The 110,311-nt window shown below is 65.7% G+C and carries 109 protein-coding genes, 2 tRNA genes, 2 pseudogenes and 1 riboswitch (2 of these 114 running past the window's edge); of the genes and pseudogenes, 58 read left to right on the top strand and 55 right to left on the bottom strand.

Features of this window, described 5'->3' with window-relative positions; translation table 11 throughout:
• The 5 genes in view from CCA01S_RS04190 to CCA01S_RS04170 are tightly spaced (at most 40 nt apart) and all read left to right on the top strand, a layout consistent with a single transcriptional unit that may run on beyond the window.
• Window positions 1–286 carry the end of a hypothetical protein gene (locus CCA01S_RS04190; RefSeq protein ID WP_066454494.1) on the top strand. The gene continues 323 nt to the left of window position 1, outside the view, so the window shows 286 of its 609 coding nt (coding positions 324–609); the start codon falls outside the window, past its left edge; its stop codon occupies window positions 284–286.
• On the top strand, window positions 283–1,992 hold the full coding sequence (locus CCA01S_RS04185; protein WP_066454493.1) for an ATPase, T2SS/T4P/T4SS family: 1,710 nt from the start codon (window positions 283–285) through the stop codon (window positions 1,990–1,992). Before CCA01S_RS04190 ends, CCA01S_RS04185 begins: the two co-directional genes overlap by 4 nt.
• Window positions 1,989–3,104, top strand: a complete 1,116-nt coding sequence (locus CCA01S_RS04180; RefSeq protein WP_066454492.1) for a hypothetical protein — start codon at window positions 1,989–1,991, stop codon at window positions 3,102–3,104. The genes CCA01S_RS04185 and CCA01S_RS04180 overlap by 4 nt, the downstream gene beginning before the upstream one ends.
• A gap of 40 nt (window positions 3,105–3,144) precedes the next feature.
• Window positions 3,145–3,762, top strand: coding sequence for a pilin (locus tag CCA01S_RS04175; protein WP_084386461.1), 618 nt, complete (start codon window positions 3,145–3,147; stop codon window positions 3,760–3,762).
• A complete protein-coding gene (locus CCA01S_RS04170; RefSeq protein WP_066454491.1) occupies window positions 3,752–4,867 on the top strand; it encodes a hypothetical protein in 1,116 nt (371 codons plus the stop codon). Before CCA01S_RS04175 ends, CCA01S_RS04170 begins: the two co-directional genes overlap by 11 nt.
• A gap of 99 nt (window positions 4,868–4,966) precedes the next feature.
• On the opposite strand, the gene CCA01S_RS04165 is transcribed toward CCA01S_RS04170, so the two are convergent.
• Together CCA01S_RS04165 and uraH are read right to left on the bottom strand one after the other, a co-directional pair.
• Complete coding sequence (locus CCA01S_RS04165; RefSeq protein WP_066454488.1) at window positions 4,967–6,187, bottom strand: urate hydroxylase PuuD; 1,221 nt, start codon at window positions 6,185–6,187, stop codon at window positions 4,967–4,969.
• A 53-nt stretch (window positions 6,188–6,240) separates the two neighbouring features.
• A complete protein-coding gene (gene uraH, locus CCA01S_RS04160; protein ID WP_066454485.1) occupies window positions 6,241–6,594 on the bottom strand; it encodes a hydroxyisourate hydrolase in 354 nt (117 codons plus the stop codon).
• A 262-nt stretch (window positions 6,595–6,856) separates the two neighbouring features.
• On the opposite strand from uraH, the gene CCA01S_RS04155 reads away from it, so the two are divergent.
• From CCA01S_RS04155 to yghU, 7 genes are all read left to right on the top strand, one after another.
• Window positions 6,857–7,615 (top strand): GntR family transcriptional regulator, encoded by a 759-nt coding sequence (locus CCA01S_RS04155; RefSeq protein WP_066454483.1) that lies wholly within the window; start codon window positions 6,857–6,859, stop codon window positions 7,613–7,615.
• Window positions 7,616–7,665: 50 nt separating this feature from the next.
• On the top strand, window positions 7,666–8,595 hold the full coding sequence (gene puuE / locus CCA01S_RS04150) for an allantoinase PuuE (protein WP_066454481.1): 930 nt from the start codon (window positions 7,666–7,668) through the stop codon (window positions 8,593–8,595).
• A gap of 171 nt (window positions 8,596–8,766) precedes the next feature.
• Window positions 8,767–9,807 carry an allantoicase gene (gene alc / locus CCA01S_RS04145; RefSeq protein ID WP_066454480.1) on the top strand — a complete coding sequence of 347 codons (1,041 nt, stop codon included), beginning with the start codon at window positions 8,767–8,769 and terminating at the stop codon, window positions 9,805–9,807.
• A 141-nt stretch (window positions 9,808–9,948) separates the two neighbouring features.
• Window positions 9,949–11,196, top strand: a complete 1,248-nt coding sequence (locus CCA01S_RS04140; RefSeq protein WP_066454609.1) for a M20/M25/M40 family metallo-hydrolase — start codon at window positions 9,949–9,951, stop codon at window positions 11,194–11,196.
• Between the two features lie 77 nt (window positions 11,197–11,273).
• Complete coding sequence (locus CCA01S_RS04135) at window positions 11,274–11,495, top strand: SlyX family protein (protein ID WP_373278649.1); 222 nt, start codon at window positions 11,274–11,276, stop codon at window positions 11,493–11,495.
• Between the two features lie 92 nt (window positions 11,496–11,587).
• On the top strand, window positions 11,588–11,785 hold the full coding sequence (locus tag CCA01S_RS04130) for a YgaP family membrane protein (protein ID WP_066454477.1): 198 nt from the start codon (window positions 11,588–11,590) through the stop codon (window positions 11,783–11,785).
• A gap of 39 nt (window positions 11,786–11,824) precedes the next feature.
• A complete protein-coding gene (yghU, locus tag CCA01S_RS04125; RefSeq protein WP_066454474.1) occupies window positions 11,825–12,676 on the top strand; it encodes a glutathione-dependent disulfide-bond oxidoreductase in 852 nt (283 codons plus the stop codon).
• 17 nt (window positions 12,677–12,693) lie between these two features.
• On the opposite strand, the gene CCA01S_RS04120 is transcribed toward yghU, so the two are convergent.
• Window positions 12,694–13,908 (bottom strand): MFS transporter, encoded by a 1,215-nt coding sequence (locus CCA01S_RS04120; protein ID WP_066454472.1) that lies wholly within the window; start codon window positions 13,906–13,908, stop codon window positions 12,694–12,696.
• Between the two features lie 177 nt (window positions 13,909–14,085).
• Here CCA01S_RS04120 and CCA01S_RS04115 point away from each other — a divergent pair, with 177 nt between their 5' ends.
• Entirely contained in the window at window positions 14,086–14,985 is a 900-nt protein-coding gene (locus tag CCA01S_RS04115; RefSeq protein WP_066454470.1) for a carbohydrate kinase family protein, read from the top strand.
• Here CCA01S_RS04115 and CCA01S_RS04110 read toward each other — a convergent pair.
• Window positions 14,939–15,541 (bottom strand): cytochrome b, encoded by a 603-nt coding sequence (locus CCA01S_RS04110; RefSeq protein ID WP_066454468.1) that lies wholly within the window; start codon window positions 15,539–15,541, stop codon window positions 14,939–14,941. The genes CCA01S_RS04115 and CCA01S_RS04110 overlap by 47 nt on opposite strands.
• 64 nt (window positions 15,542–15,605) lie before the next feature.
• Between CCA01S_RS04110 and CCA01S_RS04105 the strand changes: the two genes are divergently transcribed.
• The 3 genes from CCA01S_RS04105 to CCA01S_RS04095 are packed head-to-tail and all read left to right on the top strand — an operon-like array spanning window position 15,606 to window position 16,453.
• Complete coding sequence (locus CCA01S_RS04105; RefSeq protein WP_146030622.1) at window positions 15,606–15,812, top strand: hypothetical protein; 207 nt, start codon at window positions 15,606–15,608, stop codon at window positions 15,810–15,812.
• Window positions 15,813–15,846: 34 nt separating this feature from the next.
• The gene (locus CCA01S_RS04100) at window positions 15,847–16,176 is read left to right on the top strand and encodes a type II toxin-antitoxin system RelE/ParE family toxin (RefSeq protein WP_198149900.1); all 330 of its coding nucleotides are present in this window, start codon (window positions 15,847–15,849) and stop codon (window positions 16,174–16,176) included.
• Window positions 16,166–16,453, top strand: coding sequence for a helix-turn-helix domain-containing protein (locus CCA01S_RS04095; RefSeq protein WP_232304966.1), 288 nt, complete (start codon window positions 16,166–16,168; stop codon window positions 16,451–16,453). The genes CCA01S_RS04100 and CCA01S_RS04095 overlap by 11 nt, the downstream gene beginning before the upstream one ends.
• A gap of 208 nt (window positions 16,454–16,661) precedes the next feature.
• Here the strand turns inward: CCA01S_RS04095 and CCA01S_RS04090 are convergent.
• Window positions 16,662–16,737, bottom strand: a tRNA-Thr gene (locus CCA01S_RS04090).
• A 99-nt stretch (window positions 16,738–16,836) separates the two neighbouring features.
• On the opposite strand from CCA01S_RS04090, the gene CCA01S_RS04085 reads away from it, so the two are divergent.
• Window positions 16,837–17,205 carry an MAPEG family protein gene (locus CCA01S_RS04085; protein WP_066454457.1) on the top strand — a complete coding sequence of 123 codons (369 nt, stop codon included), beginning with the start codon at window positions 16,837–16,839 and terminating at the stop codon, window positions 17,203–17,205.
• A 52-nt stretch (window positions 17,206–17,257) separates the two neighbouring features.
• Here the strand turns inward: CCA01S_RS04085 and CCA01S_RS04080 are convergent, their stop codons facing one another.
• The 4 genes from CCA01S_RS04080 to CCA01S_RS04065 all read right to left on the bottom strand — a co-directional run bounded on the left by CCA01S_RS04080 (window position 17,258) and on the right by CCA01S_RS04065 (window position 20,796).
• Window positions 17,258–18,370, bottom strand: coding sequence for an AI-2E family transporter (locus CCA01S_RS04080; protein ID WP_066454456.1), 1,113 nt, complete (start codon window positions 18,368–18,370; stop codon window positions 17,258–17,260).
• Between the two features lie 18 nt (window positions 18,371–18,388).
• The gene (locus tag CCA01S_RS04075; protein ID WP_066454603.1) at window positions 18,389–19,618 is read right to left on the bottom strand and encodes a DUF3422 domain-containing protein; all 1,230 of its coding nucleotides are present in this window, start codon (window positions 19,616–19,618) and stop codon (window positions 18,389–18,391) included.
• 157 nt (window positions 19,619–19,775) lie between these two features.
• The gene (locus CCA01S_RS04070) at window positions 19,776–20,000 is read right to left on the bottom strand and encodes a hypothetical protein (RefSeq protein WP_066454454.1); all 225 of its coding nucleotides are present in this window, start codon (window positions 19,998–20,000) and stop codon (window positions 19,776–19,778) included.
• Window positions 20,001–20,223: 223 nt separating this feature from the next.
• Complete coding sequence (locus CCA01S_RS04065; RefSeq protein ID WP_066454451.1) at window positions 20,224–20,796, bottom strand: DUF488 domain-containing protein; 573 nt, start codon at window positions 20,794–20,796, stop codon at window positions 20,224–20,226.
• Between the two features lie 104 nt (window positions 20,797–20,900).
• Here CCA01S_RS04065 and CCA01S_RS04060 point away from each other — a divergent pair, with 104 nt between their 5' ends.
• Window positions 20,901–21,284: an RNA-binding S4 domain-containing protein gene (locus CCA01S_RS04060; RefSeq protein WP_066454448.1), complete on the top strand. Its 384-nt coding sequence runs from the start codon at window positions 20,901–20,903 to the stop codon at window positions 21,282–21,284.
• A 40-nt stretch (window positions 21,285–21,324) separates the two neighbouring features.
• Here the strand turns inward: CCA01S_RS04060 and CCA01S_RS04055 are convergent, their stop codons facing one another.
• Together CCA01S_RS04055 and CCA01S_RS04050 are read right to left on the bottom strand one after the other, a co-directional pair.
• Window positions 21,325–22,527, bottom strand: a complete 1,203-nt coding sequence (locus tag CCA01S_RS04055) for a M20 aminoacylase family protein (RefSeq protein ID WP_066454601.1) — start codon at window positions 22,525–22,527, stop codon at window positions 21,325–21,327.
• A gap of 47 nt (window positions 22,528–22,574) precedes the next feature.
• Entirely contained in the window at window positions 22,575–23,912 is a 1,338-nt protein-coding gene (locus CCA01S_RS04050; protein WP_084386459.1) for an MFS transporter, read from the bottom strand.
• A gap of 179 nt (window positions 23,913–24,091) precedes the next feature.
• On the opposite strand from CCA01S_RS04050, the gene CCA01S_RS04045 reads away from it, so the two are divergent.
• The gene (locus CCA01S_RS04045) at window positions 24,092–24,994 is read left to right on the top strand and encodes a LysR family transcriptional regulator (RefSeq protein WP_066454445.1); all 903 of its coding nucleotides are present in this window, start codon (window positions 24,092–24,094) and stop codon (window positions 24,992–24,994) included.
• An 88-nt stretch (window positions 24,995–25,082) separates the two neighbouring features.
• Here the strand turns inward: CCA01S_RS04045 and CCA01S_RS04040 are convergent, their stop codons facing one another.
• The 13 genes from CCA01S_RS04040 to CCA01S_RS03980 form a co-directional block, all read right to left on the bottom strand.
• Complete coding sequence (locus CCA01S_RS04040) at window positions 25,083–26,171, bottom strand: NAD-dependent epimerase/dehydratase family protein (RefSeq protein WP_066454440.1); 1,089 nt, start codon at window positions 26,169–26,171, stop codon at window positions 25,083–25,085.
• 50 nt (window positions 26,172–26,221) lie between these two features.
• Window positions 26,222–26,860 (bottom strand): 3-oxoacid CoA-transferase subunit B, encoded by a 639-nt coding sequence (locus tag CCA01S_RS04035; RefSeq protein WP_066454437.1) that lies wholly within the window; start codon window positions 26,858–26,860, stop codon window positions 26,222–26,224.
• Window positions 26,857–27,531, bottom strand: coding sequence for a 3-oxoacid CoA-transferase subunit A (locus CCA01S_RS04030; protein ID WP_066454434.1), 675 nt, complete (start codon window positions 27,529–27,531; stop codon window positions 26,857–26,859). The genes CCA01S_RS04035 and CCA01S_RS04030 overlap by 4 nt, the downstream gene beginning before the upstream one ends.
• Window positions 27,521–28,477, bottom strand: coding sequence for a hydroxymethylglutaryl-CoA lyase (locus CCA01S_RS04025; protein WP_066454431.1), 957 nt, complete (start codon window positions 28,475–28,477; stop codon window positions 27,521–27,523). Before CCA01S_RS04025 ends, CCA01S_RS04030 begins: the two co-directional genes overlap by 11 nt.
• Window positions 28,478–28,502: 25 nt before the next feature.
• Window positions 28,503–29,231, bottom strand: coding sequence for an enoyl-CoA hydratase/isomerase family protein (locus tag CCA01S_RS04020; RefSeq protein ID WP_066454429.1), 729 nt, complete (start codon window positions 29,229–29,231; stop codon window positions 28,503–28,505).
• Between the two features lie 45 nt (window positions 29,232–29,276).
• On the bottom strand, window positions 29,277–31,226 hold the full coding sequence (locus CCA01S_RS04015) for an acetyl-CoA carboxylase biotin carboxylase subunit (protein WP_066454426.1): 1,950 nt from the start codon (window positions 31,224–31,226) through the stop codon (window positions 29,277–29,279).
• A 35-nt stretch (window positions 31,227–31,261) separates the two neighbouring features.
• Window positions 31,262–32,884, bottom strand: coding sequence for an acyl-CoA carboxylase subunit beta (locus tag CCA01S_RS04010; RefSeq protein ID WP_066454424.1), 1,623 nt, complete (start codon window positions 32,882–32,884; stop codon window positions 31,262–31,264).
• Window positions 32,885–32,971: 87 nt separating this feature from the next.
• A complete protein-coding gene (locus tag CCA01S_RS04005; protein WP_066454422.1) occupies window positions 32,972–33,838 on the bottom strand; it encodes a branched-chain amino acid ABC transporter permease in 867 nt (288 codons plus the stop codon).
• A 57-nt stretch (window positions 33,839–33,895) separates the two neighbouring features.
• Complete coding sequence (locus tag CCA01S_RS04000; protein WP_180984186.1) at window positions 33,896–35,095, bottom strand: ABC transporter substrate-binding protein; 1,200 nt, start codon at window positions 35,093–35,095, stop codon at window positions 33,896–33,898.
• An 86-nt stretch (window positions 35,096–35,181) separates the two neighbouring features.
• Window positions 35,182–36,744 (bottom strand): class I adenylate-forming enzyme family protein, encoded by a 1,563-nt coding sequence (locus tag CCA01S_RS03995; RefSeq protein WP_066454416.1) that lies wholly within the window; start codon window positions 36,742–36,744, stop codon window positions 35,182–35,184.
• 58 nt (window positions 36,745–36,802) lie between these two features.
• A complete protein-coding gene (locus CCA01S_RS03990; protein WP_066454413.1) occupies window positions 36,803–37,513 on the bottom strand; it encodes an ABC transporter ATP-binding protein in 711 nt (236 codons plus the stop codon).
• A gap of 9 nt (window positions 37,514–37,522) precedes the next feature.
• Complete coding sequence (locus CCA01S_RS03985; RefSeq protein ID WP_066454410.1) at window positions 37,523–39,265, bottom strand: branched-chain amino acid ABC transporter ATP-binding protein/permease; 1,743 nt, start codon at window positions 39,263–39,265, stop codon at window positions 37,523–37,525.
• A 50-nt stretch (window positions 39,266–39,315) separates the two neighbouring features.
• Entirely contained in the window at window positions 39,316–39,771 is a 456-nt protein-coding gene (locus CCA01S_RS03980) for a MaoC/PaaZ C-terminal domain-containing protein (protein ID WP_066454407.1), read from the bottom strand.
• Window positions 39,772–39,916: 145 nt separating this feature from the next.
• On the opposite strand from CCA01S_RS03980, the gene CCA01S_RS03975 reads away from it, so the two are divergent.
• Window positions 39,917–40,531: a TetR/AcrR family transcriptional regulator gene (locus tag CCA01S_RS03975; protein ID WP_084386456.1), complete on the top strand. Its 615-nt coding sequence runs from the start codon at window positions 39,917–39,919 to the stop codon at window positions 40,529–40,531.
• A 90-nt stretch (window positions 40,532–40,621) separates the two neighbouring features.
• Here the strand turns inward: CCA01S_RS03975 and CCA01S_RS03970 are convergent, their stop codons facing one another.
• From CCA01S_RS03970 to CCA01S_RS03940, 7 genes are all read right to left on the bottom strand, one after another.
• Window positions 40,622–40,960: a nucleotidyltransferase family protein gene (locus tag CCA01S_RS03970; RefSeq protein WP_066454402.1), complete on the bottom strand. Its 339-nt coding sequence runs from the start codon at window positions 40,958–40,960 to the stop codon at window positions 40,622–40,624.
• A complete protein-coding gene (locus CCA01S_RS03965; RefSeq protein WP_066454400.1) occupies window positions 40,957–41,370 on the bottom strand; it encodes a nucleotidyltransferase substrate binding protein in 414 nt (137 codons plus the stop codon). Before CCA01S_RS03965 ends, CCA01S_RS03970 begins: the two co-directional genes overlap by 4 nt.
• Window positions 41,371–41,451: 81 nt before the next feature.
• Window positions 41,452–41,527 (bottom strand) — tRNA-Asn (locus CCA01S_RS03960).
• A gap of 155 nt (window positions 41,528–41,682) precedes the next feature.
• Entirely contained in the window at window positions 41,683–43,290 is a 1,608-nt protein-coding gene (locus CCA01S_RS03955) for a DHA2 family efflux MFS transporter permease subunit (RefSeq protein WP_084386454.1), read from the bottom strand.
• The gene (locus tag CCA01S_RS03950; RefSeq protein ID WP_066454398.1) at window positions 43,287–44,489 is read right to left on the bottom strand and encodes an HlyD family secretion protein; all 1,203 of its coding nucleotides are present in this window, start codon (window positions 44,487–44,489) and stop codon (window positions 43,287–43,289) included. The genes CCA01S_RS03955 and CCA01S_RS03950 overlap by 4 nt, the downstream gene beginning before the upstream one ends.
• 16 nt (window positions 44,490–44,505) lie before the next feature.
• A complete protein-coding gene (locus CCA01S_RS03945; protein ID WP_066454392.1) occupies window positions 44,506–45,948 on the bottom strand; it encodes an efflux transporter outer membrane subunit in 1,443 nt (480 codons plus the stop codon).
• Window positions 45,949–46,068: 120 nt separating this feature from the next.
• The gene (locus tag CCA01S_RS03940) at window positions 46,069–46,611 is read right to left on the bottom strand and encodes a MarR family winged helix-turn-helix transcriptional regulator (protein ID WP_066454390.1); all 543 of its coding nucleotides are present in this window, start codon (window positions 46,609–46,611) and stop codon (window positions 46,069–46,071) included.
• A 40-nt stretch (window positions 46,612–46,651) separates the two neighbouring features.
• Here CCA01S_RS03940 and CCA01S_RS03935 point away from each other — a divergent pair, with 40 nt between their 5' ends.
• Window positions 46,652–47,599: a DMT family transporter gene (locus tag CCA01S_RS03935; RefSeq protein WP_066454388.1), complete on the top strand. Its 948-nt coding sequence runs from the start codon at window positions 46,652–46,654 to the stop codon at window positions 47,597–47,599.
• A 94-nt stretch (window positions 47,600–47,693) separates the two neighbouring features.
• Here CCA01S_RS03935 and CCA01S_RS15600 read toward each other — a convergent pair whose 3' ends face one another.
• Both CCA01S_RS15600 and CCA01S_RS15595 read right to left on the bottom strand, forming a co-directional pair.
• A complete protein-coding gene (locus CCA01S_RS15600) occupies window positions 47,694–48,878 on the bottom strand; it encodes a DUF3734 domain-containing protein (RefSeq protein ID WP_066454385.1) in 1,185 nt (394 codons plus the stop codon).
• Entirely contained in the window at window positions 48,865–49,764 is a 900-nt protein-coding gene (locus CCA01S_RS15595) for a LysR substrate-binding domain-containing protein (RefSeq protein ID WP_066454378.1), read from the bottom strand. The genes CCA01S_RS15600 and CCA01S_RS15595 overlap by 14 nt, the downstream gene beginning before the upstream one ends.
• Window positions 49,765–50,083: 319 nt before the next feature.
• Here CCA01S_RS15595 and CCA01S_RS03920 point away from each other — a divergent pair, with 319 nt between their 5' ends.
• On the top strand, window positions 50,084–51,151 hold the full coding sequence (locus tag CCA01S_RS03920; protein ID WP_084386452.1) for a YeiH family protein: 1,068 nt from the start codon (window positions 50,084–50,086) through the stop codon (window positions 51,149–51,151).
• 96 nt (window positions 51,152–51,247) lie between these two features.
• Here CCA01S_RS03920 and CCA01S_RS03915 read toward each other — a convergent pair whose 3' ends face one another.
• The 3 genes from CCA01S_RS03915 to norR form a co-directional block, all read right to left on the bottom strand.
• The gene (locus CCA01S_RS03915; protein WP_066454377.1) at window positions 51,248–51,634 is read right to left on the bottom strand and encodes a SirB2 family protein; all 387 of its coding nucleotides are present in this window, start codon (window positions 51,632–51,634) and stop codon (window positions 51,248–51,250) included.
• Window positions 51,635–51,837: 203 nt separating this feature from the next.
• Window positions 51,838–53,625 (bottom strand): ABC transporter ATP-binding protein/permease, encoded by a 1,788-nt coding sequence (locus tag CCA01S_RS03910; protein WP_066454375.1) that lies wholly within the window; start codon window positions 53,623–53,625, stop codon window positions 51,838–51,840.
• A gap of 244 nt (window positions 53,626–53,869) precedes the next feature.
• Window positions 53,870–55,453 carry a nitric oxide reductase transcriptional regulator NorR gene (norR, locus tag CCA01S_RS03905; RefSeq protein WP_066454373.1) on the bottom strand — a complete coding sequence of 528 codons (1,584 nt, stop codon included), beginning with the start codon at window positions 55,451–55,453 and terminating at the stop codon, window positions 53,870–53,872.
• 195 nt (window positions 55,454–55,648) lie between these two features.
• On the opposite strand from norR, the gene CCA01S_RS03900 reads away from it, so the two are divergent.
• Window positions 55,649–57,925 carry a nitric-oxide reductase large subunit gene (locus CCA01S_RS03900; RefSeq protein ID WP_066454372.1) on the top strand — a complete coding sequence of 759 codons (2,277 nt, stop codon included), beginning with the start codon at window positions 55,649–55,651 and terminating at the stop codon, window positions 57,923–57,925.
• Between the two features lie 175 nt (window positions 57,926–58,100).
• On the opposite strand, the gene CCA01S_RS03895 is transcribed toward CCA01S_RS03900, so the two are convergent.
• The 6 genes from CCA01S_RS03895 to CCA01S_RS03870 all read right to left on the bottom strand — a co-directional run bounded on the left by CCA01S_RS03895 (window position 58,101) and on the right by CCA01S_RS03870 (window position 64,079).
• The gene (locus CCA01S_RS03895) at window positions 58,101–59,417 is read right to left on the bottom strand and encodes a purine-cytosine permease family protein (RefSeq protein WP_084386450.1); all 1,317 of its coding nucleotides are present in this window, start codon (window positions 59,415–59,417) and stop codon (window positions 58,101–58,103) included.
• A 56-nt stretch (window positions 59,418–59,473) separates the two neighbouring features.
• Window positions 59,474–59,566: riboswitch (TPP riboswitch) on the bottom strand.
• Window positions 59,567–59,660: 94 nt separating this feature from the next.
• On the bottom strand, window positions 59,661–60,074 hold the full coding sequence (gene panD / locus CCA01S_RS03890) for an aspartate 1-decarboxylase (protein WP_066454369.1): 414 nt from the start codon (window positions 60,072–60,074) through the stop codon (window positions 59,661–59,663).
• A 223-nt stretch (window positions 60,075–60,297) separates the two neighbouring features.
• Window positions 60,298–61,005 carry a lipoyl protein ligase domain-containing protein gene (locus tag CCA01S_RS03885; RefSeq protein WP_066454367.1) on the bottom strand — a complete coding sequence of 236 codons (708 nt, stop codon included), beginning with the start codon at window positions 61,003–61,005 and terminating at the stop codon, window positions 60,298–60,300.
• Window positions 61,006–61,127: 122 nt separating this feature from the next.
• Window positions 61,128–61,643 carry a TM2 domain-containing protein gene (locus CCA01S_RS03880; protein WP_232304965.1) on the bottom strand — a complete coding sequence of 172 codons (516 nt, stop codon included), beginning with the start codon at window positions 61,641–61,643 and terminating at the stop codon, window positions 61,128–61,130.
• Between the two features lie 169 nt (window positions 61,644–61,812).
• Window positions 61,813–63,306, bottom strand: coding sequence for a glycerol kinase GlpK (glpK, locus tag CCA01S_RS03875; protein ID WP_066454364.1), 1,494 nt, complete (start codon window positions 63,304–63,306; stop codon window positions 61,813–61,815).
• 8 nt (window positions 63,307–63,314) lie between these two features.
• Window positions 63,315–64,079, bottom strand: coding sequence for a DeoR/GlpR family DNA-binding transcription regulator (locus CCA01S_RS03870; RefSeq protein ID WP_066454361.1), 765 nt, complete (start codon window positions 64,077–64,079; stop codon window positions 63,315–63,317).
• 136 nt (window positions 64,080–64,215) lie between these two features.
• On the opposite strand from CCA01S_RS03870, the gene CCA01S_RS03865 reads away from it, so the two are divergent.
• The 21 genes and pseudogenes from CCA01S_RS03865 (at window position 64,216) to flhF (ending at window position 88,534) form a co-directional block, all read left to right on the top strand.
• Window positions 64,216–65,295, top strand: coding sequence for an ABC transporter ATP-binding protein (locus CCA01S_RS03865; protein ID WP_066454359.1), 1,080 nt, complete (start codon window positions 64,216–64,218; stop codon window positions 65,293–65,295).
• Window positions 65,282–66,361, top strand: a complete 1,080-nt coding sequence (locus CCA01S_RS03860) for an ABC transporter ATP-binding protein (protein WP_066454356.1) — start codon at window positions 65,282–65,284, stop codon at window positions 66,359–66,361. The genes CCA01S_RS03865 and CCA01S_RS03860 overlap by 14 nt, the downstream gene beginning before the upstream one ends.
• A complete protein-coding gene (locus tag CCA01S_RS03855; RefSeq protein WP_066454355.1) occupies window positions 66,358–67,251 on the top strand; it encodes a carbohydrate ABC transporter permease in 894 nt (297 codons plus the stop codon). Before CCA01S_RS03860 ends, CCA01S_RS03855 begins: the two co-directional genes overlap by 4 nt.
• Entirely contained in the window at window positions 67,244–68,062 is an 819-nt protein-coding gene (locus CCA01S_RS03850) for a carbohydrate ABC transporter permease (protein ID WP_066454351.1), read from the top strand. Before CCA01S_RS03855 ends, CCA01S_RS03850 begins: the two co-directional genes overlap by 8 nt.
• A 10-nt stretch (window positions 68,063–68,072) precedes the next feature.
• Entirely contained in the window at window positions 68,073–68,381 is a 309-nt protein-coding gene (locus CCA01S_RS03845) for a DUF2160 domain-containing protein (RefSeq protein WP_066454343.1), read from the top strand.
• 129 nt (window positions 68,382–68,510) lie between these two features.
• Entirely contained in the window at window positions 68,511–70,244 is a 1,734-nt protein-coding gene (locus CCA01S_RS03840; protein ID WP_066454342.1) for an ABC transporter substrate-binding protein, read from the top strand.
• Window positions 70,245–70,256: 12 nt separating this feature from the next.
• Window positions 70,257–71,876: a glycerol-3-phosphate dehydrogenase/oxidase gene (locus CCA01S_RS03835; protein WP_066454340.1), complete on the top strand. Its 1,620-nt coding sequence runs from the start codon at window positions 70,257–70,259 to the stop codon at window positions 71,874–71,876.
• Window positions 71,877–72,160: 284 nt separating this feature from the next.
• On the top strand, window positions 72,161–72,481 hold the full coding sequence (gene flhD / locus CCA01S_RS03830) for a flagellar transcriptional regulator FlhD (protein WP_066454338.1): 321 nt from the start codon (window positions 72,161–72,163) through the stop codon (window positions 72,479–72,481).
• Window positions 72,482–72,485: 4 nt separating this feature from the next.
• Window positions 72,486–73,049: a flagellar transcriptional regulator FlhC gene (flhC, locus tag CCA01S_RS03825; protein ID WP_066454335.1), complete on the top strand. Its 564-nt coding sequence runs from the start codon at window positions 72,486–72,488 to the stop codon at window positions 73,047–73,049.
• Between the two features lie 109 nt (window positions 73,050–73,158).
• On the top strand, window positions 73,159–74,028 hold the full coding sequence (gene motA / locus CCA01S_RS03820) for a flagellar motor stator protein MotA (protein ID WP_066454333.1): 870 nt from the start codon (window positions 73,159–73,161) through the stop codon (window positions 74,026–74,028).
• Window positions 74,029–74,040: 12 nt separating this feature from the next.
• Window positions 74,041–74,889: pseudogene (gene motB, locus CCA01S_RS03815) on the top strand (flagellar motor protein MotB); the annotation flags it as partial.
• Window positions 74,890–75,308: 419 nt separating this feature from the next.
• Complete coding sequence (cheA, locus tag CCA01S_RS03810; protein ID WP_066454331.1) at window positions 75,309–77,387, top strand: chemotaxis protein CheA; 2,079 nt, start codon at window positions 75,309–75,311, stop codon at window positions 77,385–77,387.
• A 42-nt stretch (window positions 77,388–77,429) separates the two neighbouring features.
• Window positions 77,430–77,927: a chemotaxis protein CheW gene (locus CCA01S_RS03805; RefSeq protein ID WP_066454329.1), complete on the top strand. Its 498-nt coding sequence runs from the start codon at window positions 77,430–77,432 to the stop codon at window positions 77,925–77,927.
• A gap of 90 nt (window positions 77,928–78,017) precedes the next feature.
• Entirely contained in the window at window positions 78,018–79,748 is a 1,731-nt protein-coding gene (locus CCA01S_RS16190) for a methyl-accepting chemotaxis protein (protein WP_084386446.1), read from the top strand.
• 15 nt (window positions 79,749–79,763) lie between these two features.
• Complete coding sequence (locus CCA01S_RS03795; protein WP_066454327.1) at window positions 79,764–80,609, top strand: CheR family methyltransferase; 846 nt, start codon at window positions 79,764–79,766, stop codon at window positions 80,607–80,609.
• A gap of 21 nt (window positions 80,610–80,630) precedes the next feature.
• Window positions 80,631–81,698 carry a protein-glutamate methylesterase/protein-glutamine glutaminase gene (locus tag CCA01S_RS03790; protein WP_066454325.1) on the top strand — a complete coding sequence of 356 codons (1,068 nt, stop codon included), beginning with the start codon at window positions 80,631–80,633 and terminating at the stop codon, window positions 81,696–81,698.
• Between the two features lie 59 nt (window positions 81,699–81,757).
• Window positions 81,758–82,141: a chemotaxis response regulator CheY gene (gene cheY / locus CCA01S_RS03785; RefSeq protein WP_066454320.1), complete on the top strand. Its 384-nt coding sequence runs from the start codon at window positions 81,758–81,760 to the stop codon at window positions 82,139–82,141.
• Between the two features lie 10 nt (window positions 82,142–82,151).
• Entirely contained in the window at window positions 82,152–82,799 is a 648-nt protein-coding gene (gene cheZ, locus CCA01S_RS03780) for a protein phosphatase CheZ (RefSeq protein WP_066454319.1), read from the top strand.
• A gap of 22 nt (window positions 82,800–82,821) precedes the next feature.
• The gene (flhB, locus tag CCA01S_RS03775; protein ID WP_066454318.1) at window positions 82,822–83,985 is read left to right on the top strand and encodes a flagellar biosynthesis protein FlhB; all 1,164 of its coding nucleotides are present in this window, start codon (window positions 82,822–82,824) and stop codon (window positions 83,983–83,985) included.
• Entirely contained in the window at window positions 83,982–86,096 is a 2,115-nt protein-coding gene (gene flhA, locus CCA01S_RS03770; RefSeq protein ID WP_066454315.1) for a flagellar biosynthesis protein FlhA, read from the top strand. The genes flhB and flhA overlap by 4 nt, the downstream gene beginning before the upstream one ends.
• Window positions 86,093–88,534, top strand: a complete 2,442-nt coding sequence (flhF, locus tag CCA01S_RS03765; protein WP_066454312.1) for a flagellar biosynthesis GTPase FlhF — start codon at window positions 86,093–86,095, stop codon at window positions 88,532–88,534. The genes flhA and flhF overlap by 4 nt, the downstream gene beginning before the upstream one ends.
• An 88-nt stretch (window positions 88,535–88,622) precedes the next feature.
• On the opposite strand, the gene CCA01S_RS03760 is transcribed toward flhF, so the two are convergent.
• From CCA01S_RS03760 to flgA, 3 genes are all read right to left on the bottom strand, one after another.
• Complete coding sequence (locus CCA01S_RS03760) at window positions 88,623–89,057, bottom strand: flagella synthesis protein FlgN (RefSeq protein WP_066454309.1); 435 nt, start codon at window positions 89,055–89,057, stop codon at window positions 88,623–88,625.
• Window positions 89,058–89,122: 65 nt separating this feature from the next.
• Complete coding sequence (gene flgM / locus CCA01S_RS03755; RefSeq protein ID WP_066454306.1) at window positions 89,123–89,410, bottom strand: flagellar biosynthesis anti-sigma factor FlgM; 288 nt, start codon at window positions 89,408–89,410, stop codon at window positions 89,123–89,125.
• A gap of 79 nt (window positions 89,411–89,489) precedes the next feature.
• On the bottom strand, window positions 89,490–90,305 hold the full coding sequence (flgA, locus tag CCA01S_RS03750) for a flagellar basal body P-ring formation chaperone FlgA (protein WP_103035926.1): 816 nt from the start codon (window positions 90,303–90,305) through the stop codon (window positions 89,490–89,492).
• A 269-nt stretch (window positions 90,306–90,574) separates the two neighbouring features.
• Between flgA and flgB the strand changes: the two genes are divergently transcribed.
• The 14 genes and pseudogenes from flgB to CCA01S_RS03685 all read left to right on the top strand — a co-directional run bounded on the left by flgB (window position 90,575) and on the right by CCA01S_RS03685 (window position 103,966).
• A complete protein-coding gene (gene flgB / locus CCA01S_RS03745) occupies window positions 90,575–90,988 on the top strand; it encodes a flagellar basal body rod protein FlgB (RefSeq protein ID WP_066454304.1) in 414 nt (137 codons plus the stop codon).
• Between the two features lie 26 nt (window positions 90,989–91,014).
• A complete protein-coding gene (gene flgC, locus CCA01S_RS03740) occupies window positions 91,015–91,422 on the top strand; it encodes a flagellar basal body rod protein FlgC (protein ID WP_066454302.1) in 408 nt (135 codons plus the stop codon).
• Window positions 91,423–91,431: 9 nt separating this feature from the next.
• A complete protein-coding gene (locus CCA01S_RS03735) occupies window positions 91,432–92,118 on the top strand; it encodes a flagellar hook capping FlgD N-terminal domain-containing protein (protein WP_066454299.1) in 687 nt (228 codons plus the stop codon).
• Between the two features lie 84 nt (window positions 92,119–92,202).
• Window positions 92,203–93,420: a flagellar hook protein FlgE gene (flgE, locus tag CCA01S_RS03730; RefSeq protein ID WP_066454295.1), complete on the top strand. Its 1,218-nt coding sequence runs from the start codon at window positions 92,203–92,205 to the stop codon at window positions 93,418–93,420.
• A 15-nt stretch (window positions 93,421–93,435) separates the two neighbouring features.
• Complete coding sequence (flgF, locus tag CCA01S_RS03725; RefSeq protein ID WP_066454293.1) at window positions 93,436–94,188, top strand: flagellar basal-body rod protein FlgF; 753 nt, start codon at window positions 93,436–93,438, stop codon at window positions 94,186–94,188.
• A 30-nt stretch (window positions 94,189–94,218) separates the two neighbouring features.
• Complete coding sequence (flgG, locus tag CCA01S_RS03720) at window positions 94,219–95,004, top strand: flagellar basal-body rod protein FlgG (protein WP_066454292.1); 786 nt, start codon at window positions 94,219–94,221, stop codon at window positions 95,002–95,004.
• A gap of 89 nt (window positions 95,005–95,093) precedes the next feature.
• Window positions 95,094–95,741: a flagellar basal body L-ring protein FlgH gene (locus CCA01S_RS03715; protein WP_066454576.1), complete on the top strand. Its 648-nt coding sequence runs from the start codon at window positions 95,094–95,096 to the stop codon at window positions 95,739–95,741.
• Between the two features lie 25 nt (window positions 95,742–95,766).
• Window positions 95,767–96,966 (top strand): flagellar basal body P-ring protein FlgI, encoded by a 1,200-nt coding sequence (locus CCA01S_RS03710; protein ID WP_084386471.1) that lies wholly within the window; start codon window positions 95,767–95,769, stop codon window positions 96,964–96,966.
• A gap of 8 nt (window positions 96,967–96,974) precedes the next feature.
• Entirely contained in the window at window positions 96,975–97,949 is a 975-nt protein-coding gene (gene flgJ, locus CCA01S_RS03705; protein ID WP_066454290.1) for a flagellar assembly peptidoglycan hydrolase FlgJ, read from the top strand.
• A gap of 121 nt (window positions 97,950–98,070) precedes the next feature.
• Window positions 98,071–99,048: pseudogene (flgK, locus tag CCA01S_RS16365) on the top strand (flagellar hook-associated protein FlgK); the annotation flags it as partial.
• Between the two features lie 162 nt (window positions 99,049–99,210).
• Entirely contained in the window at window positions 99,211–100,053 is an 843-nt protein-coding gene (locus CCA01S_RS16360; RefSeq protein WP_373278687.1) for a flagellar basal body rod C-terminal domain-containing protein, read from the top strand.
• A 27-nt stretch (window positions 100,054–100,080) separates the two neighbouring features.
• Window positions 100,081–101,334 (top strand): flagellar hook-associated protein FlgL, encoded by a 1,254-nt coding sequence (flgL, locus tag CCA01S_RS03695; RefSeq protein WP_066454280.1) that lies wholly within the window; start codon window positions 100,081–100,083, stop codon window positions 101,332–101,334.
• Between the two features lie 167 nt (window positions 101,335–101,501).
• Entirely contained in the window at window positions 101,502–103,277 is a 1,776-nt protein-coding gene (locus tag CCA01S_RS03690; protein WP_084386441.1) for a methyl-accepting chemotaxis protein, read from the top strand.
• A gap of 2 nt (window positions 103,278–103,279) precedes the next feature.
• Window positions 103,280–103,966: a hypothetical protein gene (locus tag CCA01S_RS03685; RefSeq protein WP_066454276.1), complete on the top strand. Its 687-nt coding sequence runs from the start codon at window positions 103,280–103,282 to the stop codon at window positions 103,964–103,966.
• Window positions 103,967–103,980: 14 nt separating this feature from the next.
• On the opposite strand, the gene fliR is transcribed toward CCA01S_RS03685, so the two are convergent.
• The 10 genes from fliR to fliI form a co-directional block, all read right to left on the bottom strand.
• On the bottom strand, window positions 103,981–104,766 hold the full coding sequence (gene fliR, locus CCA01S_RS03680; protein ID WP_066454274.1) for a flagellar biosynthetic protein FliR: 786 nt from the start codon (window positions 104,764–104,766) through the stop codon (window positions 103,981–103,983).
• Window positions 104,767–104,815: 49 nt separating this feature from the next.
• A complete protein-coding gene (fliQ, locus tag CCA01S_RS03675; RefSeq protein ID WP_066454272.1) occupies window positions 104,816–105,085 on the bottom strand; it encodes a flagellar biosynthesis protein FliQ in 270 nt (89 codons plus the stop codon).
• A 10-nt stretch (window positions 105,086–105,095) separates the two neighbouring features.
• Complete coding sequence (fliP, locus tag CCA01S_RS03670; RefSeq protein WP_103035876.1) at window positions 105,096–105,881, bottom strand: flagellar type III secretion system pore protein FliP; 786 nt, start codon at window positions 105,879–105,881, stop codon at window positions 105,096–105,098.
• The gene (gene fliO / locus CCA01S_RS03665) at window positions 105,881–106,189 is read right to left on the bottom strand and encodes a flagellar biosynthetic protein FliO (RefSeq protein WP_066454268.1); all 309 of its coding nucleotides are present in this window, start codon (window positions 106,187–106,189) and stop codon (window positions 105,881–105,883) included. The genes fliP and fliO overlap by 1 nt, the downstream gene beginning before the upstream one ends.
• Before the next feature lie 13 nt (window positions 106,190–106,202).
• Entirely contained in the window at window positions 106,203–106,736 is a 534-nt protein-coding gene (gene fliN, locus CCA01S_RS03660; RefSeq protein WP_066454266.1) for a flagellar motor switch protein FliN, read from the bottom strand.
• Window positions 106,733–107,749 carry a flagellar motor switch protein FliM gene (gene fliM / locus CCA01S_RS03655; protein ID WP_066454264.1) on the bottom strand — a complete coding sequence of 339 codons (1,017 nt, stop codon included), beginning with the start codon at window positions 107,747–107,749 and terminating at the stop codon, window positions 106,733–106,735. Before fliM ends, fliN begins: the two co-directional genes overlap by 4 nt.
• On the bottom strand, window positions 107,749–108,234 hold the full coding sequence (locus tag CCA01S_RS03650; protein WP_066454262.1) for a flagellar basal body-associated FliL family protein: 486 nt from the start codon (window positions 108,232–108,234) through the stop codon (window positions 107,749–107,751). Before CCA01S_RS03650 ends, fliM begins: the two co-directional genes overlap by 1 nt.
• 78 nt (window positions 108,235–108,312) lie before the next feature.
• Window positions 108,313–109,566 carry a flagellar hook-length control protein FliK gene (locus tag CCA01S_RS03645; RefSeq protein WP_157076512.1) on the bottom strand — a complete coding sequence of 418 codons (1,254 nt, stop codon included), beginning with the start codon at window positions 109,564–109,566 and terminating at the stop codon, window positions 108,313–108,315.
• Between the two features lie 13 nt (window positions 109,567–109,579).
• Window positions 109,580–110,029 carry a flagellar export protein FliJ gene (gene fliJ / locus CCA01S_RS03640; RefSeq protein WP_066454256.1) on the bottom strand — a complete coding sequence of 150 codons (450 nt, stop codon included), beginning with the start codon at window positions 110,027–110,029 and terminating at the stop codon, window positions 109,580–109,582.
• A protein-coding gene (gene fliI / locus CCA01S_RS03635; RefSeq protein ID WP_066454253.1) for a flagellar protein export ATPase FliI crosses the window boundary here: on the bottom strand, window positions 110,022–110,311 show its final stretch. 1,174 nt of this gene lie beyond the right edge of the window; only the last 290 of its 1,464 coding nucleotides appear in the window; its start codon lies off the right edge, out of view — the gene reads right to left on this strand; the stop codon is at window positions 110,022–110,024. The genes fliJ and fliI overlap by 8 nt, the downstream gene beginning before the upstream one ends.

The raw sequence follows: 110,311 nt of genomic DNA, 5'->3' as shown, positions 1-110,311 counted from the left end.
CGCGCCCGAGCGCGCCGCTGGTTCGGCGGTGGGGCTTGCCGCCCAGGGGCTGCTGGCCCCCCGGCTGGTGGCGCTCTACGGCGTGGGGCAGGCGCTCATGGCGGAAGTGCAGGTGGGCCAGCGGGCCTATCTCTACGTGCGCGGCCAGGCCTACCCCGCCGGACATGCCGGGGATCGCGGCGTCTATCAGTTGCGCGGCATGAACGGGGCCTGCGTCCAGCTCGAACGCGGGGACGACCGGCATTCCCTGTGCCTGCGGATGCTGCTGGGCGAGGTGCGGCCATGAAACCGTGGTCGTCCGTCCCGCAGCTGGCCGAGCCCAGCATGCCCTTCGATCTGGCCCAGGCCGCCACCATCGAGCGTCCCGAACAGCTCGCGGCGCTCGAACCACCCTTGCAGCGCCTCTTGGCGCGCGAACTGGGCGTGCTGCCCCTGGCCGACCGCATCTGTCCGGTCGAGCGGGCCAATGGGCAGGTGACGCTGCTGGCGCGTGCCGAGTACGTGGGCAGCGATCAGGCCGATGCCCTGATCCGGCGCATCCAGGCCGCGGGCTACGCCTTGTCCGAGCCTGTGCGCTACGTCGTGCCCGCGCCCCTGTTGCTGGCCCTGTCGCGCAGCCCGGGCGGCGCGCTGCCTGCGCGCCACGGCTCGGGGCGCACGCCCACCGCGCTTGCCGGGGTGTTCCAGGATCTCGTCGAATGGGGCGTGCGCCAGGGGGCCACCGACCTGCACCTCAACGTCTACCGGGACGCGCCGGAATCCGAGGTGCGCTACACCGTGGCCGGGCGCTATGTCGCGCCCGACCGCTTCCGGCCCATGCCCACCGACTTGCTGATGGACGTGCTGTCGGTGGCCTGGATGGACATCCAGGGCGGCAATGGCGCCGTCTTCGACCCTTTGTGCGAACAGCAGGGCAGTCTCCTGCGTCAGGTGGATGGCCGCGCCTACACTCTGCGCTGGGCGTCGCTGGCGGCTGATCGCGGGCCCAGCGTGTGCCTGCGCTTCCTGGCGCGCGACGCGGACGCGCAGTTTGCCACGCTCGAAGGGCTGGGATACCAGCCCGGACAGGTAGCGTGCTTCGAGCGCGTCCTGTGCTCCGAAGGGGGGGCTGTCGTGCTCGCGGGCACGGTGGGCTCGGGCAAATCCACGACCCTGGCCACGCTGATCCGGTGCCTGCCGGGACACCGCAAGGTCATCACGCTGGAAGAGCCGGTCGAATACCGCATCGAGGGCGCCATCCAGAACACGATCGCGCGCGATCCAGGCGCGGCGGCACAGGGCCCGTACGCCGCCAAGCTGCGCACCCTGAAGCGGTCGGCCATGAGCGATGTGCTGCTGGGCGAAATCCGTGATGCCGACAGTGGCGTGGCGTTCATGGATCTGGCGGGCTCGGGGGTCAACGTCTACACCACGGTTCACGCCCCCGGCGCGCACGCCATCGTCGATCGCCTGGCGTCCCGCTTCATCGGCATGCCGCGCGACTTCCTGCTGACGCCCGGCGTGCTCAAGTTGCTGGTCTTTCAAGTGCTGCTGCCAGTGCTGTGTCCGCGGTGCGCCGCGCCCGCCCGCGAGGCCGAACTGTGCCGTGGCGATGCCACGGGCCGCAGTGTGGCGGACTGGACGCGCTGGCTGGGCTGGATCGAACAGCTCTGGGGCATCGACCGGGCCGCCTTGCGTCTGCGCAACCGCGCGGGCTGCGCCCACTGCCGCGCCGAGCAACTGCCGACGCTGGCCGGGTACTGGGGGCGCACCGTGGCGGCCGAACTGCTCGAGCCGGGTCTCGCGGCGCTGGCGTCCGAGGCAGGGCACGCCTATCTTCCCGATCCACGGCACAGCGCCATGGCGCACGCCATGGAGAAGGTCGGGCGCGGCCTGGTCGATCCGCGCGACGTCGAGGCGCGCTTCATGGCGTTTGAAACCCTGCTGCTGCGCCGCCAGCGCCTGGCCGCCGCCGACGGGACGGTGCGAACCAGCGCCGGAGGTGCGTCATGAAAGCGGGCCTGCCCTGGGTGCGGCGGCTGCGGCAGCGCCTGGACGTCTGGCGCTTCGCCGCGCGGCGGGCCGATTATTTCGATTACCTGCACGCGGTGCTGGCGGCCAGCCAGGGGCGGCTTACGCTGCGCGAGCTGTTCGACCGGGATGCGCTGCGTCACGGCCCCGCATCCGTGCGCGGGCGCCTGTCGCGCGGCTGGTCGGCTCGCTGCGAGGCGGGCGGCGGCGATCTGCACACCACCTGGCGCGGATGTTTTCCGGGCGACGAACTGGCCCTGGTGCGCTCCGCCCAGGCGCTGGGCAATGCGCGGCTGCTGGCCTGCTTTCAGGCGCTGGCGCGGCACCTGGGCCTGCTGATCCAGGCCCGGCAGCTGGTTTGGGCCACCCTGGCGGTCGCAGGCGTGGCGCTGCTGGTGCTGGCCGGGCTCATGCTGGCCATTCCCCTGTGGACTGCGCCGGCCTTGCAGCAGGCGTTCCAGGGCTTGCCTCCCGTGTACTACGGTGGCCGGGCGCAGGCCCTGTTTGCCGCCGCCCAGGCGCTGCGGCTGTGGGGCTTCGCGCTGCCGCTCGGGGTGCTGCTGGGCCTGGCCGCGCTGCTGAGCACCTTGCCCCACGCCAGCGGGCGCTGGCGTCGTCGGCTCGACCGGCTGGGGCCCTGGCGCCTGTATCGCCAGGTGCAGGCGCTGCGCTTCGTGGCGCTCATGGCCATGCTGCTGCAAGAGGGCGGCGGGCATTCCACGCAGGTGCGTCCCGTGCTGGTCTTGCTGCATGAAGACGCCCGGCCCTGGCTGGCCGCCCACCTGCGCGGGATGATCGCCCGCGTCGATCAGGGCTGCGTCGGCGCGCGGGCCTTCGATACGGGGCTGCTCGACCGCGAGCTGATCTGGTTTCTCGACGACATGGTGGCGGCGCGTGGCCTGCAGGCGGGCTTGCAGGCCACGCACGCGCGCATGCGGCAGGTGTGGATGCGGCGCGTCCGGCGCGAGGCCCAGGCCATGCGCTGGCTGGTGCTGCTTGCCTGCGTCGGCTGCGCCGTGGGCCTGGCGCTGTGGCACTACGCCGTCATCGACGACCTGCGGCGTGGCTGGATGATGTTTCAAGCCAGCCAATAGTGGCTGGCTCAAGGGCCGGAAGACCGGCAAAGGAGGCGTGATGCAAGAACAGGATCATGAGCGGGATCGTCGGCAGGATCGGGGGCGGGCGCGTACCCGCGGGCGCCGCGGGCTGGCCTGGCGCCGACAGCGGGGGTTCTCCCTCATCGAGGTGTCCATTGTGACAGCCATCGTGCTGCTCATCGCCGTCATCGGCATCCCGGCCATCGGCGGCTACGTGATGGAGAACAAAGTGCCCCAGGTGGGCCAGGAGCTGGTGCGCTTCATCACGCACACGCGGGTCAACGCCGGCACGTCCGGCGACCCGCCTTACGAGTCGCTGGGCACCGCCAATCTGGCGGCCCTGGTGGCCGATTCCAGCGTGCTCACCCTGGCGTCGGACGGTTCGGTGCTGCACGGCCTGGGGGGCGACGGCACGGTCGAGGTGGAGGCAACCGACGGCGGCACCGGCTTCTTGCTGCGGCTGCTGCGGGTGAACCACGTGGCCTGCCCGTCGATTGCCTCGATCTTGCAGCGGGTGGCCGAGCGCATCACGGTCGCTTCCGCCAGCGGGGCCACCCGGACGGTGAAGGACGAAACCACGCCGTACAGCGCCCTCACCACCGAGGGGGCTTGTGCCAAGGGCAACACCAACCAGTTCGTTTTCCATGTGCGCTGAACCGCGTGCCCGGGGCGCCGCGCAGCGCGGCTTTCTGCTCATGGAACTCATGCTGGTGGCCGCCCTGGCCTTGATGCTGGCCATCTGGGCGGGGCAGGAGTGGATGCGGCGCGCGCGGCTTGCCCAGGTTCAGGCGCTGGCGGTGTGGATGGGCACCGCCCATCAGGCGCTCGAAGCGTTCGTGCGCGAGCATGGTGGCGCGCTGGCCCGCGCACCCGCCGATGGGGCCAATGCCGCCGTGCCGGGCGTGGCCGACTGGACGGCGCCGCAGGCAGGCGAGTTGCGCGCCCTGGGGTTTCTGCCGCCCGGCTGGCAGGCTCGTGGCCCCTTGGCCCAGGCGCTGGAGTTTCGTCTGCGGCGGGATGCCACCTGTCCCCAGGCGCCTTGCCGTTTGCAGGCGCTGGTGGCCGCGCGTCCCGGGCTGCTGCGCCCGACGGGGACGGCGGACGAGGCCTTGGTGGCCGAGTGGTTGCTAGCCGCCCAGGGCCAGGGCCTGGCTGTGCGAGACGCTCGCCCTCAGTGGTTGCTGGGCGCCGGGCAGCAGATCGGCCTGTCCGCCGACTGGCGCTGGCAGCCTGGCACCGTGGCGCTGGGCGTCTTCCGGGTGCCGGGCGCGGATGGCACGCAGGGCACGGGCGATGGGACGGGCGGCGGGGCCCGGGACGATGAGACGGACGGCACGGATCATGCCGATTACCTGCGGGTGCGCGATTCCCGCGATGCCGACTTCCAGTCCACGCTGACCGTGCAGGGGCAGATCCGCAGCGGCACCTGGTTGCAGGCCCGGGATGGCCTGTTGCTGGAAGAGGGGCAGCGAGACGGCACCGCCTGCGCGCTCGAAGGCGGCGTGGGGCGCGATGACCGCTACGCCGGGTTGCTGGTGTGCCGCCAAGGGTTCTGGCGGCAGCTGGCCCGTCCACAGGGGGGCGGCTATCTGTCCAATAGCCGCCGGGGCTGCGCCAGCGCCAGCGGTCAGGCGACGCTCAACCCGGTCACCGGCAGCTGCAGTTGCGGGCCGGGTTACAGCGAGGTACAGGTTGCCGAAAGCGGGGCGCTGACGGCCCCCGAGGGCCTGAGCCGTGGCTACGTCTGCCAGCCCAATTGAAAAAGGCCGCAGGCCCTGCGTCCCGTGGTGGGGCGCAGGGCCTGCGGTGACGACGGCCCGGGCCCCGATCCGCTGGATGGGCCCCTGTGCCGTTACTGCTTACTTGCCGTTCCAGGCGGCGATGACGGCGCGCTCGTCGTCGGTCATCTGCGTCAAGTTGCCCAGCGGCATGTACTTGTTGCCCACCACTTCCTTGATCTTGGCAGCGTGCTGGATGATCTCGTCGTTGGTGTCCAGCATGATGCCCGCCGGAGCCGCCGCAAAGCCGGCCTGCGTGGGCTTGGCCGAGTGGCATTCCACACAGCGCGAGGCGACGATGCCGTGCACTTGCGCCACCGTCACGGTGCTGGCGGCGCCCGCCGACGCCTGGCTGGGCGCGGTGGCCGCCACGGGGGCGGGCGCGGCGATCCAGCCGATCAGCGCCAGGGCGATGATGCCGGCGGCCGGGTAGCGCAGGTCGTTCTTGCCCGTATGACGCAGCACGAAGTACTGGCGGATCACGCCGCCGGCGAAGATGAACAGCACCATGATCACCCAGGCGTACGCGTTCGAGTAGGTGAACGAGTAGTGGTTGCTCAGCATCAGGAAGATGACGGGCAGGGTGAAGTACGTGTTGTGCACCGAGCGCTGCTTGCCCCAGGCGCCGTCCAGCGGGTTGGGCTTCTGGCCGGCCTTCAGGGCCTTGACCATGCGTCGCTGGCCGGGAATGATCCAGAAGAACACGTTGGCCGACATGCAGGTGGCCATGAGCGCGCCGGTGATGAGAAAGGCGGCGCGGCCCGGGAAGATCTGCGTCGTGAGCCACGACACCAGAATCATCATGACGCCCACGCCCACGCTCAACCAGCCGTCGTGGTTGACGGTGGGGCTGATGATGCGGCACATGCGCGAGTACACGTTGTAGCCCACCACCAGGAACAGCACGGCCAGGATGCCGGCCTCAACGCCGCTCATGGCGCGCGCCCAGGCCCAGGGGCTGGCCGGGTTCACCAGGTAGATGTCGGCTTTCAGCAGATACAGCAGCATGAACAGGCCAAAGCCCGACAGCCAGGTGGTGTAGGCCTTCCAGAACGACCAGTGCAGGTCGTCGGGCAGCTCGGCCGGGTTGGTGAGATATTTTTGGTTGTGGTAGAAGCCGCCGCCGTGCACGGCCCACAGCTCACCATAGACGCCCAGCTTCTTGGCCTGTTCGCCCTTGGGCGCGTGCAGGCTGAGGTCGAGCATCACGAAGTAGATTGATTCGCCGATCCAGGCGATGGCGGCGATGACGTGCAGCCAGCGCAGCAGCAGGTTGCCGTATTCCAGAAAAAAGCCTTCCATGACAAGGTCTCCTCTTCTTGTAATTGGGTAGGGGGTGGGGGACGGTGCGCGGTCTAGCTGCCGCGGTACGTGGACCAGGTCCACGGCGTCACCACCAGGGGGACGTGATAGTTCTGTTCTGGATTGGCCACGCCAAAGCGCAGGACGACGACGTCCACGAAGCGCGGTTCGGGCAGCGAGATGCCCTTGCCGGCAAAGTAGTCGCCCGCATGAAACACCAGCTCGTAGGTGCCCTTGGTCAGGGCGTCGCCGCTGAGCAGGGGGGCATCGCAACGGCCATCGTGGTTGGTGGCTGTCTGGGTGAGCAAGGTGCGGTGTTCGCCTTCAAGGCGGTAGAGTTCCAGGGCGACGCCCTGAGCCGGCACACCGTGAACGGTGTCCAGGACATGGGTGGAAAGTTTTCCCATGAGATTGATCCCCGGTCAATATCCTGCCAGTGCGGCCCCCGGTCTGGCCATCCCGGTGTGAGGCACCGGGGCGCGAAGCGAATACGTGGAAGAAATGCTTCGGGGCAGGATGGTTTACGTCGGCTTCAAGCTGGGTTCTGCGACCCCGGGATCGAGCGGCCGACACATTGTCAACAATTTGTGTTGACGATTTTCGTTTGATCCACAATAATTGTCAACAATTTTTGTTGATCATGCAATCGACCTTCGATCGCTCGTGCCGATGCTTCAGTTGAAACCCCCGCGTGGCGCCTCGCCCGATCTGCGCGCTCCCAGGGCCTCGTCCCTGCGCAATCCCAAGGCGGCCAGCAATCCGTCCGAAGTCGAGCGCGTCTATGGCGAAATCTTCGACGCCGCCATGGATCGCCGCCTGCTGCCCGGTGCCAAGCTCACCGAGGCCACCCTGTGCTCGATTTTCGACTGCTCGCGCAGCACGGTGCGCGCCGCCCTGGCGCAGCTGGCCTACGACAAGATCGTGCTCATCGAGCCCAACCGCGGCGCGCGCGTCTGGCAGGCCACGCCCAAGGAAGTGCGCGACGTCTTTGCCATGCGCCGGGCGCTGGAAAGCTTCACCATCGACCAGCTGGTGGCGCTCGACGACGTCGAGCAGCGCCTGACGGCCCTGGACGACATGGTCAGCCGCGAGCATCGGGCCTACGAGCAGGGCGACCGCATCAGCTGGCTGCGCCTGTCCAACGCCTTTCACGTCGAGCTGGCCCGCCTGCTCGACAACCAGGTGCTCACCGACATGCTCTCGGGCCTGTGCGCGCGCACCACGCTCATCATTGCCCTGGGGGGCAGCCCCGAAAGCAGCACTTGCTCGTACGTCGAGCACCAGGACATCCTGAACCGCATCCGCCAGCGCGACGCGCAGGGCGCCAAGGCGGCCATGAACCATCATTTGCAGGATTGCGAGCAGCGGGTCGGAAGCCCGTCGGACGACGCTTCCAACCCCTGGTCGGCCTTTAGCGTGCGGCGCTGATGCCCGGCAGCGGGCATCCACCAGCGCTTTCATTCACCAGGAGACTTTTCATGACTGATCCCAATTACCCGCGTGACCTCATCGGCTATGGCCGCACGCCCCCGCAGGCCAACTGGCCGGGCAAGGCACGCGTGGCCGTGCAGTTCGTCATGAATTACGAAGAGGGCGGCGAGAACTGCGTGCTCAATGGCGATGCCGGTTCCGAGCAGTTTCTGTCCGAGATCATCGGCGCGGCCTCGTATCCCGACCGCCACCTGTCGATGGAATCCATCTACGAATACGGCTCGCGTGCCGGGGTGTGGCGCATTCTGCGCGAGTTCGAGCGCCGCGGCCTGCCGCTGACGGTGTTTGGCGTGGGCATGGCGCTCGAGCGCAACCCCGAAGTGGCGCGCGCCTTCGTCGAGCTGGGCCACGAAGTGGCCTGCCACGGCTATCGCTGGATTCACTACCAGAACGTGCCCGAATCGGTCGAGCGCGAGCACTTCCAGCGCTGCGTCGAAATCGTCACCCAGTTGCTGGGCCGCCACCCCGAGGGCTGGTATACCGGGCGTGACAGCCCCAATACCCTGAAGATCGTCGCGGAAGAAGGCAAATTCCTGTACGACGCCGACTACTACGGCGATGATCTGCCGTTCTGGACGGAGGTAGACCTGGGCCACGGCAAAAAGCACCCGCAGCTCATCGTCCCCTACACCCTCGACACCAACGACATGCGCTTTGCCTCGCCGCAGGGCTTCAACACGGGCGACCACTTCTTCCACTACCTGCGCGATGCCTTCGACGTGCTGTACGCCGAGGGCGAAACCGCGCCCAAGATGATGTCGGTGGGCCTGCACTGCCGCTTGACGGGCCGTCCCGCCCGCTTCGCCGGCCTGCAGCGCTTCCTCGACCACATCCAGAAGCACGACCGCGTCTGGATTGCCACGCGTGCCGACATTGCCCGCCACTGGGCCAAAGAGCACCCCTTCCAGGCGGCCTGATTCGCCTGTCACCCGGAAAGAGGCCCGCGGTTTCTTTCCGCCCCCCCCTGTGGGAGGGCGATCATGCCCGCCCCCCGCTCACGCAGTTTTCTCCGCCGGGTGCGCCCGGCGCCTCATCGTCCGGGCCGCATCGTCCGGACGGGTTTTTCTGAATCTCTGGAGCGTATTTCCATGGCCTCACCCAATCTGCCCGTCGGCACCGTGATCGACGCCCCGGCTGTCGATCTTCCAGCCTTTGCCACCCGTCACCCCAATCTGGCCAGCGAAAAGCTGGGTGCCAAGATCGTGTCGTGCACGGACGAGTTCTTTGCCAGCGCCTCGCGCATGTTGCAAGACTCCGAGCCCGTCTTCATCGTGGGCAAGTTCGATGACCATGGCAAGTGGATGGACGGCTGGGAAACCCAGCGCCGCCGCAATGGCGGCAACGATACCGCCATCATCAAGCTGGGCCTGCCCGGCAGCATCCGGGGGCTGGACATCAACACCAGCCACTTCACCGGCAACTTCCCGCCCGCGGCCTCGGTGCAGGTGGCCAATTGCGCAGGCGAACCCGATGCCCAGACCGAGTGGGTCGAACTGGTGCCCGCCAAGTCGCTGCAAGGCAATTCGCACCACTTCGTCGAATTCGACGACGAGCGCGTGTGGTCGCACGTGCGCCTGAACATCTTCCCGGACGGCGGCGTGGCCCGCCTGCGTGTCTACGGCCAGCCGGCCTGCAACTGGGACAAGCAAGATCCCAGCGCGCTGTACGAAGTCTCGGCGCTGGCCAGCGGCGGGCGCATCGTCGCCTATAACGACTCGCACTTCGGTTCGCCCATGCCTCTGCTCACGCCGGGCCGTGGCGTCAACATGGGCGACGGCTGGGAAACCCGTCGCCGCCGCGAACCGGGCAACGACTGGGTCATCATCGAGCTGGGCCACCCGGTCACGGTCGAGAAGATCGAAATCGACACCGCCCACTTCAAGGGCAACTACCCCGACCGCGTGTCGGTGCAAGGCGCCCTGGTGAAAGAGTCCACCGATCAGTCCCTGGTCACGCAAGCCATGTTCTGGCCCGAAGTGCTGGGCGAACAGAAGACCGAGATGGACAAGCAGCACTTCTACGAAGGCGCTACCCTCAAGGCCGTGGGCCCGGTCTCGCACGTGCGGGTGAACATGTTCCCCGACGGCGGCATCAGCCGCGTGCGCATCTGGGGCCGTCTGGCCCGCTGACGCGCGCCGTCCCGGCCAGTGTCCCCGGCGCGATGCCGGGGTATCGATCGCACAGGCGCCTGCGGGCGCCTGTTTTTTCAAATGCCTTCATTGAAAATCCGGCGCGGCTGGCCGCCCGCCAGAATCCAGGAGCAGATGGACATGACGACGAACAACGCGGATACCCTGCGCCCCCGGCTCGACGCCTGGGTGGACGCGCATTTTGATGAGCAGGTGGCGTTCTTGCAGCGCCTGGTGGGGATTCCCACCGACACGCCGCCGGGCGACACGGCGCCGCACGCCGAGGCCGTGGCCCGCGAACTGGAAGGCTGGGGCTGGACGGTCGAGCGCCATGCCGTGCCGGACGACGAAATGAAGGCCTATGGCATGCAAAGCATCACCAACCTCATCGTGCGCCGTGCCTACGCGCCGGGCGGCCCGGTGATCGCCCTGAACGCCCACGGCGACGTGGTGCCGCCGGGCGAGGGCTGGACGCACGACCCCTACGGTGGCGAGGTGGTCGATGGCCGCCTGTATGGGCGCGCCTCGGCGGTCTCCAAGAGCGACTTCACCACCTATCTGCACGCCGTGCGCGCCCTGGAAGCCAGCGGCGCGCCGCTGAAAGGCGGCGTCGAGCTGCACTTTACCTACGATGAAGAATTCGGCGGTCTGAAGGGCCCGGGCTGGCTGCTCGAACATGGCCTGAGCAAGCCGGATTACGTGGTGTGCGCAAGCTTCAGCCACGCCGTGGTGACGGCGCACAACGGCTGCCTGCAGTTCGAGGTGACCGTCCATGGCAAGGCCACGCACGGCTCGGCGCCCAAGACGGGGCACGACGCGCTGCAGGCGGCCAGCCGCATCCTGGCCGAAATCTACCGCCAGGCGGCCGCCCTGGACGAGGTGCATTCGGCGATTGACGGCATCACCAATCCCACCATGATCGTGGGCCGCATCGATGGTGGCACCAACACCAACGTCGTGCCGGGCAAGGTGGTCTTGAAGATGGATCGACGCCTCATTCCCGAAGAAGACCCGGTGCAGGTCGAGGCCCAGGTGCGCGCCTTCATCGCCGCGGCGGTCGAGGGCCTGCCCGGCATCACGGTGGACGTCCGCCGCCTGCTGCTGGCGCGTCCCCTGCGCCCGCTGCCCGGGCACGAAAAGCTCGTAGCCAGCCTGCAGCGCCAGGCGCAGGCCGTGTTCGGCGAGGCGATCCCGGCGCTGGGCACGCCGCTGTACGCCGATGCGCGCCTCTACGCCGAGCACGGCATCCCCACTGTGATGTACGGTGCGGGCCCGCGCACGGTGCTCGAATCGCGCGCCAAGCAGGCTGACGAACACGTGCTGCTCAGCGACCTGAAGGGCGCCACGCGGGTGATGGCGGGCCTGCTGGCCGACTTTCTCGCCGCCTGAGCGGTTTGCCCCGCGCGGGCCGACACGCCTGCGATGTGCTGTAATGCAGGCTTGTCCGCAGCATGAAGGTGAGTGAAGTGGCAGATGATGCAGGCGCGCTTGAAAAGCGCATCATCGAGCTGGAATTGAAGACAGCCTATGCAGACGATCTGCTCGACCGCCTGAATCAGACGGTCTTTCGCCAGCAACAGCAGATCGAGGGGCTGGCGCGTGCGCTGGCCGGGCTGCGCCAGCAGCAGGCGCCCGAAGGCCCGGCGGGCGCGCGCAACCCCGCCGACGAGCGCCCGCCGCACTATTGATCGTGGTCCCGGGTTGATGCGGGGCAAGGCATCGGCGCGGCCTGTGTGCTGCAATGAGGCCTGTCCTTCACGACCACCAAGAGGCTTGCACCATGAAACTCAATGTCGGCACCATCGACCGCGTCCTGCGGCTCATCCTGGGCCTCGTCCTGATCGTCCTCGCCGCCAACGGCACCGTCGGCTGGTGGGGCTGGCTGGGCCTGGTGGCCATCGCCACGGCGCTCTTTCGCTTCTGCCCGCTCTATGCGCTGCTGGGCATCAATACCTGCCCCGTACACCCGCGCGAATAGGCGCGAACGGGTGAACAGCCATCCACAAGGAGTCATGTCATGAGTCAGTCGTCCGAATACGTTCCGCCCAAGGTTTGGGTCTGGGAAAAACCCAGCGGCGGGCGTTTCGCCAGTATCAACCGCCCGGTTTCGGGCCCGACGCACGACCAGGAACTGCCGGTGGGCAAGCATCCCCTGCAGTTGTATTCGCAGGGTACGCCCAACGGTATCAAGGTCACCATCCTGCTCGAAGAGCTGTTGGCGGCGGGGCACGGCGGGGCCGAGTACGATGCCTGGCTCATCCGCATCGGCGAGGGCGATCAGTTCGGCAGCGGCTTCGTGGGCATCAACCCCAATTCCAAGATTCCGGCGCTGGTCGATCGCAGCGTACAGGCGCCTGTTGCCATCTTTGAATCGGGCGCCATCTTGCAGTACCTGGCCGAGAAATTCGGCGCGTTCTTGCCCACCGAGGCAGCGGCGCGCGCGCAGTGCCTGTCGTGGCTGTTCTGGCAGGTGGGCAGCGCCCCGTACGTGGGCGGCGGCTTCGGGCATTTCTACAACTACGCCCCGTTCAAGATCGAATACGCCATCGACCGCTTTGCCATGGAAACCAAGCGCCAGCTCGACGTGCTCGACCAGCGTCTGGCGCAGCACGAGTTCGTCGCGGGTGATGCCTACACCATCGCCGACATGGCCATCTGGCCCTGGTACGGCGGGCTGGTGCTGGGGCAGCTGTACAACGCCGCCGAGTTCCTCTCGGTGCACGAATATTCGCACGTGCAGCGCTGGGCCCGGCAGCTGGCCGAGCGCCCCGCCGTGCGGCGCGGGCAGGCGGTCAACCGTACTTCGGGCGAGGCCGTGCTGCGCGAGCGTCACGCCGCCGCCGATTTCGCCGCCATCGGCCTGGTCTGATACCGTCCCGGCCTGCCTTAAACGTGGCTGGCTGACAGGGGCTGGGGGCCGCGCCAGCGGTCTACGGCAATCGACACCATCAAAATCACAAAGCCGCCCAGCGCCAGGCCGGTGCCCACCCAGCCGGGCGACGTCCAGCCGTAGCCGCCCGCGATCGCCATGCCGCCCAGCAAAGGGCCCAGGGCGTTGGCGAAATTGAACGCCGAGTGATTGAGCGCCGCGGCCAGCCCTTGCGCGTGTTGTGCCACGTCCATCAGGCGGGTTTGCAAGATGGTGCCCAGGGCGCCGCCGAAGCCGATGAAAAAGACGCTCAGCGAGATCGTCCAGGCATTGCCCGCGGCCAGCGGAAACAGTGCCCCCATGGCGGCGCTCCAGAGCAGCAGCCCGGCTGCCGTGGGCATGAGCGCCTTGTCGGCCAGCCAGGGCATGATGATGTTGCCCACCGTCAGCCCGATGCCAAAGACGGCCAGCACCAGCGGCACGCCGTCGGGCGACACGTGCGTCACTTGCAGCAGGATGTCGGCCAGATAGGTGTAGACGGCAAAAAGGCCGCCAAAGCCGATGGCGCCCACCGCCAGCGTGAGCCACACCTGCAGGTGCTTCAGGGCGCCCAGCTCGCGCAGCGGGCTGGCGCCGACGGCGGGCGGGCTGTAGGGTGCCAGACGGGCGATCAGAGCCATGGTGAGCAGGCCCGAGGCGGCCACGAGCGCAAAACCCCAGCGCCAGGTGAGCGCGTGGCCCAGCCAGTTGGCAAAGGGCACGCCGACGATGGTGGCCACCGTCAGGCCCAGAAACATGCGGCCCACGGCCTGGTTGCGCTGCCGGTAGTCCACCATCGAGACGGCCACCAGTGAACCGATGCCGAAGTAGGCGCCGTGGGGCAGGCCGCTGAGAAAACGCAGCACCAGCAGCGACTCATAATTAGGCGCAAAGGCGCACAGGGCGTTGAAGACGGCGAACATGCCCATCAGCGCGATCAGCAGGGTGCGCCGGGCGATGCGCGCCGCCAGCACGGTCAGCAGGGGCGCGCCCACGACCACGCCCAGCGCGTAGGCGCTGATCACGTGCCCGGCAGTGGGGGCGTCGATGCCCAGATCCTGTGCGAAATAGGGCAGCAGGCTCATGGTGGCGAATTCGGTGGTGCCGATGGCAAAAGCGCCGATCGCCAGAGCAAAGATCACCAGGCGGGCGGAAGCCGTCGATGAGGCGGCGGAAGTGGATGTCTGGGGCATGGACGAAAAAAGGGCTGGGGAACCGTGTGACGATGTGGTGTGGAGGTGCCGTGCGGCAATGCAGTGTACTGCATAAGGGTAAACCCTAGGTGGCCATGGATTGGCTGCCGACCATTGCCAGGAAGGCGTGCCGTGCAGTAGCCTGATCGCTTTTGCCCGCCTGAGGAGGCTTCCGTCATGCAGTTTACGACCATCGGTGCCGCCATCGTGGATATCGTCGTGTCCCGGGTGCGGCCGATGCGGGGCGCCAAGCAGGATGTCGAGCACATCGGCCTGTACGCCGGGGGCGGCGCCGTCAACGCAGCCCTCAACGTTGCCGCGCACGGCGCCCGGGTGGCGGTGCATGCCTGCGTCGGGCGCGACCTCGAAGGCGGGCTCATCCGCGATTTGCTGCAGCGTCACGGCATCCAGGCGCAAATCCCCGATCACCGCCTGCCCACCGGCAAGGCCGTGGTGATGGTGGATGATTCCGGCGCGGCGCGCGCCTATGCGCAGCGCGGCGCCAGCGCCTGGGTGGGCGAATCGGGGTTTCCGGGCCTGGCGCACGCCGACGTCGTATACGTCACCGGCCTGTCGCTCGAATCGCAGGCCTGGCTACAGCGCTCGCTTGCGCCGCGCACCGCGCGCCCCTTCAAGCTGGTGGTCACGCCGGGCGCGCGTCAGCTGTCCGACCCGGCAGCTTTACACGGCCTGTGGGATGAGGCCGACCTGCTGTGCGTCAACGCGCGCGAGGCTGCCCGGTTGTGCGGCGACAATGGCCCGCAAACGGACGAGCCGTCCGCCGACGTGGCCGAGCGGCTGGCGCGCCACCTGGTGCGTCGCCCCGGCCAGGCTATTTTGGTGACGCTGGGGGCGGCAGGCGCGTTGTTTTTCGACGGCGCGCAAGGCCATCACCATCCGGCCTTGCGTGTCGAAGCCTTGTCCACCATTGGCGCAGGCGATGCCTTCGCCTCGGCCTTCGTGCACGCCTGGGCTGGCGGCGCCGACCCTCAGTCCGCCCTGGCGGCGGCTACCGAAAGCGCGGCGCGCGTCATTCAGGTGATCCCGGCAAACCTGGCCGGCCCGCTGCGCGCCTGAGCTGACGCGGTCGGCTCAGGCACCTGGGCAACATGCGTCGCACAGTGTCGTCGCGCAGGAAATAATGGTGATACAGCGCCGCCGCGGCGTGCAGGCCGATCAGGTAATAGCCCAGCGTGCCGATGGTCTCGTGAACATCTTGCAATGTACGCGCCAGGGGCTTGTCGGGGGACAGCAACGCGGGCCAGTCCAGGCCCCAGAACGGCACCGGCTTGCCTTTGGCACTGAGCGTCAGCCATCCTAGAAGGGGGACGATGATCAAAAAGGTGTAGAGCATCCAGTGCATGGCGTGGGCGGCTTTGTCCTGCCATGGCGGTGGGGCGGGCGTGATGGGGGGCGCGTCAAACAGGCGGCGCAGCACCAGGCGCGCAAACACCAGGCAGAAGACGGTCAAACCCAAGGTCTCATGCCAGGTTTTCATGCCTTCGCGCAAAACGCTGCCCTTGGGTGCCAGGCCCCGCAGCTCAATGAGCGCGTAGAGCATCACAAGAAGGACGAGCGTCAGCCAATGCAGACCGATCGACAGGCCGTGATAGCGATTACCGGGGGATTTCATGATGTCCGGGCTCCGGATGAGGCGTCAGAATCATGGTAGATCGCCACGGATGAACGGCAAATGAATGAAAAACTTACGAAAGGGGTACATGAGTCTATATGGCGGCTACGTGGAACCACACAGGGACGGCGATGGCGACACGAATCAAGCTCACACAATCGATTTGTTGCAGATGTGGCATGCCAAGTATGAGCATTGGATACTGGAACAGGCCGGCATCGAGCAGCCCCAGGCCGAAGCCGCAAAACCGAAGGCAGTTACCGTCGCCTGACAACAACTACCATTTATAGCAAAAAAGAGATAAAATGATGATGTGGCGTGTAAAGCTGTTGCCCGTGGCAGAAGACGAACTGATGACCATCCCCGCCGATATGCGAGCGTGGTTCTTGCATATATCCGAGTTGCTGGAAGAGCTGGGGCCGCAGAACGTCGGAATGCCCCATGTCCGGCATCTGGAAGGCAAGCTGTGGGAAATGCGCATGACCGGGCGCGATGGCATTGGCCGTGCGGTGTATGTGGCGCGTACCGGCAGGGTGCTGAGGATGCTGCATGTGTTTGTCAAGAAAACACAGAAGGCGCCGCGCAAGAATATTGAAATCGCCTACGAGCGATTACGGAGCCTTGATGATGACTGATCTATCCAAACTGAAAGCCCGCTTGTTGGCTGACCCCGAGACGCGGGCCGAATATGAGGCGCAGGCCCCGGAGTTTGCCATTGCTCGCGAATTGATCGCCGCCCGTGTGCGTGCCGGCCTGACTCAAGACGAAATAGCCAGGCGCATGCACACCACGCAATCCACTATTGCCAGGCTGGAAAGCGGTCGCACCATGCCATCCATGCGCACGCTCACGCGCTATGCCGAGGCGACGGGCAGCCGCACCGTTATCAGGCTGGAAGCGGAAATGGCCTGACTGAACTATGACCTACGCGCAACCCTTTACCGGCTCAAGGCACGGGTACTGACCAGTTGAAAAGAAGAAAGGCATCCGGTGGTGCAGGGTACGAGCCCGCGTCGGATGCCTGGACGCTGATTGCCTGTTGGTGCTGTCCATGGCGGCTACATGGAGTCAGAAAGCAAAAACGCCACCCGGTAAAGGTGGCGTAAATGCTTGATTTTGTTGGTGCCGGCTAGAGGAGTCGAACCCCCGACCTTCTCATTACGAATGAGCTGCTCTACCAACTGAGCTAAGCCGGCCATGATTGTTGTAGTTAACAATCACTTCATCGGCAGAAAGTGACTTCCACCAAAGCCAGCTATTATACATGGATTTTCATAAATACAAAGGGGCACTCGATGCACGCGATTCCTGTACTGATGCTGGTGGCCGCCGTGCTGCCGTATGGCGCCGCCATCGCGGCCAAGGCGGGCGGCAAGCATTTCGACAACGACGACCCCCGGCCCTGGCTGCAGGCCCAGCAGGGCTGGCGGGCGCGGGCCAATGCCGCGCAGGCCAATCTCTTCGAGGGCCTGCCGCTGTTTTATGCCGCGGTGCTGTATGCCTTGTACGCCGGTGTCGAGCCTGGGCGGCTGGTGGGCCTCATGGGGGCCTGGATCGGGCTGCGCGTGCTCTTCATTCTGGCCTACATCCTGGGACGTGGCACCGTGCGCTCGATCATCTGGGCCGCCGCCCTGGTGGTGAACCTGATGATTCTTTTCGCCTGATCGGCCACCTGCCTCTGTGGCGCAACGGCCTGGCGGGCTGCGGCTTCTTGGATCAGCCCTGGTCTTCGCCGGTGCTGGATGCGTCCGCTTGCGCGGGCGGCTCCCGGTTCTGGATCATTGCCATGGCGTCGGGAAACAAATCCCAGCAGGACATGAACAGCGCCGCGAACAGCGGGCCGATCACGAATCCGTTGAGGCCGAACACCGACAGCCCGCCCAGCGTGGAGATCAGCACCACGTAATCGGGCAGCTTGGTGTCCTTGCCCACCAGGATGGGGCGCAGCAGATTGTCGATGAGGCCAATCACCAGCACACCGAAAGCCGTGAGCGTGATGCCCTGCCAGTAGGCCCCGGTGACCAGAAAATAAATGGCCACCGGCACCCAGATGAGCGAGGCGCCTACCGCAGGCAAGAGCGACAGGAACGCCATCACCACGCCCCAGAACAAGGCGCCCTGGATGCCCAGGAAGGCGAACATCAGCCCGCCCAGCAGGCCTTGTGTGGCGGCGATGGCGATATTGCCCTTGACCGTGGCGCGCACCACGGTGGCGAATTTTTCAAAGAGCTTGCGCCGGTGGCTGTCTTCGAGCGGAATCAGGCGCTTGAGCGTGGGCACCATGGCCGTGCTGTCGCGCAGCAGAAAAAACAGCAGGTACAGCATCACCCCCAGGCCGACCACGAACTGCAGTGTGTTTTGGCCGATGCTCACGGCCTGCTTGGCGAGCAGCTGGCTGACTTGCAGTGCGCCGGCCGAGAGTTTTTCACGGATGCTGAGCAGATCGCCCCAGCCGTAGGATTCGAGCCAACCGTGCACGGAGGGCGGCAGCGCCGTGACCACCTGCTCGTAGTAGCGCCCCAGGTTGAACTGCCCCGAGTTGATGCGGGAATAGATGCCCGCGACTTCCGTGGTGAGCGCCCCGGCGATGAAAATCAGCGGCAGGATGACGATCAAGGTGATGCACGCCACAGTCAGGAAAGCGGCCAGCCCGGGCCGCGCCCCGCCCAGCGCATGCAGCAGATGTCGGTGCAGGGGGCTGAAGATGACAGCCAGCACGCCGGCCCAGAAAATGGCGGCATAGAACGGCATCAGGATGCTGAGAAAAGCAATCGAGACGGCGGTCAGCAGCAGAAGAAAGCTGCGAAAGTGTAGGGTGGTCGTGTGCATGCCGGTCTGGGTGGTGCCTTAGTGCCGTCGGGCGTTGTGGATGCGGTAGGCGATGGCGCCGATGATGATGGCGGCCAACGGCATGCTGCCCAGCAGGGCGGTGCGCGCGGAAAGCTCGAAGCCCATGGTGAGGATGCCCTGATACAGCAGTTTGAACAGGCTGAACAGATAGTAGCTGATGGCGATGATCGACAGGCCTTCCACCGCCTTTTGAATCTTGATCTGCGTGTCGGCGCGCGTGCTGAGGCTTTGCAGGATCTGGCTGTTTTGCTCTTCCATTTCGACTTGCACCCGCGCCTGCAGCAGATTGCCCAGGTGCGCCACGGCTTCGCCGATGCGGGTGAGGCGCTGATCGGTCGAGTCGCAGTAGCGCACGGTGGGCCGAAACCGCTGCTCGATGAAGGTGCCCAGCATCTGGCAGTCGCCCGTGCGGCTTTCGTGCAGCTCGACGATGCGCTCGAACACCAGCTGCGCATACGCCTGGGTGGCGCTGAAGCGCAGGCGCGTGCGGGCGCGGGTTTGCGTCACCCGGGCCGACAGCCGGGTGATGCGCTTGAGCAAGGCGCGGATTTCCCCGGCCTCGGCCTGGGCGTTGTCGTCCGACAGCGCCACCAGCTCGGTCTCGTAGTGGCGCAGCTCGGCACTCAGCGAGCGGGCCACGGGCAGCGTGAGCGAGGCCATGAGCCGATAGGTTTCGACCTCCAGCACGCGGCGCACCATGCGCCCCAGGCGGCGCCCGTCGAGCTGGCGGTTGAGCACGAGGATGCGGTTCAGGCCGTTGCCGTTCAGGCGCAGGTCGCTCCAGACCGTGGCCTTGCCGTCGTCCAGGGTCGAGCCCACCGGATCGTGAAAGCCGTAGGCATCGAGCGTGCCTCGCCAGGATGCCTCGGATTCGACGCAGATCTGGTCGGCGTTGATGAGCAGGCGGCTGTGGGCCTCGGCGACCTCGGCCAGTACGCCCGGCAGGGCGGGCCAGGGCGTGCCCGGTGTGCCGGGGCTGACCAGCGTGAGCGTCAGGAATTCGGTGTGGCGCTCCCATTTGAGATGCGCGTCGCCCACGGGAAATTCGCCCTGCGGCAGGGCTGGGTCGGCCAGCGCCACGTGGCGGTCGCACAGCGTGCGCACGATGGTCTGTGCTGCGTCGCCCTCGTCGAGAAACGCCAGGTGAAAGACCTGGGCCGGCGCGTCGAAGTACATCGACGGGCGGGCGTGCAGTTCATTGTGCAGTTCGTTGCGTTGCAGATGCATGCGGTCTCGACGGCGGATGGCAAGAGGGCGGGGGAGACCCAGTGTATCGAAAATCCGGATAAAAAAACGCCGCAGCGTGAGGCTGCGGCGCAAGTGATCGTGTGAACGCTATCTATCCAGGACGCGCCGCGCGGTGCGCAACCACGCGGCGTCGGGCTTATTTCTGCGTCGGTTCCTGCTTCTTTGTGTTCATGTGATGGGTCTTCTTGGCCTTGTGCTGCGCCTTGGCGTGATGCGCCGTGGCATGTTTCGCAGTCGCCTGGGCCGTGGGCTGGGCGGGGGTGCCTGCGGTACTGGCCGCAAAAGCAGGCGAGGCCATTGCGAGGCCAAGGGCAGCCGTCGAGCAGGCCGCCAGATAGGCAATGCGGGAACGTGTCGTCATGACATGAACTCCAGAGAGTGCCCGGCTACACCTTGTAAGCCGGTGGTGAATTGATGAATTGATCCACCTGCATGCTCAGAGCGCCGCGCTGGCAAAAGGTTCTGGCCGGACATCAAGATTTACGATCTTGACGGCTGGCTGAAAAGATCGTCGATGGCCGCACTCGCTGTCCTGGGGGGCGGAGACCGGGATGCCTGGTGCGGACAGGCTCGCAGCGCTGGCACTATGCGTGTGGCTCCTGGAACAGCGGCGCCTGCGCGGGCGGGTACAGCACCGTGGCGTCGTCCTGGACGACGGCCCCGCGGGTGAGGCTGGCGGCATCGACGTGGCCCGGCCCCATGATGTGGAACACCGGCACGCCCCGGGCGATGAGGTAATCGGCGACGATGCGCCGGTGGCAGCGCCACCAGACGGCTTCCGAACACATGATGGCGCAGCGCTGCGCCTGCGCGCGCGTCAGCAGTGTTTCCAGCCCCTGGCGAAAGCCGTCCGTGAGGGCGTAGTCGGCGTAGTGGTGGAAGCTGTCGTTTTCCCAGAAACCGTTGACCTCGGGGGCAACGGTCTTCGATTTGCCTCGCAGGCCGCCCAGCGCTTCGATGTGTTCGTAGTCGATGTGATAGGCCGCCAGCGATTGCGGCAGCGCATCGCGGTTGAATTGCGGGTTCTTGCGCGAGCGCGGCACCGTGCGGATGTCGATCAGCCGCTGGATGCCCGCCTGCGCCAGCAGCTGGGCGAAAGCGGGGATATCGTGCGTGGAATGCCCGATGGTATAGATGGCTGGCAAGGTGGATGGCATGGCTGGGCGGCTTCGTGCGCCGCGCGGATTTAAAGTTTCGGCACTTCAAGAGTACGCTGCTCGTGTATAAGACTTCAAGGCTTCAAGACTTCAGGGATCACCGCATGGACAAGCTTCGACTCGACAAATGGCTGTGGGCCGCCCGCTTCTACAAGACCCGCAGCCTGGCTGCGCACGAGATTCAGGCAGGCCGGGTGCAGGTCAACGGCCAGGTGATCGCCAAGCCCGCGCGCGAGGTGGCGGTCGGCGACCGCATTCGCGTGCGCAAGACCGGGCTGGACATCGAAGTCGGTGTGCAAGCCCTGAGCGGAGCGCGCGGCCCGGCCTCGCAGGCCGCCTTGCTGTACCAGGAAACCCCCGAGAGCGTCAGCGCGCGCGAACGCGCCGCCGAACAGCGCCGCCTGGCGCCGGAACCGGCACAAGACCTGGCTGCGGGCCGCCCCACCAAGCGCGACCGGCGGCTGATCGATCAGATGCGTGGGCGGTAAGGTGCGCGGGCGGCCATGATTTCATGGTGCCCGGAACACCTCATTTGGGCAGGAATCGCCGTGTCAGATGCACCCAGTAGGCAGCGCCGGGGGCGATGTTGCGGTCGTTGAAATCGTAGCCCGGGTTGTGCACCATGCAGGCACCCAGCTGCTCGCCTTCGCCGTTGCCGATCAGCAGGTAGCTGCCCGGGCAGCGCTCCAGCATGTAGGCGAAGTCTTCGCTGCCGGTCAGCGCGGGCCCTTGCGCGGTCATGTCGTTCGCGCCCACAAGCTCGAGCGCCACCTGGCGCGCCAGCGTCGTTTCGGCCTGGCTGTTGATCAGTACGGCGTAGCCGCGCCGGTAATCCACCTGGGCACGCACACCGAAGCTTGCGGCCTGCGCGTGCGCCAGGGCCGTGATGCGTTGCTCGACCTCCTGGCGGATATCCGGGTCGAGCGTGCGCACGCTGAGTTCGAGCCGCGCGCTTTGCGGGATGACGTTGTTTGCCTGGCCCGCCTGCAGCACGCCTACCGTCACCACGGCGGTGGCCAGCGGATCGACGTTGCGTGAGACGACGGTCTGCAGCGCCATCACCAGACTGGCGGCGGCCACCACGGGGTCGGCCGCCTTGTGGGGCAGGGCGCCGTGCCCGCCCCGGCCCTCCAGCGTGATGTAGACCTTGTCCGATGAGGCCATCATCGGCCCGTTGCGGAACACCAGATGGCCCTGCGGCCAGCCGGGCATGTTGTGCATGGCGAAGATGGCGTCGCACGGGTATTTGTCGAACAGGCCGTCCCGGATCATGCGCATGGCGCCGCTGTCGTCCGTTCCGTATTCTTCGGCGGGCTGAAAAATCAGGTTGAGTGTGCCCGAGAACTCGTCTGACTGCGCCAGTGCCTGCGCCGCGCACAGCAGCATGGCCGTGTGCCCGTCGTGCCCGCAGGCGTGCATGACGCCAGGTGTGCGGCTGGCATACGCCAGGCCGGTGGCCTCTTCGATGGGCAGGGCGTCCATGTCGGCGCGCAGGCCCAGGCGGCGAGGGCTGTCGCCGCGGCGCAACTGGCCCACCACGCCCGTGCCGCCCAGGCCGCGCTCGACGGCATATCCCCAGCTTTCCAGGCGGTCCGCCACCAGCTGGCTGGTGCGCTGCTCCTGGAAAGCGAGTTCGGGTTGCCGGTGAATGTCCTGCCGCAGCTTCACGAAGGTGTCGGCGTATTGTTCCACCAGGGCCAGGGTGCCGGTGGGGGTGTCGATTGGATGCATGATGGGTTCCATGAACGGTCGGGCACGTGGCCCGGGGGCGGGAAAAATCAGTCGGCCAGCGCCTTGTCCTGCCCCGTCTCGGGCATGAGCAGCACGCCGACGATGGTGGCCAGGCTGGTGACGATCACGTACAGCGCCGGGGCCGCCGGGTTGCCGGTGACTTCAATGAACCAGGTCACCGCGAACTGCGCCGAGCCGCCGAAGATCGCCACCCCCACCGCATAGACGACAGACAGGCCCAGGGCGCGCACATGGCTGGGAAACAGCTCCGGGATTGCGACGATCGACGGCGCACCGCTCATGGCCGTCAAGCTGGCCAGCACCAGCGTGGTCAGCGCCAGGGTGCCCAGATTGGTGTGCTCGATCAGCAGCATGAAAGCCGGGTACGTCAGCACCAGCAACGCCACCCGGGGCCAGAGAATCAGCGGCTTGCGCCCATAGCGGTCGGACAGCCAGCCGCCCAGCAAGGCACCCAGCAGGGTCAGCAGGCCGTACGTGATGGTGGCCATCATGCCGAGCGTGGGCGAGAGCTTCAGGGTGGTGATGGCGTAGCTCGTCATGTACATCGCGACGTAGGTCGAGACGGTGCCGCCGATGACGATCAGGATGCCCAGGATGACGGCGCGTGCGTGGTCGCGCAGCCTGGGGGCCGCCACCGGTTGCGCGGCTGCGGCGCGGGTCGTGTCCAGTGATTCGGGCATGTGTCGGCGCATGTAGATGGCGACGAAAATCAGGACGGAACCCAGCAGAAAGGGCACGCGCCACCCCCAGACCAGCATCTGCTCGGCGGACAAGACCAGCGTCAGCGATACGCCGATCAGGCCGGCCGTCAGGGCGGCCAGCCCCTGGCTGGCCAGTTGCCAGCTGCCGTACAGGCCTCTTTTTCCGGGCGGGGCCACTTCGATCAGGTAAGACGTCGAAGGGCCGACCTCGCCGCCCAGGGCGAGGCCTTGAACAAGGCGGCACAGTACGACGATAACCGGGGCGGCCACCCCGATGCTGGCGTACGAGGGCGTCAGCGCCAGGCCCAGTGTGCCCACCACGATGAGGGCGATGGTCAGCAGCATGGCCGGCTTGCGCCCAGCGCGGTCGGCAAAGGCGCCGATCAGCACGCCGCCCAACGGGCGGGTGACGAAGCCCACACCAAAGACCGCCACGGACATGAGCAGACTCATGAAGGGAGAGGACGAGGGAAAGAACGTCTTCCCGATCAGCACGGCGAAAAACGCGTAGGTGGTGAAGTCGTAGAACTCGATGGCATTGCCCGCCACCGTGGCCGCGACGATGCGGCGCGTCGTCGTGTGTGGGCGGGCGGCATCCGTTACCAACGGGTTTCTGGGCAGGGTAGGGGCGGCGGCGATGGCGCCGCTGGCATGAGGGCTCATGGGTTTGTCTCCGGGCATGTTGTCGGCTGGGTGCTTGCGTTGTCGTTATTGGTTTCGATCTTAGGGATGACTGAGTAATTCGTCCAATGCATAATTATTGTTAATATGATGCAAATTACTCATCTAATAGTCCGATCGATGTGGCCGCTGCCGCATCGTCACGGGCACCCGACGCAATCATGAACCTGAGACAGCTGCAGCACTTGTTGGCGGTCGCCGATACCGGCTCTTTCAGCCAGGCGGCAGAGCGGCACTACATCAGCCAATCGGCACTGAGCCGCAGCATCCAGGCATTGGAAGAAGAACTGGGCGTGCGCCTGATCGATCGGGTGGGCAAGCGCAACGAACTCACGCCCTTTGGGCGTGCCGTGGCCGTGCGTGCGCAGCGCATGGTGCATGACGCGACCGAATTGCGCCGCAGCGCGCAGCTGCTGCGCGAGGGTCGGATGGGAGCCCTGCGGGTCGGCCTGGGTTCGGGCCCGAGCGCGATTTTGCTCCGCCCCTTTTTGCTTCACATGGCGCGTCATTATCCAGACGTCGAGGTCAGCCTCTCGCCCGGTTCGACCGAACTGCAAGTACCGCAATTGCGGCAAAGGGCCTTTGATGCTTTGGTGGTCGACATGCGTCGGGTGTCACCCAGCCCCGATCTGGTCATTGAAGACCTGGGTGGCATGCGGGCGGGATTCGCGTGCCGGGCGGGTCATCCCTTGCTGGCGCTGGGGCGGCCTGTGTCGTTTGTCGAGTTGCGGCGCTACCCTTTGGCCTCCACGCCGCTGAGCGACGAGGTGGCGCGCCACCTCATTGCCCGCTATGGGGCGGGCGCCGACCCCCAGAGCGCCGTCACGCTGCGCTGCGACGACATCGACGCCTTGCTGGACGTCGTGCAAAACAGCGACGCCGTGTTTCTCGGTATCCTGGCCGCCGTGGCGCCGCAGCAGCAGGCGGGCCGCCTGACCGAACTGCTTCTGTCCCCGGCCCTCGATTCCGTGGCGCGGTTTGCCTTCGTTACCCTGGCGGATCGAACCGAGGCCCCCGCTGTTGCCATCCTGCGCACATTCGTGACAGACGTGTTGCACGACTGAGGGCTGTACCCTGGCCGCCGCGCGCTTGAGGACGGATGCCTGGTGACTGTTTTCAAGGTCAGGTCAGGTGCGTTCAATAGGCTCAAGCTTAAGGCAAATACCCCAGACGACGCATGGACGCGAAGGCATCGCGGAACATGGCCCGTGTGTCGATGCACCCCTGAAAGCCGGCTTGCCGCAGCTTGATGGTGCTGACCAGGGCGGGCGGTATGGCGTGCTCGATTCCGTGGCCGAAGCAAAAGTCGGCGTAGTGGTGGGAATGGCCGACCAGTTGTCCGAGATCCGTGCATCGAAGCTGCCTGTGGTGCGCCAGCGTTTTCCAGGCACTGGCTTTTTCGGGAAACCAGCGCGCCAGGGCCTGCGGTTCTGGCGTGCCCGCGTCCACGCCGAGGCAATCGGCCAGCACGGGCCATATGCCGCGCCAGGTGAACAGGTCGCCATTGGTGATGTTGAAGATTTCATGTGCCGCCGTGGGCGCGTTGCTTGCCCACAGCAGCGCGTCGGCAATCAGCCGGGCGTCCACCGCTTCCAGCGGATAGTCGGGCCCGCCGGGGAAGGAAAATGGCAGGCCTTCCTGTTGCCGCAGCGCGGCGTAGGCCCCGATCACGGGGATCAGGTTCATGGCCGCGCCGATGACGTCGCCAAACACCACCTGCGGGCGAAAGATCGTGAATGCGGTGCCTTGCTTGGCGCAGGCGTCGCGGATGTAGTCTTCCTGCAGCCAATAGAAATTTGGATGTGGGTCTCGAGGCTGGTCTTCACGCGCCGGAACCGGGATGGGGTGGAGGTGCGCGCCGTACGCCTTGGTGCCCTGAAACAGCGAGATATGGGCCAGGCTGCCTGCCCGCAGCAGCGGGGCGACCAGGTTGCGCAGCATCTGCGCGTTGCTCTGCATCTGCTTCGGGTCGCGCCAACCGCGCTTCAGGTCGCTGCTTTCCTGCACGGCGCAGTACACCACGTGGGTGATGGCGGGAAGTGATTCGACGGCGGTGGCGCAGGCGCGCGGGTCGGTCAGATCCAGCGGCAAAAGCGTCACCTTTTCGGGACGGGACACGCGCGGAGCCCGCCTGGACAGCGCAATGATGTTCCAGTCGTCGCGCTCGAACCGGCTCAGGGCGGCCTGTCCGATGACGCCCGAGGCGCCCGCGATGAGGACGCGTTTGTCGTGCTGATGCATGCTGGCTCCGTGTGAGGGGCCGTCCTTGCGGCGGCGGTTTTCTGTGGTGTTTACGGCCTGACGAGCGTGACGCCCGTGACCTTCTGCAGGTCCGCGAAACTCATGTCCACCAGGATTTCCCTGACGACGACGCCCTGGGCGCAGATGTCCATGACGGCCAGGTCGGTGTAGATGCGGTTGACGCAGGCCATGCCGGTGATGGGATACGAGCATTCGGGAACGATCTTGCTGGCGCCTTTTTTGCTCAGGTGTTCCATCATGACGAAGACCTGTTTGGCGCCCAGGGCCAGATCCATGGCGCCGCCCACGGCGGGAATCGCATCGGGGGCGCCCGTGCTCCAGTTGGCCAGGTCGCCGCGCTGGGACACCTGGTAGGCGCCCAGCACGCAGATGTCCAGATGCCCGCCGCGGATCATCGCAAACGAATCGGCGTGGTGAAAGAACGCGCCGCCGGGCAGCAGCGTCACCGGCTGTTTGCCGGCGTTGATCAGGTCGGGGTCTTCTGCGCCGGGGTCGGGGGTGGGGCCCATGCCCAGGATGCCGTTCTCGCTGTGCAGGATGACCTCGCGGTCCGGAGGCAGGTAGTTGGCGACCCGGGTTGGCAGACCGATACCGAGGTTCACGAATGCGCCATCGGGGATGTCCTGCGCCACCCGTTGCGCCATTTGTTCACGCGTCAAGCCTTTCATGACTGTGTCTCCTCGCAAACCACCAGGCGCTGGACGAAGATGCTTGGGGTCACGATCTGTTCGGGGTCGAGAGAACCCAGTTCCGCCACCGCCCCGATCTGCGCGATGGTGCATGTCGCGGCCATGGCCATGATCGGCGCGAAGTTGCGCGCCGCTTTCCGGTAGACCAGGTTGCCCCAGCGATCGCCGCTGCGCGCCTTGATCAGCGCGTAGTCCGCGTGCAGCGCTCCTTCGAAGATATGGTGCTTGCCGTCGATCAGGCGTGTCTCCTTGCCTTGCGCAAGCGCTGTGCCGTAAGCGGTGGGGGTGAAGAAGCCGCCGATGCCGGCCCCGGCGGCGCGAATGCGTTCGGCCAGGGTGCCCTGCGGGGTCAGTTCGAGTTCGATCCGGCCGCTTCTGTAGAGTTCGTCGAACACGTAGGAATCGGCCTGCCGGGGGAACGAACAGATCATCTTGCGTACCCGGCCCGCCTTGAGCAGGGCGGCGAGCCCCGTTTCGCCGTTCCCGGCATTGTTGTTGACGACGGTCAGCTCGCGGGCGCCCTGATCCAGGAGGGCGTCGATCAGCTGCGACGGCATGCCCGCGTTGCCGAAGCCGCCGATCATGATGGTGGCGCCGTCGGCAATGCCCGAGACGGCTGCTTCGAGGGAAGTGCAGATTTTATCGATCATGAGTATTGACCAGTGGATTCCAGCCAGTGCGGGCGATGTGGCTGTTCAGTGGGCGGCCCAGCACCTGTTCGCACAGCGCGGAGGCTTCCAGCAGGCCGTCTTTGTCGATGCCGGTGGCGATGCCCATGCTCTCGAAGAGGCCCACCAGATCTTCGGTGCAGGCGTTGCCGGTGTAGCCGCCGCCGTATTTGACCTGGTGTGGGTGGCCGCCGACTCCCCCCAGGGCGCTGTCGAAGTAGCGCACGCCGGCTTCGTACGCCGCGACGTAGTTGAGCAGGGCCGTGCCGCGCGAGTCGTGGAAGTGGGCAATCGGGGTGGCGTCCGGCGCGACGCGCATCATGTCTCCGAACAGGTGCTTCGTCGTTTCGGGTGTCGCCATGCCGGTGGTATCGCCCAGGGTGATGTGGCGCACGCCCAGTGCCCGGAATCTGCGCACGTCGTCCAGCACCTGTTCGACGGCAACCCGCCCTTCGAACGGGCAGCCGAACGCCACGGAAATGGTGCCAATGATACGAAACCGGTCGGCGGCCAGTGCGACCATGGCTCGGATGTTGTCCCACTGCTGCGCGCGTGAGCGCTTGAGGTTCTTTTGCGAGTGCGATTCGCTGGCGGACACCAGCACGCTGATTTCGTTGGCGCCATAGCCCTTGTCCAGATCCGCCACCGCGCGCTGGACGGCCCGCAGGTTGGCGCAGGTAGCCTTGTAATACACCCCGCTTTTGCGTTGGATGCCGCGCAGCACGTCGCTCGCGTCCGCGAATTGCGCAATCACGGCGGGGTTGGAATAAGAGGTGGCCTCGATCCGGCCGAAACCAAGGGCCGACAGACGATCCACGAGCCGCACCTTGGTGGCGGTGTCCAGGATCGTCGGCTCGTGCTGCAGGCCGTCGCGGCAAAAACATTCACAAATGACGACCGGAGAACCGGTGGCTGACTGTCGTTCCATTCGAGTTCCTTTGCGTCCCGGCGCGTTATTGGTCGCGGGGAAATGTGCGCATCATCACGTTGGTGTCGCGGCCACATTCGAGCCCTTCCATCAGGTCGAGATCCATACAGCGGTAGAAAAGGCGCTTCGTGGCGGCGACGGCCTGTCTGGAATAGGCAGCCCATGTCCGGGCGACGTCCAGGGCGGCCCGCAGCACGCGTTCGTTGCCGTCGTGGCAGCTGTTCGCCAGCCCCCAGGCCGTCATTTCCCCGCCATCGAGCAGCCGACCCGTGGAGACGAGTTCGAATGCGCGCTTGGGGCCCAGCTGCCGTGTCAGGTTTGCCATGACGATGGCCGGGCAGATGCCGTGTTTCAGCTCCGGATAGCCGAATTTCGTGCCGGACTCGGCGATGACCGCGTCGCAGGCGATCGCCAGGCCGGCGCCGCCGCCCAAGGCGTTGCCGTGCACGGCGGCGACCACGGGCTTGCTCAGCGTGCTGAATATCCGGTGCACCTTCATGGTGAGATCCGCGCGGGCCAGGGCGCCCTCCTGATGTTCACCGAAGCCCCGGAATTCGGTGGTGTCGGCGCCTGCGCAAAACGAAGGCCCCGCGCCCGCCAGCACCACCGCGCGGCAGTCCGTGGCCTGGTTCGCCTCTTCCAAGGCCTGCAGCAGGGCCTGCGTCAGCGCCGTATTCAGCGCGTTGTGCTTGGTCGGCCGGTTCATCGTCAGAATCCAGACGGCGTCTTGCTGTTCGATCTTGAGTTCATCCATGTGCGTACCCCTTCGTGCGTGACGGGTTGAATGACCGGCGCGGACTCATGCTGGATCCAGAATGGCGAGTACATCGCCTTCGGAGACCTGGTCGCCCGCCTGCACGCAGACGTCGCGGACGTTTCCGTCAAACGGCGCCGTGTGCTGGTATTCGGTTTTCATGGCCTCTGTCGTCAGGATGAGGTCGCCGCTTTTGACCGCCGCCCCGCTTGCGACGGAGACGGACGCGACCTTGCAGCTGGAGGCGGCGCGTATCTGTCCGTCCGCCGCGGTGCCGTGGCCGCCCAGATAGGCTTCCAGCGTTTTGTCCGTGAATGCGTGGTTCTGGCCGTTCCAGCGGATGTGGATGTGGCTGTCCTCCAGCCAGAACCAGACCTTGAATTCGCCGTCGTTGACCGTGAGGCGGGCGCGGCAGTCGTCTTTGGCAAGAATGCCGATGCGGTATGCGCGGCCGTCCAGCACCACGTCGTAGCGCCCCGCGCTCGTCCACGTCACCTGGGCTTCGGTCGTGATGTCGCGCGCCTTGTCGAACAGTTTGAGCGGCACTGGCAGGGTGCGTGGCACCCTTGCCTGGCCCGGCTGATGGCAGCGCAGGGCGGCCGCGATGGCCAGCGGCTCGTGCGCGGCCATCAGGGGCTGGAGCAAGGCGTCGGCGTGTTCGGCAATGAAGCCGGTGCTGACTCCGCCGTTCAACCAGGCCGGGTGGCTCAGGCAGCTTGCAAGCAAGGGCAGATTGGTTTTCAGGCCAAAGATGACCGTCTCGCCAAGCGCATGCAGCATGCGCATTTGCGCCGCGTGGCGGTCGGGGCCGTGCGTGACGATCTTGGCGAACATCGAATCGTAGTAGGGCGAGATGGTGTCGCCCGACCGAATGGCGCTTTCGACCCTGGCCTGGCGCGGCGCATGCCAGAACGCGGCCCGGCCGCTTTGGGGCATGAAATCGTGATCGCAGTCTTCCGCGCACAGCCGCACTTCGATGGCGTGGCCCGTGAGCCGGACGTCGTCCTGGCGCAGGGCCAGTTCGTGCCCCTGGGCCACCAGGATCTGCTGTTCCACCAGGTCGAGGCCGGTGATTTCCTCCGTGATGCAGTGTTCCACCTGCAGCCGGGTGTTCATTTCCATGAAATAGAACGAACCATCCGTATCCAGCAGGAATTCCAGGGTGCCCACCCCTTCGTATCCGATGGCGCGCACGGCGTCCACCGCGGCCTGGCCCATGGCTTGGCGTGTCGCGGGATTCAGCCCGGGCGCTGGCGCTTCTTCGATGATCTTCTGGTGCCGACGTTGCACCGAGCAGTCGCGCTCGCCCAGGTGGATGGCGTTGCCGTGGCGGTCGGCCAGTATCTGTATTTCGATGTGGCGCGGGTGCCGCAGGGCACGCTCCAGCAGGACATGGCTGCTGCCAAACGATGCGAGGGCCTCCGACTGGGCGGACGACAGGGCGTTGCGAAATTGCTCGCTCGATTCGACCAGGCGCATGCCGCGCCCGCCGCCGCCCGCCGTGGCCTTGATCATGACGGGATAGCCGATGCGGTCGGCCTCGGCCTGCAGGTCATCGGCCTTCTGGCTTTTGCCGTCGTATCCCGGAATGCAGGGGACGCCGGCGTCGCGCATCAACTGCTTGGCGCGGGCTTTGTCGCCCATCGATCCGATCACCTCGGGCGAGGGGCCGATGAAGACGAGGCCGTGTTCGACGCACGCCGCGGCGAACGCCTCGTTTTCGGCCAGGAACCCGTAACCGGGGTGGACGGCGTCGGTGCCGCTGTGCTGTGCCGCCTCGATGATCTTCTGGATGTTCAAGTACGAGGCCGAGGGTTCGGGCGCGCCGATGCAGATGGCCTCGTCGGCTTGCTCGACGTGGCTGGCGCCGTTGTCGATGGAGGAATAGACCGCCACGGTCGTCAGGCCCATGCGGCGTGCCGTCCGGATGACGCGCAGGGCGATCTCCGAACGATTGGCGATCAGGATTTTTCTGAATGGTGTGGGTGTAGGCATAAGGCGGGACGCGGAATGTGGGGGACGATGAACCATCAGGGATGAGGCACTGCAAATGAAAGCGGGTGCGTGACGCGCGCTTGCGCGGCACGGCACATGTGCAGCGCCTGCGCCAGGATGGCCCGCGTGTCGCGGGGGTCGATCACGCCGTCGTCGAGCAAGCGGGCGCTGGTGGCGAAGACGTCGGCCTGCCTTTCAAAATTGCCGACGATCTTGTCGCGCTGTGCGCCGAGCTGCGCTTCGTCCACAGGTTTTTTTCGGCGTGCGGACTTGGCGCGCGTGACGGTCTCCATGGTGTTGGCCGCCTGTTCCGAGCCCATGACCGCGCACCGTGCGTTGGGCCAGGAAAAGCAGAATCTGGGCGAGAACGCCCGGCCGCACATCGCGTAGTGGCCGGCTCCAAACGAGGCACCGCAAAACAGCGTGATCTGCGGCACACTGGCGCTGGCCACCGCCTGGATCATCATCGAGCCGTGCGTGATGCTGCCCGATTGCTCATAGCTGCGGCCCACCATGAATCCAGTCGTGTTGTTCAGGTAGATCAGGGGGGTGCCGGATTGGCAGCAGGCCTGGATGAAGTGGGCCGCTTTCGCGGCGCCCGCGGGGTCGATGGGGCCGTTGTTGGTGATGATGCCCACGGCGATGCCATCGATGCGGGCCTTGCCGCACAGCGTCTCGCGCCCGTATTGGGGGGAAAAATCCTGGAAGTCCGAATCATCGACGATGCGGGCAATCACCTCGCGCATGTCCACGGCGCGGTTGCTGTCTATGGGCATGATGCCCATGAGGTCTTCGGCGTCGTAGCGCGGTGGGCGACGCGGGCCGGATGGGGGGGGCGTCTGTTGATCCCAGTCCAGCAGCGCGACCACCTCGCGCGCAATGCGGATGGCATCGCGGTCGTCGTGGGCCAGGTAGTCTCCAAGCCCCGACACCGAACAGTGCATCCTGGCGCCGCCCAGCTCTTCTTCGGTGGCGTCTTCCCCGGTGGCCGCCTTGAGCAGGGCGGGGCCCGCCAGGAAGGCCTTGGCGTGGCCATCGACCATGATGACGTAGTCGGACAGGCCGATCTGGTAGGCGCCGCCGGCGGTTGCCGAGCCGTGCGCCACGGTGATGACAGGAATACCGGCGGCGGACAGCCGGGCCAGGTTGCGGTATTTCTGCCCGCCGAGCACGAAGTTTTCCACCTTGTAGTTCATCAGGTTGCCGCCGCCGCTTTCGATCAGCTGCACGAAGGGCAGTTTGTTTTCCAGGGCGATTTCCTGCACGCGCAGCAGCTTTTCCAGGCCCATGGGCTGAAAGGCGCCCGCCTCGATGCCGGCGTCGGACGCGCAAATCATGCAGCGGGTGCCCGCGACGCTACCGATGCCCGCGATCAGCCCACCGCCCGCTATTTCCCGTCCCTGCCGGTCGGGCGCCTTGAACCCATAGCCTGCCAGCGAGGCCAGTTCCAGAAAGTCGCTGTCCTGATCCAGCAGCAGCCCGACGCGCTCCACCGGCAGCAGTTGCCCGCGAGACTCGAAGCGCGGGCGCGAGCTTTCGGATGCCTGCCGGGTGTTGGTTTCGATGTGGCGTACGCGATCCAGCAGGGCCTGCATGGCCTGCCGGTTGTTCTGAAACGCTTCGGACGTACGGCGCAAACGGGATTCAATGACAGCCATGGATGTTCTCTTACTTGGATACGGGAAATGGGGCGGAGTGGTCGTTTTCATGGAGGCCACCGGCACTGTTGCCGGATAGGGCCGGGGTCACCGGCGCAATCGGAACAGGCCGTGCGGGCGCAGCATCAGGACGAGCACCAGCACCGAGAAGGCGGTGACCGTCTGCCATTCACCCGACAGGAACAGGCCGCTGAGCTGTTCGGCCAGCCCCAGCAGCAGGCCTCCCAGCACCGTGCCGCGCAGACTGCCCACGCCGCCGAGAAACGTCGCGGTAAAGCCCGCCAGAACGGGGATCAGCCCCATCTCCAGCGATGCGGTGTGGCTCAGGGCCAGCAGATAGCCAGCCACGCCGACCATGGCTGAACCGATGACGAAGACCTTCACGTAGACGGCTTCAGCCGACACCCCCACCGATGCGGATAGGTATGGATTGGTCGCCACGGCGCGGATGGCATGGCCCGTGCGCGAGCGGTTCAGCCAGACGAACAAGGCGCCAATCAGGGCCACGCTGGCGGCCAGCCAGAGAAGCTCGTTCAACGTGACGCTGATGGGGCCAAACTGGAAAGCCTGCGCGGATGAACCGTTCACGGGAATCTGGTTTGCGCCCCAAATGAGCTGCATAGTGTATTTGCCCGCTTCGAGCAGGCCCAGGCTGGCCAGAAAGATGTTCAGCTGCGTGGCGTGGAACCGCCTGAGCGGGCGATACACCGTCACTTCGCTGAATGCCCCGAACGCGCCCCCGACCGCTGCGGCGACGATGAACCCGGTCCAGAGCGGCGCCCCGAAGTCGTTGACGACCGTGATGGCCAGGTAGGCGGCCAGGATGAGCGTCAGCACGTGGGCGAAGTGGAACACTTTTGATGTTGCGTAGATCAGCCCCCAGCTGACGCCCACCAGCGCATACAGGCAGCCGGTCAGCAGGCCGTGAACGAACAATTGCCAGAAAAGGTCCATGGGTTCCTCGGGGTGTTACAAAGGCTCAGCAAGCCGGTTGAACGCGTGAAAGGGAGATCACGGCTTGACCATGACGAACTTGCCGTCGTCGATGTGCGCGATCGGCACCGCCTGGCCGTTGCGCACCTGGAAGACCCCCACGGGCTTGGTCACCGAGCCATCCTTGTGCAGCTGCAGCTTGCCGCCGTATACGCTGTCGAACTGGTAGTTCTGCGCGATCAGCTTTTCCATCTGACTGTTGAGCGCGCCGATTTTGGTCGGGTCTTCACCGGCGGCGATGGTTTTTTGAATCAGGGGGGCGAGCACGTCCTTGACGATCTCGTAGTAGTTCGCGTCGTAGTAGTCCGGCACCTCGCCATAGGCTGTCTTGAATGCCTTCACGAACGATTGGGTGGACGGATTGTCGGCATCGGCGTCGAAGCTGTCGAAGACGGCGGTGTAGCCATCCATCGTGTTCCCGGCAATCTTCAATTCATTGCTCAGGAGCTCCAGCCCCACGATCTTTGCGGAGATGTCGCGTTCTTTGGCCTGCTTGACGATGTGCCCGACGTCCGCGCCCCAGGAACCCAGGATGATGGCATCGGGGGCCGCCGCCTTCACACGGGAAAGCGGCACGCTGAAGTCGGTCGAGCCCAGCTTGTAGGGTTCTTCATCGATGATCTCGCAGCCCAGCGCCTGGCAGGCCTTCTTGACCGCTTCGTTGGTTTCGACACCCGACGAATCGGTGTAATAGACCGTGGCGATTTTCTTGGCCCCCAGCTTTTCCACCGCCCACTGGACGGCCAGGGGGGCTAATTGGCTGGCAACCATGCGCGTGTTGTACAGGTTTTTCTTGTTGATCAGGTTGGATGCCGTGCCACCCCCGTTGAACAGCAGGACGTCTTGTTGCGCCGCCAGCGGTTGTATGGCCAGGGTGATGCCGCCATAAGAACTGAGGACGACCGGTGTCTTGTCGATGCTGACCAGCTTGCGCATGGCGCTGTTGGCCGCGCGCGCGTCGCCGCTTTTATGGTCTTCGATGTGCAGCGCCAGCTTGTAGCCCTTGAGTTCGCCGCTGTCGTTGATCTGGTCGATCGCCAGTTTTTCGCTGCGGCTCATCACCTTGCCGTAGTAGGCGCCAGAGCCGGTCATGGCCAGCACGGTGCCGATGGGGATGGTCTTGTCGCCCTGCGCGGACGCCGTCGGCGCGCTCAGGATGATCGACGCGCCCATCAGTGTGCTTACAGATGCCGAGAGTAGAGTTCGACGGAATGTCATGTTTGTCTCCTTGGTGGTTGTCATCAGCGGCATGGCTCATGCCGTATTCACGAAAATGAGGTATCGGGTGAGACCCCGTCCGTGCTTCACGAGCTTTCTGCGCCGCCGTCGGCTGGCTTGCCGGCCACCAGCGCGCGCAGTTGCTTCTTTTGAACCTTGCCGCTGTCGGTCAGTGGCATGTCTTCGCGGAAAACGATGCGCCTGGGCAGCTTGTACGAAGCCAGGCGGCCGCTTAGCGAGCGCAGGATGTCGTCGGCCTTGAGCTCGACGCCGTTCACGGGTTTGATGACAGCAAGCGGCACTTCGCCGTACACGTCGTCCTCGACGGGGATGACCGCGGCGATGGCCACGCCGCGCACTTGGTGCAGCAGGTCTTCCACTTCCAGGGCCGACACGTTTTCACCGCCAACGCGGATGATGTCTTTGGATCGGCCCGCGAACTCGAAGTAGCCGTCCGGCCTTCTGCGCACCAGGTCGCCCGTGTACAGCCAGCCGTCGCGCAAGGCCTTGGCGGTTTCTTCGGCGTTTTTGTAGTAGCCCAGCATGAGGCTGTAGCCGCACAGCACCAGTTCGCCGATGTCGCCGTCCTTGACCGGCTTGCCGGTTTCGGGGTCGCATACCCGGGCCCTCATCCAGGGGTGCGGCGTGCCCGCCGTATCGAGGCGGTGCTCGGGGGTTTCCAGGTGGTGCGAAATCAGCACGTTGGGGGCTGCTTCGGAAATGCCGTAGACGCCGATGATGCCGGGCATGCCGACTTCATCCGCAATGCGGTGCAGCACGGAGCGGGACCCCGTGGCCCAGCCGGTGCGCACCGAGCGCACCCGCTTGCGGTCGAAGTCTGGCGCGTCGAGCAGCCGCAGAAACAGGGTTTCAATGCCGTTGTAGATCGTGCACTGGTTGGACTCGATGGTATCGAGCACCTCGGCGGGGTTGAAATACGATACGGAATAGGCCGTGGCGCCGTAGAGCACGGAAAGCACCACGTGCATCGTCAGGCCGCCCGAATGAGCGAACGGGCCGGCGCTGAATACCCTGTCGTCTTCCGTGGCGCCAAACGCCTGGCCGACCAGCAGCGCGTTGGTGGTGATCGCGGCGTGGCTGAGCATCACGCCTTTGGGCAATGACGTGGTGCCGGACGTATAGATGAGGACGGCCAGCGAAGATTCGTCAATCGGCCCGAGGCGGGTTGCGTCCGCCTGGGTCGCCGACAGCCAGGCGTGCGCCGCCACGCTGCCGTCTGGCCGCTCGCGCCCCCACCAGACGATGGCATCGCACTTCGGGCATCCGTCCCGCAGCGCTGCCGTCAGGACGGCGGAGTCGCGCTGGTAGAGCGGGCCCGTCATCAGCACGCTGGTGTCGGATTGGTCGATCTGGTAGACCAGCTCGGGCGTCGTGAGCCTGGTATTGAGCAGGACGGCGGCCTTGCCCGCCAGCGCCGCCCCGAACAGGCAGACGACCCAGTCGATCGAGTTCGGCAGCAGGATGCCGACGTGCTTGCCGGGATGCCCAGCCAGGCGCAGGGCGACGCGCGTTGCCCTGTCGAACAGTTCCTGGTAGGTGATGGCACCCTCGCCGTGGATCGAAAAGGCGGTCTTGTCTGGTGACCAGCGCGCGGCCCGAGCGAGGATGTCTGCGAGCGTGAGTTTCATAGCGGGTGCTCCGAATCTGCGGTGTGCATGGATGTCTCGTGCGTGGTTTCGGCGTGACTTAGAAAAGGTTCCAAAGCTCGTCGTGTGACGACAGCTGTCCGCCCGGGCGTTCGGCGATCAGGCGGCCCGCCCGCAGCACGTGGACGCGGTTGGCGACGGAAAACGCCTTTTTGACGTTCTGCTCGACCAGCAGCACGGTCATGCCGAAGCGTTGTGCCATGTCCTGCAGCAGTTCCATCGCCTGATCGACCAGGCTTGGGGCCAGTCCGAGAGAGGGCTCGTCGAGCAGCAGCATCTTTGGCCTGGCGATCATCACCATGCCAAGGCTCAAGATGCGCTGCTGCCCGCCGCTGAGCGTGCCAGCCCTTTGCTTGCCGCGCTCTTTCAAGATGGGCAGGAAGTCGAAGCATTCCGACAGGCGCTCGTCGAAGTCGTCCTGGCCGCGCAACGTGTATCCCGACAGTGCCAGGTTTTCCTGGACGGACAGGTCGCCAAAGACGAACTGCTCTTGCGGGATATAGGTCAGGTGATGCTGCACGCGTTCGGGCATGGACCAGCGCTCGATGGTGGCGCCGCCCATGGAAATGCTGCCGCGTACCGGACTCAGGTGGCCGAACACGGTGCGCAGCAGGGTCGTTTTGCCCGCGCCGTTGTGCCCGATCAGCGAGGTGATTTCCCCTTTGTTGATGGTCAGGGACACGTCGAACAAGACCTGCTTCTTGCCGTATCCGGCATCGACGTTCGACAGAACTAAAAATGGCTCGCTCATGGTGGCGCCTCAGTCCGTGATGGCTTCCTGGCCGAAGTAGATGTCGGCCAGCTCGGTGTTGCGCATGATTTCGTCGGGCGTGCCTTGCGTGACGATGTTGCCTACGTTCATGAAATAGACGACGTCGGCCAGTTCGCGCACCACGTTCAGGTTGTGTTCGACCAGGCAGACCGCCTTGCCCGATTGCGCCAGCGCGCGGATGATCTCGATCATTTTTGCGGCCCAGACCGCATCCACCCCGGCGGCGGGTTCGTCGAACAGCAGAATGTCGGCACCCGTGGCCACCAGGCGGGCAATGGCCAGCAGCTTTTGCTCGCCGTAGCTGAGGTCGCCCGCCGATTCGCGCGCCTTGTCGCTCAGCCCCACCTGTTCCAGCAGCGCCATGGCCTGGTTGCGGTTGTGCTGTTCGTGCCGACGCACGCGGGAGGGCTGGAAGAAGAGCCTGAACAGGCTTTCGCTGTATGGGTCGGGCAGAGCGACCAGCACGTTGTCGATGACCGATATGTTTTCGAAGATCCTGACGTCCTGGAAAGAACGGCCGATGCCCTCGGATACCCGCTGCCAGGCCGGCATGGCCGTGATGTCGTGGCCGCGCACGGCAATGCAGCCGCTGTCTGGACGCAGCACGCCGGCAAGCAGGTTGAAGATCGTGGTTTTTCCGGCGCCGTTTGGCCCGATCAGTGCCGTGACCATGCCGGGTTTCAACACCAGGTTGACGTCCTTGGCCGTCACGACCCCGCCAAACCGTTTGTTCAGGTCGCTGGCTTCGAGGGTGGCCGGTGCCCGGGCCGTCACCGACTGGCTGGCGGCCGTGGCGTCAGTGCCGCTATTGACATTGACCCGGTTTGCGCGCTGCAAGGCGTGTGGCGCGCGATATTTTTGGGTGAAGGCCTTTTCCGGGATGATCCCCTGGGGCCGGAAGCGTGTGAACAGGATCAGCAACAACCCGAAGATGATGCCGCGCGAGGCGCTGACGGTATCGGCGCTGCCTACGTTGAAAAAGGTCAGCAGCTCTGGCAGCCCCAGGATGAGCACGGCGCCGGCGAGGGTGCCGTACAGGTTGGCCGCGCCGCCCAATGCCACCAGCGCGATCACCATGATGGATGTGTCGAGGTTGAAGCTGAGCGGATCGATGAACCCTTGGGCCCCGGCGAACAGCGCGCCGGCCACGCCAGCGATGATGCCCGATACTCCGAAGATGATGACCTTCAGCATGACAATGTTCTTGCCCGCCGCGATGGCCGCGGATTCGTTTTCCCGCATGGCCTTGAGCGCTCGCCCGAAGGATGAGCTGGTGATTTTGTGGGCGGCAAAGAACACCGCCGCGGTCATGACCAACAGCAAGGGCAGCAGCTGCATCGGGTTGAACAGGGTGAGGCTGCCAATGCCGATGGGGGGAATGCCCGGTATGCCCGATGGCCCGCCCGTGACCGAAAGCCATGCGTTCATGATGCCCGAGACGATCATCTGCAAGGCCAGGGTCAGCAAGATCAGGTATTCATCGCGCACGCGCAGCGCGGGGAATGCGGTGATCGCCGCAAAAAGCCCCGCCAGGACGATGGCGATGAGCGCCGCGGGCACGAAGCCCACGCCCAGGCTGGCCGAGAGCAGCGCCACGGCGTAGGCGGCGATGCCGAAGTAGACGGCATGCGCCATGGAAACCATCCCGGCAAAGCCGAGCACCAGGTTCAGGCTTATTCCCAATATGGAATAAATCAGAATGATGTTGATGACGTTGGCCCAGTAGTTCATGTCGCGGATCCATTCTTTTGAACAAGCCTTGGCGCAGGCGGGGAGGCGATCTAGCGCGCGGGTTCGGGGGCGAGGGCCACCATGACCGCTGATTCGCCTGACTGGACGATTTCTTCTTTTTGATTGATCAGGTCGAAGTGGCGGCCGATGATGCCGTGGCGGCCGTTGGATGCCAGGCGTTTTTCAGTAATCCGGATGCGTACGTGGATGGTGTCGTCGATGAAAATCGGCTTGAGGAAGCGCCAGCCGTCGAGGCTGAGCATGGCCACTGCGCTGCCCTCGAAGATGTTGATGCGGGACATGAGCCCCATGCAGTGGGATACGCCCAGAAGCCCGTGCGCCAGGCGCTGGCCGAAACGCGATTTGGCCGCAAATACGGCATCTGTGTGAATGGGGTTGACGTCGCCCGTCCAGGCCGAAAATGTGGCGACGTCGGCTTCCGTGATGGTGCGCGCGGGTGTCGTGAATTCTTGACCGACGTCGAACTCGTCGAAATACATGACCATGGTTTTGTCTCCTGGGTGCGGCAGTTGGGCTTGATAGCCGTTTATCTCTTGTGATTTTTTTCAGTCTAGCATAATACTGACGGTAATCGTCAAAAAATATTTTCAAGCCAGGGTTAAACTTGCGCAGAGATTATGGAGATGGTGTATGACAAGAAGCGTCGGCCGCCCGCGGGACGAGACCCTGGAGCAAAGGGTGTTCGATGCGGCCTGCTCCCTGTATGCGAAGCGCGGCTGGTCGGGCTTCAATTTCGACGAAGTGGCACGGCGTTCGCGGGTTGGCAAGGGGTCGCTTTACCTGCGCTGGCACGACAAGGCCCACATGCTCATCGAACTCGTGCGGTCGCGGGCGTGTTTCATCTCCGGCATCGATACGGGCAATGTGCGTTCCGACCTCATCGAATTCGCCCATCGCTGGCACGCGCACATGGAAACCGATGACGGCGTGCTCATCTACCGGCTGATGGTGGACGCCCGCTTTTATCCCGACCTGCGCAACGCGCTGTATCAAGAGCCTTACCCCGAATACGTCAGAAGCACGCGCCTGATCATCCGCCGCGGCATCGAGCGGGGCGAACTGCCGCAAGGCACGTCGGTGGCGCTGGTGGCTGACCTTGTCGCCGGCGCCGTTTCAAATCATGTGCGCAATACGCCCGAGCACCTGCGCGAACAATTCGCCAGCAAGCTCGATGGATACATTGAAAGCATCGTCGATACCGTCTTGCGAGGGGTGCAGGCCACGACGCCCAGCTGCAACGCCTGATCCCGCCAATAGTCAGAGTGGGGCGTGGCGGCTGCGGTCTCTATGTGTTTGTGATGCGTATTGACATCTTTGGGCTGCCAAATGGCGTGGTCATCGGCTTGGTGAAGTAGCACCTGGAGCCCAGATCAGCACCTTATCCGGCGCGACCGCCTGTTTGAACGGTTCACTGGCAGCGGCCCAGTCTACGATGTCCACCTTCCAGGGAAGATCCGACGTACTGAACTCGTCTGCGAGCGCGGCTCGTGTATCGAGCGTCAGCGCCTGTGGGCTGATGATGGCGAGGTCGAGGTCGGAATAGGGCTTGGCCGTGTGCCTGGCCCGAGAGCCGAAGGCCCAGACTTCACCTGTCGGCACGTGTCTGGCCAGAATGTCCCGGATGATCGCCCACTGACTGGGCGTGACGTCGATATTGGGGATGGGGCCGGTCATGCCTGCCTGGCTTTGAGCTGGTCTCGCAGGTAGCGTGCTTCCCGCAGGAACGCGGGGATATGTTGCACGACTTCGAGCGCGATTTTTTCGTCGTAGGTATGACTGGTTTTTCCGCGCATCTCGCGGTAAGTGCGCCAGCGGGGCCAGTCACCCAGCAGCAGCCCCTGTTCGTTGCCGGTGCGAATCAGGTCCTGGAATGCCATGCCGTCAAACACGGAGGGGCTTGCCGAGCTCATTTCCAGGTAGCGCTTGAGCATCTTGTGGCTGATTTCGTAGCTGAATTCAAAGCGCTGAATCAGGCCATCGCGGATTTGGCCGTCGCTGGTGTCTTGTTCGTAGCGGGCAATGCCTTCCGCCAGCCTTTGCAGCGCCTTATCGAGCGAAGTCAGGTCTAGTGATAGTGCTGCCATGTGCTTCTACCCTGTAGCTGAAGAAACAAAAAACGCTACCGGTAAGGGTAGCGTCAATTGCTTGGTGCTGCTGAAGTTTCTTGGCTCCCCGACCAGGGCTCGAACCTGGGACCTGCGGATTAACAGTCCGTCGCTCTACCGACTGAGCTATCGGGGAATTGCGAAGAAGCAGAACTATAGCACGATTTTTTTACCGTGTGCAAGTGGCCAGCAAAACTTTTGGCAGCGGGCCAAATTTTCTCGCCTGCTGTGGCCTCTGGTGCGCTGGCGGCGCCGCTCCGGTTGGTTCAGATGCCGCCAGCAGGGTGCTGCTTAGTGCGCTGCCGCCGCCGCGGCGCCGCCACCGTGGTTGGCCGTTTTCGGGCGGGCCAGCCAGATGAAGCCGATCAGCGCCAGGAAGATGATCGCCGAGGCCCAGAAGAAGTCTGTGGCGGACATCGTGTAGGCCTGCTGGTTGATGACCCGATCCAGCATGGCGGCGCCATGCAGCGGGTCGATCCCCAGGTTCTGCAGGCCGCTCATGACGTGGTCGAACGCCGGCTCGCCGGGGCGGGCCACTTCGGTCAGGCGCGCGTGGTGCAGGATGGCCCGGTCGTCCCAGACCGTGGTGGTGATCGAGGTGCCGAAGGCCCCGCACACCAGGCGCACGAAGTTGGTCAGCCCGGCGGCGGCCGGGATGCGGTCGGGCCGCAGGCCAGCCAGCGAGATCATCGTCAGCGGGATGAAGAACGTCGCCATGGCCGCCCCCTGGATGAAGGTGGGCAGCATCACGCCGAACAGATCGACGTCGGTGTTGTACTGCGCCCGCATCCAGCTGATGAGCGAGAACACTAGAAAGGCAAACGTGGCGATGATGCGCGGGTCGTGGCGCGCCAGCAGCTTGCCAGCGATGGGCGACATGATGATGGCCAGGATGCCCACCGGCGCCGCCGCCACGCCGGCCCAGGTGGCCGTGTAGCCCATGGTGTTCTGCAGCCACAGGGGCAACAGCACCACGGTGCCGAAGAACAGGCCATAGGCGATCGACAGCGCCACCGTGCCCGAGGTGAAATTGCGCTCTTTGAAGAGCGACAGATCGACGACGGGGTGCGCGGCGGTCAGTTCCCAGATAATGAAATACACCAGCGTGATCACCGACACCACGGCCAGGATGCAGATGAGGGGGCTGGCGAACCAGTCGAGATCCTTGCCCTTGTCGAGCATGACCTGCAGGGCGCCTACCCAGACGACCAGCAGGAACAGCCCCATGCGGTCGATGGGCAGGTGGATGCGCTTGGATTCGCGCGCCCTGTACACCTGCCACGAGCCCCAGGCCGCCAGCAGCCCGATGGGCACGTTGATGTAGAAAATCCACGACCAGGCGTAGTTGTCGGATATCCAGCCGCCCAGCAGCGGCCCGGCGATGGGGCCGACGAGAATGGTCATCGACCACAGGGCCAGTGCCATGCCGGCCTTGGCCCTGGGGTAGCTCGCCAGCATCAGCGACTGCGACAGGGGGATCATCGGCCCGGCGACGGCCCCTTGCAGCACGCGGAAAAACACCAGCGATTCGAACGACCAGGCAAAGCCGCACAGCCAGGACGTCAGCACGAACAGCAACGTCGCCAGCACGAACAGGCGCACCTGGCCGAAACGCTGGGTCAGCCACCCCGTAAGCGGCACGGTGATGGCGTTGGCCACGGCAAATGAGGTGATCACCCAGGTGCCCTGGGTGGTGCTCACGCCCAGGTCGCCGGCGATCGTCGGAATGGAGACGTTGGCGATCGAGGAGTCCAGCACGTTCATGAAGACGGCGGCGGACAGCGCGATCGTGCCGAAGGCGCGCGCCGCGCCTTCGAGCGGCGGGTGGCCCGCTTCTGGCGGCGCCGGGGGCGGAGCTGCGGGGCGCGCGGCTTCGTCCGTCAGGGTGGCGGTGCTCATGAGGCCAGGTTTTCCTGAATGATGCGGTTGATGAGCTGATCGACTTCAGCCGGATTGTGGTCGTACACCGGCGTGCTGAGCACGGGCTCGGCGGCCTGGACGGCGCTGGCGGTCGGGGCGCCTTGCGCGGGCGTGGTGGACAGATCGACGTCCACCGTCATCGAAAGCCCGACGCGCAAGGGGTGCGCCTGCAGTTCTTTGGCATCGAGCGCGATGCGCACCGGCACGCGTTGGATCACCTTGATCCAGTTGCCGCTGGCGTTTTGCGCGGGCAGCAGGGCAAAGGCGCTGCCGCTGCCGGCCGACACGCCGATCACGGTGCCGTGGTAGATGACGCTGCTGCCGTAGAGGTCGGACACCAGGGTGACTTTCTGTCCCGGTTTCATGTCATGCAGCTGGTTTTCCTTGAAGTTGGCTTCCACCCACAGCGAATTGAGCGGCACGATGGTCATGAGCGGGGTGCCCGGCTGGATGCGCTGGCCCAGTTGCACGGAGCGCTGGGCGACCATGCCGGCCACGGGCGCGAGCACCTGGGTGCGTTCCTGGGCCAGCCAGGCCTGGCGCACATGGTCGGCGGCCTGCAGCACGTCGGGGTGGCTCGCCACGGTACTGCCCTGGGTCAGGGCCTGGTTGGTTTCCAGCTTGGCCTTGGCGGCTGCCAGGCCCGCGCGTGCCTGGGCCAGGCTGGCCTGGGCGGATTTCACGGCCACCTGGGCATGCAGCAGTTCTTCGCCGCTCACGCCGCCCGAGCCGCGCAGGGCGTTGCGCCGCTGCAGGTCGTTTTGCGCCTTGTGCAGCTGGGTGTCGGCCTGTTCGACATTGGCCTGGCCCACGGCCACGTCGGCGGCCAGGGCGTCGTTTTGCACGAACAGGGTTTGCGTGTGGCGCACCGTTTGCGCCAGCGCGGCCTGTGCCTGCGCCAGCGCGATGCGCGTGTCGCTGCCGTCCAGGGTGACCAGGTGGCTGCCTTGCTGGATGGTCTGCGTGTCGTCCGCCCCGATGGTGACGACCGTGCCGGGGATCTGCGCGCTGACGGAGACCAGGTTGCCGTGTACGTAGGCGTCGTCGGTGGACTCGTAGTGTGAGGCGAAGATGAGCCACCAGGCGCCGTAGGCCAGGGCGATCAGAATGAAGATGCCGGTCGCAATCAAGAGCAGGCGTTTGCGAGCGGGCTTGGAAGAAGAACTGGTTGCGGTCATGATGCGGTGGGCTTATTTATTTGTTGGAAGTTGAAGTGGATTGGCTTGCCGAGGCGTCCTGGACGGCATCCGGCTCGGCGTAGCCGCCGCCCAGGGCGGTGGCCAGCTGCACGTCCAGGATGTAGGCGCGTGCGTGCAGGTCGGTGGTTTGTACGGTCTGTTTGAGGGCTTCGCTTTGCGCCAGCAGCACCTGCACGAAGTTGCCCAGGCCCGCCTTGTAGCGGTCGAGGGCCACGTCGTAGGCCGAGGTGATGGCCTTGAGGCTGGCTTCCTGGTGGCGGATCTGTTCGTGCAGCGAGCGGATCGAAGCGCTCGCATCGGCCACCTCGCGAATCGCCCCGAGCACGGTCTGGTTGTACTGCGCGATGGCTTCGTCGCGTGCCGCGCGGCGGCCCTCGAGCTGGGCGTTCAGCGCCCCGGCGTGGAAGATGGGCAGCGTGATGACGGGGCCCGCACCGTAGTTTTCGCTGCTGCCGCGCACCAGCTGATCCATGCCCAGCGAGAGATAGCCGAAGGTGGCCGAGAGGTCGATGTTGGGCAGGAAATCAGCCTTGGCGGCCGAGACTTCGGCCCCGGCGGCCTGGGCCTGCAGGCGGGCCGCCGTGATGTCGGCGCGGCGCCCCAGCAAGGCCATGGGCATGTGCTCGGGCACGCCGACCGGCAGCGCCTGTCCGGCGCGCGGCTGCGGCGCGGGCAGTTGCTCGGGGGCCTTGCCCAGCAGGGCGGCCAGCTGGTGCTGCAGCAGTTGGACGTTGTTGTGCGCCTGGCTCAGCTGCACCTGGGCGGAAGAGACGGCCGAGTCGGCCTGATCGACGTCCACCTGGATGCCCAGGCCGTTCTTGTAGCGGTCGCGGGTGATGTTCAGCGCTTCTTGCAGCTTGCCGACGATGGCGCCGATGGCCGAGACCTGCGCCTGTGCGTCCTGCAGCTGGAAGTAGGCCTGCGCCACGGCGGAGACCAGCAAGGTGCGGGCCTGCTGTTGCGCCGCGTCGGCCGCAGCGGCGCGCTGTCGGGCGGCCTGCGCCAGGGCGCGGTTCTTGCCCCAGAGATCGAGGTTGAAGTCCAGCTGCACGCCCAGCCCGGTGTCGGTCTGGTACGAGCCGCCCAGGGGGGGCGGGTAGATGTAGGTTTCGGTGAGGCGTTCGCGGGTCAGATGGTAGTTGGCGTTCACCTGTGGCCATTGCACGGCGCGCGCGCCCTGCAGGGCCGCGCGGGCCATGCGCACGCGCGCGGCGGCGGCGTCCAGCGAGGGGTTGGCCCGCAGCGCCTGTTCGATGAGGCTGTCCAGCTGCGGGTCTTGATAGCGCGCCCACCAGTTCGCCTGGGGCCAGCGGATGGCCTGGTGGGTGTCCAGGTTCAGCTGCGCGCCGGTGAGGGGCTGAGTGGCGGGGGCGCCTGGCCGGATGGGGGCGCAGGCCGACAGGGAAAGAACCAATGCCAGAGGGATGAGTGGTTTCATGCTGACAGGAAGCTGAAAATAGTTGATTGAGTCTGTATCTGACTAGGCAATTATAAAACGATCGTTAGAGATCAAGCGATGTGCGTGGATCGCGTCCGGATGCCCGCGGTGCGTGTCGCCTCAGTCATGGGGCACCGCCTGGCAGCTCTGCCGCAGGTAGTGTTCGCCGTTGCCGATCATGCGCTTGAGCAGGGCCAGCAGCATGCGGATTTCGTCTTCGGAGAAGCCGTCCAGGTGCAGATTGAGAACGTTGGCGATGATGGGCAGAATCTGCTGGGTGGTGGCGAGCCCGGCGTCTGTGAGCACCACTTTGACCACGCGCCGGTCTTCGGGGATGCGCGCCCGGCGCAGAAAGCCCTTGGCCTCCAGGCGGTCGAGCATGCGCGTGATGGCGCCGGTATCGACGGCCATGGCGCGCGCCAGTTCGGCGGGGGTGTCGATGCCCTTGTACTGGATGAACAGCAGGGGGCGCCACTGATTGGCCGTGAGCCCCAGCGGGATGGTGTGCAGGTCGATCACCCGGTGCAGCAGGGTGTGCAGATGCCTGACGAGCTGGCCGACGTTGCGGTCTGCGTTGAGACAGCTGCTCAGGTCGCTGTAGAAGCAGCAGGACGAGGGGGTGTCGGGACGGGGTGGAACGGATGAGGTGGCTGGGGCTTGCATGATAAAATTTTACGCCATCGGTATCTGACTAGGCAAATACATGGCGGAAATTTCTCGTCGGCTGTTCTGGACGGGCTTTGTGCTGGCCGGGCTGGGGGCCGTGCTGTTCTCGGCCAAGGCCATCGTCGCCAAGTTGCTGTATCTGCACGGGGTCGATGCGCTGGACGTGATCGGCTTTCGCATGTTGCTGGCGTTTCCCTTTTTTGCCGTCATCGCCTGGTTTCAGGCTCGCCGCGCGCGCCAGGGCCTGATCGCGCGCCTGGGCTGGCGCGACAGTCTGCGCATCTGCCTGCTGGGCTTCATTGGTTATTACCTGTCCAGTTTTCTCGACTTTCTCGGCCTGCAATACATCTCGGCGGGGCTCGAACGTCTGATCCTGTTCCTGGCGCCCACCTTCGTGCTGCTGATATCGGCCTGGTTTCTCAAAAAGCCCATTTCCTCGCGCCAGTGGCTGGCCATGGCGCTCGCCTATGGCGGGGTGGCGCTGGTGTTCTGGGATGACCTTTCCGTGGCGGGTGAACACGTCATCCTCGGTTCGGCCTGTGTGCTGGGGGCGGCGTTTTCGTATGCCATGTACCTGATCGGCTCGGGCGAGCTGATCGAACGGGTCACGGCCACCCGCTTGACGGCCTACGCCATGACCGTGTCCACCGTGGTGACCATGGCGCACTTTTTCACCGTCAAGGGCTGGGCGGGCCTGGATCAGGCCTTTCCGGTGTATTGGTTGTCATTCATTCACGCCACACTCAATACCGTGCTGCCCACGTTCATGATCATGTGGTCGGTTGCACGCATTGGCGCGCCGCTCACGGCGCAGCTGGGCCTGCTGGGGCCGGTGTCCATCCTGTTCCTGGCCTGGGCTTTCCTGGGCGAGCCCATCACCACCTTGCAGGTGCTGGGCACGGTTCTGGTCGCCGCCGCCGCGCTGGTGCTGGGACGCCGCTCGGGCGCTGCCAAGAAAGGCCCCGCCGCTCAGGCTTCGGCGTAGAGCCCCGCTGCCTGGGTCTGGGCATAGGGCTCTGTCCGGTCGGACTGGATTTCTGTCCGGACGTCCGTATTCACCGGGCGGGGCGGCGGATCGTTCAGCCCATGCTGCTCTCGATCTCGTCGCGGTGCACGTCGTGCGTGATGAAGCCGGCGCTGTTGTCGGGCACGGCCAGGTAGTGCGGGTGCGCCAGGGTGTTGCGGATGTCCTGCAGGCCGGTGGCCCAGTGTTCACGCATGGTGGCCGGGCCAAACTGGAAGTCGCGGAAATGTTGTTCGTAGGGCTTGTCGCGGTAGATCAGGTGGATGACGTTGCTGCGGGCGCTGCAGGCGATCTCCTCGGCCTGGCGGCAGGCGGCATTGGCCTGTCGGGCCTCGGGGGGCACCTGATTCAGCACTTCGCGCAGCAGGCGCTGCATCTTGCGGTGCGCCCGCATTTCTTCGGTGACGAAGCGGGTGCGGCTGGAATAGCGGATGTCCTGCACGCGGTCGCCGATTTCGCTCATGTTGCGCGGGGCCGGGCCACGGGCTGACCAGAGATCCACCTGAAACACCAGCGTGTCGCGCTCGGGGCGCTGCTGCAGCACCTTGGCCAGCGGCGTGTTCGAGACCAGGCCGCCGTCCCAGTAGTATTCGCCGTCGATTTCGATGGCTGGAAAGGCGGGGGGCAGTGCCCCCGATGCCATGAAGTGTTCGGGCGCGAGGCGGATCTTGCGGTTGTCGAAATACGTGAAGTTGCCCGTGCGCACGTTGACCGCGCCCACGGACACGTGCACCCCGCCGTCGTTGATGCGGTCGAAGTCGCACAGGGCTTCGAGGGTTTCTTTCAATGGACGGGTGTCATAGTGGCCCACGCAGGTGGGGTCGAGCGTGGCTGACAATGTGGCGGGCGGGAAGCGCGGATGGAAGAAGCCTTTCTGACCCAGGAAGAGGGCGCTGCCGGCGTGCATGGCACCGAGAAACTGGCGCGCCATGTCGTTGACCTGAAACAGGCTTTGTTCCAGCAAGGCGTTGGTGCCCGGCCCCACGTAGGGCTGGCAGATCAGATCCCAGAACTGGTGCAGGCGCTCGACGCCCTTGTCGATGGGGTTGCCCGCGATGATGGCGACGTTGAGCGCGCCGATCGAGATGCCGGCCAGCTCGGTGAGGAGGATGCCGGCCTCGTTCAAGCCTTCGTAGACGCCCGCCTGATAGGCGCCCAGGGCGCCGCCGCCTTGCAGCACCAGGGCGCGTACGTCGTAGGCTTCGTGGGCGGCGGGTGCGCGGGGTTCAGTCTTGGGCATGAGAATCGACCTCCAGTGAGTGTAGAAACGCTTCGATCAGCGTACCGCGATAGCGGCTGCGGTGCAGCACCAGGGACAGGCGCCGATCCAGCTTGAGAAAAGGGGTGCGCAGCACGCGCAGGCGGCCGGTGGCGACCGCGTCCAGGGTGGCCGCATAGGGCAGGCAGGCGATGCCCAGGCCGGCGATCACGGCCTGCTTGATTGCTTCGATCTGGCCCAGTTCCAGCAGGATGTGGCCGGGTGGCAGGGCGGTCAGGGCCTGCTCGGTCTGGCTGCGGGTGGCCGAGCCGCGTTCGCGCAAAATCCAGTGTGCGTTGGCGAAGTCGTCGGGCGCCAGGCGCAGGCGCTGCGCCAGCGGGTGCGAGGGGGCGGCGCAGACCACCAGCGCATCGCTGCGCCAGCCGATGGTGTCGAGCTGCGTGTGATGCACCGGGCCCTCGACGCAGGCGATGTCGATGCTGTGATCCAGCAGCCGTTCGGTGATGCTGCGGGTGTTGTCCACCGTGAGATGCAAGGCAACCATGGGGTGTTGGGCCACGATGGGCCCCAACAGTTCCCCGACCAGGTAATTGCCGACGGTATTGCTGGCGCCCACGCGCAGCTCACCGCTCAGGGACTCCGGTGTGCCGCTGTGCGGCTGCTGCATGTCGTGCAGGCGTTCGAGGATTTCGCGGGTGCGGGGCAGCTGCTCGGCCCCGCGCGCGTTCAGGCGCAGGCGGCCTCGTTCGCGGTCGAACAGGGGGCTGCCCAGCTGACGCTCGAGTTCGCTCAGCGCCATGCTGATGGCGGGCTGGCTCAGGTGCAGCTGTTCGGCCGCCTTGCGGGCGCTGCCCGTGGTGGCGATGGCGTGAAAGACTTCCAGTTGGCGGATGCTGAGACCGATCATGGTCGTTTGGTCGTGACGGTAGTGGCTGTGGCTGTGCGGGCTGGCGCGGCGCGTGTGGCATGTGTGGCATGTGTAGCGGCGGGTACGCCGCGCCGATATATCAATTTAATTGATGCATTGTCTCATTATTACTGAATTTATTGATCGGTGGCGACTGCTTAGAATGCGCACAGTGCTGGGGCCTTCTGATATCTGTACGTGCCTCGGCCCTGGTTCTCAGTACGTGCCTCGGCCCTGGTTCTCATTGTCTTGCTGCCCTCGGTCGAATTCACACTAGTCCACGCCCGTCCACGTTCGTTTACTGTTGTCCTGATCCGTCATGCTGCCCATTTCCGCTGTGCCATCACCCTTGCCCGCCACGGGCGCCCTGTCCGCGCAAGACCAGGCGGGCGACCCGCCGCGCATGCCCTCGCGCTGGCAGGGGCTGCTGCTGGCCGCGGGCCTGGGGGTCGTGGCCTGGCAGCTGGGCCGCTGGCTGCCGCTCATCGGCGGCCCGGTGATGGGCATCGTGCTGGGCATGCTCTGGCGCAACGTGCTGGGGGTGTCGCCCGTGTTCGTGCCCGGCATCACGTACAGCAGCCGACAGGTGCTCAAGTGGTCGATCATCGGCCTGGGTTTTGGCCTGAGCCTGGGGCAGGTGCTGCACACCGGGGCCTCGTCCCTGGCGGTCACGCTGGTCACGCTCAGCACGGCCTTTCTCGCCGCCTGGCTGCTGGGGCGCTGGCTGAAGCTGGGCAGCCACCTGCAGACGCTGATCGGGGTGGGCACGGCCATCTGCGGCGGCTCGGCCATTGCGGCGGCGGCCCCCATCATCAAGCCCGACGATCACGACACGGCGCTGGCCATCTCCACCATCTTCCTGTTCAACGTGATTGCCGTGCTGGTGTTTCCGCCCCTGGGCCACTGGCTGGGCCTGAGCGACCACGGTTTCGGCCTGTGGGCCGGCACGGCCATCAATGACACCTCGTCGGTGGTGGCGGCGGGCTACAGCTACAGCACGGCGGCGGGCGACATCGCCACCATCGTCAAGCTCACCCGTGCGACGCTCATCATCCCGGTGTGCATCGGGCTGGCCTTGTGGACGGCCTGGCGCGCGCGCAACGCCGAGACGCGCGTCTCGCTGGCGCAGATTTTCCCGTGGTTCATCCTGTGGTTTCTGCTGGCCTCGGGCGCGCGCTCGCTGGGCCTGATCCCCGCAGCGCTGCTCGAACCCCTGCACCGGGTGTCGCAATTCCTCATCATCATGGCGCTCACCGCCATCGGCCTGTCGTCTAACTTGCGCCACATGGTGCTGGCCGGCGTCCGCCCGCTGCTGCTGGGCCTGGGCGTCTGGGTGGCCGTGGCCGCCAGCAGCCTGCTGGTGCAATCCGTGATGGGGTCGTGGTAAGGCGTCAGGCCCGCGCCGATCGCCTGACGCACTGGGTTGCCCGCACTGGCTGTCGCGAGCCGGTGCGGCCCCGGGGCTGCCGGTGGCTCGCCGCGTTTACAGCATCGAAAACCACGAACCCGAGTTCTTGGTGATCGCCACGCCCACGATGTAGGCGAAGATCAGCACCGCGATGAGGGCCGCCGTCAGGCGCCCGCGCGTGGTGTGGCCGCGCTTGATGGCGATGGTGCCCACGCCGATGTAGGCCACCAGCAAGACGATCTTGGTGAGTATCCAGGGCTGGTTGGGGCCGATCATGGCGGCCAGGATCACCCCGCAGGTGAGCAGCACGGTGTCCACCACGTGCGGCAGGATGCGCACCAGCTTGTGCTGCAGCAGGGCCGAGCCCGTGACCGACCAGTACGCGCGCACCACGAACAGCGTGATGCTCAGGACGACGGCGGTGATGTGCAGGTGCTTGATGGGAAAGTAATAGGCGTACATGGTTGTGCTTCACAGGGCGTGGATGAAGGGCTGCGGGCCGCGCGGGCGCCGGTGGCCGCGGGTTCCCGAGGTTTGGTTCGGGGCTTGCGTTGCGGATCGGGCCAGGCCCGCGGGGGACGGGCCATAGTGTAGACGAGCCGATCCGGCGCGCCCGGCCATTTGCCTGGATTTCTTGATGTCTCGCATGGACGGATGGCCCGGGTTCAAATAGGTTTCAACTGCCAGCCGCCGCCTTCGCCTTGCAGGATCAGTTCGGCGCCGTGGTGGCGGCGCAGGGTGCTGCGGTGCCCCACGCTCACCAGGCGGGTGCCGGGCAGCTGCTCGCGCAGCAGGCGGTACATGGCATCTTCCAGGCCCTCGTCCATGGCCGAGGTGGCTTCGTCGAGAAACGCCGCGTCGGGCCGGGCGATCAGCAGGCGGCCAAAGGCCAGGCGCTGCTGCTCGCCCAGCGACAGGATGCGGCTCCAGTCGTCTTGCGTGTCCAGCTTGTCGTGCAGGTGCCCCAGCTGCACCAGCGTGAGGATGGCCTCGTCCTGCCCGGCGGCCACCTGCTCGACGGGCTGCGGGTAGTGCAGGGCTTCGCGCAGGGTGCCCAGAGGCAGATACGGCTTTTGCGCGAGAAACAGCGAAGACGCCCCGGGGCGGATGATTTCGCCCGAGCCATACGGCCAGATGCCCGCGATCATGCGCAGCAGCGTGGTCTTGCCCGCGCCCGAGGGGCCGCGCACCAGCACGGGCTGCTCGGGGGCTACTTCCAGGGTCAGGTCTTTCAGCAGCGCGTGGCCGTCGGGGCGGCAGACGGTGACGTCGTTGAGCGCCAGCCGGCTGCCTTCCTGGCGCGTGTGTGGCAGCTTCATGGCGCGCGCCTGCGCGACGGTTTCGTCAAAGCCGGTCAGACGGTCGAGCGTGGCGCGGTAGCTGGCGAAGCTGTCATACACATTGCGGAAGAACGACAGATTGGTCTGCAGCTGGCCAAAGGCCTGGGCCGTCTGGATCAGGTCGCCCAGGCTGATCTGCTTGGAAAAAAAACGCGCCGCCTGGATGATGAAGGGGAACACCACCGCCGTCTGGGTGACCACGAAGTTGAAGCCCAGGAATTTCAGCGACCGGTAGATGATGTCCCAGGCGTTGCCGATGACCTCGGCAAACCAGTAGCGCAGCGTGCGTCCCTCGACGCGCTCGCCGCGATAGAAGGCGATGCTCTCGGCGTATTCGCGCACGCGCACCAGGGCGTAACGGTAGTCGGCGTTGAGTTTTTCGTTGAGGAAGTTCAGGCGGATGAGGGGCTTGCCGATCCAGATGGCCAGCAGCGTGGCGAGAAACACGTAGATGAAGACCAGAAACACCATGGCGCGCGGGATTTCATGGCCCAGCACGGTCATGGGGCCCGACAGGTTCCAGAGGATCACGGTAAAGGCGATGGTGGACACCAGCGCATTGATGAGCCCCACGGCGAGCGTCATGGAGTTGTTGGCGAAACTGGTGATGTCCTGCTGGATTCGCTGGTCGGGGTTGTCGGCCAGGTGGCTGAGCGATTGCGAGCGGTAGTACGCCTGCTGATCCATCCAGTTTTGCAGCAGGCGTTCGTTGAGCCATTCGCGCCAGTGCACCACGAAGGCCTGCTGGACGTAGAAGTCGATCAGCGAGCGCACCACGTGCACGGCGGCCAGCAGCGCAAAGAGCAGCATGGCGGCCCAGAAGCCGGGCTCGTTGAGCGCCTGCAGCGCGCTGTACATGGTGTTGTACCAATTGGAGAACAGCACGTCCACGCGCACGGCGGCCAGCGTCAGCAGCAGAATCAGGGCCACGCCCGCGAGCGGCCGCCAGTTGCGCCGGGGCGCAAAGAACGCCGCGCTCAGGCGCCAGAACTGATGGCCCCAGCGCGTGTACTTCTGCAAGGCCCAGATGGCGAAGGCCCCCGCCAGCACCGTCAGCACGTAGGCCTTGGCGATCCATACACCGCTTTCAATCAGGGTTTTCTGCCATTCCATGAGCGTTCGATGTCCTTGTAGAAGGTGATGCGGCCCCCGGGCGGGCGCGTGCGACAGCGGGCCCGCGGCTCGACCACGCGGGCGGACGCGCCGCGCGTGGGGAGTGAAGGATTGTAGGTTGGATGGGCCCGACTGGAAAAGGTTTCGTCCCGCGCCGGGTTTGTCGGCCGTGCCAGGCGTGATCCCGCTTCAGGCCCGGGGGGGCGGGCGTACGCGCCTCCGGCGCGCGGATGGGGCTGCGCCGTCAGTCGTCCAGGTGCTTTTTCAGGCCCAGCCGCTTGGCCAGCTTGTGCAGGTTGCTGGCGTCCAGTCCCAGCGCCTTGGCCGCCTGCGCCCAGTTGTCCTGGGCCGCGGCCAGGGCCTGGCGCACGGCCTGGCGCTGGCAGTCGTCCACGCTCTGGCGCAGCGGGGGAATGTCCTGCAGCGCGGGCGTGGCCGATGCGGCTCCGCCCGCTTCGGTGTCCGTGGCGGCCCCCGAGCTTGCGGTCTCGTCCGCCGGGGCCGCGGGCGGCTGGATGTCGAGGTCGAGCAGGTCGGCTTCGATGGTGAGCACCTGGTCGCGCGAGGCGCCGCGGCTGAGCATCTTCAGCGCGGCGCGGCTGATCACGTGCTCGAGCTCGCGCACGTTGCCGGGCCAGGGATAGCGCTGCAGGGCGCGCTCGGCGCCGTACGACAGCCGCACCCCGCGCAGACCCAGGCGCGCGCGGTTGAATTCGAGAAAGTGCCCCGCCAGGATGAGGATGTCGCGGTCGCGCTCGCGCAAGGGCGGGATGGGGATCGGATACACCGACAGGCGGTGGTACAGGTCGGCGCGAAACAGCCCGGCCTGCGTGTTGGCCTTCAGGTCGCGGTTGGTGGCGGCGATGATGCGCACGTCGGTCTTGATCGTCTGGTCGGTGCCCAGACGCTGGATTTCGCCGTTTTGCAGCACGCGCAGCAGCTTGGCCTGCAGGCTGAGCGGCAGCTCGCCCACTTCGTCGAGAAACAGCGTGCCGCCCTGGGCCGCTTCAAAACGCCCGGGCCGGTCGCTGGTGGCCCCTGAAAACGCGCCTTTCACGTGGCCGAACAGCTCGCTTTCCGCCAGCGATTCGGGCAGGGCGGCGCAGTTGACCTGGATCATGGGCTGCTGGCTGCGCCGCGAGTGACGGTGCAGTCGCCGGGCAAAGAGTTCTTTGCCCACCCCCGTTTCGCCCAGCAGCAGGATGGGCAGGTCGGAATCGGCCACCAGGTCGAGCTCGTGCAGCAGCGACTGGATGGCCTCGCTGTGCCCCAGGATTTCGCTCGCCTCGCCGATGCGCTCGATGCCTTGCTGCGAGCTGCCCAGCTGGCGCAGCTGGCGATTTTCGCGCTCCAGGTCGGTCATGCGCACGGCGGCCTGCAGGATGAGCCCCAGCTGCTGCAGGCGCGCCCGGGCGGCTTCGTCGAAGGTGCCGGTGGTGAGCGCGTCGAGCGTCATGATGCCCCAGGGGCGATCCTGGCGGAACAGGGGCAGGCCCAGGCAGTCGTGCACCGGCAGGGGCGAGCCCTTGCGGTCGTCGAGCAGGCCGTCGTAGGGGTCGGGCAGCATGCTGCCCGGGTCGAACCAGGTCGGCTCGCGCCGCGAGAGGATGGCGGCAAAGCGCGGGTGCTGGCCCACGACGAAGCGCCGTCCCAGTGCCTCGTGCGCCAGGCCGCTGGCCGCCACCAGGTGTAGCGTGTCGTGGCCGTCGAGCATCAGCAGGCCGACGGCATCGCAGGCGAAGGCCTGACGGACGGCCACGGCGGCCCGCTGCAGGCGCACGCCGTCGGGCATGTCGGTGTTCAAGTCGGAGAGCAGTTGCGTTTCCATGCGGGTAATTTATACCTTTACACGGTTTTTTTTACCCTTTTTTCAAAGGTAAAAATCACCCTGTTTGATCTATATCAGTAGTTTCCCTAGTCTGGTCAGTTGGCACGCTTATTGCTTGAGGGACAATGAAGTGAAAACGGGGGCGCCAGTCGGCGCTTGTTCTGAAACGTCGCACAGCTGCAGAAGGAGCGCAGGATGCGTGAGTACAAGAAGTTATGGTGGGCGCTGATCGGCGTCTTAGTGGTGTCATTTGGCATCTTGGGGTGGATGGGCAAAGAGGTCTATCACCAGGCACCCCCGATCCCGAATCAGGTGATCACTGCCAATGGCCAAGTCATCATGACCGGCGAGCAGATTCTGGATGGACAGGTGGCCTGGCAGACGGCTGGCGGCATGACGGTGGGCTCGATTCTGGGCCACGGCGCCTATCAGGCCCCCGACTGGACAGCCGACTGGCTGCACCGCGAACTGACGGCCTGGCTCGATCTGGCCGCGCAAGCGAAGGCGGGCGTCAATTTCAGCCAGCTTGACGAAGACAGCCAGGTCGCGCTCGAGCGCCAGCTGAAAAAAGAGTACCGCAAGAACACCTACGACGCCGCCAGCGGCGTGGTCACGGTGTCCGAGCGCCGCGCCCAGGCGATCGCCCAGACGGCGTCGTACTACGACAAGCTGTTCGGCACCGATGCCTCGGCTCATGAAAGCCGGGTTCATTTCGCCATGAAAGAAGACACCCTGCCCACGTCCGAAGCACGCGCGCGGCTGGCCAACTTCTTCTTTTGGACGGCCTGGGCGGCTGGCACCCAGCGCCCCGACAGCGTCGCCACCTACACCAACAACTGGCCCCACGAGCCGCTCATCGACAACGTGCCGACGCCTGAAAACGTCATCTGGTCGATCATGAGCGTCATCATCCTGATCGCGGGCGTGGGCCTGCTGGTGTGGGCCTGGGCCTTCATGCGCAAGGAAGAAGAAGAACCCGCCGCCCCGGCGCGCGACCCCATCTCGCTGCTGGCGCTCACGCCCTCGCAGCGCGCGCTGGGCAAGTACCTGTTCCTGGTGGTGGCGCTGTTCTGCGCGCAGATCTTCATCGGCGGCTTCACAGCCCACTACACGGTCGAAGGGCAGACCTTCTACGGCATCAACGTCTCCAAGTGGCTGCCGTATTCGCTGGTGCGCACCTGGCACATCCAGGCCGCGCTGTTCTGGATCGCCACGGGCTTCCTGGCCGCGGGCCTGTTCCTCGCGCCGATCCTCAACGGCGGCAAAGACCCCAAGGGCCAGAAGCTGGGCGTGGACGTCCTGTTCTGGGCGCTCATCCTGGTCGTCGTGGGCTCTTTTACCGGCAACTTCGCCGCGCTGGCCCACCTGATGCCCGAAAGCTGGAACTTCTGGCTCGGCCACCAGGGCTATGAATACGTCGAACTGGGCCGTGTGTGGCAGATCGGCAAGTTCCTGGGCATCGTCTTCTGGCTCTTCCTGATGCTGCGCGGTATCGTGCCGGCGCTCAAGCAAAAGGGCGACAAGAACCTGCTGGCCCTGTTCAGCGCCTCGGTCATCTGCATCGGCCTGTTCTACGGCGCCGGCCTGGCCTATGGCGAGCGCACCAACATCACCATCATGGAATACTGGCGCTGGTGGGTGGTGCACCTGTGGGTCGAAGGCTTCTTCGAAGTGTTCGCCACGGCGGCCCTGGCCTTCATCTTCTCCACCATGGGCCTGGTGTCCAAGCGCGGCGCCACCACGGCCAGCCTGGCTTCGGCCATCCTGTTCATGCTGGGCGGCACGCCGGGCACCATGCACCACCTGTACTTCTCGGGTACGACCACCCCCATCATGGCCATCGGCGCCTCGTTCAGCGCGCTCGAAGTGGTGCCGCTGGTGGTGCTGGGCTACGAAGCCTGGGAAAACTGGCGCCTGAAAGCCCGTGCCCCGTGGATGGAAAACCTGCGCTGGCCGCTGAAATTCTTCGTGGCCGTGGCCTTCTGGAACATGTTCGGCGCCGGGGTGTTCGGCTTCATGGTCAACCCGCCGATCTCGCTCTACTACATCCAGGGTCTGAACACCACGGCGGTGCACGCGCACGCCGCGCTCTTCGGGGTCTATGGCTTCCTCGCGCTGGGCTTCTCGCTCTTCGTGCTGCGCTACGTCCGCCCCAACATGCAGTTCAACGACGGCCTGATGAACACCGCCTTCTGGTGCATGAACATCGGCCTGGTGATGATGATTTCGCTCAGCCTGCTGCCCATCGGCCTGATGCAGTTCTACGCCAGCGTCAGCCAGGGCACGTGGTGGGCACGCAGCGAAGCCTTCACGGGTCAGGACATCATCCACACCCTGCGCTGGATGCGCACTTTCGGCGACGTGGTCTTCATCGTCGGCGGCCTGGGCGTCATGTGGCAAGTGGTCACCGCACTGCTCGACCGCAAGGCCGCACCGGTGCTCGACGGCCAGCTGGCCGCACAACGCGGCTAAGCCGCTGCGCAGTACAGCCGGGTCTTCCTGGAAGCCCCGGCCGGCGGGGCCCGAAACGGGCCTCGCAAAAGAAAGCCCGCCTTGACATGAGGCGGGCTTTCTTGCGTTTGAGCCAAAGAGATGGCAGTCGTTGCGTTTCTTGGCTCGCGTTGCACGCGGCGGGGCTGTCAGGCCCTCAAGCTGCCGACGCGCTGGTGCGCGCTGCAACCTGCGTGCTCAAGGCGCCCAGCAGGAAAGTGAGCGCCAGAGTCGGCAGCGCGCTGCCGAATTGCGGCGCCCACTGCGCCAGGGCGTGGTAAAAGGCGATGCCCAGCACCCAGATCAGGGCCGGCGCCGCGTGGATGCCGCGCGCGGCGGCGTCCGGGTGCGCGGCCTGCAGGCCCAGGCGCCCCAGAATCGTGCCGAAGAGCGGCACGAACACCGAACTGAGCGTGAGCAGGAAGGGTTCCAGCGAGTGCATGGGCAGCACCATGGCCAGCGCGATCGACAGCACGGCCAGCACCGTGCCCCAGGCCTTCAGGCCGAGGCGGGGCAACAGGCTGTTGCTGTTGACCGAGCCCGAATACAGGTCGCCGTAGGTGTTGTCCAGCTCGTCGATCAGGATCAGGCCCAGCGCGAGCAGGCCGCCTTGTGCCAGCAGCAGGGCGCTGACCATGTCGGTATCAGGCCCGGTGACGGTGATGACCAGCACGCCCAGGGCGTAGCACCAGATGTTGGCCACGGTGAAACCCACCCAGGTGCCCCAGAAAGCGCCTTGGCGGCTGCGGCCATGGCGCGCGTAGTCGGCCACCAGCGGCAGCCACGACACCGGCATGGCGATAACCAGATCCAGCGCCTGGAAAGTGTTCATGCTGCCGTCGCCCCGGCGCAGCCACCAGTCGTGCAGCGTCTGTGCGTCCAGCCGCAGGCCGAACTGCACGGTGAGCCAGATGAGCGACAGCACCACCAGCGGCAAGCCCACGCGGCTGACGATGCGGCGCACCAGGGTCACCATCGAGCCGCGCAGCAGCAGCAGGACGACGACGCCCCAGAAGAGGGTGGGCAGGATGAGCCCGCTGTCGATGCCGAAGGCCTGGCGCCCGATGGCGCGGGTGCCGTCGCGCATGATGACCAGCTCGAAGGTGGCCCAGCCCACCAGCTGGATGACGTTGAGCAGCACGGGCAGGCGGGCGAAGCGCAGGCCGTAGACCGCGTGGATGAGCCCGGCGCTGGAGGCGCCGCTGGCGCAGCCGATGCGCGCCACCCAGGCGAGCAGGCCCGCACCCAGCACCGAGCCGAAGGTGACGGCCAGCAAGGCGGCCTGCGTGCCCAGCGCGGGCACCAGGTAGGCCCCCACCTGGATGACCAGAAGCCCCACGCCCAGGCTGAACCAGAGCGAGAGGTGGTCGTGCCAGCCGAAGACGCGTTCGGCGTCGGGCAGGAGGGTGTCGGAGGGCAGGGAAGCGTCGGCGGGCGTGGCTGCCCGGACGGTTGAAGAGGACTGTGCTTGCATGGTGCGCCTGTCTGTGTACATGTTGCAGGTGACAGACGCAGACGACGGCCAGCCGCCGCCACGGCGAGCTGCTTTCCTGCGCGAGGATGATCTCAATCAGGTTCGAAGGGACTATCTCAGCCGCGGTTGCGGCACCCCTAGCGAGGCTCAAAAATGGGCGAAAACGGATTGATTGTAGGGGGTCGGCCTGTCGGGGGCAAGCATGTCCCTGTCGCGGTATCCGTTTTGCCGGGCCGATCCGGCTCAGTCGTAATGCACGATCTCGAAGGTGAGCCGGTTCTGCTCGTCGCGGCCCACCGAGTAGCCCAGGCGTTCGCGCACGCTGTTGTCCGGGTGGAAGGTGAGCACGGCGGGCTCGATGTGTTCCAGCTCGGATTCCTGGATGTATTCCGAGGTGGCGATGATGACTTCGTCGCCGCGCTGGCAGGTGCGCGCGGCGGCGCCGTTGAGGATGCAGCAGCGCGAGCCGCGTTCGCCGTAGATGACGTAGGTGCTGATGCGCGCGCCCGAGTTCTTGTTCCAGATGTCCACGAATTCCAGCGGCAGGATGCCGGCGGCTTCGCAGTGATCCGGGTCGAGCGTGATCGAGCCGTGGTAATCCAGATCGGCCCCGGTGACGCGAATGCCATGCAGTTTGGCGCGAACGATTTTTCTCACGTGATGTCCAGTGGTGACGATGAAAATGGCCGCATTTTAGCGCGTTGCGCCGCAGCAATCGGGCTGTGCCCCGGCGCGCGGGGCGGATTCCGTCCGCGGCATATGGGCTGTTTGATTTCCGCGCGTGACAGTTCGGGCATCCGCCTGGCGCCTGCGTGTGCATGCGCCGTGGGGGGCGTGGCGCCCCTGGGCGGGCCACCCGGATCGCGCCCAGCTTGTCGCATCAGGCGGCGATGGCGCGGCTGTGTGCGATGGTGTCCTTGAGCGTTTGCGCAAAGCCGCGTTCGAAATCGGCCCGGCGCGTGGCCGCGATCAACTGATCCAGCGAGGCGATCTTCCCGGCGTCGTAGCGCCGCGGAGAACCCAGGGCGGCTTCCAGGGCGTTGGCCTGGGCCGTCGTTTCTTGTGGGCTGCAGCGCACGAGAATCAGCGCGTGTACCAGGCCGATCTGCTGGTCGGGAGGCTGGCCCGGGATGTGACGCCAGACCTGGGCCGTGCCCACCACCTTGCGCGCGGGCTGCCCCGACGCCAGGTTGTAGCGCCCGTCGCAGAAAGAGCCCTCGACGGCCTGGGCGCGCGTGTCGATGCCCCAGTGCAGCAAGGCGGCGGCGATCAGGCCGCACAGCTGCCGATAGCAGGTTTCGGAATGATCCAGCGGACGCCCCGCGAAGCGCTGCGCCAGGCTGAGGTTGAGGATGCCCGGGCCCTGCGGCACCACGCCCCCGCCCGATTGGCGCACGTGGATGGGCCAGCCCCGCCGGGCGAAATCGGCCTGGGCCTGCGCGAAACCGGAGCGCGCGGCGTAGGTGCGTGGCACGACCAGGCCTTGCGCGGCGTGCCACAGGCAGGCCACGGGCCCGTCGATGGCGTGGCGCAGCAGCGCTTCGTCGGCCAGTGGGCCGGGCGCCTGCCCGGCACCGGGCCCAAGCATATCGGGGCCAAGCGTACCGGATCCAAGCGCGTCAAGTTCGAGCAAGCGATAAGGAGGGGTGGACGAAAGGGATGCGGGCGAAGGGGGGACGAGCGGGCTCATGGTGCGTGCGGTGCCCTGGCTTACGACAGCTGCGTGCGGGCGAAGGTTTCGTCGTCCATGAACAGGTAGCGGATGGCGTCGATCCAGCCGATGACCACCGCCAGCGGCACGAAAATCCAGCTCATGAGCAAAAAGCCCAGCCCCCAGCCGATCTGCCCCAGAAAGAAGCGGTGCGCGCCCAGCCAGCCCAGGAAAATGGCCAGCACGATGGCAATGCGCCGCTGCGACGTGGGCCGCCCGAGCGATTCGCGCTGCGAGCGCAGAATCCACAGGCTGATGGGCACGGTGAGCAGGGCGGCCAGCAGCACCTTGCCCGTGTGGACGTGCAGATAGCGGGCGGCGGCGGCAAAAAGGTCGCTGAAATTTTGGATGAGTACCCCGGTGATGCCGGATATCCAGTGAAACACCTGTCCGAAGGCGACTTCACCCACGCTGAGCGCCAGCAGCAAGATGGCGAAGATGGCAATGATGAGAATCAGTTTTTTGAGCATGGGCGCTTGGGTGGTGTCGGCGGGGCGGGCAGGGCAGGGCGTCATGGGCATGCCGCAGGCAGGCGCCCATGCGCCATTCTATAAGGAATGTGGAACAGCGACTGCAGGACGGCGAACACACGGCGGATGGCCCGGCCAGCTTGCCTGTCCCTCAGTTGATGGCCGTATGTGGCCGGCAGCGGGGGGGCGTGGGCTCTCGGTGGCGGGCCTGGTTTCAGCGCGTGCACGCCTGGCGCACGGCCTGATCCCAGCGCGCCAGGGCTTCGGCGGCCTGGTCGCGTGGCATGGCCGGGTCGAACTGGCGCTCGATGCGCCAGAGCGATTCCAGCTCTTGCAGGTCGGCGTATACCCCCGCCTGCAGGCCGGCCAGAAAGGCCGCGCCCAGCGCCGTCGTTTCGACCATGGTGGGGCGCTGCACCGGAATGCCCAGCAGGTCGGCCTGAAATTGCATCAGCAAATCGTTGACGCAGGCCCCGCCGTCCACGCGCAGCGTGCGCAGCTCGTGCGCCCCGGCGGCCTGAGCGTCGCGGCTCATGGCCTGCAGCAGGGCCGCGCTTTGGTAGGCGATGCTCTCCAGCGCGGCGCGGGCGATGTGCGCCATGGTGCTGCCGCGGGTCAGCCCCGTGATGGTGCCTCGTGCGTCCGGATCCCACCAGGGCGCGCCCAGGCCCGTGAAGGCGGGCACGAACATGACGCCGCCCGAGTCGGGCACGCTGCCCGCCAGTGCCTCGATGTCGCTGCTGCGCACGAAGGCGCGCAGCCCGTCGCGCAGCCACTGGACGACGGCGCCACCCACGAAGACGCTGCCTTCCAGCGCATAGGCGGGCTGCTGGTCGGTCTGCGCGGCGCTGGTGGTGACCAGGCCGTTGGTGGACGTCTGGAACTGATTGCCCGTGTGCATCAGCATGAAGCAGCCCGTGCCGTAGGTGTTTTTCACCATGCCGGGCCGAAAGCATGCCTGGCCGAACAAGGCGCTTTGCTGGTCGCCCGCCACCCCGCAGATCGGCACGGCGCGGCCCAGCAGTTCGGGGCTGGTGGCGCCGAAGTCGGCCGACGAGGGCAGGATGGTAGGCATCATCCGCGCCGGGATGTCCAGCTGGTCAAGCAGTTCGGCGTCCCAGGCGTTGCGGTGTACGTCCATGAGCATGGTGCGCGCCGCGTTGCTGACGTCGGTGAGGTGCCGCTGCCCGCCCGTCAGCTGCCAGATGAGCCAGCTGTCGATGGTGCCGAAAAGCAGTTCGCCCGCCTGCGCGCGGGCACGTGCGCCGGGCACGTGATCCAGTATCCATTGCAGCTTGGTGGCCGAGAAATACGCGTCGATGCGCAGGCCCGTGCGCTGCAGGATGGTGGCCTCCAGGCCGCGCTCGCGCAGCTGTGCGCAGCTGGGCTCGGCCCGGCGATCCTGCCACACGATGGCCGGGTAGATGGGCTCGCCGCTGCGTCGATCCCAGACCACCGTGGTCTCGCGCTGGTTGGTGATGCCGATGGCGCTGATGTCTTGCGCGCCGATGCCCGCGCGGTTCAAGGCCTCGTGCAGGGTGTCGCGCTGCGTGTGCCAGATTTCCATCGGGTCGTGCTCGACCCAGCCGGGCTGCGGATAGTGCTGCGTGAATTCGCGCTGGGCGAGCCCGACGATGCGGCCAAAGCGGTCGAACACGATGCTGCGGGTGCTGGAAGTGCCCTGGTCGAGGGCCAGAAGATACGTCATGGGAGACCTCAGGAAACGACGACACAATCGACGTCGGCCGCCTGCAGCAGGCCGGGGTAGGGCTCGGGCGGCGGCGCGTCGGTGAACAGGCGGTGAATTTGGCCAAGCTCGCCCACGCGCACCATGGCGGGACGCCCGAACTTGCTCGTGTCGGCGGCCATCCAGATTTCGCGGGCCGACTGCATGATGGCCTGCGACACCTTCACCTCACGGTAATCGTAATCGCGCAGCGTGCCGTCTTCCTCGATGCCCGAGATGCCCATGAGCGCGATGTCCACGCGAAACTGGCGGATGAGCTCGACCGTGGCTTCGCCGACGATGGCGAGGTCGCGCGGGCGCACGTTGCCCCCGGCGAGAATGACCTCGCAGCCCGGCTGGCGCCCCAGCATGCAGGCCACGTTGATGTTGTTGGTGATGATGCGCAGGCCCGTGTGCCCGCCAAGCGCGCGCGCGATGGCTTCGGTGGTCGTGCCGATGTTGATCATCAGCGAACAGTCGTTGGGTATCTGGCGGGCGATGGCCTGGGCGATGCGCTGCTTGGCCTGCGCGTGCAGCTGCGCCCGCTGCCGGTAGGCGATGTTCTCGATGGTGGAAGCAGGCAGGCGCGCCCCGCCATGAAAGCGCACGAGCAGGTTGGCCTCGGCCAGGCGCTGCACGTCGCGGCGCACGGTCTGCACGGTCACTTGCAGGTGCTCGGCCAGCTCATCCAGGCTGCAGGAACCCTGGGTCTGGATGAGCGTCAGCAGGCGGATCTGGCGGGGATTCGGGCTCATGGATACGAGACGTGTGAGTAATAGGAGAACTGTACAACGAAAGAAAAGGAACCAATCTTAGGGTTTTCATGGAAAGCAAACGAGCTTAAAACGAACAATAATATTCAAAAATGATCAGCTTTCGGAGAAGCATACGATGCGGCTTGAGCTGCTTGGGGTTCAACAGAAGGTGGGGGCGGAAACCTGGCTCTACCCGCTCGACCTGGCCTTGCACGAATCCACCGTCACTGTCCTGCTGGGCGCCACCCGGGCGGGCAAGACCAGCCTGATGCGCGTCATGGCCGGGCTGGACGCGCCCTGCGCGGGCCGCGTGCTGGTCGATGGGCAAGACGTCACCGGCGTGCCAGTGCGCCAGCGCAACATCGCCATGGTGTACCAGCAGTTCATCAACTATCCGTCCATGACCGTGGCGCAAAATATCGCCTCGCCGCTCAAGCTGCGCGGCCAGCGCGACACCAAAGACAGGGTGCTGGCCATTGCCCGCACCCTGCACATCGAAGAATTTCTCGACCGCCTGCCCGCCGAGCTTTCCGGCGGGCAGCAGCAGCGTGTGGCACTGGCCCGCGCGCTGGCCAAGGATGCGCCGCTGATGCTGCTGGACGAACCCCTGGTCAACCTCGATTACAAGCTGCGTGAAGAACTGCGCGAAGAACTGGGGCTGATGTTCGCCGCGGGGCGCTCCACCGTGGTGTATGCCACCACCGAACCCAGCGAGGCCCTGCTGCTGGGGGGCTACACCGCCGTTCTCGATGCCGGCGAACTGCTGCAGTATGGCCCCACCATCGAAGTTTTCCAGCGCCCGAAATCGGTGCGGGTGGCGCGCGCTTTCAGCGATCCCCCCATGAACTTCCTGGCCGGGCAGGCGCAGGGCGGCACGCTGCGGGTGCGTCAGGCCGAAGGCCTGTCCCTGGCGCTGGCAGCCCCCTTGCCCGCGGGCGAGGCCACCATCGGGCTGCGCGCGACCGATCTTTCCCTGCACGATCGCGGGGGCGATTGCCAGCTGGCGGGGCGCGTGCAGCTGGCCGAAATTTCCGGCTCGTTCACCTACGTGCACGTGCAGACCTCGGTGGGCAACCTGGTGGCCCAGGTGCCCGGCGTCAGCCACCATCGCCTGCAAGACCCCGTCACCCTGCATTTTTCCAGTCGGCAGGCGTTTGTTTTCGGCGCCGACGAGGCCCTGCTGCATGCCCCGGAGGCCCGCCATGGCGCGCATTGATCTTGATCTCGCCCACAGCTACCGCAAGACTGCGCGTTCGGATGCCGACTACGCCTTGCTGCCCCTGAAGATCACCTTTGAAGACGGCGGGGCCTACGCCTTGCTGGGGCCCTCGGGCTGCGGCAAGACCACCATGCTCAACATCATCTCCGGCTTGGTCACCGCCTCGCAGGGCACGGTGTGCTTCGATGGCGTCGATCGCACGCAAGCCAGCCCGCAGCAACGCAACATCGCCCAGGTGTTCCAGTTTCCGGTCATCTACGACACCATGACCGTGGGCGAGAACCTGGCCTTTCCCCTGCGCAACCGCAAGGTGCCCGCCGCGCAGATTCGCGAGCGGGTGGGGCGCATTGCCGAAATGCTCGAACTGTCCGCCGTGCTCGACCAGCGGGCGGCCAACCTGGCGGCGGATGCCAAGCAGAAAATCTCGTTGGGGCGCGGGCTGGTGCGCCCGGACGTGTCCGCCGTGCTGTTCGACGAACCGCTCACCGTTATCGACCCGCACCTCAAGTGGGAACTGCGCCGCAAGCTCAAGCAGATTCACCACGAACTCGGGCTCACCCTCATCTACGTCACGCACGACCAGGTCGAGGCCATGACCTTTGCCGACCAGGTGCTGGTCATGTCGCGCGGGCGGGTGGTGCAGCAGGGCACGCCGGCCCAGTTGTTCGAGCGCCCGCAGCATACGTTCGTCGCTCATTTCATCGGCTCGCCGGGCATGAACCTGCTGCCCGTCGAATGCCGCGCGGATCAATCCCTGTGGCTGGGCGCCACGCAACTGGCCGCGCAAGCCGCCGCGTCTTTGCCCGTGGGGCCGCTGACGCTGGGCATCCGCCCCGAATACCTGCGCCTGCTGGCGCAGCCCCAGGCGGGCAGCGTGCCCGCCACGATCGTGCGCGTGCAGCCGCTGGGCACCACGCAGCTGGTCAGCCTGCAGGCGGCGGGCCACGAAATCAAGGCGCACGTGGCTTCCGATCAGGTGCTGCCCGCGCCGGGCAGCGAGGTGCACGCCGCCGTGTTCGAGACGCATACCTGCCTGTACCACAACGAGGAGCTTCTGGCATGAGCGCACCTGTCAAACCCGTCAACCAGAAGGCCTGGTGGCTGATCCTGCCGGTCATCCTCTGTGTGTCGTTCTCGGCCATCATCCCGCTCATGACGGTGGTCAATTATTCGGTGCAAGACATTCTCGGCCCCAATCAGGCGGTCTTCGTCGGCACCGAATGGTTTGCCAGCACCATGCGCGATCAAGACTTGCACGACGCCCTGTGGCGCCAGCTGTTGTTTTCGGGCGCGGTGCTGGCCATTGAAATCCCCCTGGGGGTGGCCCTGGCGCTGTCCATGCCGGCCAAGGGCTGGCGCGCGTCGGCGGTGCTCGTCATCGTCTCGCTGTCGCTGCTCATTCCCTGGAACGTGGTGGGCACCATCTGGCAGATTTTCGGGCGCACCGACATCGGCCTGCTGGGCTGGACGCTCACCCAGCTGGGCATCGACTACAGCTATGTGGGCAACCCGGTGCAGGCCTGGCTCACGGTGCTGCTCATGGACGTCTGGCACTGGACGCCGCTGGTGGCCCTGCTGGCCTATGCCGGCTTGCAGGCCATCCCCGAAGCCTATTACCAGGCGGCCAGCATCGACGGGGCCAGCAAGTGGGCGGTCTTTCGCTACATCCAGCTGCCCAAGCTGCGCGGCGTGCTGATGATCGCCGTGCTGCTGCGCTTCATGGACAGTTTCATGATCTACACCGAGCCCTTCGTCCTGACGGGTGGCGGGCCGGGCAGTTCCACCACCTTTCTCAGCCAGTACCTCACGCAAAAGGCCGTGGGCCAGTTCGACATGGGGCCGGCGGCAGCGTTCTCGCTCATCTATTTCCTCATCATCCTCATGTTCTGCTTCATTCTCTATAACTGGATGCTGCGGGTCGGCACCAGCGATACCGAGGTGCCCCATGACTAAGTCCACCTGGTTGCCGCGCAAGCGCACGGTGTTTCTGTGGCTGTATCTGTTTTTTGCGCTCGTGCCCATCTACTGGATGGTGGTGATGAGCTTCAAGACCAACCAGGGGATTCTGTCCGAGTTTTCCATCTTTCCGCGCGAGTTCACGCTCAACAACTACCGCCTCATCCTCACTGATCCGTCCTGGTACATGGGCTACGTCAACAGCCTCATCTACGTGTGCCTCAATATGGTGATGGCCATCGGCGTGGCCCTGCCCGCGGCCTACGCCTTCTCGCGCTATTCGTTTCTGGGTGACAAGCACGTCTTTTTCTGGCTGCTCACCAACCGCATGACGCCGCCCGCCGTGTTTCTGCTGCCGTTCTTTCAGCTGTATTCCACCCTGGGCCTGATGGACACGCACTGGGCCGTGGCGCTGGCGCACCTGCTGTTCAACGTGCCGCTGGCGGTGTGGATTCTCGAAGGCTTCATGAGCGGCATTCCGCGCGAGATCGACGAAACCGCCTACATCGACGGCTACAGCTTTCCGCGCTTCTTTCTCACGATCTTCCTGCCGCTCATCAAGTCCGGCGTGGGGGTGGCGGCGTTCTTCTGCTTCATGTTCAGCTGGGTCGAGCTGCTGCTCGCGCGCACGCTCACCAGCGTCAATGCCAAGCCCATCGTGGCCATCATGACGCGCACGGTCTCGGCCTCGGGCATGGACTGGGCCACGCTGGCCGCTGCGGGCACGCTTACGATCGTGCCGGGGGCCATCGTCATCTGGTTTGTGCGCCACTACATCGCGAAGGGCTTCGCGATGGGCCGGGTCTAAGGAGAACAGCATGCTCGATTGGATGGTCTGGACGCTGCCGACCGCGGTGTTCTTCATTTGTGTGGCGCTGCTGCTGGCCGGCATGACCGTGTGGCAGCTGAAGTCGCCCACGGTGCCGCGCAAGGGTTTTTTGCCGATGGCGACCACCCGCGGAGACCGGCTGTTCATCGGCCTGCTGGTGGCGGCCTACATCAATCTGGGGTTTCTTGGCCTGGGTGAACAGTTCGTCGACTGGTTCGGCCTGCAGGACGAGCCCTCGGTCTGGATCAGTTTCGTCCTGTCGATGGGGGTGCTGGTCTTCATCATGCGCAAGGGCTGAAGGTATCCGTCTCACATCGGGACGGCGCCGCAGGGTGCCGTGTCCGCGACACGAATCAGGTGTCTTGCCATTCCCCAGGGCAGCACCCGACAGAAGCAACGGGGATTTCCAAACCACGAGGAGAGCATCATGAGATTTCGCCATACCACGGTTGCGCTGGCCATCGCCTGCGCCCTGGGCAGCCAGGCCGCCTGGGCCGGCATGGCCGAGGCACAGAAATGGATTGACACCGAGTTCCAGCCATCCACCCTGAACAAAGACCAGCAAAAAGCCGAGATGCAGTGGTTCGTCGATGCCGCCGCCAAGCTCAAGGCCAAGGGCGTGAACCAGATTTCCGTGGTGTCCGAGACCCTGACGACGCACGAGTACGAATCCAAGGTACTGGCCAAGGCCTTTGAAGAGATCACCGGCATCAAGGTGAACCACGACATCATCCAGGAAGGCGATGTCGTCGAAAAATTGCAGACCTCCATGTTGTCGGGCAAATCGATCTACGACGGCTGGGTTTCCGATTCCGACCTCATCGGCATGCATTACCGCTACGGCGAGGTGCTGTCACTCACCGACTACATGAAGGGCGCGGGCAAGGAATACACCAACCCGGGGCTCGACCTCAAAGATTTCATCGGCACCTCGTTCACCACGGCGCCCGACGGGCAGATGTATCAGCTGCCCGACCAGCAGTTCGCCAACCTGTACTGGTTCCGTCAAGATCTGTTCAACCGCCCCGACCTGAAAGAAAAATTCAAGGCCAAGTACGGCTACGAACTGGGCGTGCCCGTCACCTGGACGGCCTATGAAGACATTGCCAAGTTCTTCAGCGAAGACGTGAAGACCATCGATGGCAAGCCCATCTACGGCCACATGGATTACGGCAAGAAAGACCCCTCGCTGGGCTGGCGCTTCACCGACGCCTGGCTGTCGATGGCGGGCGAGGCCGACAAGGGCACGCCCAACGGCATGCCGGTGGATGAATGGGGCATCCGGGTGGCCGACGACAAATGCACGCCGGTGGGCGCCTCGGTGGCGCGCGGCGGGGCCACCAACTCGCCCGCCGCCGTCTATGCGCTGACCAAGTACATCGACTGGCTGAAGAAGTACGCGCCGCCCGTGGCGCAGGGCATGACCTTCACCGAAGCTGGCCCGGTGCCCGCCCAGGGGGAAATCGCCCAGCAGATCTTCTGGTACACCGCTTTTACCGCCGACATGATCAAGAAGGGCCTGCCGGTGGTCAACGAGGACGGCACGCCCAAGTGGCGCATGGCGCCCGCGCCGCACGGCCCGTACTGGAAGGACGGCATGCAAAATGGCTACCAGGACGTGGGCTCGTGGACGTTCTTCAAGAACCACGATCCCAACAAGGTGGCGGCGGCCTGGCTCTACGCCCAGTTCGTCACGGCCAAGACCACCTCGCTCAAGAAGTCGATCGTGGGGCTTACTTTCATCCGCGACAGCGACATCCACAGCGATTATTTCACCCAGAACGCCAGCAAGTACGGTGGCCTGATCGAGTTCTACCGCAGCCCGGCGCGCGTGGCCTGGACGCCCACCGGTACCAACGTGCCCGACTACCCCAAGCTGGCCCAGCTGTGGTGGCGCAACATCTCGCAGGCCATTGCCGGCGAGAAAACCCCGCAGCAGGCGATGGACAACCTGGCCACCGACATGGACAAGGTCATGGCCCGCCTCGAACGCGCGGGCATGAAACGCTGCGCGCCCAAGCTCAACCCCAAGAGCGACCCCGCCAAGTGGCTGAGCAGCGAGCATGCGCCCTGGAAAAAGCTGGCCAATGAAAATCCCAAGCCGGAAACGGTGTCCTACGACTCTCTCTTGCAGGCCTGGAAGGAAGGCCGCGTCCGTTGATCTGTTGATGGTATGAATACGATGTCCCAAACCGCCGCTGCCTCTCCCGCTCGCACCGATCGGGCTCAATTGCTGCACGCCCTCGAGGCTTTGCCCGAGCTTGACCTGATCGTGATCGGTGGGGGGGCCAGCGGCCTGGGCGTCGCCCTGGATGCCCGGCTGCGGGGCCTGTCGGTTCTGCTGCTGGAATCCCACGATTTCGCCGGCGGCACCTCGTCGCGCGCCACCAAGCTGGTGCACGGCGGCGTGCGCTATCTCGCGCAGGGCAACATCGGCCTGGTGCGCGAGGCGCTGCACGAGCGCCGCGCCTTGCTGGGCAATGCGCCGCACCTGGCCCAGCCGCTGGCCTTCATCATGCCGGCCTACCGGCCCTGGGAACTCCCCTTCTACGGCATGGGGCTCAAGATGTACGACGCCCTGGCCGGTTCGGCCAGCCTGGGGCGCACCGAATGGCTGGGACGCGCGGCCACGGCCCGCCAGCTGCCTGGCGTCAACCCCGGCCACCTCTATGGGGGCGTGAAATACTGGGACGGCCAGTTCGACGATGCGCGCCTCGCCCTGGCGCTGGCGCGCACCGCCGCGGCGCAAGGGGCGTTGGTGCTCAACTACTGCCCCGTGATCGACATCCTGCACGAGGGCGGGCGGGTCTGCGGCGTGCGCTGGGAAGACGCGCTGGCGCCGGACGGCGCGCCGCGCCAGGGCACGGTGCGCGCGCGCTGTGTCGTCAACGCCACGGGGGTCTGGGTCGATCGGGTGCGCCAGATGGACGACGCGGCGCGCGGGCAGGGCAGCTCGGCCATGGTGGCCCCCAGCCAGGGGGTGCACCTGGTGGTCGAGCGCGCTTTTCTGCCGTCGCAAAACGCCTTGCTGGTGCCCCATACGCGGGACGGCCGAGTGCTCTTTGCCGTGCCCTGGCTGGGGCACGTCATCCTCGGAACCACCGATACGCCGCGCCCGGATGCCGTGCGCGAGCCGCGGGCGCTGCCCGAAGAGGCGGCCTTCATCCTCAACGAGTCGGCCCGTGTCCTGTCCCGGGCACCGAAGGCCAGCGACGTACGCAGCGTCTGGGTGGGCCTGCGGCCCCTGGTACGGCCCGACGACAGCGCGGGCGGCAATACCAAGGCCATCAGCCGCGAGCACACCGTGCGCATCAGCCCCTCGGGTCTGGTGACCGTCACGGGTGGCAAATGGACAACCTACCGGGCGATGGCGGAAGACGTCCTGCAGCACTGCGTGCGGGCAGGGCAGCTGGGCCCCTTGCCAAGCTGCCGCACGGCCCGCTTTCCGCTGGTGGGCGCGGCGCCCGGGGCGGCGCCCGTCAGCCTGGCCGCCTTGCCCGGCCCGCATACCTATGGCAGCGAGGCGGGCCTGCTGCAGGCGCTGCCGGGGGCCGATGTCGAGCTCGGGCTGGGGCTGACCGAAGCGATGGTGCGCTTCGCCGCCCGTCACGAGTATGCCCGCTGCGTCGAGGATGTGTTGGCCCGGCGCCACAGGATGCTGTTTCTCGACGCGGGCCTGGCCGCTACAATCGCGCCCCGGGTAGCTCGCATCCTGTTCGAGGAATTGGGGGTCGATGGTCAGTTGGATGCCTTTTTGAGCCTGGCCGCGCAATATGGTCGCGTTCCAGCCTGAAAGCCATCGTCTCGATGTCAGGTTTTATTCACCATTGTTAATATTTGAAATAAACATATTTTCGCTAAACCGCTAAGTAGCTAGGATGACGTGCCTAATTCAGGCTATACTCTGCCCTGTTCATGTCAAATGTGCATGGAAATGTATATTTGATGTCCGAATCTGATCATTCGAACAAACAGAATCGTAACAACACGTCTACCTTGTTGTGTGTCGGCTGGCCTGCTTGTCACCCGATTCCGTTCCTGAGCCCCCAGAACCGTCACCGTGAGCGAAGAGATATCATGTCCAGTCTTGATTCTGCGTTGTTGAATGACATCCGCGAAGTCAATTTGTCTTACCTGATGTTGGCGCAGCGCCTGCTGCGCGAGAATCTGGCCGCCGGCATGTTCCGGCTGGGCTTCAGCGCCGATGTCGCCGAAATCATCCTCAACCTGTCGCCTGCCCAGATCGTCAAGCTCGCCAGCTCCAATTCGGTGCTGTGCGCCTTCAGGCTCAACGACGCACAGCTGCTCAACGCCCTCACGCACGAAGTGCTGGGCGGGGTGCTGCAGCAGGCCCATTCCACCATCCTGATGGCGCGCCAAGAAACGGTCACGGCCTAGGGCAATGAGCAGTAAAAGCGTCTCGCGCGAGGCCGACGACATCCTTCTGGCCACCGACATGGTGCGCCTCGGGGCCCGTCTCCAGGTGCTGCAGGCCGAAACCTCGCTCAGCTACGATCGGCTGGCCCGCCTGTACCGGGAAGTCAAGGGCGCCTCGCCCCCCAAGGGCATGCTGCCGTTCTCGGTCGATTGGTTCATGACCTGGCTGCCCAACATCCACTCCAGCCTGTTCTACAACATCTACCGCTACCTCGATGCCTTCACGCCGGCCAAGAAGTCGCATGCACTGGTCGAGGCCTACCGCCTGTATCTGGAACAGTCCGCCGCCGGTCTGCAGCCTGGCGAACCCGCCGGCGAGCCGGTGCTCAGCTTCACGCAGGCCTGGATGCTGGTGCGCTTCTTTGAAAGCGGCCTGGTACAGCTGTCGTGCTGTCAGCAGTGCCACGGGCAGTTCGTCGCGCATGCGCACGATCCCGAAACCGGCTTCGTCTGCGCCATCTGCAAGCCTCCGCCCCGGGCCGGCAAGACGCGCTCACGGCGCAAGACCAGCGCTCGCGCAAGTGTTTGATTACAGTCAGATACGGGATTTACGTACAAAAAGTCCTGTTGAACCATGCTTTTGAAAGCCTGAAAACGGGCGAACATTGACATCATTCTGACTATCGAGGCGTGCGCACGTGTTTATCATTCTGGGATACCTCATCGTCGCGGTGGCGGTGGCCGTCAGCTTTCTGGCTGGCGGCGGGCACATGGGGGCGTTGTACCAGCCGTTCGAATTCCTGCTCATCGGCGGGTGCGCGATCGGCGCCTATGTCGGCGGCAGCAATGGCGCGTCCATCAAGCTGCTGATCGAAGCCTTTCCCAAGGCGATCAAGCGCAATCCCTATGGCAAGTCTTTGTACATGGACTTGCTCGCCCTGCTCTACACCTTGCTCAACAAGGCGCGCCGCGACGGCCTGATGTCGGTCGAGGGCGATATCGAAGAACCCCAGTCCAGCGCCATTTTTGCGCAGTATCCGCAGATCCTCAAAGATGCCAAGCTCATGGAATTCCTCACGGACTACCTGCGCATCATGATCAGCGGCAACATGAACCCGTTTGAAATCGAAACCCTGATGGATCAGGAAATCGAAGCCCTGCACAGCGAACACAACACGCCCATCAATGCGGTGCGGGCGGTGGCCGACGGCCTGCCGGCCTTCGGTATCGTGGCCGCCGTGCTGGGGGTGGTGCACGCGCTGTCGGCCGTCGATCAGCCGCCCGCCGTGCTGGCCGACCTCATCGCCAAGGCCATGGTCGGCACCTTCCTGGGTATTTTGCTGTCCTACGGCTTTGCCGCGCCGTTTGCCGCCGCCGTCGAACGCCAGTCGGTGGCCGCCGTCAAGGTGCTTGAATGCATCAAGGTCACGCTGCTGGCCAGCATGAACGGCTACCCGCCGCCGTTGGCCGTCGAATTTGGCCGCAAGATTCTGTTCTCCGCCTCGCGCCCCTCGTTCTCCGAGCTGGATGCGCACGTGCGGCAGAGCAAGAGCCAGGCGGCCAAATAAGGAGGGGCAGCCATGGCCAACCAGGAACACGGTCGAGTCGTCGTCCGCCGCAAGCGTGCCTACGGCGAAGGCCACCATGGCGGCAGCTGGAAGATCGCTTACGCCGACTTCATGACGGCCATGATGTCGTTTTTTCTGGTGATGTGGCTGTTGCTGCTGGTGCCCAAGAACGAACTCCAGGGCATCGCCGACTACTTTCGCATGCCGCTCATCACGGCCATCACGGGTGGCCAGAGCCCGGGCACCAGCACCTCGGTCATCCCCGGCGGCCAGCCCAGCCCCATCCCCAACAAGAATCCGCCGCCCGCGAACACGTCGGCGGATTCCGACCAGCTGGACATGCAAGACCTGGAAAGCCTGGAAAACCTCAAGAGCCAGCTGGAAAACCTCATCGAGCACAACCCGGTGCTCAAGCAGTTTCGGCCGCAGCTGTTGCTCGACATGACGCCCGACGGCCTGCGCATCCAGATTCTCGACCAGCAGAACCGGCCCATGTTCGCCACCGGCAGTGCCCGGGTACAGCCCTACATGCGCGACATCCTGCGCGAGCTGGCGCGGCCCATCAGCCAGCTGCCCAACGCCATCACGATTTCCGGCCACACCGACGCCATGCAGTACGCTTCGGGCGACCGCAGCTACAGCAACTGGGAACTCTCCGCCGATCGGGCCAATTCGGCGCGTCGCGAGCTGGTGGCGGGCGGGCTGGTCGAAAACAAGATCAAGCGCATCCTGGGGCTGGGCGATACGGTCAACCTCATCAAGGATGACCCCAAGGCCGCGGTAAATCGCCGCATCAGCATCCTGGTGCTCAACCGCCGCGCCGAGCAGCGCATCGATGCCCAAAACGAGGCGGGCACCGAGGGCGTGCAGATCCAGCGGCGGCTCGAAGAACTGAGCCATCCCACGCCGCCGTCCCCGAACGGGGCGGTCACGCCGCCGACGGATGGGGCGCCCGACGACGGGGCGGCAGCGCCCGCCGCGGCGCAGCCGGGGGCCGGTACGTCGGCACCGGCGGGCAGCGTACCGCCCGCAGGTGCCGTGACGCCCACGGGGGCCGCCCCCGGGGCGGCTGCGCCAGGCCCCGCTACCGCCGTCACAGGCGGTGCCGCAGCCACGGGCGCCGCCCCGTCCGCGGCAGCCACCGCCACGACGGGCGCCGCGCCCGCCAAGATTTCTTCTTCGCCGGCCAGCGCTGAGCAGCCTGCGGCCAATCAACCATCGGGTGCTTTGCCAGCAGCGGCTGGCCGGGCGCCTGGCAACAAACCTGGGTGAGGTAGATCATGAGTGCAGGTGTGGACCTGAGCGAGTTCTACGATACGTTCTTTGACGAAGCCGATGAGTTGCTCGCCAATATGGAGCAACTGCTCCTGGGCCTTGATCTGAGCAATCCGGATTCGGACGACCTGAACGGCATTTTCCGTGCGGCGCACTCCATCAAGGGGGGGGCGGGGACGTTTGGCTGCTTTGAAGAGCTGGCCAAGACCACCCACCTGCTGGAAAACCTTCTCGACCTGATCCGCCACGGAGAGCTGGCGCTGCGTCAGGACATGATTGACTTATTTTTGGAAACCAAGGACGTGTTGACCGACCAAGTGGCCGCGTACCGCGGCTCTGAGAAGCCCGACCAGCAGGTTTACGAACGCATCTGCGCCCAGTTGCGCCAGCTGGCGCTGGAACACCAGCAAGGGGTGGCTGCCCCGGCCGCATCTGCTCCGGCCGCAGCGCCAGCGGCGCCTGCCGCCAGCGCGGCGCCCGCCGCGGCCAGCGCCCCCGCGGGCGATCTGCCCGTGCACGTGCGCGTCAACAACATCCAGGACAAGGACGTCGAGCCGCTGAGCACCGAAATGGGCCTGATGGGCGAAATCCTGCACAAAGAACACGCCGACGGTCACTTGTCGCTGTGGCTGCGCACGAACACGCCGGCCTCCGACCTCGAAGCGGTGTGCTGCTTCATCGTCAACGCCGATCAGGTGACCATCACGCACGAGGCCCTGCCCGGGGCCGCCGCCCCGGCCCAGGCCGCGCCCGCTGCCCAGGCTGCCCCCGCGGCACCCGCCGTGGCCCAGCCCGCCGCAGCGCCCGAGCAGCCGACCGCCGCGCCCAGCCAGCCCGAACCGCACGCCGAAGCCACCGCCCCGACCAGCGCCGACCATCCCGACCCCAGCCACAAGGCCAAGAAGGAAAGCGGCACGATCCGCGTGGGGGTGGAAAAAGTCGATCAGATCATCAATCTGGTGGGCGAGCTGGTCATCACGCAGGCCATGCTCATGCAGGCCTCGCAGTCGCTCGACCCGGTCTTGCACGACCGGCTGCTCAGCGGCATCGAGCAACTCGAACGCAATGCCCGCGACCTGCAGGAATCCGTCATGTCCATCCGCATGATGCCGATGGATTATGTCTTCAGCCGCTTCCCGCGCGTGGTGCGCGAGAACGCGCACAAGCTGGGCAAACAGATCAAGCTGGTCACCAAGGGCCAGGCGACCGAACTCGACAAGAGCCTGATCGAACGCATCATCGATCCGCTCACGCACCTGGTGCGCAACAGCCTGGATCATGGCATCGAGACCCCCGACGTGCGCGTGGCCCAGGGTAAAAGCCCCGAAGGCACGCTCACCCTGTCGGCCCAGCAGTACGGCGGGCAGATCATCATCGAAGTGGTGGACGACGGTGGCGGGCTGAACCGCGAGCGCATCCTCAAGAAGGCGATCTCCCAGGGCTTCCCGGTGTCCGAGGCCACGCCCGACGACGAACTCTGGCAGCTCATTTTCGCGCCGGGCTTTTCCACCGCCGAGAAGGTCACCGACATCTCGGGGCGCGGCGTGGGCATGGACGTCGTGCGGCGCAACATCCAGAACATGGGCGGGCACGTGCAGCTGTCTTCGCGCAAGGGCGAGGGCACCACGACGCGCATCGTGCTGCCGCTCACCCTGGCCATTCTCGACGGCATGTCGGTCAAGGTGGGTGAAGAAACCTTCATCCTGCCCCTGTCGCACGTCACCGAATCGATGCAGGCCACGCCCGAGCAGATTCACCGCATTTCCGAGACCGAACAGATGCTGCACGTGCGCGGCGAGTACCTGCCGGTGGTGGCCTTGCACGAAGTCTTTGGCGTGCGGGACGCCGAGGCCGACCTCACCAAGGCCATTGCGGTCATCCTGCAGGCCGAAGACCAGCGTTTTGCCTTGATGGTCGATCACCTCATCGGCCAGCACCAGGTGGTGGTGAAGAACCTTGAAACCAATTACCGCAAGGTGCCCGGCATTTCGGCGGCCACCATCCTGGGCGACGGCAGCGTGGCCCTCATCGTGGACGTCTTCGCGCTGCGGCGCACGGCGTCGATGCATACAATGGCGGCCTGATTGGCGCTCTGACCATTCAACCAACCAGTTCCCGGAGTCATTATGAATCTGACCGAAGTCAAGAGCGACCAGGCTGAAACCCAGGGCAAAGAGTTCCTCATCTTCACGCTGGCCAGCCAGGAATACGGCATCGACATCCTCAAGGTGCAGGAAATCCGCGGGTATGACAGTCAGTCCGTCACGCGCATCGCCAACGTCCCGGATTTCATCAAGGGCGTCACCAATCTGCGCGGCGTGATCGTGCCGATCGTCGATCTGCGCATGAAATTCAACATGGAAAACGTCGAGTACACGGCGCAGACCGTCGTCGTCATCCTCAACCTGCAGTCGCGGGTCGTGGGGGTGGTGGTCGATGGCGTGTCCGACGTGCTCATTCTGCAGTCTTCGCAGATCAGCTCGGCGCCCCAGTTCGGCTCGGCCTTTTCCACCGAACACCTGACCGGCATCGGCACGGTGGGCGACCGCATGCTGATCCTGGTCGATATCGAAAAACTCATGACCAGCGAGGAAATGGCGCTGGTCGAAACCGCCGTTGCCTGAGCGTGAAGCCTGGCTTGATCCCGATGCTTCCCGCTGCGGCCCGTCTCCAATCTCGCAGACACTCCTTTATGCCCACGAGGTTTTAAATTCATGCAGTTCGGTCAAAAATCGCTGCTTGGCGCGTTGAAAGTACGCACCAGCCTGGTGCTGGTGCTGGTGTTTTTCTTTGTGATGCTGATTTCCGGCGCGCTGCTGGGCGTGCTCTCGCTCAAGCTGAACAACGATGCGCTCAAGCGCATCGCCCATAACGAAGAGGCTGTATCGTTGCTGGACGATGCCGTCAATCAGTACCAGGATGTACAGATTCTGATGGGGCGGGCGCTTGCCAGCATCGTCATCAACAGCGATCTCATGAACAACGCCATTTCCGCCGACTGGAACGCGGGTGGCGAGCCGGATGCCGCCGACGCCTTGAGCAGCGATACGCGTCAGCTGATCGGTCAGGCCCAGGCCAGTCTCGAACAGACGCACCAGGCCATGGAAACCTTCGCCACGGCGGCACAAACTTATCTGTCCGCCGACAGTGGCGCCGATCAGGTACTGGCCGCCTATGCCGATCTGGTGCGCGAGGCTTTGCCCCCGGTGCTGGCGCAGCTGAAAGAGGGCCACATCGACCAGTTCCACCGCCTGCAAAAAGAACGCATCGAGCCCGCCGAGCAGAAACTCGACCAGGCTTACCGCAGCCTCAAGCAGCATCAGCACGCCCTGGCCAATACCGAGATCGCAGCGGAAAACACCCATCTGGAATGGGTCGTGGTCATCGTCCTTGTCTCCATGGTGGTGGCCCTGCTGTTTGCCATTGCCGCCTACGTTTTCCTGCAACGCGTCGTGCTGCGGCCCTTGCGCCGCGCGGGTGAACACTTCGACCGCATTGCGGCGGGCGACCTCACCGCCGTCATCGAGGCGCCTTCGCGTAACGAGATCGGGGTGCTGTACCTGGCCATGCAGCGCATGCAGGAAGGCCTGGTGCGCATGGTGGCCCAGGTGCGCGGCGGCGTGGGCGAAATCCACCTGGGTTCGCGCGAAATCTTCGCGGGCAACACCGACCTCAGCAGCCGCACCGAGCAGCAGGCCGCCTCGCTGCAGCAGACCGCCGCCAGCATGGAACAGCTTGCCAGCACGGTGCGCCAGAACTCGGACAACGCCGAGCAGGCCGACCACCTGGCCAAGAACGCCGCCCAGGTGGCCGAGCGCGGCGGGCAGGCGGTGTCCAGCGTGGCCGAGACCATGACGGGCATCACCAGCAGCTCGGGCAAGATGGCCGAGATCGTCGGTGTCATCGACGGCATTGCCTTCCAGACCAACATCCTGGCGCTGAACGCCGCCGTCGAGGCCGCCCGCGCGGGCGAGCAGGGCAAGGGCTTTGCCGTGGTGGCGGGCGAAGTGCGTTCGCTGGCCCAGCGCAGTGCCCAGGCCGCCAAAGAGATCAAGGGCCTCATCGACGATTCGGTCGTGCGTATCAAGGAAGGCTCGGGCCGGGTGGAAGACGCCGGGCGCATCATGGGCGAAATCGTCCAGTCGGTGCAGGGTGTCACCGCCATCATGAACGAAATCTCGTCGGCCTCGCGCGAGCAGGCCGAGGGCATCAGCCAGATCAACGTCGCCATCACCGACATGGATCGCGTCGTGCAGCAGAACGCGGCGCTGGTACAAGAGGCCGCGAGCGCGGCGGGCTCCCTGCAGGATCAGGCCGAGCAGCTCAATGCCGCAGTGTCGGTCTTCCAGGTGCGCGAAGGCGGGCCTGTCATCGACGTGCACGGCGGCCAGCTGGGGTACGACCCCGCGGTTGCGCCCAGGCCCCTGAGCCTCGGGCAGGCCTGAGGCATCGAGTCACCCATGATCCATGATGGCGCTTCTGTCTCGTACTTTTCGCAACCGGCCTTGCCCAAGGCCGATGCGCAGGACCTGACGCGCGTCGCCGACATCCTGCACAGGCGCGCCGGCATCGTGCTGGGCGATCACAAGCGCGACATGGCTGCTCGCACGCTGGGGCTGCGCGCGCACCACTCGGGCCTGGGCTCGGTGCGCGCCTATCTCGATCACCTCGAACACAATCCCCTGGTCGATGAGTGGGATCGCTTCATCAGCGCTTTCACCATCAACCACACGGCCTTCTTTCGCGAGCAGCACCACTTTCACATCCTGGCCGAGTTCGTCAAGACGCGGCGCAAGCCGATTTCGGTCTGGTGCTGTGCCTCGTCCACCGGCGAGGAACCCTACACCCTGGCCATGACGCTGCACGACGCCTGTGGCCAGTCGGACGCCGGGCTGTCGGTGCTGGCCACCGACATCGACGTGCAGGTGCTGGCCCAGGCGCGCAAGGGCGTCTATACGCTCGACCGCATCAAGCCGATTCCGCCCGAACTTTTACGCCGCTACTTTCTGCGCGGCACCGGGCGGCAGTCGGGCATGGCGATGGTCAAGCCGGTGATCCGCAACATGGTCACCTTCGAAGAAGTGAACCTGGTGGCGCCCAGCTGGCCCATCAACCAGAAGTTCGACGCCATCTTCTGCCGCAATACCATGATTTATTTCGACAAGCCCACCCAGACCCGGATTCTGGAGCGCTTTGTCCCGCTCTTGAAACCCGGCGGCCTGATGTTCGCGGGCCACTCCGAAAACTTTACCTACCTGACCAAGGCCTTGAAACTTCAAGGGCAGACGGTCTATACCGTCGCCTGATGGGGGCCGGGACGTATCACTATGGTTGAAAGCAAGAAAATCCGTGTGTTGTGCGTGGACGATTCGGCGCTGGTGCGCAGCCTGATGACGGAGATCATCAATGGCCAGCCCGACCTCGAAGTCGTCGCCACCGCGCCCGATCCCCTGATCGCGCGCGAGCTCATCAAGCAGCACAATCCCGACGTGCTGACGCTGGACGTCGAAATGCCCCGCATGGACGGGCTCGACTTCCTCGAGCGCCTGATGCGCTTGCGCCCCATGCCGGTGGTCATGGTGTCCTCGCTCACCGATCGTAATTCCGAGGTCACGCTCAAGGCGCTCGAACTGGGGGCCGTCGATTTCGTCACCAAGCCCAAGCTGGGGCTGCGCGACGGCCTGATGGAATACAGCGACATGATCGCCGACAAGATCCGCGCGGCGGCCCATGCGCGCCTGCGTCCGCGCCCGGCGCATGCGGGCGACGGCCCCGTGCGCCCACGCCTGGCCGGCACCTTCTCCACCACCGAGAAGCTCATCATGATCGGTTCATCCACCGGCGGCACCGAGGCCATCCGCCACGTGCTCGAACCCTTGCCAGCCAACAGTCCGGCCATTATGATCACGCAGCACATGCCGGCGGGTTTCACCAAGTCGTTCGTGCAGCGCCTCGACGGCCTGTGCGCCGTGCAGGTCCACGAGGCCGAAGACGGCCAGCGCGTGCTGCCGGGCCACGTCTACCTGGCCCCCGGCGGGGTGGCGCACATGAAGCTCGCCCGCTCCGGGGCCAATTACGTCGTCAAGCTCGAATACTCCGATCCCGTCAACCGGCATCGGCCTTCGGTGGATGTGCTGTTCCATTCCGCAGCCCTGGTGGCGGGCAAGAACGCGGTGGGCGTCATTCTCACGGGCATGGGCAAGGACGGCGCCCAGGGGCTGCTGGCCATGCGCCAGGCGGGCGCGCGCACGTTTGCCCAGGACGAGGCCAGCTGCGTGGTGTTCGGCATGCCGCGCGAGGCCTTGCTCATCGGTGCCGCCGAAGAGGCCGTGCCCCTGGACGAGATCAGCGAACGTATCTTGAAAAGTGCCGGTGCCTACGGGCATCGTGTCTGAACATTGGCAGTCGAAGCAATCAACGCCATCTGCCTGAATTATTCACTGGAGAGTGATCCGTGGTTCAAAAAACCTTGAAAATCCTGGTCGTCGACGACTTCCCCACGATGCGTCGGATCATCAAGAACCTGCTCAAAGACCTGGGCTACGAAAACGTGGATGAGGCCGAAGACGGCGCCATCGGCCTGGAAAAGCTGCGCAACGGCGGTTTCGAGTTCGTCGTGTCCGACTGGAACATGCCGAACATGGATGGCCTGACCATGCTGCAGAACATCCGCGCCGACCCGAACCTGGCCAACCTGCCGGTGCTGATGGTCACCGCCGAGGCCAAGAAAGAGAACATCATCGCGGCGGCCCAGGCGGGTGCCAGCGGCTATGTGGTCAAACCGTTCACGGCGGCCACGCTCGAAGAAAAACTGAACAAAATCTTCGAAAAATTGTAAGGGGCACGTCATGGCTGAAGATCAGGCAGCGGGCGGGCAGGGCGACTTCCAGGCGCCTTCCGTCGATTTGATCCATCGGATCGCGCAGCTGACGCGCACCCTGCGCGAGAGCATGCGTGAACTGGGCCTTGATCAGGCGATCAAGGACGCGGCGCACGCCATCCCGGATGCGCGCGACCGCCTGCACTACGTGGCGCAGATGACCGAGCAGGCGGCCAACCGCGTGCTCAATGCCGCCGAGCAGGTGCAACCCTGGCAAGAGTCGATGCAAAGCGATGCCAAGGCGCTGGATGCGCGCTGGCAGGATTGGTTCGACCATCCCGTCGAGCTCGACCACGCGCGCGCGCTGGTCGATGACACGCGCGCCTTCCTGAAGACGGTGCCGGAAAAGACCCAGGCGTCGCAGAACAATCTCATGGACATCATCATGGCTCAGGATTTTCAGGATCTGACCGGCCAGGTCATCATGAAGATGCTGGGCGTCATCGGCGCCATCGAGACCGAGCTCGTCCAGGTGCTCATCGACAACGCACCGACCGAAAAGCGCGAAGAGACCCAGACCCTGCTCAATGGCCCGGTGGTCAATGCCGAAGGCAAGAACGACGTCGTCACCAATCAAGACCAGGTCGATGACCTGCTGGCCAGCCTGGGCTTCTGAGTAAGCCCGGATATCCGCCCCGATGGCTGAGGACAGCGATCTCGAAAAAACCGAACCCGCCTCGCCGCGGCGCCTGGAAAAGGCGCGCGAAGAGGGGCAGGTGGCGCGTTCGCGCGAGCTGGGCACGCTGCTTGCCCTGCTCAGCGGCATCGGCGCCCTGTGGTTTGGCGGAGATGGCATCTTCCGCACGCTCGAAGGCGTCTTGCACAGCGGTCTGTGGTTCGACCCGCGCATCGTGCGCGACACCGACGTCATGCTCAACGTGGCCGGCTCGTCGGCCTGGCAGGCGCTGCTCATCGTGCTGCCCATCATGGGCCTGCTGCTGGTCGTGGGGATTTTCTCCTCGGTCGCCCTGGGCGGGTTTCTGCTGTCGCCCAAGGCGCTCGAGCCCAAGTTCGAGCGCCTCAACCCCCTGAAGGGCCTGAAGCGCTTCGTCGAGATGTCCACGCTCATCGAGCTCGTCAAAACGCTGGGCAAGGCCGTGCTGGTGGGCGTGGTGGCGGTGAAGGTCATTTCGGCCTACCGCGACGACATGCTGGCCTTGTCGCAGATGGCGCCCACCGAGGCGCTCGTCCGGGGGCTCAACCTGGTGGCGATGTGCTGCATGCTGATCGCCGCGTCGCTCGTCGTGATCGTGCTCATCGACGTGCCCTGGCAGCTCTTCAACCACGCCAAGCAGCTGCGCATGTCGCGCGAGGACGTCAAGCAGGAGCACAAGGAAAGCGAGGGCGACCCGCACGTCAAGGGCCGCATCCGCTCGCAGCAGCGCGCCATGGCGCGCAGTCGCATGATGTCCGCCGTGCCCAAGGCCGACGTGGTGGTCACCAACCCCACGCACTATGCCGTGGCCCTGCGCTACCAAGAGGGGCAGAAGGGCGCCCCGGTGGTGGTTGCCAAGGGGGCCGGGCTGATCGCGGCCCAAATTCGCCAGCTGGCCGCCGAGCACGCGGTGGCCCTGCTCGAGGCTCCGCCGCTGGCGCGCGCGCTGTATCATCACGTCGAGCTTGATCAGGAAATCCCCGCGGCCCTGTACGCCGCCGTGGCCGAAGTGCTGGCCTGGGTCTATCAAGTGCGTCATTGGCAGCAGGGCTCGGGTACACTGCCGCACGCGCCAGGCGCCTTGCCGGTGCCGCCCGAGCTCGATCCGCAACAGGGTCGCCCGCCGACCCCCGTACCCGTCTCATGAACAGTTTCCTGGATTTCCTCAAGACCCAAGGCTTTGGGCACGCCCGCCTGCTGGCCGGCCCGGTGCTGATTCTCATGGTGCTCGCCATGATGATTCTGCCGCTGCCGCCGTTCATCCTCGACCTGCTGTTCACCTTCAACATCTCGCTGTCGGTGATGATTCTGCTGGTGGCGATGTTCACCCGCAAGCCGCTGGACTTCGCCGCCTTTCCGTCCGTGCTGCTGTTTGCCACCTTGCTGCGCCTGTCGCTCAACGTGGCGTCCACGCGCGTCGTGCTGCTCAACGGCCACAAGGGGCCCGCCGCCGCCGGGCAGGTGATCGAGGCCTTCGGCCATTTTCTGGTGGGCGGCAACTTTGCCGTCGGTATCGTGGTGTTCATCATCCTGGTGATCATCAACTTCATCGTCATCACCAAGGGCGCGGGGCGCATTGCCGAAGTGGGCGCGCGCTTCACCCTGGACGCCATGCCGGGCAAGCAGATGGCCATCGACGCCGACCTCAACGCCGGGCTCATCGGCGAAGACGAGGCGCGCAAGCGCCGCGCCGAGGTCGCGCAAGAGGCCGAGTTCTATGGCTCGATGGACGGCGCCAGCAAGTTCGTGCGCGGCGACGCCGTGGCGGGCCTGCTCATCATGGTCATCAACATCATCGGCGGCCTCATCGTCGGCGTGGTTCAGCACGATATGTCGCTGGGCGACGCGGGCAACGTCTATACGCTGCTCACCATCGGCGACGGCCTGGTGGCACAGATTCCGGCCCTGGTGATTTCCACGGCGGCGGGCGTCGTGGTCTCGCGCGTGGCCACCGACCAGGACGTGGGCCAGCAGATGCTGGGGCAGCTGTTCAGCAACCCCAACGTGCTGTTCATCACGGCGGGCATCCTCACGCTGATGGGCCTGATTCCCAACATGCCGCACGTGGCCTTCCTGCTGCTGGCGGCCCTCATCGGCGGCAGCGGCTGGGCCATCTACAAGCGCCAGGAAAAAGAACGCCAGACCGCCGCGGCGCAGCCCGATTCCGAGCAGACGGCGGCCGTGGCGGCGGCTGCGGAAGCCAGCTGGGACGATGTCTCGCCGGTCGATCCCCTGGGGCTCGAAGTGGGCTACCGGCTCATCTCCCTGGTCGATCACCAGCAAAGCGGCGAACTGTTGCACCGCATCCGCAGCCTGCGCAAGAAATTCGCCGGCGAAATGGGCTTTCTGCCGCCCGTGGTGCACATCCGTGACAACCTCGAAATCAAGCCCACCGATTACCGCATTCTGCTGTTCGGCGTCGAGATCGGCAAAGGGGTGGCGCAGCTGGGACAGTGGCTGGCCATCGACCCGGGCGGCGTGACGGCGCCGCTGGCGGGCACGCCCACCAAAGATCCGGCCTTCGGCCTGCCCGCTGTCTGGATCGATGCCTCTTTGCGCGAGCAGGCGCAGATCAACGGCTACACCGTGGTTGATACGGCCACGGTGGTGGCCACGCACCTCAATCACCTGATGCACCGCCATGGCGCCAAGCTGCTGGGCCGCCAGGAGACACAGCAGCTGCTCGACCACATGGCACGCGAGGTGCCCAAGCTCGTCGAAGACCTGGTGCCCAAGACCATCCCCTTGCCGCAGCTGCAAAACCTGCTGCGCAGCTTGCTGGACGAGGACGTGCCCATCCGCGACATGCGCACCATCCTCGAAACCGTCACCGAACACGCGCCGCGCCTGGCGGCGCTCAACCCGGCGGGCACCGGACCCAATCTCGACGAGCTGCTGGCGCAGGTGCGCGTGGCACTGGGGCGGGCCATCATCCAGCACTGGTTCGCGGGCGAAGAAGAATTGCGCGTCATCGGGCTGGACGCGCGCCTGGAGCGTGTGCTGCTGCAGGCCATGGGCACCAACGGCGCGCTCGAGCCGGGGCTGGCCGACAATCTGCTCAGTGAAACCCAGCGCCTGACGCAAGAACAGGAAGACCGCGGCGACGCCCCGGTGCTGGTGGTGCCGCCCGCGCTGCGCGCCTCGCTGTCACGCTTCCTGCGCCACCATCTGCCGCACATGGCAGTCCTTTCCAGTGCCGAGATCCCTGAAGAGCGTATGATCCGCATCACGGCAGTCATCGGTGGGAGTCCCGCGTGAACATCAGTCGCTTCTTTGGTGCCACCAACCGCGAGGCCATGCGTCAGGTGCGCCTGGCCCTGGGGTCGGAAGCGCTCATCATTTCCAACAAACGCGTCAATGGCGGGGTGGAAATCCTCGCCACGGACGCCACGTCCTTGCCCGAGGCGGCCCAGCCGACGGATGACGCCGCCGACGTCGGCGCGGTCTACACCCCCAGCGCGCCCAGTGCCGCCGGTTTGCCGCCGTACCGCCAGTCCGCCGCCGCGGCGGGCTATGCCGCCAGCCAGAACGCCGCCGCGCCGACCCGCCCGGTGACGCCTTCCGCGATGCCGGCGGGCGCACCCGCCGCGCCCACCCAGGCGCCGGCCAGCCCGGCTGCCGCCGAACTGGCCGGTGCGCTCGACGAACTCAAGGGCTCGCTCGAAAGCCGCATGGACGAGCTGCTGTGGGGCAACCAGCTGCGCCGTTCGCCCCAGGCCATCACCCTGTTTCAGGGCCTGCTGCGCTTTGGCTTCAGTACCACCTTGCTGCGCGCCATGCTCAAGACCCTGCCCGAACTTGCCGGGTCGCGCGCGGCCATCCAGTGGGCGCGCGGCGAACTCATCCGCCACCTGCCAGTGCTGGCCTCCGAGGCCGACCTCTGGCAGCCGGGCCTGGCGCTGGCCCTGGTGGGTCCCACCGGCGTGGGCAAGACCACCACGATCGCCAAGCTGGCCGCGCGTTGCGTGCGCCGCAACGGCCCCGACAGCCTGGTGCTGCTGACGACCGACACCTACCGGATCGGCGCGCACGAGCAGCTGAAAATCTATGGCCAGATGCTGCGCGTGCCAGTGCACGTCGTACAAGACGTGCACGAACTGCGCCGCGTCTTGCAAACGGTGCGCCCCGACCAGACGGTGCTCATCGACAATGTGGGCATCAGCCAGCGCGACCGCTACGTGGCCGACCAGGCCGCCTTGCTGGCGGGTGCCGGGCGCCGGGTCGAGCGCCTGCTGGCCCTCAACGCTTCCAGCCATGGCGACACCCTGGACGAAGTGGCGCGCTCTTACGTGCGCGACGGCGGCACGCCGCTGCGCGGCTGCATCATCACCAAGATCGACGAAGCCTCGTGCCTGGGCGGTGCGCTCGATACCGCCATCCGCTACCGCTTGCCCATCCACTACGTCTCCAACGGGCAGAAGGTGCCCGAGAACTTGCTGTTTCTCACCGCCGCCGAGCTGGTCGATCGGGCGCTGGTGCCGCTGCAGTCGGTGCGCACGCAGTTCGCGCCCACCGAGGCCGATCTGGCGGCCCTGATGTCCATCACCCAGCCCGAAGAAAGCGCCGAGGCCGTGGCCGAGCGCCGCCGCCAGCAGGTCTTGCTGCCGCAGCTGCTCACGCAGTCGGCGCGCGGTGATTCCCTGGGGCTGGATCAGCTGCGCGCGGCGGTGGCCCTGCTGGATGAAGATTCGATCCTGGCCGAGGGCTACGACCTCTGGCACAGCCGCGCGGCGGGCCAGCTGCCCGCCGCCGTGGGCGCCATCGACCACCTGCGCCGGGTGGCCCGCATGGGCCTGGCCGAGGGCGAAGCCGCCCTGGTCGTCCACGATCGCCAGCTGCTGTCCTGGCAGGGGCGCCGTGGCGCCTGGTGCGCCGCCGCCTGCTTTGGCGGCGATGCCCGCCCGCTGGCGGCCACCGCGCAGCAGGCCGGCCTGGCCGATGGCTGGTATGCCGTTCAAGGGGCGCAGTCGGTGGCGCCATCGGCGCTCGACGTGCTGCATCAGCAGATCGCGCTGGAATCCGAGGGGCTCGACAGCGCCCCCTGCCATGTTTTCGAGGGCGGCAGCCAGGCCTTGCTGCGCGCGCTCAGCGCCGAGGGGCGCGTCTGGCTGTCGGCCATCAGCGCGCGCGCCCGCATTTACCAGGACGGCGAGGCCTGCGTGGCGTCGGCCGCTGCGCAGCGTCTGGCCTATCAGCCGCTGGATGGCGGCCTGTTTGCCAGCTTGCGGGCTCCGGCCGGGCTGGATGGCGCGCAGTTGGCTTGGTGGGCCGGGCAAGCCCCGGCCGAGCTGCATCTGCGCGGTGAAACAGCCTTGCCGGTGCGCCTCTTTTGCCTGCGGGCGGTCGATCCCCTGGATGGGCGCGTCGTGCGGGTATGGCATGCCTTGCAGGGGATGGCGGGCGCGCTGGCGCCCGGGCCGCTTGCCATGGCGCTGGTCTTGCGCCAGGAATGCCACGCCGCCTGGCGTCTGGCTACCCCCTGGCTGGCCGACGCACAGGGCCGTGAGCCTTTGCTCGACCGCGCCGTGCTGGCCGCGCAGCTGGGGCTGGCCGCCTGGCGCCTGGTGCAGGCCCCGGTGCTGGCGCCCGCCGCGCACGCGGTGGCCCGCATGCTGGGCAGCGAGACGCTGACGGCGCGTCAGTCGCCCGCGGGCTTGCTGAAACTGTACGCGCTCAAAGAGCTGCTGGCAGTCTAAGCGCGGCGCGCGCGGACGACGCGCCCGCCACGCCTGTCGTCACGCAGGCGTTGCCGATCCTGGTGTTGCCAGGTTACGTTGCTGATTCTTATTTGGACAGGCGCCCGCGGGCGTCGTATAGATCCTTGCCCATGAGCGTGCGCAGGGTGTCGAGCGCCTGCTGGTTGTGTTCGACGAACGACTGCAGAATCTGCCCGTTGGCGCGGTTCAGTGTGCTGGCGTGTTCGGCGCGTTCGAACAAAGTGTCGAAGGCGGGGCGCAGATCGGGATGCACGGCGCAGACGGCGTCGATGCCCGCGTGGTCGTCGTTTTGCTCGAGGGCGGCCATGGCCGCGGCCCGCGCCTGATCGAGTTCGCCCAGGCGGCGGGCGTATTCGTTCTTGCGCGCGGTCAGTGTGCCGAGCGCCTCGTTGGAGGGCGTTTCAAGCAGCATGGCCCCTTCGGCCTCAAGTGCCTGGATGAACTCGTCGAGCAGTTCGGACTGTTCGTCCACGCAGCGCAGCAGGGCGTCGATGTGGCTCATGGCGGGGCTCCTGTGTCATGGATGCCAGCGCGCCTGCCTGAAAATGACGAAGCCGCCTGGCCTGTTTATTTTAGCAATTCGCGCACGCTGGCCAGCAGGCTGTCAGCGATCTTGCCGGTATCGATTTGCAGTTCGCCGGAAGCGAGGGCGTCGCGAATCTGCTGCACGCGCGCGGCGCGCACGTCGGCGTCGCTGCTGTTGAGCGCGGCCAGCTGCCGGGCGGCCGGGCTGAGATCGACGTCCGCGCGGGCGCTGCCCGCCGGGCTGGCGCCGGACGAGGCCGGACTGTCGGTGCGCGTGTTGCCGGAGACCCCGTTGAGCAGGGGGTTCGACGATGTGGAATTGACTTTCAAGGTCGTCTCCGGTTGAGTGGACAGGGTTCAGTTGGTGCCCTTCTTGTTACGGCAGCCATGCGGAAACCTTTAGCCCGCCCTACATCATAACTTGAACCGTGTTGGCATCGATCACCGTGCCGGTGATGATTTGCCCGCTGGAGGTGCGCACCTGGATACGCGTGCCCGGGTTGCCGGATTCCAGCGCCTGGCCCTCGCCGGTGGCGACGAAGCCCGCGCCTCGGGCGATGGTGCGCACCGCCTGACCTCGCTCGATGGAGTTGGGGTCGCGCAGGGCGCTGGCTTCGATGGGGCCCCCCGCGCGCAGACGGCGGGTGGCGACCCAGCCCAGCAAGCGCGCCGGGTCGCTGATCACGCGGCGCAGGCGCAGCAGGTCGCCTTCGCGCGTGTCGAGGTCGTTTTGCGTGATGGTGCTGCCCCGGTCGATCATGTGGCTGGCGACGTAGTAGGGGCCGACGATGCGCACGCTGGTCTGGACGTAGAGCGTCCAGGGGTGCGGCGCGAGGCAGCGCACGCCCACCGGTGTGCGTGACTGCAGCCCGCCCGACCCGGCGAGAAAGGCTTCCAGCTGGGTGCAGGGCGCCTGGTTGACCAGCCGCGGGGGATCGACGGCCACGGTGACCGAGCCAGGGTAGGCGGCAGCCCGTTCGCGGATGAGGGCCTCGACCTCGGCGACGACCGAGGCGGCGTCTTGCACCGGCGCGGCTGCCGGGCTTGCCTGGGTGGCTTGGGCGTGGCTGACGGGGGCTGCAATGGCCAGTGCCGCTGCTGCCAGGGCCGCGGCCGTGGGGGCTGCAAGCCCTGACGCGTGGGCCCGCCGCGACATGTCCCGGCGCTGGGTGTCGGTGGATGAGCAAGGGCCTGGCTGGCCCGCAGGGCGGCGCGATCTCGGCATGTGCTTATTGTAGAGGAAGGCCCGGAAGCAGGAAGGCTTCAAGCGGGGGCGGGCGCAGGTGCGTGCCGGGCCGCAGCGGCCCGGGGGTGCCTGACAAGGCCGGGGTGTTACAGACAATCCCTGAATAGCCCTTCAAACCCTGCTTTGTTTGCCACTTTATGAGTGGCTGTAACGCCTTACGATGCCACTGTACGCAAATACCGCGAATGGTCAGGGATCATTTGGTGCCCGGTATGCACGTGCCCGACTCTCTTGAATGCACGACAGCCATGATCGACCGAATCAGCAAGGACTTCGACTTCCAACAGCAAGCCCTGGCTCTGCGTCAGCAGCGGCAAGAAATCCTGGCGAGCAACATCGCCAATGCCGATACGCCCAATTACAAGGCGCGCGACATCGATTTCAACGCCACCTTGCGCGAGGCCCTGGGCGAGGGCGGCTTGCCGCGCCTGCCCGACACCGCCCTCACGCTCACGTCCGCGCGGCACATCCCGGCGCGGGCGCACACCACCGGCCCGGCGCAAGAATTGTATCGGGTGCCCACGCAACCCAGTCTGGACGGCAATACGGTCGAGATGAACGTCGAACGCGTGCAGTTTGCCGACAACACGGCCAAGTACCAGACCGACTTGTCCGTGCTCAATACGCAGATCAAGCAGCTGATCGCTGCCATGCAGCAGTAAGCCCGGTTTCCAGGAAAGCGACCCCTATGTCCACTTTCAGCATTTTTCAGATCGCCGGTTCCGCCATGGCGGCCCAGTCGCAGCGCATGAACGTCTCGGCCAGCAACATGGCCAACGCCGACAGCGCGGTGGGCCCCGATGGTCAGCCCTACAAGGCGCGCCAGGTGGTGTTCCAGATGACGCCATCGGCGCAGTCCGACGCCGTGGGCGGCGTGCGCGTGGCCTCGGTGCTCGAAAGCAATGCGCCCCCCCGCCTGAAGTACGAGCCGGGCAACCCCCTGGCCGACGCGCGTGGCTATGTCACCCTGCCCAACGTGGACGTGGTGGCCGAAACCGTCAATATGATTTCCGCCTCGCGCTCGTATCAGGCCAACGTCGAAGTCATCAACACGGCCAAGACCCTCATGGCCAAGACACTCACCCTGGGCCAATAAGGAATCCACATGACCACCGTCAACGATGTCTATGGCTCCAGCGCCGCCGGTACGCTGGCCAACGCGCAGAGCAACTCGCTCATGGGCGATACACAAGACCGTTTTCTCACCCTGCTGGTGACGCAACTGCAAAACCAGGACCCCCTCAACCCGATGGACAATGCCGAGGTCACCTCGCAGATTGCCCAGTTGTCGACAGTGCAGGGCATCCAGCAGTTGAACAACACGCTGCTGGCCTTGTCCGGCCAGATGGACATGTCGCAATCGTTGCAGGCGGCCAACCTGATCGGCAAGGACATCCTCTATCCGGGCGACAAGATTTCCCTGGGCACGGATGCCGAAACCGGGGCCAAGGTGGCCACGCCTTTCGGCATCGACCTGATGTCCGGCGCAGCCAAGGTGAAGGTGTCCATTCTCGATTCCACCGGTAAAGCCGTGCGCGAGATCGATCTCGACGCGACGGATGCGGGTGTCTACCCCCTGAACTGGGACGGTCTGGATGCCGCCGGTGCGCCGGTGCCCGATGGCGCCTACACCGTCCAGGTGGCGGCCTCCGATGACAAGGGCCAGGCGGTGTCCGCCGACGCACTCACGGCGGGCCACGTCAACAGCATCGCCTACACCACGGAAGGCCTCAAGCTCAACCTGGCCCTGGGCGACAAGATTTCCCTGCTGGACATCCGGCAGGTGATGTAGTGTCTTCGGGCGCGCCGCCACACGGCGACGCACCTGTTCCGTCTTTACGAATCAACGCAGTACGCACTCTGAAAGAGGTCAATCATGGGTTTCGGTCAAGGTCTCAGCGGCTTGAACGCCAGCTCACAGAATCTGGACGTCATCGGCAACAACATCGCCAACTCCGGCACTGTGGGCTTCAAGGCCGGCTCGGCCACCTTTTCCGACGTCTACGCCAACTCCCGCGTGGGTCTGGGGGTGCAGCTGGCATCGATCAATCAGCGCTTCACCACCGGCACGGTGTCTACCACCGGCAATCAGTTTGACATGGCCATCGACGGCACCAAGGGGCTGTTTGTCGTGCAGCAGCCCAATGGCGGCGCGATTCTGTATACGCGCAACGGGCAGTTCTTCGCGGATAAAGACAGCAATATCGTCAACGCGCAAGGCCAGCAGCTGCTGGGCTACAGGGCCGATACCACGGTCACGCCACCCAGGCCCATCCTGGGCACCCAGATCGGCCTGACCGTGCCGCTGGGCAATATGCCCCCGAAGGCCTCGACCACGATTGCCGACAAATTGAATCTGGACGCGGGTGCGTCCATCATTGCTGCGCCTGTTCCCACGCCTGATTTGACCGACTCGAGCACCTATTCAAATTCGTTTCCGACGACGATTTACGATTCGCTCGGGGTCGCGCACCGCATTGACCAGGTTTATCAAAAGACGGGTGACAATACGTGGAACGTCACCTACTTGTGGGATGACGGTACTGGGCCACAGAGCGTGGGCAGCGCTTCTTTGAAGTTCACAACAGCCGGTGCGCTGGATACCGCGAATTCGACGGCTGGCACCATTGGATTCAATCCGCCTGGCGCTGATGCCATTGCCATGTCGGTGTCGTATGATGGTTCGACGCAGTTCAACAGCGGCTATACCAGCAATTTCACCCAGGACGGCTATGCCTCGGGTGAATATGCCAGCACGTCGATTGGCACGGACGGTGCGGTCATCGCCAACTACACCAATGGCGCCAAGCAGGTCATGGGCTTTGTTGCCTTGGCTGATTTCAACAATTTGCAGGGGTTGCAGCCCGTGGGCGGCAATGCCTGGGCGGAGACCGCCAATTCCGGTCAACCATTGCTGGGCACGCCGGGTGTCAATGGCATGGCCGCCATCAAGGGTCAGGCCATTGAAGAGTCCAACGTCGATATGTCGCAAGAGCTGGTCAACATGATCATCGCCCAGCGCACCTATCAAGCCAACGCTCAGACGATCAAGACGCAGGATCAAATCCTGCAGACCCTGATCACCATGCGCTAGGCACTGGGCTGAAGCATGGATCGCGTCCTCTACACGGCGTCCAACGGCGCCGCCCGCATTCTCGAGCAGCAGTCGGTCATCGCCAACAACATGGCCAACGTCGGCACCACCGGCTTTCGCGAGCAGCTGGCCATGTACCGCTCGGTGCCGGTGGTGCCGCACGCGGGCGAGCTGCCCACGCGCGTCAGCACCGTGGCCGCCACGCCGGGCAGCGAGTTTTCGCAAGGCGCCATGGTCGATACCGGCCATTCGCTGGATGCCGCCATCGCGGGCGAGGGCTGGTTCGCCGTGCGCACCCCCGAGGGCGGTGAAGCCTATACCCGCGCGGGCGAGTTCGCCGTCAATCAGCAGAACCAGCTGGTGACGCAAAGCGGCCTGCCGGTGCTCGCCAACGGCGGCGAGGCCATCGAGATCCCCGACCGCGGCAGCGTCACCTTCGCCAGCGACGGCCAGATCAGCGCGCTGGGCGCGGGCGACAACCCGCGTGACATCCAGCAGCTGGCGCAGTTGAAACTGGTGAACCCGCCCAAGGATCAGCTGGTGCGCGGCGACGACGGCCTGTTTCGCCTGAGCGGCGGTCAGCCCGCGCAGGCCGATCCGCTCGTGCGCATTGCACCGGGCTTTGTGGAAAAAAGCAACGTCAACCCGGCGGCCGCCATGGTGGCCATGATTTCCAACGCGCGCCAGTTCGAGCTGCAGATGCAGGTGATCAAGAACGCCACCAGCAATGAAGATCGCGGCAATTCCATTCTTTCGGCAGTGGGCTAAAGCCGCTGCGCAGCAACAGGATTCTTCACCATGATTCGTTCCCTGTGGATCGCCAAGACCGGTCTGGAAACCCAGCAGACCAGCATGGACGTCATCTCCAACAACCTGGCCAACGTCAATACGGCGGGCTTCAAACGCAGTCGAGCCGTCTTTCAAGACTTGCTCTACCAGACGATTCGCCAACCGGGCGCCGCCGTGGGTGCGGCCAATCAATTGCCTTCGGGCTTGCAGCTGGGGACGGGCGCCCAGACCGTGGCGACCGAACGCATCCACACGCAGGGAGATCTCAAGGAAACCGGCAATTCGCTCGATGTCGCCATCCAGGGCAACGGTTTTCTACAGGTGGAAATGCCCGACGGCTCGTTTGCCTACACCCGTGACGGCAGCATGCAGCGTGACCAGAATGGCATGCTGGTGACGGCGGGCGGCTATCCCATCCAGCCAGGTATCAACATCCCCGACAATGCCCTGTCCATCACCGTGGGGCGTGACGGCACGGTGTCGGTCACCCAGCCCGGGGCCACCGGCACCAATGTGCAGGTGGGTCAGCTGCAGTTGGGCACCTTCATCAACCCCACGGGCCTGCAAAGCCTGGGCGAGAATCTGTACGCCGAGACCGACGCCTCGGGGCCGGCCAATTTGCTGCAGCCGGGGCTCGATGGCGCCGGGGTGTTGCTGCAGAATTACGTCGAGACGTCCAACGTCAACGTGGCCGAAGAACTGGTCAACATGATCACCACACAGCGCGCCTTCGAAATGAACAGCAAGGCGGTGTCGACGTCCGACCAGATGCTGGCGCGGCTGACGCAGCTGTAAGCCGGATGAGCAAGACGCAAATATCGCGGGGCGCGGCGTGGCTGCGCGCAGCCGGGCGCAAACTGCCGCGGCTGGCGTGCGCCAGCCTGATGGCGCTGGCCTCCGGCTGCGCCCTGGTGCCGCCCGAACCCGTCGTCACCGGGCCGCTCACGGCCTCGCCGCCGCCGGTCATCGCCCCCGCCGCTGAAGCCAATGGCTCGATCTACCAGCCCACGGCCTATGGCAATTACCCTCTGTTCGAAGACCGTCGCCCGCGCAACGTGGGCGACATCGTCACCATCGTCATCCAGGAAAAGACCAACGCGGCCAAGACCGTGGATACGAACACCAACCGCAGCGGCGGCGCCAGCATGAACATTGGTCTGGCCCCCGCCATTCTGCCCACCGATCTGGGGGCCAAGCAGAACTTCGAAGTGGCCAGCGGCAACAAGTCGGACGGCAAGGGCTCCAGCAGCGCGACCAACGTCTTCAGCGGCACGCTGACCACCACCGTCATCGGCGTGCTGCCCAACGGCAATCTGCAGATCGCCGGCGAGAAGCAGATCGCCATCAACCGCGGCAGCGAATATGTACGCTTTTCGGGCGTGGTCGATCCGCGCACGATCTCGGGCAACAGCACGGTGTCGTCCACCCAGGTGGCCGATGCGCGTATCGAGTATCGCAGCAAGGGCGTGATGGACGAGGTGCAGACCATGGGCTGGCTGCAGCGCTTCTTCCTGAACATCGCGCCGTTCTGAACGCATGAGCAAGCACATGGTTTTTATGCATACCCTGGCGGCCCGTCTCGCGGGCCTGGCGCGGGCCGCGCGCGGCTTTCGAATCGTGCCGCCGTCCGGCGCCCGGACGCCTGGCCGCTGGCGGCGCCTCGTGCTGCTGGCCGTGCTGGGCTGCATGGCGCTGCCCCCCGTTGCCGCGCAGGCCGAGCGCATCAAGGACATGGCTACCTTTACCGGCGTGCGTGACAATCAGCTCATCGGCTACGGCCTGGTGGTGGGCCTGGATGGCAGCGGCGACCAGGTGCGCCAGACGCCCTTCACCCAGCAAAGCCTCACCAACATGCTTTCGCAGCTGGGCGTCACGGTGCCCCAGGGCACCAATATGCAGGTGAAGAACGTGGCGGCGGTCATGGTCACGGCTCGTCTGCCCGCGTTCGCCCAGCCGGGGCAGACAGTGGACGTGGTCGTGTCTTCGATGGGCAACGCCAAGAGCCTGCGCGGTGGCACGCTGCTGATGACGCCGCTCAAGGGCGCCAACGGTCAGGTGTATGCCCTGGCCCAGGGCAACCTGCTGGTGGGCGGGGCGGGGGCCTCGCAAGGGGGGGCCAGCGTCCAGGTCAACCAACTCAATGGTGGCATCGTGCCCAATGGCGGCATTGTCGAGCGCGGGGTGCCCACCACGTATGCGCAGAACGGCAGCGTCCGGCTCGAACTGAACAACGGCGACTTTGCCGTGGCGCAGAACGTGGTGGCCGCCCTGAACCGTCGCTTCGGTGGCCAGACCGCCACCGCCCTGAATGCCCGCACCATCGAGCTGCGGGCACCCATCGATCCGCAGGCCCAGCTGGCTTTCCTGTCACAGGTCGAGAACCTGCAGGTCAGCCTGCCGCCCGCGCGGGCCCGGGTGGTCATTAATGCCCGCACTGGCTCGGTGGTCATGAACCGCACCGTGATGATCGACGAGGCGGCCATCGCCTATGGCAATCTGTCGGTTACCATCAGCCCGCAGCAGCAAGTCAGCCAGCCCAATACGCCGTTGGCGGGCGGACAGACGGTGGTCACCAACAATACCGACATCGAGATGCGCAGCCAGAACGGTTCGCTCAAGCGGGTGAGCACCAGCGCCAATCTGGCCGACGTCGTCAGGGCGCTCAACGCGCTGGGTGCGACGCCGCAAGACTTGCTGTCCATCCTGCAAAACCTCAAGAGCGCCGGCGCCTTGCGCGCCGACCTCGACGTGATCTGAGGCGCGCCATGGCATTCACCACCAGCACGCCCCTGCCGCAAAGCGGCGCCGCGCCCTCGGCGCTGGACTTCAGCAGTTTGAACACCCTCAAGCAGGGCGTGCGCGCGGGGGCTGCCGCGCCTGCCGAGCAGCAGCGCAAAGTGGCGCAGCAGTTCGAGGCCATGTTCATCCAGATGCTGCTCAAGCAGGCGCGTCAGGTGTCGAACCAGACCCCCTCGTTATTCGATTCGCAGGGCACGCGGATGGCGCAAAGCCTGAGCGATGAGCAGGCCTCGCTGGCCCTGGCCAATCCGGGCCTCGGCCTGGCGGATGCCCTCATGGCGCAGATGCGGGGCGGTGCGCCGGACAAGCAGGCGCTCGATCCCCTGGCCAATGCGCCCGAGGCCGCACGCTCGCGTCTGCCCGGCCTGCAGTCGCGCATCGGCGAGGGTCGCCAGCAAGTGGCCGATTCGATCACCGCGCTCATCGACGCGCTGGCGCAGCGCCAGACGGGGCAGCGGGTGCGCAGCGCCATCCAGGGTGCGCCAGAACACATCCGTGCGTTTGTCGACCAGATGGCGGCGGCCGCCGACGTGGCCGCCCGGCGCAGCGGCGTGCCCGCCAAGCTGATCCTCAGCCAGGCGGCGCTGGAATCGGGCTGGGGGCAGCGCGAAATCCTGCGTCCGGACGGCAGCAGCAGCCACAACCTGTTCGGCATCAAGGCCGGGCCGGGGTGGCGCGGCGAGGTGGTGCAGGCGACCACGACGGAATACGTGGACGGGCAGCCGCGCAGGATGACGCAACCCTTCAGGGCCTATGCCTCGTATGCGGATTCGCTGTCCGACTATGCACGGCTGATCAGCCAGAGCGAGCGCTACAGCGATGTGATGGCCGCCCGTACGGCGGAAGAAGCCGCGCACAAGGTGCAGGCGGCGGGCTACGCCACCGATCCTTCTTACGCACAGAAGCTCATTTCCATCATGGGGTATTTCAACGCGCGCTAGCGCGCGAGGTTGGTCTTCTGCGGGCCATGGCTAAATTTTCGGCCGCCCGTGCCGTTATGTAGACAAATGAAATCTGTGCGCGCCCTGGCGAGCGTGCACATCACAGACAGGATTGCAGCAAATGAATCTGGCGAATCTGGGCAAGGCTGGCCTGCTGGTCGCGCAAAACCGTCTGGAGACGGCGGGCCACAATATCAACAATGCCGCCACCGCAGGCTACAGCCGCCAGACCGTGCTGTCGCAAACGGCGGGGGCCACGCCGACGGCGGCCGGCTGGATTGGGCGCGGTGTACAGGCCGTGAGCGTCATGCGCTCGTACGACAGCTTTTTGTATACCCAGCTGACGTCATCGCTCACCAAGGGCGCGGCGCTCAAGACCTACGGCGATCAGGTGGCCCAGGTCAACAACCTGGTTGCCGACCGCACCGTGGGTATTTCGCCGGGCATCCAGAAGTTTTTCGACAGCCTGGACGCCATCGCTTCGGCTCCCGCCGACGCCGCGGCCCGCCAAGAGCTGATCGGCCAGTCCAACAGTCTTGCCTCGCAGTTGCGTGACGCCAATGCCTTTCTGGACAGCCAGCGGCAAAACGTCAATACGCAGATTGAAACCACGGTCACGCAGGTCAACAGCTACCTCGACCGCATTCAAGACCTCAACCGTCAGATCACCACGGCCAAGGCCACCAACCCGAACCAGCCGCCCAACGACTTGCTCGACCAGCGTGATCAGCTGGCTTCCGAACTGGGCCAGCTGGTGGACATCCATGTCTACGAGCAGGACGACCGCTTCAACATTACCATCGGCAACGGCCAGACCGTGCTGGGGGGCGATTCGGTCTATCACCTGCAGGTGCTGCCCTCGGCGGCCGATCCCAGCCGCATGGCCGTCAACTACACCGTTCCGGGGCCCAACGGCACGCTGAAGCCGGTGGAGATGAATGACAGCCTCATCACCGGCGGCCAGCTGGGCGGGCTGCTCACCTTCCGCACCGACGTGCTCGACGTGACGCAAAACGACCTGGGGCGGGTGGCGCTGGGCATCTCCATGTCCATCAACGCGCAACACCTGCAGGGCTACGACGCCTCGGGTGCCAAGGGTGGCTATTTCTTTGCCAACAACGGCATTGCCGGTGCGCAGGCGACGGCGGGCGCGGGCAACGCGGCCACGGGCTCACTGGCTGTCACGGTCAACGACCCGACACGCGTGCCCAATCAGGCATACCAGCTGACCTTTGACGGGACGAACTACACCGCCACCGTCATGCCCAAGACCAACCCGCCCGTGAGCATCACGATTGCGCCCGGGGCCACCGGAACGCTGGACGGGGTCGATATCGACACCAGTGGCCTGACGGGGGCTGCCGCGGGTGACACCTGGGACATCCAGCTGACCGCCCAGCCCGCGGCCAAAGTGATTGGCAACGGCAACAACGACCCGCTGGCGGGCGATCCCACGGCCTATATCCAGGACGTCTCCCAGCTGACCGACCAAGACTATCGCCTGCGGTTCGACGCGGCCAGCAATCAGTACAGCGTGACGCGCGTGCCCGAAGGCACGGTGCTGGGGCAGATCGCAGCGGGCGACAAAGCCGTGTTCGACGGCGTTGAAATCAATACCGACGGCATGAACCCCGCCGAAGGTAACTCCTGGCTGATCCAGCCCACGCGGGCGGCGGCGGGCGACATGCAGGTGGCCATCACCGACCCCGCCAAGGTGGCGGCCGCGGGCTGGGACGCCGATGCCGTCGATACCAATGGCAACCCCGCTCCGAGTCCGGCGGGCTCGGCCAATGGCGACAACGCCCTGATGCTGGCGGCCCTGCGTTCGGGCAAAGTGCTGGGCAATGGCACCATGGGCCTGAACGAGGCCTATTCCCAGCTGGTGAACACGGTGGCGGTCAAGACGCAGTCCAACACCACGGCGCAAAAGGCGCAAGAGTCGCTCATCCAGCAAAATTACTCGGCACAGCAGGCCGTGTCGGGCGTCAACCTCGACGAGGAATACATCAATTTGCAGCAGTTCCAGGAACAGTATCGCGCGGCCGCCCGCCTCATCGACACCGCCTCGACCCTGTTCGATACCCTGCTCAGCCTGCGCAGCTGAGCGCTGCCGCATTTTTAGGAAATCATCATGCGCATCAGTTCCAGCCTCGTTTTCCAGACCGGTCTGAACACCATCAACGCCCAGCAGTCCGACCTCATGCATCTGTTTCAGCAGATCGGCTCGGGCCAACGCATGGTGACACCCGCCGACGACCCGCTGGCCGCTTCGCAGGCCATCAACATCTCGCAATCGCAGGCGCAGAACACCCGCTATGCCAGCAACCGGGCCGTGGCCAACCAGAACCTGGGCACCGAGGAAAACGCGCTCAGTTCTCTGACAACCCTGCTGGCGGACGTGCGCACGCGCCTGGTGGAAGTGGGCAACGGCACGTTGTCGGACGCCGACCGCCAGACTCTGGCCGGCGTGTTGTCCAGCGCGCGGGCGACGGCCCTGGGCATCGCCAACGCCACGGACGGCAATGGTCAGTATCTGTTTTCGGGCTCCAAGGGCAGTCAGCCCGCCTTCGATACGGATGGCAATTACCTGGGCGACAGTTTGCAGCGCATGATCCAGGTCAATGAAACGCGCCAGCTTGCAGGCAGCGACGTCGGTTCGGACGTCTTCGCGCGCGCGCAACCCGGGACGCTGGCGTACGGCAGCGCGGCCGGGGCCGGCAATACCGGCACGGCCATCGTCACCGGCCCGTACATTGCCGACCGGGCGGCCAATGCCGACCCCACTGACCAGACGCTGGCGGGCTATTCGTTCTCCGTGACCGTCAAGGCGCCCGCCACGCCCGGCGCCGCCTTTTCCTATGATGTCGTGGCGACAGCCAAGGACGGCTCGAGCACCACCACCAGCTTCGATGCGCAGCCGGGCGACACCGAACTCGATCTGGGGCATGGCGTCAAAGTGCAATTCACGGGCGCCCCCAACGCGGGCGATACCTTCGAGGTCGAGCCCCTGCAGCAGCAAAATGCCAACCTCTTCCAGAGCATCGACAATCTCATCGACGCGCTCAACAAGCCTTCGTCGGGCGACGATGCGGCCACGGCGGCCTTGCGCAACCAGATCAACACCACCATGCAGCAGGTAGCGTCCAGCTACGACAACGTGCTGACGGTGCGTGCGTCCATCGGCTCGCGCATGAACGAACTGACCGCGCTCGACGACAGCGGCGCACAAAGCGGCCTGGGCTTTACCAAGGCGCTTTCGGGGCTCGAAGACCTGGACTACTACACCGCCACCACGCAGCTCAGCCTGCGCAAGATGGCGCTCGAGGGCGCGGGCCTGGCCTTCCAGACGATCCAGGGCTTGAGTCTCTTCAATATGGGCAAATAGGTATTTCGTGGTGCCGGGCGCGCCTGTTCATGGCGGGGCTTTCCGGCGCTTCTTCGCCCGGCAGGGACGGAGTGTTTACCGAAAACAGGGCCCATAAGGCCCTGTTTTCTTTCCGTAGCACGCAGCACGCGTATGGCATGCTGACGATCAGCAGAAGGTGAGGTGACATGAAAGTACGTTTTCCGAAATTCCGCCCTGTGGCGCTATCCTTGCGAGCCCGGCTCACGTTCGTGGTCGGGCTGTTGTCCTTGTTGACCTTCGCCGCCGTGGGCAGCGCCTGGTTCGTGCAGCAGCAAAGCCAGCGGACCATCGGGCAGTTGGCCGTCGTGGGCGTACAAGCCAATTCCGACGTCAAGAACGCCCTCATCTACGCCCAGCAGGCCGCCACCCAGATCGAGGGCGCGCTGGCCATCAACAATGAAAAACAGCGGCTTTGGGAACTTGGCCAGGCCGACCAGTTGCTCAAGCGTTCGCACGAGCACATGGACGCCCTGCTGGCCGGTCGGGCGCTGGCGGGCTCGCAAACCGAATCCCTGCAGCACATCCTCACCGCCAGCTTCAAGGATTACTGGGCGCAGGTCGAGCAGCTGCGTACCTTTGCCGCCCAGCAGGATGCCAAGGGCTTCGAAGCCCTCAAACGAGGCCGCCTGCGCGGCGCCGCGCGTGGCATGGACCGCGCTTTCGGGCAGTTCGACCAATTCATCCAGAACAGCAGCGCCCAGTCCCGCGCAACCCTGGCGCAGCAGTTTTCCTGGGCCAACTACGGTTTCCTGGCGCTGGTGGTGGTGGCGGTGCTGCTGGCGCTGGTCACCTACCGTATTTTGATGCGCACGGTGCTGCGCCCCCTGCAAAGTGTGGGGCGCCACCTGCAGACCATGGCGGGCGGCAACCTGGCCGTGGCCATCCACCCGCGTTCGCGTGACGAAATCGGCGCCCTGCTGTATGGCCTGAAAGAAATGCGCGACGGGCTCGAATCGCTCATCCGCAGCGTGCGCGCCCGCATGGATCGCATGACGTCGGGCACGCAAGGCATTGCCCGCGGCAACCTCGACCTCAGCAGTCGCACCGATCAGCAGGCCGCCGCGCTGCAGCAGACGGCCGCCAGCATGGAACAGCTGGCCAGCACGGTCAAGCAGAATGCCGAGCACGCCAAGCAGGCCAACCAGCTGGCGGGCACGGCGCACCAGGTCGCCTCGCGCGGCGGGGCGGTCGTCCAGGAAGTGGTGCAGACCATGGAAGGCATCTCCGGCAGCTCGCAGAAAATCGCCGACATCGTCGGTGTGATCGACAGCATCGCCTTCCAGACCAATATCCTGGCGCTCAATGCCGCCGTCGAGGCCGCCCGCGCGGGCGAACAGGGCCGCGGCTTTGCCGTGGTGGCCAGCGAGGTGCGGGCGCTGGCCCAGCGCAGCGCCGGTGCGGCCAAAGAGATCAAGGCACTGATCGATGACTCGGTGGGCCGCGTGCGGGCCGGGTCGGATCAGGTCAACCGGGCGGGCGCCACCATGGACGAGATCGTGCAGGCGGTCAGCCGGGTGTCCGACATCATGGGCGAGATCACGGCGGCCACGGTCGAGCAGTCCACAGGCATCGACCAGGTCAACCTGGCCATCGCCCAGATGGATGCGGTCACGCAGCAAAACGCGCTGCTGGTGCAGCAGGCGGCCACGGCGGCGGGCTCGCTGGAATCCTTGGCGGCCGAGATCGAGACGTCGCTGGCCGTCTTCCAGCTCAGCGAGCAGGCGCTTGCGGGGGATATTGCCCTCGAATCCGCACTGTCCCATGAGGCGCTGGGCGCGGCGTCCGCCGCCCGGCTGCCTGGAGCCGCTGCGCCTGACGCCGTGGCCCTGGATGTTTCCAGTGTCGAGGCCGCCACGCGGCGCGAATCGCCACGCGCCGTCCGGGCCGTGGCGGCAGACAATGAAGACTGGAAGGAATTCTGAAGATGATATGGAATCGCGTGATGGCGGGCAGCACGCGCCGTCGGTGGGCCGCCTGGCTGGCGGTCGCGGGCGCCAGCGGCTTGCTGGCGGGCTGCAGCGTCACTGGGCAGACCTTCAATACCGGGGGGCTGAACAAAGTGGTGGTGGGCCGCACCACCTTGCAGCAGGCCGCCGACGATCTCGGCGCGCAGCCGGTCGATACCTGGCAGCAGGGCGATGGCTCGGTGCTTGCGCGCTGGGCTTATACAGGCACCATGGCCACGGACGCCGTGTATTTTCGCCAGGAGGCCTGGCTGCTCTTTGGCCCCGATGGCCGCTTCGTGCGCCTGGCCAACGGCATCAATCTGCCGCTCATGAACCACCCTCGGACGCAAGAAGAAGCGGATCGCGAAGCCGCCCAGGCGCGTGCCCGCGTCGCCGCCGCACAAGGCCAGCCGGTGCCTGCCGCCAGCCCGGCCGATGCGGCGCAGGGGCCGATTCCCGTGCCTGCGCCCCCGCCTCTCGCACCGGTATCGGCAGCGTCGCCCGCCACTTCGGCGACCTCCGCCACGCGCATGTCCGGCGGTGCGGGGGGGGCCGCCAGCCCGGCGGCGGGGCTTGCGACGGATCAGCCGCTGCTGCCCGCGGGTTCGACCGTGCAGCCCGGCACCCACTATTCGTTGTCGCCGAATACGCCCTCGGGGCGCTGACCGTCCGGCGTGTCCTACTGGCCCGCGAGCCCCTGGGCGATGCGGGCCATGGCCTGATAGCCTTCCTCGAAGAAGCGCGTCAGAAAGTCGCTGCTCTGGGGCAGCACGATGGCCAGCATGATGAGGCCGGTGGTGAGCGAAATCGGGAAACCCACGGCAAAGACCGACAGCTGCTGCGCCGTGCGGTTGAGAATGCCCAGCGCCAGATTGATGGTCAGTAGCACGATGACCAGCGGCAGGGCTAGCAACATCCCCGAGATCCACAGCTGCGCGCTCCAGTCGAGCAGGACGCCCCAGCCGTTGGGGTTCAGGCTGGCGCCCACGGGCAGGATGGTGAATGTGCGGATGAGGCCGTCGAGCATCAGCAGGTGGCCGTTGACCGCCAGGAAGATCAGCATGGCCACCAGGTTCAGCAGGCGCGAGAGCACGGCGGTGTTGGCGCCGGTGGCCGGATCGAAGAACGAGGCGAAGGCCAGGCCCATCTGCAGACCGATGAATTCGCCCGCCATCATGGTGGCGGTGAAGATCAGGCGCATGCACAGGCCCAGGGCCATGCCGATCACCACCTGTTGCAGGGCGATCAACAGGCCCGCATAAGAAGCCGGGGGGACGCTGGGCATGGGCCCCGCGAGCGGCGCCACCACGATCGCGCACAGCACGGCAAAGCCCACCTTGAGGCGCATCGGGATGCTGGATTCACCCAGGACGGGAGCGAGGCTCACCAGCCCGGCAATGCGAAACAGTGGCCACAGCAGAGCGTTCATCCAGCCGTAGAGCTGGTCGAGCTGAAAGTCGATCATGGCTGGGGCGCGGGGGAAAGCGGTGTCTCGGACACGTCGGCCCTCCGCGTCAGCTGGCCAGGCCGGGTATCGAGTTGAACAGGGTCTGGATGTAATCGACCATCGTGGTGATGAGCCAGGGCCCCAGCAGCACCAGCGTGGTGCCTACGGCCAGCAGCTTCGGGATGAAGGACAGCGTCATCTCGTTGATCTGCGTGGCCGCCTGGAAGATGCTGATGATGAGGCCCACCAGCAGGGTGACCAGTAGCAGCGGGCCGGCCATCACCAGCGCCACCCGCAGGGCCTGATAGGTGAGGGACATGACGGCTTCCGGGGTCATCGGCGGGCTCTCATTGATAGAAGCTGCGGGCCAGCGAGCCCAGCAGCAGGTGCCAGCCGTCGGCCAGCACGAACAGCATCAGCTTGAAGGGCAGGGAAATGGTGACGGGCGGCACCATCATCATCCCCAGCGCCATCAGCAGGCTGGCCACCACCAGGTCGATGATGAGAAAGGGGATGAAGATCGTGAAGCCGATCTGGAAGGCGGTTTTCAGCTCGCTGGTGACGTAGGCGGGTACGAGCACCCGCAGCGGGGTGTCCGCCGGGGATGCCAGGGGGCCCACCTTCGCCATCTCGGCGAACATGCTGAGATCGGCCTCGCGCGTCTGGCGCAGCATGAAGGTCTTGAGCGGCTGGCTGCCGACGTCCAGGGCCTGCTCGAAGGTGATCTTGTCGCTGGCCAGCGGCTGGTAGGCCTGGGTGTAGATCTGGTCGAACACCGGCGACATCGTGAAGAAAGTGAGAAACAGCGCCAGGCCCACCAACACGGCATTGGGCGGCGATACCCCCGTGCCCAGCGCGTTGCGCAGCAGGCCCAGCACGATGATGATGCGCGTGAAGCTGGTCATCATCAGCAGCGCCGCCGGCAGGAACGACAGCATGGTCAGCATGACCAGGGTCTGCACACTGAGCGACCAGGTTTCCGTGCCGTTGGGGCCGGGGGTGTTCGTCAGGGCGGGCAGGGTGGCCTGGGCCAGGCCGCTGAGGGGCCAGGCCAGTATCAGCAGCAGAACGGCGAGCGCGCAGGCCCCGGGGCCGGGCAGGCGGAGCATGCGGGAAAGAGAGAAACGGTGCATCAGGTTCTGGCGGCGGCCTTGCCCAGCGCGTCGGCAAAGTCGTCGGGGGAAGAGGCGCTGGCGGGCAGCGTGTGCAACAGCGTGACCTGCTGCGGGGTGACGCCCAGCACCAGGCGGCTGTCTTCGACTTGAACCACGGTGATCGAACAGCGCGCCCCCAGGCTTTGCGTGCCCAGGATGCGCAGCTGCGTGCCGTGGGTGCTCTGGCGTAGCCAGCCGCCGCGCCGCGCCGCCCAGGCCAGGGCCAGCAGCAGGCCCAGGATGAACAGCAGCGACAGGATGACGCGCAGCAGCTGGCCCTGATCCATGGTCTGAGCGGGCTTAGCGCCGGTTGTTCAGCCGTGCGATACGATCGGACGGGGTGATGATGTCGGTGACGCGAATGCCGTATTTTTCATCGACGACGACGACTTCGCCCTGGGCGATGAGATAGCCGTTGACGAAGATGTCCATGGGCTCGCCGGCCAGGCCGTCGAGCTCGACGACCGAGCCCTGGCCCAGCTGCAGGATGTTCTTGATCGTGAGACGGGTGCGCCCGAGTTCGACCGACAGCTGGACGGGGATGTCCATGATCATGTCGATGTCGCTGTCGCCTTCGGTGACTTGTCCCACCAGGGGCTGGAAGACCTGGGCGGCCGCGGCCTGGGCGCCTTCGGGCGCCGGGGCGGCCTGCGTGGCCGCCGTCTGCTCGGCCAGCGCGGCGGCCCAGTCGTCTTCCGTGCTCAGGCCGGCGGCCTGGGTGGGCTGATCGTGGGCCGTTTGCTGTTCGGCCAGCGCGGCGGCCCAATCGTCTTCCAGCTTGCTCGCGGGGGCCGGTTCCGTCTGGGAGGGGTCGTTGTCTTTGATATCGCTCATTTCTTGGTGCGGGCTAGCAGTTGGTCGGATTCCCCAGGCGTGGTGAGGATTTTTTGCACGCGCAGCGCGTAGCGCCCGTTGAACGTGCCGTAGTTGCACTCCATCACGGGAACACCGCCGACGCGGGCCGTGACGCTGGGCTGAACCTCGACTGGCAGCACGTCGCCCACCGCCAGGTGCAGCAGCTCGGCGATCGAGGTTTCGATGCGGGCGAATTCAACGCTCATCTCGACTTCGGCGCTGCGCACCTCGCGGGAGAGCTGCTGCGTCCAGCGCTGATCGATGGCATCGGCCGCCGATTGCTGCAAGGGGCGCGTGAGCAGGTCGCGGATGGGTTCGAGCATCGAGTAGGGCAGGCAGACGATGAGCTTGCCCCCGGACGAACCCATCTCGATGTTGAACGAGGATACCACCATGACGTCGTTGCCCGCCCCGATGCTGGCGAACTTGGTGTGCATCTCGGAGCGGATGTATTCGAATTCGATGGGGTAGACGGCGTCCCAGGCCTGGCCGTAACACTCGAGCGTGAGGTTGAGCAGGCGGCGGATGATGCGCTGTTCGGTGTTGGTGAAGTCGCGCCCCTCGACCCGGGTGTTGTAGCGCCCATGCCCGCCAAACAGGCTGTCGATGACGAGGAAAACCAGGTTGGGGTCGAACGAGAACAGGCCCGTGCCGCGCAGTGGTTTCATGGCCACCATGTTCAGGTTGCTGGGCACTGGCAGATTGCGTTCGAACTCGGAGTACGTCTGGATTTTGATGCTGTTGACGGTGATGTCGGCATTGCGCCGCATGAAGCCGAAGAACATCGAACGCAGGCGGCGCGCGAAGCGTTCGTTGATGAGTTCGAGCGTCTGCATGCGGTGGCGCACGACGCGGTCGGGCGACCCCAGATCGTAGGGGCGTACGCCGTCTTGCGGGGCCTCCGCGGCGGGCGCGTCCGCGGATTCTTCGCCGGTGACGCCCGCCAGGAGCGCATCGACTTCATCCTGAGAAAGCATGCTCTGGTACGGCATTACTGCACCACGAAGGCCGTGAACAGCACGTCGGCGACCTGCGGTCCGGGCAGCTGGGGCGCGAAGGGGCGCGTCAGCTCGGCCTTGACGGCTTCAGTGAGCGCCTTGCGGCCCTCGGGCGTCTGAATTTTTCCCAGTTCCTGGGCGGAGAGCACCTTGATGATGCGGTCGCGCACTTCGGGCATGTAGTCTTGTATCTGCTTGCGCGAGTGCTCGTCGCCCAGGCGCAGGGTGATGGCGGTATAGAGGATGCGGTTGCGTGTTTCACCGTAGATGGTGACGGTGAAGGGGTCGAGCTCGGCGAAGATGGGCGCCGCTACCACGGGGGTCGGCGCGGGGGCCCCGGCGGCGGGACTGGCTGCAGGCGTGGCCGCTTCGGCTTGGGCGGCAGGAGCGCTGCTCTTGTTCATGAACCACATGGTGCCGCCAATCGTGGCACCGATGACGATGATGAGCAGGAGAATGAATTTGAGTAGCCTGAGCATGGTTCCGGGTCGGGGGGATATGGGTTCGAGTGCGAGGCCGTATTGTAATGGTTTGCCCGCTCAATGTTACCAATTTGCTTACACGAAGGTGTCTACCAAAGCGTCGGGCCGCGAGGCGGCACGCCCCCCCGAACTGGCGAGCGCCGCTTCTGGAGCCACCTGGAAGCCCCCATCCAGGCTGAATTGCACGCCCTTGTCGGCGTGGCCGGACTGTTGCGTCTGTGCAAATGACTGCTGCCCGGCCTGCTGGTCGCTGACGTTGGCCTGCCCGAGCGACAGCCCGGCCTGCGCCAGCTGTTGTTCGAGGTGCGGCAGCGCGCTTTCGAGCGCCTGGCGCACGTTGGCGTGGGGCGAGACGAAAGAGGCCTGCGCGAGGTTGTCGCCAATGTGCAGCGTGATGTGGATCGGGCCGAGTTCGGGCGGATTGACGTGCATGAGCACGGTGTGACCACCGGCACTGGTGCCCGTCTGCGCCAGGTTGAGTACCTGGCGGCTGAAGTCTTGCGTCCATTGCGCGTTGCCCAGCGGCGTGGCGACCGTCGCCTGCAGTGGCGCGGCGGCGGGTGCGGTGGCCGGGGTGTTCAGCAGGGACGCCCCGGCAGGCGCCGCCGCGCTTTGCAGGGCGCTGGTGTCTGGCAGCGGGCCATCGGCCCGCGGAGCCGCCGTCGGCAGGCCGGTGCTGGCGGGGGAGACGGCTTCGCCGGGGCGGGTGCCGACGGTACTGCCCGGCAGGCTGGTGCCGCCCGGGGTGCCGCCGCGCGCGGGCGAGGTGGCGCGGCTTGCCGCGGGATCCCCTGGGGCGGCAACAGCGGCCTGGGCCGGGATGTTGGCGCCGCCGCGCGCATCGGGTGCGGCGAGGGCGGCGAGGGCGGCGAGGACGCGGGATTGGGGCGCGGCCGCGGCGCTGTCTTTGCGCTGTGGCGCCGGGTCTTCGACCAGCGCGTCGGCGGCGGGGGCGGCCAGCGTGGCCAGTGCCTTGCCCGGCCGGTGGTTGTCGGCGGCTGGCTGCGCGGCGTCTTCCAGGCCGCGATCCGCCGCGGCCTGGGCTGGCCTAGCCTGCGCGGCGGCCTGCATCAGGGGCAGCGTGGTGCTGCTGAGAATGAAGGCCAGGGTTTCTTCGGGGCCCATCGGCGCCTGCTTGTCGGCGTCGTCCGGTTTTGCCGGGCCGCGCGCGGCGCTGGGGCCCGTGTGGGGGGCGGCGGTGTCGGGCGCGCGCTGGCTGGAGAGCACGTTGGAGAACGCCGCCGTGCTGTCGTCGGCTTCGGCGGGACGCGCCGCTGTTTCGGCGGGTGCCGGAGCGGCGGGGCTGACGGGGAGCACGGGTATGTTCATGATGAGTGCACGTTCAGTGTGACGGTTGTTGGCGTCGGTACAGGCCGGCGGAGATTTCATCGCTGGCGCGCTGTTCGCGACGCTGTTCGCGGTACTGAAACTGGCGCAGCTGGCGGGTCTTCAGGGTTTCGTAAGAGTTCAGTTGACGCTTTTCGGCGTGCCACTGGCGGCGACCGGTCTCGATCTGGGTGTCGATTTGGGCAATGATTCTATTTTGCTGGGAAATCGCCTCGTCCAATGTAGCGATAAAGTGCCTAAAGTTGTGGTAATTCGAGGCGGTCAGGCCCCCTTCTGTGGTGCTTTGCAAGCGCCGCGCGTAGTCGCTGCGGTAGCCGTCGAGCGTGCCGAGCTGCTGCTGCGCGTTGCGCCGCTGCGTGCTCAGGTCGGCCAGCACGTGCCCCGCCTCGTCGAGCCGATCCTGGGCCAGGTTGATCAGGATGTCGAGCGAGGTTTCTTTAGGCATGGTTGGGCTCCTGGCCCAGGACGGCGGCCAGGGCGGAGACCGCCGTGGGGTAGTCCACCTGGACGTCGATGCCTTGCTGCAGGTAGTTCTCCAGCCAGGGGTAGCGTTCGATGGCCTGGTCGATTTCCGGGTCGTTTCCCGCAGTATAGGCACCCACCGCGATCAGGTCACGGTTGCGCTGGTAACGCGACACCATGCGCTTGAACTGGTGCACGCAGCGGAACTGGCTGGCAGGCACGATGGCCGACATCACGCGTGAAATCGAGGCTTCGATGTCGATGG

The organism is Castellaniella caeni NBRC 101664 (genome assembly GCF_001592225.1).
Classification (GTDB): domain Bacteria; phylum Pseudomonadota; class Gammaproteobacteria; order Burkholderiales; family Burkholderiaceae_B; genus Castellaniella; species Castellaniella caeni.
The sequence above is the reverse complement of the archived record's forward strand: the minus strand, read 5'-3'. Positions and strand labels throughout refer to the sequence as shown.

Excerpts from the sequence above, each read along its gene's own strand:
- CCA01S_RS04185 (WP_066454493.1), top strand. The coding sequence starts at position 283 with ATGAAACCGTGGTCGTCCGTCCCGCAGCTGGCCGAGCCCAGCATGCCC.
- CCA01S_RS04180 (WP_066454492.1), top strand. The coding sequence starts at position 1,989 with ATGAAAGCGGGCCTGCCCTGGGTGCGGCGGCTGCGGCAGCGCCTGGAC.
- CCA01S_RS04175 (WP_084386461.1), top strand. The coding sequence starts at position 3,145 with ATGCAAGAACAGGATCATGAGCGGGATCGTCGGCAGGATCGGGGGCGG.
- CCA01S_RS04170 (WP_066454491.1), top strand. The coding sequence starts at position 3,752 with ATGTGCGCTGAACCGCGTGCCCGGGGCGCCGCGCAGCGCGGCTTTCTG.
- CCA01S_RS04165 (WP_066454488.1), bottom strand. The coding sequence starts at position 6,187 with ATGGAAGGCTTTTTTCTGGAATACGGCAACCTGCTGCTGCGCTGGCTG.
- uraH (WP_066454485.1), bottom strand. The coding sequence starts at position 6,594 with ATGGGAAAACTTTCCACCCATGTCCTGGACACCGTTCACGGTGTGCCG.
- CCA01S_RS04155 (WP_066454483.1), top strand. The coding sequence starts at position 6,857 with ATGCTTCAGTTGAAACCCCCGCGTGGCGCCTCGCCCGATCTGCGCGCT.
- puuE (WP_066454481.1), top strand. The coding sequence starts at position 7,666 with ATGACTGATCCCAATTACCCGCGTGACCTCATCGGCTATGGCCGCACG.
- alc (WP_066454480.1), top strand. The coding sequence starts at position 8,767 with ATGGCCTCACCCAATCTGCCCGTCGGCACCGTGATCGACGCCCCGGCT.
- CCA01S_RS04140 (WP_066454609.1), top strand. The coding sequence starts at position 9,949 with ATGACGACGAACAACGCGGATACCCTGCGCCCCCGGCTCGACGCCTGG.
- CCA01S_RS04130 (WP_066454477.1), top strand. The coding sequence starts at position 11,588 with ATGAAACTCAATGTCGGCACCATCGACCGCGTCCTGCGGCTCATCCTG.
- yghU (WP_066454474.1), top strand. The coding sequence starts at position 11,825 with ATGAGTCAGTCGTCCGAATACGTTCCGCCCAAGGTTTGGGTCTGGGAA.
- CCA01S_RS04120 (WP_066454472.1), bottom strand. The coding sequence starts at position 13,908 with ATGCCCCAGACATCCACTTCCGCCGCCTCATCGACGGCTTCCGCCCGC.
- CCA01S_RS04115 (WP_066454470.1), top strand. The coding sequence starts at position 14,086 with ATGCAGTTTACGACCATCGGTGCCGCCATCGTGGATATCGTCGTGTCC.
- CCA01S_RS04110 (WP_066454468.1), bottom strand. The coding sequence starts at position 15,541 with ATGAAATCCCCCGGTAATCGCTATCACGGCCTGTCGATCGGTCTGCAT.
- CCA01S_RS04105 (WP_146030622.1), top strand. The coding sequence starts at position 15,606 with ATGAAAAACTTACGAAAGGGGTACATGAGTCTATATGGCGGCTACGTG.
- CCA01S_RS04100 (WP_198149900.1), top strand. The coding sequence starts at position 15,847 with ATGATGATGTGGCGTGTAAAGCTGTTGCCCGTGGCAGAAGACGAACTG.
- CCA01S_RS04095 (WP_232304966.1), top strand. The coding sequence starts at position 16,166 with ATGATGACTGATCTATCCAAACTGAAAGCCCGCTTGTTGGCTGACCCC.
- CCA01S_RS04085 (WP_066454457.1), top strand. The coding sequence starts at position 16,837 with ATGCACGCGATTCCTGTACTGATGCTGGTGGCCGCCGTGCTGCCGTAT.
- CCA01S_RS04080 (WP_066454456.1), bottom strand. The coding sequence starts at position 18,370 with ATGCACACGACCACCCTACACTTTCGCAGCTTTCTTCTGCTGCTGACC.
- CCA01S_RS04075 (WP_066454603.1), bottom strand. The coding sequence starts at position 19,618 with ATGCATCTGCAACGCAACGAACTGCACAATGAACTGCACGCCCGCCCG.
- CCA01S_RS04070 (WP_066454454.1), bottom strand. The coding sequence starts at position 20,000 with ATGACGACACGTTCCCGCATTGCCTATCTGGCGGCCTGCTCGACGGCT.
- CCA01S_RS04065 (WP_066454451.1), bottom strand. The coding sequence starts at position 20,796 with ATGCCATCCACCTTGCCAGCCATCTATACCATCGGGCATTCCACGCAC.
- CCA01S_RS04060 (WP_066454448.1), top strand. The coding sequence starts at position 20,901 with ATGGACAAGCTTCGACTCGACAAATGGCTGTGGGCCGCCCGCTTCTAC.
- CCA01S_RS04055 (WP_066454601.1), bottom strand. The coding sequence starts at position 22,527 with ATGCATCCAATCGACACCCCCACCGGCACCCTGGCCCTGGTGGAACAA.
- CCA01S_RS04050 (WP_084386459.1), bottom strand. The coding sequence starts at position 23,912 with ATGAGCCCTCATGCCAGCGGCGCCATCGCCGCCGCCCCTACCCTGCCC.
- CCA01S_RS04045 (WP_066454445.1), top strand. The coding sequence starts at position 24,092 with ATGAACCTGAGACAGCTGCAGCACTTGTTGGCGGTCGCCGATACCGGC.
- CCA01S_RS04040 (WP_066454440.1), bottom strand. The coding sequence starts at position 26,171 with ATGCATCAGCACGACAAACGCGTCCTCATCGCGGGCGCCTCGGGCGTC.
- CCA01S_RS04035 (WP_066454437.1), bottom strand. The coding sequence starts at position 26,860 with ATGAAAGGCTTGACGCGTGAACAAATGGCGCAACGGGTGGCGCAGGAC.
- CCA01S_RS04030 (WP_066454434.1), bottom strand. The coding sequence starts at position 27,531 with ATGATCGATAAAATCTGCACTTCCCTCGAAGCAGCCGTCTCGGGCATT.
- CCA01S_RS04025 (WP_066454431.1), bottom strand. The coding sequence starts at position 28,477 with ATGGAACGACAGTCAGCCACCGGTTCTCCGGTCGTCATTTGTGAATGT.
- CCA01S_RS04020 (WP_066454429.1), bottom strand. The coding sequence starts at position 29,231 with ATGGATGAACTCAAGATCGAACAGCAAGACGCCGTCTGGATTCTGACG.
- CCA01S_RS04015 (WP_066454426.1), bottom strand. The coding sequence starts at position 31,226 with ATGCCTACACCCACACCATTCAGAAAAATCCTGATCGCCAATCGTTCG.
- CCA01S_RS04010 (WP_066454424.1), bottom strand. The coding sequence starts at position 32,884 with ATGGCTGTCATTGAATCCCGTTTGCGCCGTACGTCCGAAGCGTTTCAG.
- CCA01S_RS04005 (WP_066454422.1), bottom strand. The coding sequence starts at position 33,838 with ATGGACCTTTTCTGGCAATTGTTCGTTCACGGCCTGCTGACCGGCTGC.
- CCA01S_RS04000 (WP_180984186.1), bottom strand. The coding sequence starts at position 35,095 with ATGACATTCCGTCGAACTCTACTCTCGGCATCTGTAAGCACACTGATG.
- CCA01S_RS03995 (WP_066454416.1), bottom strand. The coding sequence starts at position 36,744 with ATGAAACTCACGCTCGCAGACATCCTCGCTCGGGCCGCGCGCTGGTCA.
- CCA01S_RS03990 (WP_066454413.1), bottom strand. The coding sequence starts at position 37,513 with ATGAGCGAGCCATTTTTAGTTCTGTCGAACGTCGATGCCGGATACGGC.
- CCA01S_RS03985 (WP_066454410.1), bottom strand. The coding sequence starts at position 39,265 with ATGAACTACTGGGCCAACGTCATCAACATCATTCTGATTTATTCCATA.
- CCA01S_RS03980 (WP_066454407.1), bottom strand. The coding sequence starts at position 39,771 with ATGGTCATGTATTTCGACGAGTTCGACGTCGGTCAAGAATTCACGACA.
- CCA01S_RS03975 (WP_084386456.1), top strand. The coding sequence starts at position 39,917 with ATGACAAGAAGCGTCGGCCGCCCGCGGGACGAGACCCTGGAGCAAAGG.
- CCA01S_RS03970 (WP_066454402.1), bottom strand. The coding sequence starts at position 40,960 with ATGACCGGCCCCATCCCCAATATCGACGTCACGCCCAGTCAGTGGGCG.
- CCA01S_RS03965 (WP_066454400.1), bottom strand. The coding sequence starts at position 41,370 with ATGGCAGCACTATCACTAGACCTGACTTCGCTCGATAAGGCGCTGCAA.
- CCA01S_RS03955 (WP_084386454.1), bottom strand. The coding sequence starts at position 43,290 with ATGAGCACCGCCACCCTGACGGACGAAGCCGCGCGCCCCGCAGCTCCG.
- CCA01S_RS03950 (WP_066454398.1), bottom strand. The coding sequence starts at position 44,489 with ATGACCGCAACCAGTTCTTCTTCCAAGCCCGCTCGCAAACGCCTGCTC.
- CCA01S_RS03945 (WP_066454392.1), bottom strand. The coding sequence starts at position 45,948 with ATGAAACCACTCATCCCTCTGGCATTGGTTCTTTCCCTGTCGGCCTGC.
- CCA01S_RS03940 (WP_066454390.1), bottom strand. The coding sequence starts at position 46,611 with ATGCAAGCCCCAGCCACCTCATCCGTTCCACCCCGTCCCGACACCCCC.
- CCA01S_RS03935 (WP_066454388.1), top strand. The coding sequence starts at position 46,652 with ATGGCGGAAATTTCTCGTCGGCTGTTCTGGACGGGCTTTGTGCTGGCC.
- CCA01S_RS15600 (WP_066454385.1), bottom strand. The coding sequence starts at position 48,878 with ATGCCCAAGACTGAACCCCGCGCACCCGCCGCCCACGAAGCCTACGAC.
- CCA01S_RS15595 (WP_066454378.1), bottom strand. The coding sequence starts at position 49,764 with ATGATCGGTCTCAGCATCCGCCAACTGGAAGTCTTTCACGCCATCGCC.
- CCA01S_RS03920 (WP_084386452.1), top strand. The coding sequence starts at position 50,084 with ATGCTGCCCATTTCCGCTGTGCCATCACCCTTGCCCGCCACGGGCGCC.
- CCA01S_RS03915 (WP_066454377.1), bottom strand. The coding sequence starts at position 51,634 with ATGTACGCCTATTACTTTCCCATCAAGCACCTGCACATCACCGCCGTC.
- CCA01S_RS03910 (WP_066454375.1), bottom strand. The coding sequence starts at position 53,625 with ATGGAATGGCAGAAAACCCTGATTGAAAGCGGTGTATGGATCGCCAAG.
- norR (WP_066454373.1), bottom strand. The coding sequence starts at position 55,453 with ATGGAAACGCAACTGCTCTCCGACTTGAACACCGACATGCCCGACGGC.
- CCA01S_RS03900 (WP_066454372.1), top strand. The coding sequence starts at position 55,649 with ATGCGTGAGTACAAGAAGTTATGGTGGGCGCTGATCGGCGTCTTAGTG.
- CCA01S_RS03895 (WP_084386450.1), bottom strand. The coding sequence starts at position 59,417 with ATGCAAGCACAGTCCTCTTCAACCGTCCGGGCAGCCACGCCCGCCGAC.
- CCA01S_RS03885 (WP_066454367.1), bottom strand. The coding sequence starts at position 61,005 with ATGCTTGGGCCCGGTGCCGGGCAGGCGCCCGGCCCACTGGCCGACGAA.
- CCA01S_RS03880 (WP_232304965.1), bottom strand. The coding sequence starts at position 61,643 with ATGACGCCCTGCCCTGCCCGCCCCGCCGACACCACCCAAGCGCCCATG.
- glpK (WP_066454364.1), bottom strand. The coding sequence starts at position 63,306 with ATGACGTATCTTCTGGCCCTCGACCAGGGCACTTCCAGCACCCGCAGC.
- CCA01S_RS03870 (WP_066454361.1), bottom strand. The coding sequence starts at position 64,079 with ATGAGCCCGAATCCCCGCCAGATCCGCCTGCTGACGCTCATCCAGACC.
- CCA01S_RS03865 (WP_066454359.1), top strand. The coding sequence starts at position 64,216 with ATGCGGCTTGAGCTGCTTGGGGTTCAACAGAAGGTGGGGGCGGAAACC.
- CCA01S_RS03860 (WP_066454356.1), top strand. The coding sequence starts at position 65,282 with ATGGCGCGCATTGATCTTGATCTCGCCCACAGCTACCGCAAGACTGCG.
- CCA01S_RS03855 (WP_066454355.1), top strand. The coding sequence starts at position 66,358 with ATGAGCGCACCTGTCAAACCCGTCAACCAGAAGGCCTGGTGGCTGATC.
- CCA01S_RS03850 (WP_066454351.1), top strand. The coding sequence starts at position 67,244 with ATGACTAAGTCCACCTGGTTGCCGCGCAAGCGCACGGTGTTTCTGTGG.
- CCA01S_RS03845 (WP_066454343.1), top strand. The coding sequence starts at position 68,073 with ATGCTCGATTGGATGGTCTGGACGCTGCCGACCGCGGTGTTCTTCATT.
- CCA01S_RS03840 (WP_066454342.1), top strand. The coding sequence starts at position 68,511 with ATGAGATTTCGCCATACCACGGTTGCGCTGGCCATCGCCTGCGCCCTG.
- CCA01S_RS03835 (WP_066454340.1), top strand. The coding sequence starts at position 70,257 with ATGAATACGATGTCCCAAACCGCCGCTGCCTCTCCCGCTCGCACCGAT.
- flhD (WP_066454338.1), top strand. The coding sequence starts at position 72,161 with ATGTCCAGTCTTGATTCTGCGTTGTTGAATGACATCCGCGAAGTCAAT.
- flhC (WP_066454335.1), top strand. The coding sequence starts at position 72,486 with ATGAGCAGTAAAAGCGTCTCGCGCGAGGCCGACGACATCCTTCTGGCC.
- cheA (WP_066454331.1), top strand. The coding sequence starts at position 75,309 with ATGAGTGCAGGTGTGGACCTGAGCGAGTTCTACGATACGTTCTTTGAC.
- CCA01S_RS03805 (WP_066454329.1), top strand. The coding sequence starts at position 77,430 with ATGAATCTGACCGAAGTCAAGAGCGACCAGGCTGAAACCCAGGGCAAA.
- CCA01S_RS16190 (WP_084386446.1), top strand. The coding sequence starts at position 78,018 with ATGCAGTTCGGTCAAAAATCGCTGCTTGGCGCGTTGAAAGTACGCACC.
- CCA01S_RS03795 (WP_066454327.1), top strand. The coding sequence starts at position 79,764 with ATGATCCATGATGGCGCTTCTGTCTCGTACTTTTCGCAACCGGCCTTG.
- CCA01S_RS03790 (WP_066454325.1), top strand. The coding sequence starts at position 80,631 with ATGGTTGAAAGCAAGAAAATCCGTGTGTTGTGCGTGGACGATTCGGCG.
- cheZ (WP_066454319.1), top strand. The coding sequence starts at position 82,152 with ATGGCTGAAGATCAGGCAGCGGGCGGGCAGGGCGACTTCCAGGCGCCT.
- flhB (WP_066454318.1), top strand. The coding sequence starts at position 82,822 with ATGGCTGAGGACAGCGATCTCGAAAAAACCGAACCCGCCTCGCCGCGG.
- flhA (WP_066454315.1), top strand. The coding sequence starts at position 83,982 with ATGAACAGTTTCCTGGATTTCCTCAAGACCCAAGGCTTTGGGCACGCC.
- CCA01S_RS03760 (WP_066454309.1), bottom strand. The coding sequence starts at position 89,057 with ATGAGCCACATCGACGCCCTGCTGCGCTGCGTGGACGAACAGTCCGAA.
- flgA (WP_103035926.1), bottom strand. The coding sequence starts at position 90,305 with ATGCCGAGATCGCGCCGCCCTGCGGGCCAGCCAGGCCCTTGCTCATCC.
- flgB (WP_066454304.1), top strand. The coding sequence starts at position 90,575 with ATGATCGACCGAATCAGCAAGGACTTCGACTTCCAACAGCAAGCCCTG.
- flgC (WP_066454302.1), top strand. The coding sequence starts at position 91,015 with ATGTCCACTTTCAGCATTTTTCAGATCGCCGGTTCCGCCATGGCGGCC.
- CCA01S_RS03735 (WP_066454299.1), top strand. The coding sequence starts at position 91,432 with ATGACCACCGTCAACGATGTCTATGGCTCCAGCGCCGCCGGTACGCTG.
- flgE (WP_066454295.1), top strand. The coding sequence starts at position 92,203 with ATGGGTTTCGGTCAAGGTCTCAGCGGCTTGAACGCCAGCTCACAGAAT.
- flgF (WP_066454293.1), top strand. The coding sequence starts at position 93,436 with ATGGATCGCGTCCTCTACACGGCGTCCAACGGCGCCGCCCGCATTCTC.
- flgG (WP_066454292.1), top strand. The coding sequence starts at position 94,219 with ATGATTCGTTCCCTGTGGATCGCCAAGACCGGTCTGGAAACCCAGCAG.
- CCA01S_RS03715 (WP_066454576.1), top strand. The coding sequence starts at position 95,094 with ATGGCGCTGGCCTCCGGCTGCGCCCTGGTGCCGCCCGAACCCGTCGTC.
- CCA01S_RS03710 (WP_084386471.1), top strand. The coding sequence starts at position 95,767 with ATGCATACCCTGGCGGCCCGTCTCGCGGGCCTGGCGCGGGCCGCGCGC.
- flgJ (WP_066454290.1), top strand. The coding sequence starts at position 96,975 with ATGGCATTCACCACCAGCACGCCCCTGCCGCAAAGCGGCGCCGCGCCC.
- CCA01S_RS16360 (WP_373278687.1), top strand. The coding sequence starts at position 99,211 with ATGCCCAAGACCAACCCGCCCGTGAGCATCACGATTGCGCCCGGGGCC.
- flgL (WP_066454280.1), top strand. The coding sequence starts at position 100,081 with ATGCGCATCAGTTCCAGCCTCGTTTTCCAGACCGGTCTGAACACCATC.
- CCA01S_RS03690 (WP_084386441.1), top strand. The coding sequence starts at position 101,502 with ATGAAAGTACGTTTTCCGAAATTCCGCCCTGTGGCGCTATCCTTGCGA.
- CCA01S_RS03685 (WP_066454276.1), top strand. The coding sequence starts at position 103,280 with ATGATATGGAATCGCGTGATGGCGGGCAGCACGCGCCGTCGGTGGGCC.
- fliR (WP_066454274.1), bottom strand. The coding sequence starts at position 104,766 with ATGATCGACTTTCAGCTCGACCAGCTCTACGGCTGGATGAACGCTCTG.
- fliQ (WP_066454272.1), bottom strand. The coding sequence starts at position 105,085 with ATGACCCCGGAAGCCGTCATGTCCCTCACCTATCAGGCCCTGCGGGTG.
- fliP (WP_103035876.1), bottom strand. The coding sequence starts at position 105,881 with ATGCACCGTTTCTCTCTTTCCCGCATGCTCCGCCTGCCCGGCCCCGGG.
- fliO (WP_066454268.1), bottom strand. The coding sequence starts at position 106,189 with ATGGATCAGGGCCAGCTGCTGCGCGTCATCCTGTCGCTGCTGTTCATC.
- fliN (WP_066454266.1), bottom strand. The coding sequence starts at position 106,736 with ATGAGCGATATCAAAGACAACGACCCCTCCCAGACGGAACCGGCCCCC.
- fliM (WP_066454264.1), bottom strand. The coding sequence starts at position 107,749 with ATGCCGTACCAGAGCATGCTTTCTCAGGATGAAGTCGATGCGCTCCTG.
- CCA01S_RS03650 (WP_066454262.1), bottom strand. The coding sequence starts at position 108,234 with ATGCTCAGGCTACTCAAATTCATTCTCCTGCTCATCATCGTCATCGGT.
- CCA01S_RS03645 (WP_157076512.1), bottom strand. The coding sequence starts at position 109,566 with ATGAACATACCCGTGCTCCCCGTCAGCCCCGCCGCTCCGGCACCCGCC.
- fliJ (WP_066454256.1), bottom strand. The coding sequence starts at position 110,029 with ATGCCTAAAGAAACCTCGCTCGACATCCTGATCAACCTGGCCCAGGAT.